This window comes from Methylomarinovum caldicuralii (assembly GCF_033126985.1).
Taxonomy (GTDB): domain Bacteria; phylum Pseudomonadota; class Gammaproteobacteria; order Methylococcales; family Methylothermaceae; genus Methylohalobius; species Methylohalobius caldicuralii.
In genome coordinates this window covers 1004918-1117767 of sequence record NZ_AP024714.1, presented here as the reverse complement: position 1 = coordinate 1117767, position 112850 = coordinate 1004918, and the positions used below count along the sequence as shown (strand labels likewise).

Below are 112850 nucleotides of genomic sequence, written 5' to 3'. Positions count from 1 at the left end.
TAAGCCATTCCATCAGCTTGCCCGTTGCGGCATCCTCAAGGGGGAAATTGATTCGTGTCGATGAATGGAAGCGCTGCAGCCAGCGTCGCCAGGGACCTGAACGCGTTGGATGACGCGGCCTTTCAGGCCCATTTGCTCGAAGGGGTTTCGCGCACCTTCGCCCTGACGATCCCCCAGCTTCCCGAGCCGGTCCACCAGGTGGTCGCCAACGGCTACTTGTTGTGCCGCATCGTTGATACCATCGAGGACGAGCCCCTGCTCGACCGCGACACCAAGCGCCGCTTCTGCGAACGCTTCGTCGCCGTGGTCCAAGGGCGGGCCGATGCCGAATCCTTCGCCCAGGAGTTCGCCGCCCTGCTTTCCGAGCAGACACCGCCGGCCGAACACGCGCTGATCCGGGTCATCCCCCGCGTCATCGCCATCACCCACGGCTTCTCCCGGGACGACCGCGAGGCGCTGGCCACCTGCGTGGACATTATGGGGCACGGCATGGCCGATTTCCAGGACCGCGATTTGAGCCACGGCCTGCCGACCCTGCAGGACATGAACCACTACTGTTACTACGTGGCCGGTGTCGTGGGTGAGATGCTGACCCGGGTGTTCTGCAACTATTCCCAGTACATTGCCCAGCACCGCAACGAAATGATGCCGCTGGCGGTTTCCTTCGGCCAGGGGCTGCAAATGACCAACATTCTCAAGGACGTCTGGACCGATCTGGAACGCGGGGTCTGCTGGCTGCCCCAGGATGTCTTTCAACGCCAATGCTTTTCCCTGGACAAGCTCAGGCCCGGCCACAACGATCCGCGTTTCGTCGCCGGGCTGCGGGATCTCATCGCCATCGCCCACGGCCATCTGCGCAACGCCCTGGAATACACCCTGCTGATCCCGGAATACGAAACCGGCCTGCGGGATTTCTGCCTGTGGGCCTTGGGAATGGCGGTGCTGACCCTGCGCAAGATTGATGCGCATCCCTATTACCGCCGTGGGGACGAGGTCAAGATCTCGCGCCGCAGCGTCAAGGCCACCATCGTCGCCACCCGCATTTGCCACCGCCACGACGATTTTCTGCGCGCCCTGTTCGCCCTCGCCAGCCGCGGGCTGCCGGGGCCGGCAAAGGCCGAATGGCTCGATCTGAGTGCCATCGGCGCCCATCCAAAACCCGACCATACCAACAACAGAGGCCCAATCCATGACCCAGCTCTCCGCATTGCAACGCCAAGACGCGCTTGACACCGCCCGGGACCTGCTGGATCAGGCCATCGCCAGGGCCCGCGACGCCCTGCTTGCCGACCAGCACCCGGAAGGCTACTGGCTGTACGAGTTCGAAGCCGATTGCACCATCCCGTCCGAGTACATCCTGATGATGCACCACATGGACGAGGTGGACGAGATCCTGCAGGCCAGACTGGCCAACTACATCCGCGCCCGCCAGCAGGCCGACGGCAGCTGGCCCCTCTATACCGGCGGCCGCGGCGACATCAGCTGTTCGGTCAAGGCCTATTACGCCCTCAAGCTGGCCGGCGACTCCCCTGACGCCCCCCACATGCGCAAAGCGCGTGACTTCATCCTCTCGCAAGGCGGGGCCGCCAAGGCCAACGTCTTCACCCGCATCATGCTGGCCATGTTCCGGCAGATCCCCTGGCGGGGGGTACCCTTCATCCCGGTGGAGATCATGCTGTTCCCCAAGTGGTTCCCGTTCCACCTGGACAAGGTTTCCTACTGGTCGCGCACCGTGATGGTGCCGCTGTTCATTCTCTGCTCCCTCAAGGTCAAGGCCAGAAACCCCAGAAACGTTCACATCCGCGAGCTGTTCGTCACCCCGCCGGAGCAGGAGAAAGGTTACTTCTCCCACGTCAAGACGCCCATCGGCAAATTCGTCCTGGCGTTGGAACGCATCGGCCTGAAACTGGAACCGTTCATCCCCTTCCCGCTTCGTCAGCGGGCCCTGGAAAAGGCCCTGGCCTGGAGCCTGGAACGGGCCAACGGCGAGGACGGCCTCGGCGGCATCTTCCCGGCGATGGTCAATCTTTACGAGGCCATGGATGCCATGGGCATCCCCCCGGAGGATCCGCGCCGGCAGACCGCCAAGAAGGCGTTGCAGAAGCTGCTGATCCACCGCGATCACGAATCCTACTGTCAGCCGTGTCTGTCTCCGGTGTGGGACACCGGTCTGGCGGTTCAGGCCCTGCAGGAAGTCGCGGAGGGCGAGGACCACGAACCGACCCGTAAGGCCATCGGCAAGGCCCTGGACTGGCTGGTCGGCAAACAGCTGCGGGACGAGCCGGGCGACTGGCGCGTGCGCCGCCCGCATCTGGAAGGCGGCGGCTGGGCGTTCCAGTTCAACAACACCTACTATCCGGACGTGGACGACACCGCCGTGGTCGCCCACGCGCTGCTGAAAAGCGACCGCCCCCACCACCGGGAGGCGGCCTGGCGCGCGGCCCGCTGGATCGCCGGAATGCAGTCGAAGAACGGCGGTTACGGCGCCTTCGACCCGGACAACACCTACCACTATCTCAATCACATCCCCTTCGCCGACCACGGCGCCCTGCTCGACCCGCCGGAGGCCGACGTCAGCGCCCGCTGCGTCATGCTGCTGGCGGAGCTGGCCGACGAAGTGCCCTACTTCGCCCAGGTGCGTGACAGGTGCCTGAAATTCCTGTGGAACGAGCAGGAGGACGACGGCAGCTGGTTCGGCCGCTGGGGCACCAACTATATTTACGGGACCTGGTCGGTCCTGATGGGGATCGAGGAATTCGGCATTCCCGGGGACGATCCCCGCATCCGCAAGGCGGTCGCCTGGCTCAAGTCGGTCCAGCGTCAGGACGGCGGCTGGGGCGAAAGCAACGACAGCTACGAGGACCGCAACGATCCCGCCATCCGGGGCCGCTTCCACACCAGCATGGCCTGCCACACGGCCTGGGCCCTGTTGGCGCTGATGGCCGCCGGCGAGACGGACTCAGAAGCGGTCCGCCGCGGGGTCGAATTCCTGCTGCGCAACCAGCAGGAAAACGGCCTCTGGCGCGACGAGTACTTCAACGCCCCCGGCTTCCCGCGGGTGTTCTACCTGAAGTATTACGGTTACGACCGTTTCTTCCCGCTATGGGCCCTGGCCCGCTACCGTAACGAAACCGCGGGCAGGTGCTAGGCATCATCGTCGCCCTGCCGATCGAGGCCCGCACCCTGACACGCTCGCCCGTCCCCCTGGGACGGGCGATTGATTTGGCGGCGGGGGTACGGCTCATGGTCACCGGCATGGGCCGCGAGCAGGCCCTGGCAGGTGCCGCCCGGCTCCACCGGGCCGGCGTCACCGCCCTGCTCAACTGGGGCTGTGCGGCGGCCCTGCGGCCCGGCGTCGAAGCCGGCCGCCTGCTGCTGCCGGCGGAATGCGTCCTCCCCCACGGGGAGCGGATCGGCGCCGATCCCACCTGGCACCGGCGCCTGGCCACCGCCTTGGGCGCTCTTGCGCCCGACACCGGGCCGCTGGCGGGCACCGCAACCGTACTGGCGACCGGTGCGGCGAAACGCGCCCTGGCCGACCGTAGCGGGGCTGCTGCCGCCGACATGGAAAGCGCCTTCCTGGCCGCCTGGGCTGGCGGGCGGAATCTTCCCTTTGCCGCCGTCCGCGCCGTGGCCGACACCGCCGACACGGCGATTCCCGCCGCCGTCACCGACGCCACCGACGCCTGCGGCAGAATCGACCTCCGGCGTCTGCTAGCCGCCCTGCTGGGCCAGCCTGGCCAGGTGCCGATGCTGCTCCGTCTGGGCCGCCAGTTCGGCGCCGCCCGACGGCAGCTGCGACAGGCCGCGACCGTCCTCCACCCCCTTCATTTCTGCAGGTCATGATCCCCACCCGCCTCGACCGCGTTCTCTCTATCGCCCGCTGGTCCCAGCGCCATCCGCTGTGGACGCTGGCGCTGCTGTTTCTGGCCGCGGCCCTGAGCGGCTTATACGCCGCCACCCACCTGGAGGTGAACACCGATACCGACAAGATGCTCAATCCGAAGCTGCCCTTCATGCAGAAACGCTTCGAGCTGGAACGGCTGTTTCCCCAGGACAAGCGCGCCATCCTGCTCATGGTGGAATCCCCGGTCCCCGAGGTCAGCGAAGCCGCCGCGCGCCGGCTCAAGGCGCTGCTGTCTCCGCACAAGGACACGATCGCCTCGGTCTATCTGCCCACCGCCCACCCCTTTTTCGACCGCTACGGCCTGCTCTATCTGGATACCCCCAAGCTGGAGCGGCTGGCCAACGACCTGGCCCGGGCCCAGCCCTTCATCGCCCGGCTCTACGAGGATTTCAGTCTGGGCAGCCTGCTGCGCCTGCTGGTGAAAGCGCTGCAACACCAGACGGAGATGCCGGTGAAACTGGACCCCGTCGCCGGCCGTCTCGCCACCGCCATCGAAGCCCAGCTGGAAAACCGCCCTTACCTGCTGTCCTGGAGCGATCTGCTGTTCCAGCCCGAACGGGAGATCGGCCATACCCTGCACTTTGTGGTCGTCTCCCCCGTGCTCGACTTCGAGCGCATGCTGCCGGCGGAAAAAACGATCGCAACCATCCTCGGAGCGATCGCCCAGGTCCGCACCCTCGACGGCATTCCCGTGCGCGTCCGCATGACCGGCGAACCGGTGCTGGAATACGAAGAGATGCTGAGCATCACCCACGGCACCGAAGTGGCTGGTCTGGTTTCCCTCGTGCTGGTCTGCCTGGCGCTGCTGCTCAGTTTCCGTTCCTGGAAACTGGCCCTGGCCACCCTGATCACCCTGGTGCTCGGCCTGCTCTTCTCCATGGGTTTCGCCGCCGTCAGCGTCGGCTCCCTCAACATGATCTCCATCGCCTTCGCGGTGCTCTACATCGGCATGGGCGTCGATTACGCCACCCATCTGGCGCTGCGCTACCGCGAATACCTGCTCGAGGACCGCACTCCCGGCGAGGCCCTGTGGCACAGCGTCAAAAGCGTCTCCCCGGCGCTGCTGCTATGCGCCCTGACCACCGCCCTGGCGCTCTACGCTTTCATTCCCACCCCTTACCAGGGCATCTCGGAACTGGGCCTCATCGCCGGTTCCAGCATGTTCATCGTCGTCTTCGTCACCCTGACGGCGATGCCGGCGCTGCTCAGTCTCATGCACCTGGAAGCAGTAAGCCACTGGCGCCGGCGCCGGACCCTGTTCCTGTCCCCGCAGCTGGCCCAGTTTCCCTATCGCCACTCCTCAGGAATCAAGCGTCTGACCTTTTTCCTGGCGCTCGCCGCTTTGGGAGCGCTGTGCGCCATCCGCGTGGACTTCAATCCCATCAACCTGCGCGACCCCAACAGCGAATCGGTCAAGACCTTCAAGGAACTGCTGCAGCGCAAGGAAGCCTCTCCCATGTTCCTGACCGCCCTGGCGGAAAACCCGGCCGAAACCCGGCTCCTGGAACAGCGTTTCGAGCAATTTCCGGTGGTGGAAGCGGCCGTGTCGATCTTCGACCTGATCCCCCAGGATCAGGAGGACAAGCTGGCCGTCATCGACGAAATAGCGTTGATCCTGGGGCCGCAACTGGAGCAGCCTCTCGACGCCCGCGGCGGCCAAACCCGCCTGGAAGATCTGGAGAACTTCCAGGCCGAACTGGCCCGCCCCGCCGCCACCAAGGCCCTGGCTCCTGAAACCCGCGCCCGGCTGGAGACCGCCCTGGACCGTTTCCTGAGTGTGTGCCGCCGGCTCGATGCGGCGGACTGCCGCCGGCAGATCGAGCAGCTCCAGTTCCGCGTCCTGGCCACATTCCCGCGGGTGATGGAGAAACTGCGTCTGGGACTGACCGCCGCACCCCTGGAAAGCGACGATCTGCCGGAGGACATCCGCAGCCGCTGGATCAGCCCTTCCGGCATCTACCGTATCGACGTCCTTCCCGCCAAGGACATGAACGTGCTCGACAACATGCGGGAATTCGTCCATGAAGTCCGCAACGCCTATCCGGACATCACCGGCCTGCCGGTGATCTACATCGAATCAATGGCGGTGATCATCGCTTCCTTCAAACAGGCGTTCGCCAGCGCCGTGGTCCTCATCAGCGGACTGCTGCTGCTGCTCTTGCGCAACGGCCGCGACACCTTCCTGGTACTGCTGCCGTTAGGGCTGGGTGCGCTGCTCACCGGTGCCGCCATGGCGGTTCTGGATCTGCCCTTCAATTACGCCAACGTCATCGTCCTGCCCCTGCTGTTCGGCCTCGGGGTGGACAACGGCATCCACATGATCCACCGCATGCACCAGCTGCCGACGGGCGATTCGATCTTGACCACCAGCACCGCCCGCGGCATATTCTTCAGCGCGCTGACGACCCTGTTCAGCTTCGCCAGCCTGGGCTTCGTCTCCCATGCGGGGATCGCCAGCATCGGGCAGCTTCTGACCGTTGGTCTGATTCTCAATCTGCTGTGTACCTTCTTCGTTCTTCCGGCCTTTGCGGCCACTACCGCGGAAACACGCCCATGACACTGAAACTCGCCGATCTGATCGCAACCCGACGCCGGGAAAATTTCACCCTTCACGAACAGTATCTCAACCCCCAGATGGTGCGGGTTCTGCGCACCATCGGCTACGACCGGGTCTACACCCGGGCCGAGGGCCCCTACCTGTTCGACGACCAGGGCAACCGCTACCTCGATCTCCTCAGCGGTTTCGGGGTTTTCGCCCTCGGACGCAACCACCCCACGGTCAAGGCGATCCTCAAGGAAGTGCTGGATCTGGACCTGCCGGATCTGGTGCAGATGGACGTCTCCCTGCTGGCCGGGGTGCTGGCGGAGAAACTGGTCGAGCGCACCCCCGAGCCCCTGACCCGCCTGTTCTTCTGCAACTCAGGTGCCGAGGCGGTGGAGGCAGCGATCAAGTTCGCCCGCTACACCACCGGCCGCAGCCGCATCCTCTACTGCGAACACGCCTTCCACGGCCTGACCATGGGGGCCCTGTCCCTCAACGGCGAGGAAATCTTCCGCCAGGGATTCGGCCCCCTGCTGCCGGACTGCGACCCGATCCCCTTCAACGATCTGGAGGCCCTGGAGCGGGCCCTCAAAGCGAAGGAAACCGCCGCCTTCATCGTCGAGCCCATCCAGGGCAAGGGGGTCAACCTGCCCGACGACGATTATCTGGCCGAGGCCGCGCGCCTGTGCCACCGCCACGGCGCCCTGTTCGTGGCCGACGAGATCCAGACCGGCCTGGGCCGCACCGGCAGACTGTGGGCCATCGACCACTGGAACGTGGAACCGGACATGCTGCTGATGGCCAAGGCCCTGTCCGGCGGTTTCGTGCCGGTGGGGGCGGTGGCGATGACCCGCCGGATCATGGACAAGGTCTTCAACCGCATGGACCGGGCGGTGGTGCACGGTTCCACCTTCTCCAAGAACAACATGGCCATGGCCGCAGGTCTGGCGACCCTGGAGGTGCTGGAAAGCGAGCATCTGATGGAGAACGCCGCCCGCCAGGGGGAGGCGCTGCTGGCGGAACTGGGCGCGCTGGTGGACCGTTACGAATTCTTCCACCAGGTCCGCGGCAAGGGGCTGATGCTGGCGCTGGAATTCGGCAAACCCGAAAGCTTCAAGCTCAAGACCGCCTGGAACCTGCTGGAAACCGCCAACAAGGGCCTGTTCAGCCAGATGGTGACCATTCCCCTGTTCAAGAAGCACCGCATCCTGAGTCAGGTGGCCGGCCACGGCATGAACGTGGTCAAGTTCCTGCCGCCGCTGGTCATCGGCGACGACGACCGGCGCTGGATCGTCACGGCCATGGACGACGTCCTCGCCGACTGCCATCAGGTTCCCGGCGCCATCTGGGATCTGGGCAGGACCCTGGCCGGTCACGCCCTCAAGGCCCGAAAATCCGCCTGACTTCCCGCATCGCAACCGACGAGGTGATCCTCATGCGCGCGCTTTTCCTTGCTTTCCTCATGGCTTTCGCGGCCCTGCCCGCCACCGCCTGGGCCCACGCGGTCGTGGTCCGCTCCTCTCTGGACCGGCAGGCGCCGGTACCGGGCCGGGCCACCGAAGTCCATCTGTTCTTCAATTCCGACGTGGAGCCGCTGTTGTCCATCGTCTATCTGGTCAGCTCCGGTGACCGCAAACAATCCCTGGAACTGCGCCACGGCCCCAAACCCGGGGAGCTGATCATCGCCCTGCCGCCGCTGACGCCGGGGGAATACGCCCTGCAGTACAAGGTCTTCGCCGCCGACGGCCACATCACCGAAGACGTCCTCAAGTTCAACGTCCCTGGGGAATAGAGCCATGCCGGAAACCATTCAACCTGCCATCGCCGTCGGCGGCCTGGAGGGGCTGGCCAACTTCCTCGACGATCTAATGGGGGGATTCACCCTCATCAGCTTCGCCCTGTCCCTGGGTGCCCTGCTGTGGAGCCGCTGGATCCTGGAACCGGTGGTGCCGGAAAGCGCGGTCAAGGACCGGCTGACCCGCTACAGCCTGCAATGGCTCTACATCGGCGCCTTCGCCCTGGCGGCCAGCCATGCGGTGGCCCTGATCGCCAAGGGCTGGGTGCTGAAGGAAACCCTAGGCGTGCTGCCCTGGGGGGCCTATCTGGGAACGGTCCAGTTCAAGGCCGGCTTCATTCGCATGGTGCTGGCCTTTGCCCTGGGGTTCGCCGGCCGCAGCCTGATTTCCCACCCCCATGATCCGCTGCGCTGGCACCTGACCTGGGGGCTGATGGCGGCGATCACCGTCTGCGGCGCCTGGCTGACCCACGGCGTCGGCCGCTTCGAGGCCCGCGCCCTGCTGATGATCATGACCGTGATCCACCAGGTGGCCGGCGCCCTGTGGTTCGGGGGCGTGATTCAGCTCGTTGTCTTCTGGCGCGTGCTGCAGAAGGCGCCGGATCTGAAACCCTACTGGCCACGGGTGCTCCGCCGCTTCTCCAGCTGGGGGGCGCTGGCGGTGTTCAGTCTGCTGGTGACCGGCATTCCCCTGGCGTGGCACTACATTGACAGCCTCACCGCCCTGATCGGCACCGGCTACGGCAGCCTGCTGCTGACCAAGATCGCCCTGATGCTGGGGGCGCTGGGACTGGCCTGGCTCAATTACCGGGCCGGAAAACGCTGGGAACAGCAGGGCGACGATCCGGCCCTGTACCGCACCATCCCCCACTTGATCGAGGCGGAATCCTTCCTGCTGGTGAGCGCCCTGTTCGTGGCCGCCACCCTGTCGAGCCAGCCGCCGGCCACCGACATCCCCCAGCTGACCGCCTCGGCGGAAGAAGTCTGGCACATGTTCAGTCCCAAGTGGCCGACCCTGACCTCCCCCAGCCACGAGGCGCTGCTGGTCGGCGAAGCGCAGCGCGCCACCATCGTCGGCAAGGAAGCCCCCGTCGCCGCGACCGAATGGTCCAACTTCAATCACAACGTCTCCGGCCTGTTTCTGACCGTCATGGCCCTGACCGCCCTGGCCGGTTACGGCTTCCGCTGGCGCTGGGCCCGCTACTGGCCTGTAGGCTTCATCGCCCTGGGCATCTTCCTGTTCTTCCGCTCCGACGCCCAGGCCTGGCCCCTGGGACCGCTGGGATTCTGGGAAAGCACCTTCGGCGACGGGGAAATCCTGCAGCACCGGCTCGCCACCCTCCTGGTTCTGGTGCTCGGCGGCCTGGAGACCCGCGCCCGCACCAGCCTGAAGGCCGCGCACTTGCGCTACCTGTTCCCGATCCTGTGTGCGGTGGGCGGCATCCTGCTGCTGACCCACGCCCACGGCGGCTTCGAGCTCAAGACCGAATATCTGATCCAGTCCACCCATACGGTCATGGGCCTGCTGGCGATCTTCATGGCCGCCGGCCGCTGGCTGGAACTGAAGCTGGAACCGCCAGCTGCCACCTGGGCCGGGATCGCGTCGATGACTTCGATGCTGCTGATCGGCCTGATCCTGATGTTCTACGATGAGCCCCTCTACTGAGGGGCGCCGTTTCAACCCTGGGCCTTTTTCTCCTTGGCGTAATCGGCGATCTTTTCGTCGAGTTTGGCCAGCAGCGCCTCGAAGCCTTCCTCCTGAAGAATCTTGGCGAACTGGCTGCGTTTGAGGGCCAGGTCGCTGACGCCGTCGTAGCGGACATCGATGATTTTCCAGCCGTCCTTGGTCCGCCGCAGCACGTAGGTGAATTCGACGTCGTCGCCATCGGGCACCTCCAGCACCGCCTTGACCAGGCGGAAGCGCTCGCGGAACGGCTTTTCCTCCACGATCCGGAAAGTCTCGCCGTTGTATTCGTCGAACTGGGCGGCATAGGCGGCGATTCCGTATCGGCTCATGCGATCGATCATCTGCTGCCGCTGGGTCTCGCTCAGTTGCTTCCAATGGCTTCCAAGCACGTAACGGGAAATGGTGCGGAAATCGTAGATCTCCCGCAATACCGGCGCCAACAGATGGTAACGGCCTTGGTAACCCAGCGCCTTGCCGCGGCGCATGGCTTCGAGCAGAACCTGGTTCAGACGCTTGATGACCGGCGTCGCCTCGGCCTGAGTTACGGTTTCGGCCGTTGCCGGCACTGGAGCCGGTGCCTGGGCCTCGCTCCAGGCCGACAAGCCCCACAGCGCCAGCCCGGCTGCCACGAACCCTCGCTTGACCATCGAAACCATTGAAATTTCCTCCCTATGCAGATAATGGATGGCTGTATTCTACCGCCTTCCTGCAGAAATCGTGCTTCCGGAAACCTCTGATCATGACCATCCCCACCCACATCGCCGGCTTCGACGACATGCCCTTCCCGCCCGGACACCGCGGCGATGTCGGCGTCATCGGCACGGTTTTCACCGCCGCCCGCCTCGACGGCGTTTTGCTGACCAAGATCCGCCGTGACGGGGCCAACAGCACCCGGCGGATCGCGGCGGCGATCCGGGACTCGCGTTTCCACGGCCATCTGCAGCTGGTCATGCTGCAGGGAATCGCCCTGGCCGGCTTCAACGTCGTCGATATCTGGGAACTCCACCGCGAGACCGGTCTTCCGGTACTGGTCGTGTGCCGCAAACGCCCTGACTACGCCGCGATCCGCCGGGCGCTGTTGACGCGCGTCCCCGGAGGAAAACGCAAGTGGCGCCTGATTCAGCGGGCCGGTGACATGGAAGCGCTGGAAGGGATCTACGTGCAACGGGCCGGTCTGGCGCAGGAAACCGCAGCCGCCGTCATCCGCGCGACCGCGATCCATAGCCGGATTCCCGAGCCCCTGCGGACCAGCCACATCATCGCCACGGGCCTGAGCCCGTGGGGCGGACGCCAACGGGTTTAGCCCGGATACGGGTAAGGCGGCGGAAGGCCGGCACGAAGGTTGTTTCCTATCTTGAAACCAAAAGTTGTAAAAATAAACCTATAGTGGATATTGTAAACAAAAAACCAGGCCATATAATTAGACCCAGTTCGATTCATTGATGAGGGAATGCAGCCATGACCCCCTTGGAACTCGTACTGATCGCCGCCATGATCGCGACGGTCATATTCACGGTCCGTTTTTGTCTCAGCCATTACCGAAAGCAGCGCTGATTGCTTCCTCCTCCTCTAGTAGCGTTAAACCTCCTTCTTGCACTTGACGCTTTTTCGACCCGCCCCCGGCGGGTCTTTTTTTGCCATCGCGATCTTGGGCCGGGTCAATGGGTTCGCACTTCCCCGGCGACCGGCTCGATACCCAGACGCCGCAGCCGCTGAAAAAACGAAGCCCCGCCGAAGCGGGGCCGAATGGATGCGCTCTCCTGCAAGGATCAGAATTCCTCCATGTCCGGCGCTGCGGCCGGCGCCTTTTCCTCCTTGGGGATCTCCGCCACCATCGCTTCGGTGGTCAGCAGCAGACCGGACACGGAAGCGGCGTTCTGCAGCGCGGTCCGGGTCACCTTGGCCGGATCGAGAATGCCCATCTCGATCATGTCGCCGTATTCGCCGGTGGCGGCGTTGTAACCAAAGTTGCCGCTGCCTTCGGCGACCTTGTTGTAGACCACCGAGCCTTCCTCGCCGGCGTTCTCGACAATCTGACGCAGCGGGGCTTCCATCGCCTTGAGGGCGATCTGGATGCCCACATCCTGATCGTGATTGGCGCCCTTGAGATCCTTGATCTTCTGCTGGATCCGCACCAGGGCCACGCCACCGCCGGGCACGATGCCTTCTTCCACCGCAGCGCGGGTGGCGTGCAGGGCGTCTTCCACGCGTGCCTTCTTTTCCTTCATCTCCACTTCGGTGGCCGCCCCGACCTTGATCACCGCCACCCCGCCGGCCAGCTTGGCCAGGCGTTCCTGCAGCTTCTCACGGTCGTAGTCGGAGGTGGCCTCGTCGATCTGGGCGCGGATCTGCTTGATCCGGGCTTCGATCTGCTCCTTGCTGCCGGCGCCGTCGATGATGGTGGTGTCTTCCTTGGTGACCACGACCTTCTTGGCGGTACCCATCTGATCCAGGGTGGCCTTGTCCAGGCTCATGCCCAGTTCCTCGGAAATCACGGTGCCGCCGGTGAGGATGGCGATGTCTTCCAGCATGGCCTTGCGGCGGTCGCCGAATCCCGGCGCCTTGACCGCACAGGCCTTGAGGATGCCGCGCATGTTGTTGACCACCAGGGTCGCCAGGGCCTCGCCTTCCACGTCCTCGGCGATGATCAGCAGCGGACGGCCGGCCTTGGCCACCGCTTCAAGCACCGGCAGCAGGTCGCGGATGCTGGAGATCTTCTTGTCATGGATCAGGATGAAAGGATTCTCCAGCTCCACGCTCATGGTTTCCTGGTTGGTGATGAAGTACGGCGACAGATAGCCGCGGTCGAACTGCATCCCTTCCACCACGTCGAGCTCGTTCTCCAGGCCTGAGCCTTCCTCGACGGTGATCACCCCTTCCTTGCCGACCTTTTCCATCGCCTCGGCGATCAGCCTGCCGATCGCCTCGTCGTTGTTGGCGGAGATGGCGCCCACTTGGGAGATGGCCTTGGTGTCGGTGCAGGGGACGGAAAGCTTCTGCAGCTCCTCGACAGCGGCGTGCACAGCCTTGTCGATGCCGCGCTTCAGGTCCATCGGGTTCATGCCGGCGGCCACGCCCTTCAGGCCTTCGTTGAGGATGGCCTGGGCCAGCACCGTGGCGGTGGTGGTCCCGTCACCGGCCACGTCGGAGGTCTGGGAGGCAACTTCCTTGACCATCTGCGCCCCCATGTTCTCGAACTTGTCCTTCAGCTCGAGCTCCTTGGCTACGGAGACGCCATCCTTGGTGACGGTCGGGGCGCCGAAGCTCTTTTCCAGCACCACGTTGCGGCCTTTGGGGCCCAGGGTCTGCTTGACGGCTTCGGCCAGCACGTTGACACCGGCCAGCATGCGGTGACGGGCATCTTCAGAGAACAGAATCTGTTTCGCTGCCATGGATCTGTAACCTCCTCGACAATCGGTTTATCCCAGCAAGCACAAATCTGTTAGCACTCTCTGTGGTCGGCTGCCAAAAATATAGCGTCTGGCGCGCAAATTTCAAGCCCCATGCCCCGGCTTCAGTACAATGATGGCCTGCACAAAAACACCAACGAGGAGTGACATCCGATGTTCCAAGTGATCAAACAATTGTTCAAATACTTCCTGCTCGGGGTGCTGGCCGTCATCCCGGTCCTGATCACCATCCAGATCGTGCTGTTCACCAAGGAGCTGCTCACCGATCTGATCGTGAGCCTGTACGGCTATTCGGCCAGCTATTCCTTCACCACCAGCCTGCTGGTGCTCAGCATCGCCCTGCTGACCTACATCGGCTACTCCATCACCCGCTACCGCCGTTCCATCATCATTTCCGCCATCGACGCCGTCATCGAGAAGATCCCGCTGCTCAACACCGTCTATCGGGTCAGCAAAAAGGTGATCGCCATGTTCACCACTGCGGAGGAAGCGGCCAAACGCGAGGTGGTGTACGTGGAATACCCCAAGGAGGAAGTCTGGGTGCCGGCTTACGTGACCAACAAAATCGACGACACCTACATCCTGTTCGTCCCCACCTCCCCCAATCCGACTTCCGGGTTCACCGTCATCGTCCACGAATCCAAGGTGGTCCATTCGGATCTGAGCATCGAGGAGGCGGCCAGCTTCATCATCAGCATCGGCGCCGACTATCCCAGGCCGGAGGAGGTCAAACGCCTCAAACTGCACAGCTGACCGGCACGAGAAACCCCGCAGCAAGCGGGGTTTCTCGGCATCCGCTACGGGTCGGCGTCAGAGCTTGAGGTAACGCAGCCGGTTGGCGTTGGTCACCACCGTCACCGACGACATCGCCATCGCCGCCCCGGCGATCATCGGATTGAGCAGAACGCCGAAGAAGGGATACAGCACCCCGGCGGCGATGGGAATGGCCATGATGTTGTAGATGAAGGCCCCAAGCAGGTTCTGCTTGATGTTGCGGATGGTGGCCCGCGACAGCTTGACAGTTTCCGGCACCTTCAGCAGCGATCCCTGCATGATGACCACATCGCCGCTTTCAATGGCGATGTCGGTGCCGGTGCCGATGGCGAAGCCGACGTTGGCCTGGGCCAGGGCCGGGGCGTCGTTGACGCCGTCCCCCACCATGCCGACGATCTCGCCGCGGCGCTGCAGCTCGCGCACCACCTGCGCCTTGTCCTCCGGCAGCACTTCGGCCCGCACCTCGTCGATCCCGGCTTCGCGGGCGATGGCGCGGGCGGTCTTTTCGTTGTCGCCGGTCACCATCCAGACCTTGATCCCCAGGGCCTTGAGCCGGCGGATCGCATCCTTGGAATCCGGCTTGATGGTGTCGGCCACGGCGATGATCCCGACCACTTCCTTGTCCACCACCAGAATCATCGGCGTCTGGCCGGCTTCGGCGAATTCGTCCAGGCGGACGACAATGGCGCGGCAGTCGATACCTTCCGCTTCCATCAGGGCCAGGTTGCCGAACAGGATCGTCTTGCCGTCACGTTTGGCCCGCACCCCCTTGCCGGTCACCGCCTCGAAGTCGGTCACAGATGCCGGTTCCAGCCCCCGCGCCTCGGCCTCGGCGACGATGGCGCCGGCCAGGGGATGCTCGGAGCCGGCCTCGATGCTGGCGGCCCACGCAAGTACCTCATCCTCCTGCCAGCGCTGCAGCGGCACCACGGCCACCACCTTGGGCTTGCCTTCGGTCACGGTGCCGGTCTTGTCGAGCACGATCGTGGTGAGACGACCGGCGGTCTGCAGGGCGTCGCCGTTGCGGATCAGAATGCCGCTCTGGGCCGCCCGGCCCACCGCCACCATGATGGAAATCGGCGTCGCCAGCCCCAGGGCACAGGGACAGGCGATGACCAGCACCGTCATGGAGGTGACGAAAGCGTAGCCGAGGGACGGCTCGGGACCGAAGGTCCACCAGGTCAGGAAGGTCAGCGCGGCGATGGTCACCACCACCGGCACGAACACCGCGGCGATCTGGTCCACCAGGCGACCGATCTCCGGCTTGCTGCTCTGGGCGCGGCGCACTGATTCGATGATGTGGGCCAGCACCGTATCCTTGCCGATGCGGGTCGCCTCCATCAGGAAGGTGCCGCGCAGGTTCACGGTGCCGCCGATGACCTCGTCGCCGACGCTCTTCTCCACCGGGATCGATTCCCCGGTGAGCATGGATTCGTCGACGCTGGAATGGCCTTCGATGATGATCCCGTCCACCGGGATCTTCTCGCCCGGCCGCACGCGGATGATCTCGCCCACCCCCACCTGCTCGATGGGGACGTCGAATTCCTTGCCGTTGCGCACCACCCGCGCGGTCTTGGGCTGAAGGCCGATGAGTTTGCGGATCGCCGCCGAGGCCCGGCCGCGGGCGCGGGTTTCCAGGGCGCCCCCCAGGGTGACGAAGGCGATGATGATGACCGCAGCCTCGAAATAGGGGTGGGTCGCCTCCGGCGGCAGCACGTCGGCGAAATCGATGACGAGGGTGGAATACAGCCAGGCCGATCCGGTTCCCATGGCGATCAGGGTGTCCATGTTGGCCGCCCCGCCGCGCAGCGCCTTGACCGCCCCGCTGAAGAAATGACCGCCGGCGTAGTACATCACCAGGAAGGTGACCAGGGAGACGATGGACCAGAAGTCGCTGCCCCGGGGCGTGCCGATGGGCGGCCACAGATCGAGCCAGCCGCCGACCATCAGGGGAATGCCCCAGCTCGCGGCGATGGCGGATTTGCGCAACAAGGACTGATAGCGGGCCTCCTCCATGCGCTCCTGGGCCTCGAGATCCTCGAAGCTCTCCATGACCGCGGCGTCGTAGCCCACTTCCTGAAGGGCGGCGCGCAGGGCTTCGGGATCGACCTCACCGATCACTTCCGCCGAATGGTCGGCGAAGTTGACTCTCACGTCCTTCACGCCGGGCACGCTGCGGATCGCGTTCTCCACGGTCTTGACGCACCCGGCGCAGCGCATGCCGATGATGGAAAGGCGAAGGCTGGGCGCCTCCTGTGGATGGCCTGCCTGATCGACTGCTACCGCCATGATCCTACCCTCTCGAATACGGTGGAAATCTTGCAATTCTCGCCCAAAGCCGGGGGCAAAGCAAACCTCAGCGCGGCGTCAGACAGGTGGCACAGCGCCGCAGCGAGGCGGCCGAACTGCGCACCCGGCCGCGGCGGATCCACGGCCGGCGGACCGCCCGAGCGACCTGACCGCTGTCACCGTCCACCACGATGAATTCGCCGTGGAGCATCCCCATCCAGCAGCTCCAGGGAATGGTTCCCACCTTGTCGGGGATGAACTCGACCACCTGGGTGCCCGGCTTGAGCTCCACCTCCAGCCCCAGCTGGGGCACCAGGATCACCCGGTTGCAGCCGGTCAGCTCCCGCCCCTCGATGATCCATTTCACCGGCACCCCGCGTTTGAGCACGAAGCGGTTGGGACGGTAGCCGCTGGCTTCCACCGTCATGCGGATGACCTGTTCCTGCTGTCGCGCCTGACTGGCGACGGTTTCGGTCGCGGTCAGGCGATGGCGCTGGATGAGGGTATGGAAATCGTAACCGGAACCGGTCATCGCCAGGCCGCGGTTGAGCATCACCAGTCCCAGGGTGATCACCAGAACGCCGGAGGCATTGAGAATCTTGTTGGTCATCCGATGGGACACCAGGCTGGCGAGGAAACCGAAACCGAACATCAACGGCAGGGTGCCGAGGCCGAAAATGAACAACAGCTTCGCGCCCTCCAGCGCATCCCCGCTGCCGGCCGCCATCATGTACATGGCCTGCAGCGGCCCGCAGGCGATCATCAAACCGTTGAGCAGACCGATGAGGAAGGGCTGATGGGTCCTGTGGCTCTCCTCGCGCACGAAACGGGCCAGGAAGCGCGGCATGGTGAAACCGATGCGCACCGCCGAGAACACGTGCAGCATGTTGAAGCCGTAGAGGATCAGAAAGATCCCGGCGAGGATGGCGGCGATGCCGCGGATCGTGGGGGTGAAGCTGACGACGGCCCCCAGCAGGCCGAAGGCCGCTCCCAGCACCGTGTAGGAAATCAGCTTGCCGGCGGCGTACTGCAGATGCAGCCAGTAGGTCCGCACCCCTTCCTGGGCGCCGCGGGCGGTGTAACTGAGAACGAAACCACCGCACATGCCGACGCAGTGGAAACCGGTCAGAAGACCGATGACCAGCACCGCCCAGTAGCTGAGCTGGACGTCCAGGTCCGGGAGCTGGAAGCGGTCGATGAAGCGGGAACCGCCATAGAGGATCAACAGAATCCCGCCGACCCCCAGAAGGATGCCCAGCAGGCGGTTGAACAGCTCCTTGCGCTGGGTCGCGCGGTCGATCAGGCGGCAATGGTAACCCTTGCCCTCGACCACGTCGAAAATCTGCGCCAGCGAGATCCTGCCCGGATCGAAGACGACCTGCACCACCTGGGAGGCATAATTGGAACGCACCTTATCGACGCCGGGCAACTTGCTCAGCGCCAGCTCGATCACCTTCTCGCAGCTGGTGCAATGCATTCCCTCGGCGCGGAACGTCACTTGACGCTTGGCCATACTGTAAAGCCGGGATTCGTTATCGTTATGGGTTAGACGGACCGCGCGGCGTCAAAGTGCCGCGGGTGGAAATCATTATAAAAGTTACGAGAAAACGCCCGCTGCGGCATATTGTCGCAGCGGGAGCCCCAGCGTCCGGAAACCGGATCAGCTTTTGAAGAAGGCCAGCAGACTGTCGAAGAACGCCTTGATCTTCTCCAGCAGGGAAGGTTCGCCGAAACCTTCCACCTTGAAACCCTGATCGGCGATCACCTGTTTCAGGGTGTCGAGATCGACCTTTTCCGCCTCGTATTCGATCTCCACGGTCTTGGCCTGATGGTCGGCCTTGACGGCGATCACGCCTTCCTTTTCCATCAAGGCGTCGTGAATCAGATTTTCGCAGGCATCGCATTTCATGCCGCTGACCGGCAGCGTCACTTTGGCCATTCACGCCTCCTCTGGTTATTCGTTATGAATTCAAGTTAAACCACGTTTGCCCCACCGCCGTCAACCGCCTCCTGCCGCGCCAGCCAGGCGGTCAACACCTCGATACCGGCATCCGCCCGGCTCCCCGCCGCGCTCAAATGGCGGCGCCAGCGGCGCGCCCCCGGCTGACCGTGATAAAGGCCGAGCAGATGCCGCGTCATGGCGTGCAGCCGCACCCCGGCCGCCAGCTGCTTGCGCACATAGGGCAGATAGGCCCGCAGCACGTCCTCGCGGCTGGGAGGCGGGCGGCGGCCGCCAAAAAAGCGCCGGTCGGCCTCGGCCAGCAGATAGGGATTGTGATAGGCGGCGCGGCCGATCATCACCCCGTCCACCCGGTCCAGGTGAGCGGCGGCCTGATCCAGGGAGTCGACACCGCCGTTGAGCACGATGGTCAGGCCGGGGAAATCCCGCTTCAGGCGGTGGACGAATTCGTACCGCAGCGGCGGCACGGTACGGTTCTCCTTCGGCGACAGCCCCTTGAGCCAAGCCTTGCGGGCGTGGACGATGAACGTGTCACAGCCGCCCTGCGCCACGGTGGCGACGAAAGCGGCCAGATCGTCGTAGCGGTCACGTTCGTCCACACCGATACGGCACTTGACCGTCACCGGCAGGCGGGTGACGGCCCGCATCGCCGCCACCAGCTCGGCGACCCGCTCGGGCTCCCGCATCAGACAGGCGCCGAAACGGCCTTCCTGCACCCGATCGCTGGGGCAGCCGACGTTGAGATTGTAGGCAGTAAAACCCCAAGCGTCGGCGATGCGCACGGCCCGGGCCAGCTGCCTGGGATCGCTTCCCGCCAGCTGCAGCACCAAAGGCCGCTCGCGGGCGTCGAAGGCCAGGATCTGCGCTACATCGCCGTGGAGCAGTGCTCCACAGGTGACCATTTCGGTGTAAAGTAACGTATGCTTGGTGAGCAACCGCAGAAAATACCGAAAATGGCGGTCGGTCCACTCGAGCATCGGCGCGACCGAAAGGACGGCGTGCCGGCGTGCCGTTTCCGAACACAAATCCATTGCTCCATCCATCTGCTCGCAAACCCCATCCATGAATCGACTTTCCTGTGACATCGAACGGCTACTGGAAGAGCTGGAGATTCTAAGCGATTTCGACGTAGAATCCCTGGTCATCGAACACCTGCAGAAACACCTCAACACCCTCGATGCCCTGCAACGCACCTATCAGCAGCACTATCTGGACATCATCCGCCTGCTGCTGCAGCAGTTGACCGAGCTGCTGCCGGAATCCGGATCACCGCTGCACCAGCGGTTGCCCTTCTTCGACCGCCTGCTGACCCGCCCTTCCCTGGAAGACCTGAGGACCCTGAAGCAGGGCGTGAAGGAACTGCAGCGGACCATCAACGTCAGGGCAACGGCGCAACCGGCCACGGCAGCACGACCGGCCCCGCAGGCGTTGGTGATCGGCGACATCGACGACCGCCTTGAGCACCTGGAACGCAACAACGCCCGCTTCACCCTGCCGCTGCAACAACTGCTGCAGCAGCTGGAGGAACTGGAAGGCGGCCGGCCGACGGGGGAAATCCGCGCCGCCCTGGAACAGCATATCCAGCTGCTGCTCGAAGGCCAGCAACAGCTGGACCGACAACTGGCGGAACTGCGCCAGCAGCTGGCCCAGGCGCGCATCGAAAATCACCAGTTGGACGAGGAGCTGCAGCGGGCCCGGTCCCTGAGCCTGACCGACGAGCTGACCGGCCTGCCCAACCGCCGCGCCTTCCTGCAGCGCCTCGAAGGAGAACTGGCCCGGATTCAGCGCCACCCGGTCCCCCTGACTTTGGCGATTGTCGATCTCGATCATTTCAAGCAGATCAACGACCGTTACGGCCACGCCATCGGCGACGAAGTCCTGTGCACCTACGCCGAGCACGTCTTCTCCGGCTTCCGCCGCCAGGATTACGTTGCCCGCTACGGCGGCGAGGAGTTCATCGTCCTGCTGCCGCACACCGATACCGAAGGAGCTGTCAGGGCCCTGGAGAAGATCCGTGAGGCCGTCAAACGCCACAGTCTGACGGCGGAGGGAAAGACCTTCCCCCTCCCCAGCTTTTCCGCCGGGGTGGTCAGCTACCGCGAGGGCGAGGTACCGGAGGATTTCATCGAACGCGCCGATCGCGCCCTGTATCAGGCCAAGGAATCGGGGCGCGATCGGGTCGAAGTGGGGGAGTAGCGCTCAATCCCGGTGCTCGAGACGGAAACGCACCTGGGTCAGCTCCGCGTCGAGCTGTCGCAGCCGATGGTGCCAGCGCAACCAGTAGCCCACCCCCGCGACCACGATCAAGGCGAAGGATCCCAGGGTCAGATACAGTAGGCTTTCCAGGCGGCTCAATTCGGCCAGCAGCCGGCCGTCGGCCCCAGGTGCGGTCGTCTGCGGCAGACGGCCGGCATCGGCCTGACGGCTCAGGGTGCGGATGTCCTCCCGGATCGACTGCAGCAATTCCAGATCCTGCAAGCCGGCCTGCCCCAGGCGGATGCGCTCCTCCAGCGCTTCCAGCTTAATGGTCAGGCTCTGGGTCAATGCAGAACCCAGCTGCTGCTGCAGACGGGCCAGCTCCCGGTTCATTTCCACCACCTGGCTGGCCTGCGGCAGAGCGGCCGAATCCATCTTCGCCGCGGTTTCACCCTGGACGGGGCTGGGTAGCTTCAGCCACTGGGGCTGTTTGAAATACAACAACGCCGCCAGCCAGACCAGCATCAGCGCCAGCAATCCCCCCACCAGGCGGCGGGCGAAGCGGTGCTGTTCCTGCATGGCAAGCTGGGCCTGCCGCAGGGCTTCATTGTCGGCCGCCGGCGAATCGTCGGCCTGAATCATCGGTTTCATCGGTTTGCGCTCCATAGGCCATCCCCCAAGCACCCCAACGGGAATGGCTCAATATGGCAAATCAGTTCGTCCCGGTCAACATTTCCGCCCGGGCCGCCCGCATCCGCCGCTTCATCTCCCGCACCGCCTCGACCCAGCCGGTCAGCACCGCGCGGGCGACGATGGCGTGGCCGATGTTCAGCTCGACGATCTCGGGAATCCGGGCGATGGCCTCGACATTATGATAGTTGAGACCGTGGCCGGCATTGACTTGCAAATTCAGACTGTCCCCCAGGCGCGCGGCCTGTTCGATCCGCTGCAGCTCCCGCGCTTTGGCCCCGCCCTTGAGATCGGCGTAATGCCCGGTATGCAGTTCGACCACCGGCGCGCCGGCCCGGTGGGCTGCCTCGATCTGGGCCTCGTCCGGGTCGATGAACAGGGACACCTCGATGCCGGCCTCGCCGAGGCGCTGGCAGGCGGCCCGGACCCGCTCGAACTGGCTGGCCACGTCGAGCCCGCCCTCGGTGGTAAGTTCCTCGCGCTTTTCCGGCACCAGGCAGCAGGCATCGGGACGGACCCGGCAGGCGATGGCGATCATTTCGTCGGTCACCGCCATTTCCAGGTTCAGGCGGGTGTGGATCAGTTCCCGCAGCAGGCGGATGTCACGATCCTGGATGTGGCGGCGGTCTTCGCGCAGGTGGGCGGTGATGCCGTCGGCCCCGGCCTTTTCCGCCAGCAATGCCGCCTCCACCGGCTCCGGATACGCGGTGCCGCGGACCTGGCGCAGGGTGGCGATGTGGTCGATGTTGACGCCGAGCAGGATCGGTCTAAGGTTCATGCTTTTTCACCATGGTTTGGAACAGTCGGCGGCTTTGCAGCGGCCTGCCCTGCAGGCGGTGGTCGAGCAGCAGGCGCAACAGCCGTTTCGCCTGGCGCCGGACTTCCCCGTCATCCAGCGCGTCCCGCGCCAGGGCCAGCAGGGTCCGGCCCTGCAGCCAGCCCGCCGGATCGGCCACCGGCCCCTGATCGGGCAGATAGCGGTAACGGGCGGCGGCCACCACCGGGCGGGCATATTCTACCTCATGGTCGAGCAGCGGCGCGTAGCCGATTTCCCCCAGCAACCGCAGCTCGAAACGGCGCAGCGGCCGCTCCACCTCTCCGCCGGCCAAAGCCTTCAGAGTCTCAAGATAAACGTCGAACAGCGCCGGATGGGGATCGTCACGCGCCAGCAGCCGGCTCAGCAGTTCGTTGAGATAGAAACCGCAGTAAAGGCCGGTCCCGTCGAGGCGCAGCGGCGGCCCGGCGGCTTCGGCGGCGGTCAGGGTGGCCGGCTCCCCCCGTCCCCGCCAGCGCAGCGCCAGCGGCTGGAACGGCTCCAGGGCGATTGGAGCGCGCTTGCGGCGCCGCGCTCCCCGGGCGATCAGCGCCACCTTGCCGGCCTCCCGCGTGAAAGCTTCGAGCCACAGGCTGGTTTCCCGCCAGGGGCGGCGGCGGAGGACGAAACCCTCGTGCCAGTCCAATCTCAGTCGGCGTAGCCCAGTTGCTTGAGCAGCCGTTCGTCGTCGGACCAGCCCTTCTTGACCTTGACCCACAGGTTCAGATAGACCTTGCGGTCCAGGAAGTCCTCCAGCTCCAGCCGGGCCTGCTGGCCGACCTTCTTCAGCAGCTCGCCGTGGCGGCCGATGATGATGGGTTTCTGGCTTTCCCGCTCCACCCAGATGACCGCATAGATGGAAGTCAGGCCGTTCTCCTCCTTGAACCGGTCGATTTCCACCGTCAGCCGGTGGGGAATCTCGTCGCCTAGGTAGTACAGCAGTTTCTCGCGGATGATTTCGGCGGCGAAGAAACGCTCCGGCTTGTCGGTGATCTGGTCTTCGGGATAGATGGGCGGGCCTTCCGGAAGACGCGCGACGATTTCCTGTTCCAGGGCCTCGACGTTGTCGCCGGCCAGGGCGGAGACGGGCACGATCGCGGCGAAGGGATAACGCCGCTCCGCCTCGGCGATCAGGGGCAGCAAGGTCTTTTTGTCCTTGACCTTGTCGATCTTGTTGATCGCCAGAATCACCGGCGCCTTGACCGTCTTCAGTTTTTCGAACACCAGGGCGTCGTCCTTGCGGAACCCTTTGCCGTCGATGAGCCAGACCACCACGTCCACCCCCACCAGGGCGGAGGCGGCGGCCCTGTTGAGATAGCGGTTGAGGGCGCGCGACTCGCCCTGGTGGATGCCGGGCGTATCCACGTAAACGGCCTGGAACTCGGCGCCGGTCTTGATGCCGAGAATGCGGTGACGGGTGGTCTGGGGCTTGCGCGAGACGATGCTGAGCTTCTGCCCCAGCAGGCGGTTGAGCAGCGTCGATTTGCCGACATTGGGCCGGCCGATCAGCGCCACATATCCGGTTTTCATGATGCCTTATCCAGTTCTTGGGACAGTTTTTCCAGTGCCTGGGCCGCGGCCTGTTGCTCTGCCTGTTTTCTCGAGCTGCCGGTACCGCGGCAGGGTTGCGCCAGCGGTTCCAGGTGGCACACTACCTCAAAATGCTGGTCGTGGGGCGGGCCGCTCTGGGACACCAGTTCGTAGCGCGGCAGCGGCAGGCCCCGTCCCTGCAGCAATTCCTGCAGGCGGGTCTTGGGGTCCTTCTGCCACTTCCCCGCCTCGAGACGGGCCAGCCTGGCGGCGAAGCGCTCCAGGATCCAGCGCCGGCAGGCTTCGAAGCCCTGATCCTCCAGCAGCGCGCCGATGATCGCCTCCAGGGCGTCGGAGAGGATGGAATCGCGGCGGAAACCGCCGCTTTTCAGCTCCCCCGGCCCCAGGATCAGCCAGTCGCCCAGCGCCAGCTCCCGGGCGATCTCCGCCAGACTGGCCTGATTGACCAAACTGGCGCGCATGCGGCTCAGCTCCCCTTCCCGGGCCTTGGGAAAGCGGTGGAACAGCTCGTGGGCGATAACGAAACCGAGCACCGCATCCCCGAGGAACTCCAGGCGCTCGTTGTTGCGGGAACCGGCGCTGCGGTGGGTCAGGGCCTCGCGCAGCAACTCGGGATGCTGGAAAGGCAGCCCGAGACGGCGGCAGAAACGTTGCATATCCTTGCTCACGGCGCGCCGCCGGCTTCGATCCGGTCGTCGAAATAGGCGACCACGCTGAGGTTGGCCAGCACCGGTTTTTCCACCTCGTAGCTGACTTCCACCGTGACCACCCCGTCTTCCTTCCTGACCACGATGTCCTCGGGGGCGACGTTTTCCACCATGTTGATGTCAAGGCGCTTTTCCAGCAGGCTGCGGATCTCCCGCCGGGACTTTCTGGCCAGCTCCGGCGTCTCCTGCAGGGACTTCAGCGATCCGACCACCTTGAAATGCTCCAGATAAATGGGCCCGATCTTCAGGATCAGCAGGACGAAGAAGCCGAAGATCGCAAGGACGAAGATCAGGCCGATCAGGGTCATGCCCCGCTGATGGGATGGATTTCTCATTGCAACACCATGCCGATGCGGTCGAACACCTCGCCGGGATTGCTCGGGTTCCAGTGCATCCAGATGAAGAAGGCCTTGCCGACGAAGTTCGCCTCCGGCACCGGACCCCAGTAACGGCTGTCGTTGCTGTTGTCGCGGTTGTCGCCCATGACGAAGTAGTATCCCGCCGGCACGGTGAATTCCCCTTCCACCGACGGCCTTCCCGGCATGATCATGATCTGGTGCCGGACCTGTCCCAGCGTCTCCTCGAACACCAGGGCCCCGTTGTAACGGGCGTCGTCCCCGGTGCCGACGAACCGCCCCAGCGGCTTGAGCGGCACCGGTTCGCCGTTGATGTACAGTCTTTTATTGTAGTAGGCGATGTGGTCACCGGGCAGGCCGACCACCCGTTTGATGTAATCGACGCTGGGATCGTTGGGATAACGGAACACCACGATGTCGCCGCGCTGGGGTTCGGAGATGTCCACGATCTTGGTGTGGAACACCGGCAGGCGCAGGCCGTAGATGAACTTGTTGACCAGAATGAAGTCCCCCACCAGCAACGTCGGCATCATCGAGCCGGAGGGGATCCGGAACGGCTCCACCAGAAAGGAGCGCAGCAGCAGGACGATGAGCAGGACCGGGAAGAAGGAATGGGCGTATTCCACCCACACCGGCTCCTTCTCCTGATCCGGGCGCTTGCCCTGGCGCTTCAGCCACCACAGCCAGCCTCCCCAGATCAGACCGGACACCACCGTGCCGGTCAGCAGAAAGAACTCGAAATCGAAATCCATGTTGTTGTTATCCTTCTGATTTGACTTTGAGAACGGCGAGGAAGGCCTCCTGGGGAATTTCCACCTTGCCCACCTGCTTCATGCGTTTTTTACCGGCTTTCTGCTTCTCCAGCAATTTCTTTTTGCGGGTGATGTCGCCGCCGTAACATTTGGCAGTGACGTTCTTGCGCAGCGCCTTGACCGTGGAACGGGCGATGATCTTGGAACCGATGGCGGCCTGGATCGCCACCTCGAACATCTGCCGCGGGATCAGCTCCTTCATCTTTTCCACCAGCTCGCGGCCGCGGGCCTCGGCCAGGTCGCGGTGGACAATGAGCGACAGGGCGTCGACCCGCTCGCCGTTGATGAGGATGTCGAGCTTGACCATCGGGGCGGCCTGGAAGCGCTTGAATTCGTAGTCGAATGACGCAAAGCCGCGGCTGACGGACTTGAGGCGGTCGAAGAAGTCCAGCACCACCTCACTCAGGGGCAGTTCGAAGGTCAGCGACACCTGGCTGCCGAGGTACTGCAGGTTCTTCTGCACCCCGCGCTTTTCGATACACAGCCCGATGACGCCGCCCAGATAATCGGCCGGCAGCAGGATGTTGGCCTCGATGATCGGCTCGCGGATCTCCTCGATCTGGTTGGGCGGCGGCAGGTCCGCCGGGTTGTCCACCTTGAGGACCTCGCCCTTGGTGGTCAGGACCTCGTAGATCACCGACGGGGCGGTGGTGATGAGGTCGAGATCGTATTCCCGCTCCAGCCGCTCCTGGACGATCTCCATGTGCAGCATCCCCAGGAAGCCGCAGCGGAAGCCGAAACCGAGGGCCTGGGAGGTTTCCGGCTCGAACTGCAGGGCGGCGTCGTTGAGGCGCAGTTTCTGCAGCGCCTCGCGCAAATCCTCGTAATCGTCGGAGCTGACCGGATAGAGGCCGGCGAACACCCGCGGCTGGACTTTCTGGAAGCCGGGCAAAGGTTTGGTGCAGGGGCGGTCGGCGGCGGTGATGGTGTCGCCCACCGGAGCCCCGAAGATATCCTTGATGCCGGCGATCACGAAGCCCACCTCGCCGGCGTGCAGCGCGCCGGTTTCGGTGCGCTTGGGCGTGAACACCCCCACCTGATCCACCTGGTAGCTGCGGCCGGTGGACATCACCGTGATCTTCTGCCGTTTCCTCAGGGTGCCGTTGACCACCCGCACCAGCGACACCACTCCCAGGTAGTTGTCGAACCAGGAGTCGATGATGAGCGCCTGCAGGGGCGCCTCAGGATCACCCTGGGGCGGTGGAATCTTGGCGACGATCTGTTCCAGCACGTCCTGCACCCCCTGGCCGGTCTTGGCGCTGATCTCCAGGGCTTCGTCGGCGGGAATGCCGATGATCTCCTCGATCTCGTGCTTGACCCGCTCCGGCTCGGCCGAGGGCAGGTCCACCTTGTTGAGCACCGGCACCACCTCCAGGCCCTGGTCGATGGCGGTGTAGCAGTTGGCCACGGTCTGGGCCTCCACCCCCTGGGCCGCGTCCACCACCAGAAGCGCCCCCTCGCAGGCGGCCAGGGAGCGCGACACCTCGTAGGAGAAGTCCACGTGACCCGGCGTGTCGATGAAGTTGAGCTGGTAGGTTTCCCCGTCGGCGGCGGTGTAGTTCAGGGTCACGCTCTGGGCCTTGATGGTGATGCCGCGCTCGCGCTCCAGGTCCATGGAGTCGAGCACCTGGCTTTCCATCTCCCGCTCCGACAGGCCGCCGCAGATCTGGATGAAGCGGTCGGCCAGGGTCGATTTGCCGTGATCGATATGGGCGATGATGGAGAAGTTGCGAATCTTGCTGAGGTCAGTCACGTTTGGCTTTCTCTGGATGCTTGTCGGGTTTGATGGCAACGAACAGGGCGTCCTCGCCCCGCTGCACCAGCAGCGCCACCGGCTGCCGCGGCGGCAGGCGGGACACCAGCAGCCCGAAGTCGGCCATGCCGGTCACCGCCACCCGGCCGACCCGGAGAATCACGTCGCCGGGCTCGATCCCCGCAGAGCGGGCCGGTTCCGACACCTGGCGCACCCGGACCCCGCCTTTGACGCCGAGACGTTGCCGGGTTTCCGGGTCCAGGTCCTCGAGGCCCAGCCCCAGGGCGGGAAAATTCAACGTTTCGGTGCGATCCTCGGCTGGGGGCGGTTTCTCCTCGGGAAGGCGGCCGATCGCCACCGTCAGCGTTTCCTCGTGACCGCCGCGCAGGAGCCGGATCGTGACCGTCTTGCCCACCGGCGTCAGTCCCACCTGGGGCGGCAGTTCCGTCGCGCTCTCGATCGGGCGGCCGTCGTAGGCGACGATCACGTCCCCCACCTGGATCCCGGCGCCTGCCGCCGGGCTGCCGGGCAGCACCCGCGCCACCAGGGCGCCGTAGGGCCTGGACATGGCGAAGGCCTGGGCCAGCTCGCGGCTGACGTCCTGGATCTGCACCCCCAGCCAGCCCCGCTGGACCTTGCCATGGGCCTTGAGCTGTTCGATCACCTCCAGGGCGACGTCGATGGGAATGGCGAAGGAGAGTCCCATGAAGCCGCCGGTGCGGCTGTAGATCTGCGAATTGACCCCCACCACCTCACCATCCAGATTGAACAGGGGGCCGCCGGAATTGCCCGGATTGATCGCCACGTCGGTCTGGATGAAAGGCACGTAATTGTCCCCCGGCAGGCTGCGTCCCTTGGCGCTGACGATGCCGGCGGTGACCGAATGGTCGAAGCCGAAGGGCGAACCGATGGCCACCACCCACTCGCCCACCTTCAGCCTGGCGCTCGAACCCGGCCTGACCGCGGGCAGGCCCCGGGCCTCGATCTTCAACAGGGCCAGATCGCTGCGGCGGTCGGAACCGACCAGACGGGCGGTCAGTTCCCGGCGGTCCTGAAGGCGGACGATGATTTCATCGGCATCCTTCACCACATGATGATTGGTGACGATGTAGCCGTCGGGGGAGATGATGAAACCGGAACCCAGGGAACGGCTTTCCCGGGGCGCGCCCGGATCACCGAAAAAATGCTTGAACAGCTCGTCCCACGGAGCCCCCGGGGGAAGCGCCTCACGGGGGACCGGCGCTGTCGGCGGCCCGGCCTTCTTGCTGGTGCTGATGTTGACGACCGCAGCGCCGGTCTTTTCCACCAGCTCGGTGAAATCGGGCAGGCGCGCCGCCTGCGCCCAGGCAGCCCAGGCCACCAGCCACAAGGCTGCACACACCTGCGCCAGTCGATGTCGATCCGCCATGGTCCTAAAATGCCGTCCTTAATTCCAATTTCCGTCGTATTTCGCCCGCGCCGACACGAAGCGGCGGGCTTGAAGCCCGCCGCCGCCACGCCAGCCGGAACCTGAAGCTCAGGGCACCGCGCCGCGGACGCCTTCGCCGATGCGGGCGGCCGTGTCCGGCGGCACGTCCCCGAGCACGGTGATCCAGTGGTCGCCCAGCCTGCGGCTGTAGACATTCACCGCCCCGAGACGCCGGCGATGGGCTTCGGCGCGCTCACCATCGGCCTGGCGAATATACACCGAAACAGTCGCCAAACCATCACTGAGCAGCAGGTGATCGATGGCCGCACCGGTTTCCGGGTCGATGTGGCGGCTGCGCCGCACTTCCTTGAATCCGGGGGGCAGATAGGTCAGCCGCCAACGGGTATCGGCAGGAATTTCCTTGCGGTCGAGCACCTTCCAGCCTTGATGGTCTTCGCTGTCATCGGGCAATGCGACCGGCGCACCCACCTTGAGATCGGTCACCACGAACGATTCCAGAACCCTGCCGTCGCGGTCAACCAACTCGAAGCGCAGCGGCAGCCGGGTTGCGGTATCGATCCAAAGACGGCGGCCGTAACGGTGGGAATCGCGCGGTTCGATCACGATTTCCTGGGCCGGACGCCCGGCCACCTGGGTTTGTGCTCCGAGACGCAGGCGGTAGTAGCGCGCCAGCTCGTCCCAGCGGATCGGAAGGGCATTGTCGAACAGGGAATGATCGCCCTGGCGGAATCCGATGGTAACCGTCTTGCGGTCGGGGAAATAACAGCGGACCTGATCCGATTCGCGCACCACGGTTCTCGGGGCACCGTCCAGCGCCTGCAGGCGTTCGTGGATAACGCCGTCTTCGAGCAGATGCACCAGCCGCAAGGTCTGGATCCGGTTGTCGCGGCTGTAGACCACCGTGGCCTGATAATCGAGGTGCTGCATCGCCTCGCTCATCGCCTGCAACCAGTCCTGGGGGGATTTCAGCTCGGCGGCCAGGGCGATCAGCCCGTGGCAGAGCATCCACAGCAAAGCGCAAAAACGGGATTTCGGCATGTCAACGCCCGCCATGACTGACGATACGGGCATAGCTGATCATCTGCTGGGCACCGGGAAGGTAAAGGCTGTCCTCGCTGTGGGCGAGCAGGTAGTCCTCCAGCCGCGCGTCCCGATCAGCCTGGAAAGGAACTGAAACCGCCTTGGCCGTCTGCACGGGCGCCGGCGTCTTCGGGGCATCCGGCTGCCGCCACAGGAAGGCGACCAGGACACCGGCAGCGACGGCCATCGGCACCGTCACCCAGGGATTGCGCCAGAAAGAGAGGAAATCCGGCTGCGGACTGGAGGCGTCACCCTGCCATTGGGGAATCGGTGGTTCGGGCGCAGGTTCTTCGGCCAGGGCAGCCTGAATCCGCTCCAGAAAGGCGGCATTGGCGTGCACACCGGCTCCCTGGCGCACGGCCTGGCGGATCATCTGGTACTGATACCACGTGTCCTGAAGATTCGGGTCGCTGTGCAGACGATCCAACAAGGCGATCGCTTCGTCGGGAGGCAGTTCGTCGTCCATCAAGAGGGAGAGTTTCCAATTCACATCGTCTTGCATGAGCGGATGCCTCTGGTCATTTTTCCACCGGTTCGGATTTTTTCGCTTTGCGATCCTTGCGCACGCCGCTTTGCAAGGTCCGCAGTTTCTTGTCGATCGCCTCCCGGGCCCGGAAGATGCGTGAACGCACCGTTCCGACCGGGCAACCCATCGCCTGAGCGATTTCCTCGTAACTCAACCCTTCGAATTCCCGCAGGATGATGGCGGTCCGCAATTCGTCGGGCAGTTCCTCGATCGCCTGGCGCACCGCGTCGGCGATCTCCTCGCTCAACAGGATCCCCTCGGGGGTTTCCTGGTCCTTTAGACGAACCGCCCCTTCGAATTGTTCCGCGGTTTCCAGTTCGATTGCCGAATCGGAAGGCCGCCGCGCCCGGGCGGCGATGTGATTCTTGGCGGTATTGATGGCGATCCGGTACAGCCAGGTATAGAACGCGCTGTCCCCGCGGAAACGGGGCAACGCCCGGTAGGCCTTGATGAAGGTTTCCTGGGCGACGTCCAGGGCTTCGGAGGGATCGCGGATGTAGCGGCTGATGAGCTGGACGATCTTGGGCTGATACTTGAGCACCAGCAGATCGAAGGCTTTCTTGTCCCCCTGCTGGACGCGCCGGACCAGCTCGCGGTCAACGTCCGCCGCCGATTGGCCTTCTGCTTTCAATCCCTTTTCCCCGTCTGTGAGCGTCGCTTCGGCCTGCATCGTCAGTTGGCCCGAACTGTGCGCCAGTCCGTGCTGTCAAATGGATGACCGAACATTATCCCGGTTTCCCCCCGCACGTTCAACGCGGGCCTGTGCCAACTACTCCCTTATGTCTGTCAAGGCAGGTGGCCTGCTGCGAAAGACGCCGTCAATACCTCCCTGTAGGCTCCACACCGGCCTCCCTGCCGGCGAGGCTTCCGCAGCAGGCCACCTGCCTCTCCGATCCATTACAAGCCTACTATGTCAGTGCGGACGGATTCTGTTATAAATAGCCCATGACACACGCTTATCACGACGTCCTTATTATCGGCAGCGGCGCCGCCGGTCTCGGCGTCGCCCTGCGCATCGCCGACCGCGCCCGGGTGGCCGTCCTCGCCAAGGCGGAAATGTCCGAGTGCAGCACCTTCTATGCCCAGGGTGGCATTTCCGCGGTGGTGGACGCCGAGGATTCGATCGAGTCCCACATCCAGGACACCCTGGACGCCGGCGCCGGCCTGTGCGATCCGGAAATCGTGCGCCTGGTGGTCTCCCGCGGCAAGGCGGCGATCCAGTGGCTCCTGGACCAGGGCGTCACCTTCACCGAAGTGGAGGCCGAAGACGGCGGCCGCCACCTGCATCTGACCCGCGAGGGCGGCCACAGCCACCGCCGCGTGGTCCACGCCGCCGACGCCACCGGCAAGGCGGTGGAAACCTCGCTGCTGGCCCGGGCCAAAGCCCATCCCAACATCGAGCTCTACGAATACCACAACGCCATCGACCTCATCACCACCGCCAAGCTCGGCCGCGCACCGCAGCGGGTGGTGGGCGCCTATGTGCTCGACCGCAACGCCCGCAAGGTGCGGACCTTCGGCGCCCGGGCGGTGGTGCTGGCCACCGGCGGCGCGGCCAAGGTCTATCTCTACACCAGCAATCCGGACACCGCCACCGGCGACGGCATCGCCATGGCCTGGCGCTCCGGCTGCCGGGTGGCCAACATGGAATTCATGCAGTTCCACCCCACCTGCCTCTACCATCCCCAGGCGCGCTCGTTCCTGATCTCCGAGGCGCTGCGGGGCGAGGGCGCGCGGCTGCTGCTGCCCGACGGCACCCCGTTTATGGACCGCTTCGACCCCCGCGCCGAGTTGGCGCCGCGCGACATCGTCGCCCGCGCCATCGACCACGAAATGAAGCGCCTCGGGATCGACTGCGTCTATCTCGACATCTCCCACAAGCCGGCCGGCTTCATCCGCGATCACTTCCCCACCATCTACCGGCGCTGCCTGGATTTCGGCATCGACATCACCCGGGAACCGATCCCGGTGGTACCGGCGGCCCACTACACCTGCGGTGGGGTGGTCACCGACGCCCGCGGGCGCACCGACATCCCCGGCCTGTACGCGGTGGGGGAAACCGCCTGCACCGGACTTCACGGCGCCAACCGCATGGCCAGCAACTCGCTGCTGGAATGCCTGGTGTTCTCCGATCTGGCGGCTGAAGACCTGCGCGACCGCCTCGATGACCTGCCCGCCCCGCCGCCGCTGCCGGCCTGGGACGAGTCCCAGGTCACCGACTCCGATGAGGAAGTGGTGGTGAGCCACAACTGGGACGAGATCCGCCGCTTCATGTGGGACTACGTCGGCATCGTCCGCACCGACAAACGCCTGCAGCGGGCCCTTAGGCGGGTGGCGCTGCTGAAACAGGAGATCGCCGACTACTATGGTCACTTCCGCGTCACCAGCGATCTTTTGGAGCTGCGCAACCTCATCATCGCCGCCGAACTGATCGTCAAAAGCGCCATAACGCGCAAGGAAAGCCGGGGGCTGCACTACACCCTCGACTATCCCCGCCCCCAGGATCCGCCCCGTAACACGGTCCTGACGCCCCCGGCCCCATGAGACGCGAGCAGCTCACCGGCGTGGTCCTGGCCGGCGGCAGAGCCCGGCGGCTGGGCGGCATCGACAAGGGGCTGCTTGCCTACCGCGGCCGGCCCCTGATCCGCTATGCCCTGCAAGCGCTGGAACCGCTGTGCGGCGAAATCCTCATCAACGCCAACCGCAATCTGGCGGACTACCGCCGCTTCGGCCATCCGGTCGTCCCCGATGCGTTGCCCGATTTCCAGGGCCCCCTGGCCGGCATCCTCGCCGCCATGCAGCAAGCCGAGACTCCCTGCCTGCTGGTCGTCCCCTGCGACAGCCCCCGGCTCTCCGCCACGCTGCTGGCGCGCCTGCCGGCGGCGCTGGACGACGGTCACGACATCGCCATCGCCCACGACGGGCAGCGGCTGCATCCGGTGGTCATGGCCCTGCGCACCCATCTGGCCGACGATCTGGCCGCCTGGCTCGCCGCCGGGCGCCACAAGATCGACCGCTGGGCCGGGCGCCACCGCTGGACGGCGGTGGACTGCAGCGACCATCCCGACGCCTTCCTCAACGTCAACACCCCTGAAGACCTCCATGGCACACGTTGAGCTGAGCGACAGCGGCCTGGCCGCCGCCCTGCCCGTCACCGCCCACGATGAATACGGCCGTCCGGTGGAAAAAGCCGTCGCCGCCGAACGGCCCCTGACCGTCTATCTGGACAAGTACGAAATCGTCACCCTGATGACCCTGGGCACCCAGCCGGAACTGCTGACCCTGGGCTACCTGCGCAATCAAGGGCTGGTGGACGACATCGCCGAGATCGATGCGGTGCAGGTGGACTGGGAAGTGGAGGCGGCCGCCGTGGTCACCCGCCACGGCACCGATCCGGACAGACTGGCAGTGCTGGGAAAGCGCACGGTCACCACCGGCTGCGGTCAGGGAACGGTCTACGGCCAGCTGCAGCAGCGCCTGGAAAGGATCCGCCTGCAGCCGCCGCCGGTGCGCCAGTCGGTCCTCTACCGCCTGCTGGCCAATCTCAAGGCCTACAACGAGGTCTACAAACAGGCCGGCGCCGTCCACGGCTGCGCCCTGTGTTCCCGGGAGGGGGAGATCCTGTTCTTCTGCGAGGACGTGGGCCGCCACAACGCCGTCGATGCCATCGCCGGTTACATGTGGCTCAACGGCATCGACGGCGGCGACAAGATCTTCTATACCACCGGGCGCCTGACCTCGGAGATGAGCATCAAGGCGGCGCAGATGGGCATTCCGGTGCTGCTGTCGCGCTCCGGGGTCACCCAGATGGGGCTGGAAATGGCCCGCCGGGCCGGCATCGTCCTGATCGCCCGCGCCCGGGGGCACCATTTCCTGGTGTACAACGGCCGGGAACAGCTGGTTTACGATGCCCCGCCGCGGCGGTCGGCCTGAAGCATCGCCGCCAGCTCGTCCTCGAAGAAAAACCTCTCCTCGCCGAAGGCGGGCCTGAGCTGATCGAGCCAGGTGGCCTTGGGGTCGAAGCGAGCGAAGAAGGGCCGCTGGACCCAGTCGGGATTGCGCCCCTGGATGAAGCGCAGCACGAAGACCTTCTCCCCGGCGACCTCCGTCACCCCCTGGATCTCCACCTTGCCGGGCGTGGCGCTCATGCTGGGACCGCGGGCGGTGCGTCCCAGGCCGGAAACCTGCTGCAGCGCCTGGCGGTAGATCTCCCAGCAGCGCGCCAGCGGCACCTCGAAATAGTGACGCGCCCCAGTGTCGCGCTCCACGAACATGTAATAAGGCACGATCCCCAAGCTCACCTGGGTCTGCCACAGCCGGGCCCAGGTATCGGCATCGTCGTTGATGTGGGCGATCAAGGGCCCCTGGGCGCGGATCACGGCGCCGGTTTCCCGCACCCGGGCGATGGCCCGGCGCGCCGCCGGGGTCTCCAGCTCGCGCCAGTGGTTGTAATGGGCCATGATGGCCACGTGCTTGCCGCCGGCGACCAGCCTTTCCAGCAGCCGCAGCAGGTCGTCGGCGTCCTCGTCGCTCAGATAGCGGTGCGGCCAGAAGCTCAGGGACTTGGTGCCGATGCGGAGGGTACGGATGTGCGCGAATTCCGGCGCCAGCAGCGGCTCCAGATAATCGGCCAGATGGCGGGTCTTCATCACCAGGGGATCGCCGCCGGTAACCAGGAGATCGGTCACTTCCCGGTGGCGGCGCAGGTATTCGTGCAGCACTCCCGCCTCGCGGGAGGCCATGCGCAGCGACTTGTCGCCGATGAACTGGGCCCAGCGGAAGCAGAAGGTGCAGTAGCTGTGGCAGGTCTGCCCCTGGCTGGGGAAGAACAGCACCGTCTCCCGGTACTTGTGCTGCAGGCCGGCTACGGGATTGCCCTCGGCGTCACGGGGACGGTTCAGCGTCAGCTGTCCGGCCGGGTGGGGGTTGAGACGGGCGCGGATTTCCTGCACCTGGGACCTGATCTCGCCCGCCGGCGCCTGACGTTGCAGTAGATCCGTCATCACCACCAGATCGTCGGGAGCCAGCATTCCGGGTTGTGGGAAGGTGAGCTGGAACATGGGGTCGTCCGGCGCCCGCTCCCAGTCGATAAGTTCCTCGATCACGTAACGGTTGACCCGAAACGGCAAGACGTGGGCCACCGCCCGCATGGCGAGGCGCTGCTGCGGTGACAGAGCCTGGAGATGAGGGATCGTCCCTTTCTCCAGATCCGCCAGGGTATAAACCTCGAAACGGGGGCCCGGCTGCATCCGGGGAAAAGCTTTGGTTGCGCTGGAGTGTGGCATGAATGCTTGCGTGACTGCTTGAATTGGAAAAGTGGTGGAGTATAACATGGCCCCGTCGGCGGAAGATCCGCCGTTGTGCACGATAGCGCTTGCATGAAATCCGGCCATCCTCTAAAATTTGCCGTTTCAGATCAGCCCCAAACCGGAAGTTCGCAAGGAGAATCATGAAGACCTTTAGCGCCAAACCCCACGAAGTGAAACGCGACTGGTACGTCATCGATGCCGAAGGGAAGACGTTGGGGCGTCTGGCCGCCGAGATCGCCCGCCGCCTGCGGGGCAAGCACAAACCCGAATATACGCCTCACGTGGACACCGGCGACTACATCATCGTCATCAACGCTGAGAAGGTGAAGGTGACCGGCCGCAAGGAAGAAAGGAAAGTCTACTACCATCACAGCGGCTATCCCGGCGGTATCAAATCGATCACCCTCGGCAAGCAGCGCGCCACCCATCCCGAACGCATCATCGAGAATGCGGTCCGCGGCATGCTGCCGAAGAATCCGCTCGGCCGGGCTATGTTCCGCAAGCTCAAGGTTTACGCCGGCTCGCAGCACAACCATCACGCCCAACAACCCAAAGTTCTGGAACTGTAAGTAACCGATCATGGCACAAACCCAATACCACTACGGCACCGGCCGTCGCAAGAGTTCCGTCGCCCGTGTCTTCCTGAAGCCGGGTTCCGGTCAGATCACCGTCAACCAGAAGCCGCTGGATGTCTATTTCGGCCGCAAGACCGACTGCATGATCGTGCGCCAGCCGCTGGAAACGGTTGCAATGACCGAAAAATTCGATATCATGATTACGGTCAAGGGTGGCGGCCCGACCGGGCAGGCCGGCGCGATCCGCCACGGCATCGCCCGAGCCCTGGTCGATTACGACGAAACCCTGCGTTCCTCGCTGCGCAAAGCCGGTCATCTGACCCGGGACGCCCGCAAGGTGGAGCGCAAGAAGGTGGGCCTGCACAAAGCCCGCAAACGGCCGCAGTACTCCAAGCGCTGATACCGATTTCTTGGGGGATCGTCTAGCGGCAGGACAACGGACTCTGACTCCGTTTACCCAGGTTCGAATCCTGGTCCCCCAGCCAACCCGGAAGCCGCCCGCGCAGGGCGGCTTTTTCATGGCGACGGGAAAAAACCATGCTGAGCTCTCCGCTATCGGCCTTCTGGACCCTGCTCAAACGCGACCTGATCCTGGCCTTCCGCCACCGGGGCGAGCTGCTCAACCCGCCGCTGTTCTTCCTGATGATCGTCAGCCTCTATCCCTTGGGGATCAGTCCGGAACCGGAAATCCTGCGCGGCATCGCCCCCGGCATCATCTGGATCGCCGCCCTGCTGTCGGCGCTGTTCTCCCTGGAAAACCTGTTCAAGGCTGACTTCGCCGACGGCACCCTGGAACAACTGGCCCTCAGCCCCCATCCCCTGCCCTGGCTGGTCACCCCAAAGGTCCTGGCCCACTGGCTGGTCAGCGGCCTGCCGATGCTGCTGCTGGCCCCGGTGCTGGCGCTGCTGCTGTCCCTGTCCCAGCCTGCCACCCTGGCGCTGCTGGCCACCCTGGCCCTGGGCACCCCGCTGCTGAGCCTGATCGGCGCCGTCGGCACCGCCCTGACGGTCGGCTTGCGCCGTGGCGGTGTGCTGTTGACCCTGCTGGTGCTGCCCCTTTACATTCCGGTACTGATCTTCGCCACCGGCGCCGTCGGCGCCGCTGCTGCCGGCCTGCCGATCTCAGGGCAGCTATATTTCCTCGCCGCGCTGCTGGTACTGGCCTCGACCCTGGCACCGTTGGCCATCGCCGCCGCCATCCGCATCAGCCTGAGCTGATTCTACCTCGGCCACGCCGACTCCAGCCGCCAGTACCATCCTGTGGGATCTGCAGGATTGACATAAGGTTGCAGCACGGCATCGTAACGCCGCCCTAAGGCGATGATGGGATTGAAGATCACGCTTCTGCTCCCCGGGAAATAGACCACGCCGCCGCGCTCCGGTGCACCGCCGGCGGCGATGTTTCCCAACCGCCAGTAAAGGCCGGCCGGATCGAGCGGATTGGCATAAGCCAACAGCTCACCGTGAAGCAACCCGCCGTTGACCTCCACCGCATCAATGACGATGTTCCAATCGTCTGTCAGCCGCGCCGCCGGCGGCTGATCCAGATTCACACGCACCTGCAACCGGTAGCCGCCGGTTTGTACCCAAGGCAGGGCGGTATCGGCCTGGACCAGGTATTCCCCCGGTTCCAGGCGGGCGTACAGCATGGCATTGAGACCTGCGCCGCTGTCGTCGTCCCAGGCGATCAGATGCTGGTGTTCGCGGTCGTACAGTTCGAGATAAGAGTCCACTTCGTCAGACTCCAGCTGCACCACAACCAGCGCCGCCACCGGCAACTGGAAACGGTACAAATCCACGAAGCTGTCGTCGCTGTCGAAGGGTGAGTCGGCGAGAAAGCGCCGCTGACAATCCGATATCCCGAAGTCACCTTCCACGGTCTGGTTCAAAGGGATAACAATCTGTGGGCTGCATACCTCCGGCTGTGGATTACGAACGTCATACAAAACGGCCACCCCGTCCATGTCGTCTTTCTGGGGGAATTCCAGATCACTCACCAGCGAGGTCATGATCGCGGGGACGCCGCTGTCCTCATGATCGAGCCCCAGGACATGCCCCAGCTCGTGGGTGGCGACCCGGACAAAATCCTCGCGGCGGCGCAGGGGACCAGAATAGATGTCCCAGTCCAGGGTGCCATTGAAGACGATATCGGCTTCCTCGATCAGGCCCGCCCGGGTCTGGGTGTAGGTGATCGCCAGAGTGGTGCGGCCGAAGACGAAGCCGCAATTGTCCTCCCGGAAACCGACGCCGTTTTGACCGTCGCTGCGGCATGGGTCCAGTGCAGTTCCCTCATCGCCGTGGAACGTGAAACCGGTGCTGCCATTCCACCGTTCCATGGCTTCCCGGAAGCCGTCGTTCCAGCGCATGCCGCTGGGGGCGCGATCCCGTCCCTGGGTATCCACCAGATCGAAGTGCATGGTGGCCTCGGGCGTCGGCCAGCGCCCCCCCATAAACTGATAGGCGCAAACCGTCGAAGCAAAACCATACAGGATGAGCACACAAAACGCTCTCATGGCTGCAGCGCCTCCAGGCGCTGACGCAATAGGTCTTCGAACTGCTCCGGCGCAAGTCCCCGGTTCCAGGCCCGGCTTTCAGTCTGCACCCCTTTGGGAACCCCCCGGCTCAACGCCCGCCTGGCGCCCTTCTCTCCCTTAGGCGACCCGGTCACTGCCACCACCGGCTTGCTGTCGCTGCCGACCACCACGGCGCGGCCGTTCCGCGCCACGATCCTGAAATGCCCCTGGGACCAACCGTAGAGGGGATTGGCCTGGCGGCGCCGGAGGGATTCGACAAAATAGATGCCCCGCTCCCCCGGCTGGGGATAACGCATCTCATCCACCCGCAGGCCACGGGCGGGGGCGCCGGCAAAATCCAGAGCCAGGGTAGCACCCTCGTAATCGCCCTTGATCACATCCTCGATCCGGAAGGTGATCCGGGTGTAGGGCCTTGGGCCGTCGTCACGGATTTCACTGCCGATCACCTCCCCCCGGAACACCAGTTCCGAATTGCGCAGCATCTCCTCCAGCGTCGCCTCCCGCACCGATGTGGCCACGGCAACCTGAAGCCACAGAAGGCAGAGCCAAACCAACCATCGCATCGCTCACCTCCTTCCCAAAGGACTCAGATAGGCCGGAATTATTGCAGATAATCGACTACCCCGCGGACGAAATCATCGTGAAAATACTTGTACTTTTCCCGCACTTCCAGGCCGTGGCATCCCAGGCAGAAGGTCTTCTGGGGTTGCAGCTGGCGCAGGAAGCTGGAGTGGGGGTCGCCCTCCAGGTTCTTGCGGTTGGCCGCCAGCGGCGGAGATTTCGCCTGACGGTGCTTGGGGGTCCAGACGTGAGGATCGTGACAGGTGGTGCAGCCGATGGCACCGGTTTCGCTGTCCTGCTCCCTGGCATCGAGCAGCGGCATCTTGTCGGGGTCGGAACGCAGCACGATGTCCTTGTGGGGGTGGCTGAAGAATTTCACCACCTTGTCCTTGGCCACCGCCTGGGGATGATCCTGATGGCAGTTGAGGCACAATTGATCGCGCCGGAATGCACTGGTATCGCTCTCCTGGGCAGGTTTTTGCGGATGGCCGACGATTTTAGCCGCATACAGGAAAGGCCACCGCCCCTTGCCCCGGTGCAAAGTGTGGCAACTGCCGCACAACCCGGCCTGGGCCGGGGTCTCGTCGAAACGGTTGTGGCTGTCTTTGGCCGTAATGCGAAGATCGTGGTCGCTGCCCAGCACCGGGCTGTTGTCCGCATGGCAGTGGCGGCACAACTGGCCGTCATGATGATCCTCCACCAACGCGGGGGTGTTGGGACGTCCGCGGTGAACCGAGTGACAGGTCAGGCAACCGACTTTTTTCCAGCGCCGCCCGGCGATGGTGACCGGTTCCTCCAACGTCACATTAACCGGATGCACCCCCTTCCGGCGGGCGTCGTCCTTGTCCTTGGCGTGCTGGCGCGGATGGCAGTCCTGGCACAGGGACTCGGCGGGCTTCAGCAGCATCGGCGTTTGCGGCTTGCCGTCGTGGACCGGGTGACAGCTGCCGCAGGTGACGAAACGAACCCGCTTGCCGTCGCGGACGATCTTTTCCTCCGGCTTGACGTTGACAGGATGGACGCCCTTGCGTCGGGCCTCCTTCTTGCTGCGGGAAAACTGGCGCTTATGGCACTGGCGGCAGAGCTGGGCCCGGCTGTCGTCGAGCAACAACAGATCGTCGCTGACGCCGCCGTGGATCTGATGGCAGCTCTGGCATACCAGGGCATCGTCCGGGCCCAGCATGCCGCCGGCCTTCCGCAAGCTGTCGGGCAGGCCGTGGGTCAGATCCGGGTCGCCCGGATATCCCGGCGCGCCCTGATGGGGCGGTGGCCGCAACCTGATTCCCAAGGGATGATTGACACCGTGATGGGGATCGTCGGGATCGCGCGCCCCCTTGGCCTTGGATTCGTGGCAGCGTTCGCACAACCGCCCTTCGGGATTGGGAACCCGCAACCAGGGATTTTTGTGATCGGGATACAGAGTCGTCCCTTCGATCTTGGCGGTATGCGGCGTATGGCAACTGGTGCAGGTGAGCTGGTGTTCCTCAGTGATCGGAAACACGTCCGGCAGCTCGTCCTCCCGCGGCCAGGGGCGTTTCTTCCGCTTCAATTCGGGATCGTAGAGGGTCGGATGCTGGGCCCCGGCGCGGATGATCCGGCGCGAATCCACCACCGGGCCATGATGGCAGCTGTAGCACATCCGAAACCGGGCCACCGGCAGCTGTCCCAGCTCGTCGGGGCCTCGGATTTCCAACGGCGCCTCTTTGGCGAACTCCAGATGGCACAGCAGGCAGTCCTTTTGCGAGACGGAGAGATTGGAACCGGAGACGGCAGCCGGTTCCCGCTCATCGAAAGCCAGCTCGAGCACCACGATCCGGCTGGCGCCGGTCTCGGCCACATAGAGCTTCCCGTCTCGATAAGCCAGGCTGCTGGGCGTATCGAAGGCGACGGATCGGCCGCTGGCGTCCTCCAACCGGCCCAAAGGTTCGCCGTGATGAAAGAGAGTGATGGTGCCAAAGTAGGCATCGCTGACGAAAGCCAGTGCGTGCTGGGGATCGAAGGCGATGCCGTTGGGCCGGTACAGTTCACCCGGGTCGATGCCGAAACGGCCGAACTGGGCGAAATACCGCCCCTTGCGGTCGAACATCTGCACCCGCCCGCCCAACACGTCCGTCACCAGCAAAAAACCGCCCTCATCGACGGCGATCTGGAAGGGGTACTGGAATTGCCCTTCCATGCGCCCGTAACCGCCGACACAGCTTTGCAGCGCGCCGGTGTCCCGGTCGATGCGGCATAACAAATGATTGCGGTCGCTCCAGACCAGTTCATCGGCGACCGCCGCCACCGAAACCGGCTGGGGCGTCTTGGGCGCACAAGGAGTTTCCGCCTCCGGGCAGGGCAGCGTCAACGGCCACCGGCGCTTTACCGCTCCGTCACCACCCACCCAGACCAGACGTCCGTGGCCGGTGTCGGCCACCAGCCAGCCGCCGTCCAAAGGCGCCAGCCCCAGGGGGCGGTCGAAACCGTATTCCCGCACCACGGGCTTGCCACCGCCCCCGGCGGGCCAGCGCCACAGCCGTCCTTCCGCATCCAGGGCCGCCGGCTCCCGGGAAGAAACCGCCACCGCCGCCGGTTGTGGCAGATCGCCTATCACCTGCCGCCCGACCACCCGGGGCCACGGCGCGGCCAGAGCCGAGGAGGCGAGAGGCAACCACAGGAGCAACAGCAGAACGGTTCTCATTGGGTGATGTCGATGATGCGGATCTTCTGATCTTCGTCCCGGTAACGGCCGAAGAACTGCGGAATCATGTGGCGATAGACCAGACGGGCCTGCTCCCTGGAGGCGCCCAGGCGTTCCAGGTCCAGCAACGGCCGCTCCTCCTGATGGCAATCGCCGCATTTGGGACCTTTCTCCTCCAGCGGCAGATGCAGCCGGGCCTGAAGCTCGGCCCGCTGTTCCAGGTCGCCTTCCCGCCAGCGGCGGGCGATCGCCTCCGCCCACGGTTCCTGCGGCAGCGGGACCACCGGCTCATCGCCGGAGAAGGGGGCGATCTTCACCCAACCGTCGAGAGGCTTGCTGGCGGGGGTGTCGGTCCCGGTGCGCAGCCGCCCCTCCCCCGCCACCGCCCTGCCGCTGCGGTAGTCGAGCCAGTGGTAGTCCAGCGCCTTGGCCTGGGGCCGGTAGTGGCAGGTGGCGCAGGCGATGAAGCGGCTGTGCATGTTCAGGAAGGCCCGGGTGCGCACGGACTTCTGATGGGGCAACGGCAGATGGCAGCGCTGGCAAAAGGTCTCGCCCCTCGTCACCTTCTCTTGCGTGCGGCGGTGAAAATGCGGCAGCGTGGCGTCGATATCGTCGCGGATCTTCAGATCTTTGTGCTTTTTCACCTTTTCCCGCGCCTTGGTCAGGGTTTCCGCATCGGGGCGGGCCTGTTCCACCGCCCGGACATAGTCGGGCTGCGCCTGGGCCGCGCCCCAGGCCCATCCCAGGACAACAAAGCCGATCCAATGCTTAATAGACATCCCGCTGATACCTGCCTTCCTGTTCCATCATCTTCAGATACGCCTCGGCCTTTTCCTCGCTCATCCCCCCCTGGCTCATGAGGATCTCCACCAGGGTACGGTGGACGTCCTTGGCCATCCGCGAGGCATCACCGCAGACGTAGAAGTAGGCGCCGCCTTCCAGCCAGGCGTACAGCTCGGCCGCCTCTTCCTGCATCCGGTGCTGGACGTAGATGCGCCGTTCCTGGTCACGGGAGAACGCCAGCGACAACCTGGTGAGCACGCCTCGCTTGCGCTTGTCTTCCCATTCCTCGGCGTAGAGAAAATCGGTGGCCTGGTGCTGATCGCCGAAGAACAGCCAGTTGCGTCCCGAAGCGCCGCTGACTTCCCGTTCCTCCAAGAAGGCGCGGAACGGGGCGATGCCGGTTCCCGGACCCACCATGATGATGTCGGTGCCGCCGTCTTGGGGCAGACGGAAATGGTCGTTGACCTGGACGAACACCGGCGCCGTCTCCCCGGGCCGGCGCCGGGCCAGGTAATTGGAACAGACCCCCTCGCGGTCACGGCTGTGGCTGTGGTAACGCACTACACCCACGGTCAGATGAACCTGGCCGGGATGCATGCGGGGACTGGAGGAAATGGAATACAGCCGCGGCGGCAGTTTGCGCAGCAGAGCGACGAAAGCCTGGGGATCCAGCTTCGGCGGATAGTCCTCCACCAGATCGATCAACTGCCGCCCCCAGAGATAGTCTTCCAGCGACTTGGCGTCAGCCAACAGCGGCTGAAGTTCGGCGCCGGTGGCCTCGGCGTATTTCTCCAGCAGCGGCCGGGTCAGGGAGGTGATGTCCAGACGGCTGAAAAACGCCTCCCGCAGGCTTAGACGCTCCCCCGCCAGTTCCACTTCCTCATAGCCGCTCCACCCCAACACCCGGAGCAAGTCCTCCACATAGGCCGGCGGGTTGGTGGGATACACCCCCAGCACGTCCCCCGGTTCGTAGCTCAGCCCGCTGCCTTCCAGGGAGAATTCGATATGGCGGGTTTCCTTGGCCGAACCAGGGCCGTTGAGGTTGTGGTTGGTCAGTACCGGCGCCGGATAGGGGCGCTGCTTGCCATAGCCGGTTTCCGCCGGGACTTCCTCCGGCGGCGGCTCAACCCCTTCGTGGCCGCTCAGCCTGCGGTAGGTCTCGATCACCTTGGCCAGCCATTCGGCCGCAGGCTCCTCGTAGTCCACGTCGGCGTCCACCCGCGGCAGTACCCGCTGGGCCCCCAGCTTTTCCAGGAAGGCGTCGAAGTCCTTGCCGCACTGGCAGAAATAGGTGTAGCTGCTGTCGCCGAGACCGAAGACCGCATAGTGCAGGTGCGGCAACAACGGCTTTTCGTGGTTTTTTCCAGCCAGCTCCTTCAGGTAACGGTGCAGGTTCTGGGCGTTGAGAGGCGGTTCTCCTTCTCCCTGGGTGCTGGTGATAACGAACAAATACTGGAACCGCGCCAATTCCTTCGGCTCCAGTTCGGCCATGTCGATGAGCCGGACCGGCAGCTGCCAGCGCTCGGCCAAATGGAACAGGTTCTCCGCCACCCCTTCGGCGTTGCCGGTCTGGGAGCCGTAGAGGATGACCAGATGATCGTCCAGGTCTCCGCCCCCGGGTTCCAATGTCGCTTCCTCGTCTCGGGTGCCCAACAAACGCCGCCACCAGGCGGGCGGTGCGGGCATCTCCAGCATGATGGTGCGGAACTTCCACCCCCCCAGGATCGGCACCGCCTCGTCGCGGTTCTCCCACAGCCACCAAAGCGCCTGGCCCACCAGGAACAGCGCCGCCAGGGGCCCCAGGACCCAGACCACGGTCCACCAGGGAGAATCCTTCACCACTTCAAGGTCGAAGCCGGCCTTCTGGACCCGGTCCCGCGGTACCCAGGCCATATCGTGCATGTCGGTGAGCAGAAAACCGCGGTTCAAGGGATTTTTGGCGTAGTCGCCGTGACAGCCGGACTGGCCGCAGGTATCGGCCAGATGATCGGGATGGGTGCTGGCCTTGGGATCGCGGTGAGACAGGATGCCGTGGCGGAAACCCTCGCCTTCCGGCGCATGGCAGTCGATACAGGACGCACCGTCCTCCACCCCCACCTCCAGCAGGCGGGCGTGAAGGAACTTGGCATAGCTGTCCACGGCGAAGACGAAACGCGGTGTGGACGGTTTCAGCTCACCGGTTTCCAGATCGCGGATCTTCGCCGCCTTCATCTTCTCGTGGTCGCCGTGGCAGCGGATGCACAAGGCGTTGGCGTCGTTCTTGGAATAATGTTTGCCGATCAGGCGGCGCAGGATGTGGCCGCCGAACTGATCTCGCCAAACCTCCCCCTGATGGCAGCTGCCGCATCCCGTGTCCACATGGTTGAACGCCTCCATGAACTGGGCCAGGCGGTGGGGGGGGATGTAGGGCTCGTTGTAATGGCAATAGCGGCAGGAGGGATTCTGCTGGGTCTCCACCTCCTCGAGGCGGTTGCCGCCGTGAAAGTCTTTGGTCCACCCCGCCTTCTTGCCCATGCCGTGGACCGATTTTTTGAATTCCTCCACGATGTCCTTGTGGCTGAAGCGCTTGCCCTCCGAGGGTTCCTCCACGTGGCAACTGGACGAGCAGTCCACATAACCGTTTTTGGGATCGTGGGGATAGTCGCGGATCTTGCGATGACAATCGCGGCAAGGAACGCTGCCGTGCAGGGAGCCGTAATAGGCCTCCTTTAAGATGGTGGCGGTGCGCCGCACCCCGTGGTCGTCGAAATATTCCAATCCCGGCAGGCTGTGACAGGTCAGGCAGCCGTCCGGATCGGCGTGGCGCTCCAGGGCCGCCGCGCCGGCGGCCCACAGGGCGGTGAGAATCAGAACCAGTTGGACCATGAAGTGACAGCGATGAAAGACAACAAAAAGGTGATGATCAGGCCATTGACCAGGCGGCTCCAGTCCACCGTTCCCACGGAACTGCGGGGGGCGAAGGCTTCCCACTGGGGTTCGGGGAAGATCTGAATCCCCTTCTTGATCCGCTTGGGTGTCTTCTGACGCGGTCCCGGCGTCCATTCGATGGCGTTCCATTCGCAACTGTCGACGCAGTCGTGACAGGACATACAGGAGGTCTGGTCCACGGTGGCGATGCGGTCCACCATCTTGATGGCCCCGCACATGCAGGCCTTGGCGCACTCGTTGCAACCGGTGCAGCGGCTGCGCTCCACCCGGATGTGGTAGGTCATGCGCAATTTGGCGCCCAGGCGGTTGACCAGGGCGTCGATGGCGCCGATGGGGCACATGAACTGGCAATAGGCCCGTCCCTTCTCGGAAAAGAATCCCAAAAGCAGCAACATGGCCAGATTCGCCAGCCCGATGGTGGAAAAAATGAAGGCCAGACCGGCGGCCCCTCCCGTGAGCGCCGTCACGAAGCGGGGCACGGTGACGAAGTTGCACAGGGTGCAGGCACTCACCCCGGCCATGGGCAGCAGCACCATATAGGCGGCCAGATAGCCGTAGCGGATCGGCACCTGCGGCAGGAAACGGAAATCGATTTTCCAGCGTTCCCCCAGGGCCCGGCTCACCAGCTCGCTGAAGCCGCCCACGGGGCAGAGGAAGGAACACCAGATACGGCCGAAGAAAAAGGTTACGGTAATGATGGTGAAGAAGGCGATGACCCCGATCCAGGCCACCGACACGTGCATCCACAGATCCTCGAAGCTCATGCCGGGAAAATAGAGATAAAAGCGGCGCATGCACAGCACCCCGCAAAGGTCCTCGTTGCCTACCAGTTGCGGCAGAAACGCCAGCGGCCCGAGGAAAGCGATGCACGATGCGGCGATGACGCCATAACGGAATTTCTGCATTTTCGGCACCGCCTGCCAACGGCGCCAGATGGACAAGGTTCTCATCACGACCTCCTCATTGATCGAACACGTGACAGGCCCGGCACAGCTGCCCGTCCTTGGCGGGCAGACGCAACAGGGCCTCTTTTTGAATCTGACGATAACGGAACGTAAGCGGCCGCCCGTATTTGCGGCTCAGCTCGGCAAACCGTTCCCGCTTGTCCTCGGCGATGACCTTCTCCCACGGGCTGTCGCCGTAAACAGGTCCCTCCTCCACCTTGGCGGTGGCCACCTGATGGGCCGCCGGCAGATCCTTGCGGATCACCCCCGGCGGATGGGGAGTGTGACAGGTGATGCAAGTCACCCGCCCGTCGCTGGTCAAAGGCAGGATCACCTCCGGATGGTCGCGCAGGAATGCTTCCCGCTGTTTTTTCACCTTTTTCGAAGGTTTCACCTGATGCTCGAGGGCGTTGAGGTGGGGCGTCTTGAGATGGCACCCCCAGCACAGCTTGTCCGGCGGCGCCCGCAGCCGAACCTCCTCCAGGCGGTAGCGGCGGTCCCGTTCCGGCACCTTCTCGTGGCAATAGAGACAATGGTCCTTCTTGATCTCGCCCTTGTCGTCCAGCATGGCGTGGATGTTGGGCCGCTGGTGGCTTTCCTGATTGTGGCAGCGGAAGCAGAACTGCGTCAGATCCCGGTAGGGGCCGCCGCGAAGGAAACCGGGATCGTCCTTGTCCACCTTGTCGAAATCCTTTTTGTCGATGTCCTTGATGCCGTGGCACACCGGACAGGTAAGCTTGCGGTCGGCGGGAAGCGGCAGCGCAGGATCGACCCGCATGGAATCCGGCACGGAAATATCCACCAGATGATGCAGCGGCGGCACCTTGGGCTTTTCCGCCGCCGCCACGGAAGCCAGCATCAGCGCAAGTGCCCCCAGAAGCCGTCTCATAATCCCACCTGGGCCGCCCGCCCGTGGGTGTGACACAAGGTGCAATTGGTGCCGACCTGATGGACGCCGTACAGGCCGTTGCCGGTATCGATCAGGGCGTCTTCCACCGGCGTTTCCATCTGGTGGCACAACACGCACAACTGGGAATAATCGCCGATGTCGCTGAACACCCGCACCGGAATCCCGGCATCGCGGAATGGGAGCAGGAAGGCACCCTTGCGGCTGTCGTCGATGATCAGCTTGGGATTGTCGGTGCCATGCATGGCGTGACACTCGGTGCAGGCGAGCACCTCCGGATACTGGTAAGGAGAACGCAGGCCGGCGTAGGTGCGCTGGCCGCTGCCCTTGGGGTAGCCGTGGGTATCAATATGGCGCCAGTCGTCCTCGATGGCGATCAGGGGATCGCGGTAATCGAGGCCGCGCAGCGCGAAACCGGGCTGTTGATGGTCGCGGTTGTGGCAGCGCAGGCAGAACTCGGATTCGTGGCGGTAGGGATCGGCCAGGCCGGTGGCGTCGGGAATCCGTGTCAGGTCCACGTTCCGTTCCCACACCCCGTCCATGTCGGCCGCCTGATGACAGACCAGACAGTCCTGATCGGTCAGGGGGCGGTCCTCAAAACGATCGAAATCGTGGGTATGAGTGCCGGTCTGCAGCGGGGACAGCGGCAGATCGCGGTCGTTGTGACACACCAGGCAGGGACGCCTGGCGCCGGTACCGTTGTCACCGTGGCAACCCGTGCAGGTGTCAAACCCCTTGTCCCGCACGATGCCACGGATATGCGGCGCGTTCTTGTGGATCAGCGACAGCACGTGGCAGGCCTGACAGCGGGCTTTGCCCCAGCCTTCATGGCGCTCGGTCAGAAGCACCTGATTCTGCGCCAAGGAAACATCCCGTCCCTTGGCTGCCGCGCCCGCGGCCAATAGCAGCATGATCAACAGCCACCTGAATCTCATCGCCGCCTCCGGTGGCAATTGTCACAGTAGAAGTTGTTGTGGCAGCGGCCGCAGTTGGCGGGCATGGCGCGCGCCTCCATGCCATGCAGGGTGATGTAGCCGAGGGGATGATAACCGATGCCGGAGATCTCGCGGCGGAAATGGCAGTCGGTGCAGAAGGACAGCTCCAGATGGCACTCGCGGCAGGCGTTCTCATCGCGCCGGGCGGCGGTGGCGTGATGTTGGACATAACCGAAATTGTGATCGGCCGGCCATATCTTGGTCTTGTCGGGATGACACAGCTCGCAGCGCCACGGGGCCCGCCGTTCCACCACGTGGCAGTCGTGGCACACCGCCTTGAGCGGTTCGTTGACCACCGCGCTCAGATCCTGCAGCAATTTGGGGTCCTTCTCTTCGGTCTTCTGGAACGAATGGCACAGCATGCACATGTCCCCTTCCTGCTCCATCACCGCCATGTGGACGTTGTGGGGAAAGTAGATATCCGGCTTGCGCGCCTCGCGCTTCTCCCACCAACGCTTTTCCTTGGCGGTTTCGGCGGCCTGCCCGCTCAACCAGCACAGCAACAGCGTCAACAGGACCAGACGCATGTCTTCCCCTTGGGCTGGAAGCGGTCGAGGTAGTAGATCACCCGCACCACGCCGACGTAATCGTCGCGGCGCTGGCTGTTGGCGATGTAGGACAGGCTGGTTTGCACCGTCCAGCCGCTGCCGATGTGGTAGCGGAAACCGGCCTCCCCGCCCCGGACCCAGTTGACGCCGTAAAGCAGTTTTTCCTCCCGCCGGACGGCGCCATTGACCCACGCTTCCAGACGGGAGCTGAAGGCATGGCGGATCTGGCCGTAGCCGCTGTGGGCGCGGTCGTAGCCGATTTCCAGGAAATCGTAACGCAATGCGAAGACGGTGTCGCGCCAGCGGTAATCCCCTCCGCCGATCAGGCCGTAACCGTCGAAACCGTCCGCCTTGGTGGCCCGCTGCCCCCCCAGGTAATAATGCAGCGACGGCCGGGGATGGTGGTGCAGTTCGGCGCGGAACAGACTCTGCTCTCCCAGAGCGTAAGCGCTGACGAAGCGTTCCCGAAAGGTTGGAAACGGCGAGCGGGGCCGGTAGTACTCGTAATTGGTGCGGAAGCGCAAGGCCGGCGTCAGGTCGATGAAGCCGTTGAACCAAACATCCTCGAAGCGGCGGCGGTCGAAACGGTAGGTGGCGCTCAAGGCCGCCTCCCAAGCCTGCCCCTCACCCCGGCTTCCCCGCACCGAGGCGGTGCCCTGGAGGCGGCGGGACAGCCGATGATTGCGAAATTCCTGATAGGAAAAGACCGTCCGGTAACCCTGCCAGCAGAATCCCCGCCAGCAGCGGTCTTTCGCTTCGTCGCGCTCTAGGGTGACGCCGAACACCGAATCGCCTTCGATACTGCGCACGTGATCGAGGCGCAGCGGCCTACCGCCGTACCATTGCGCCCGCCACCCCGCCAGCCGGTAGTCCAATTGGCCGCCATCGAGCAGGTAAAACCCGGCCAGATCGGCCCGCTGAAACCGCCCCAGCCGCAACGTTCCCTGGAACCTGGGCCACAGCCCCTCCCAGAAGGCCTGATACAGACGGCCACCGCTGTCGTCGCTGAGGCTGGAAAGACGGCCGGCCCAGGAAGCATGGGCGCGCCAACGGCCCGGCTCAAGCAGCTCGGCATCGCCCCATAGCTCTCCCAGGATCCGCGGGCTGGCGTTGAAACGGTTGTCCACCTGTAACTTGCTTTCCAGCATAGCGCTCAGACTGGCCGCCCCCACACTGCCGCAAACAAGCATTCCCACCCCAGCCAACAAGCGGCGCATCGCAACTTCAGCGTTTTTCTTCCGTGGTCACGGTATAGAAATCCCCACCGCGGCGCTTCTTGGCCACCACTGCCCAGGTCACCAGGGAAGCGACCACCACCGCGCAACTGCCGCAGCCGGAGCAGACGCCCTGCTGGGGAACCGTGCAGCGGGTCGCCAGGCCCGCCTGGCCGCCCGCAATCCCTGCCCCGGCCAGCCAGGGTGCCGTTTTGAACCAGAGTGTCTTCAACATTTTGTTCCTCCACAAAAGGAGGGACCCCGCTTGGGGGCCCCTGAAATCAAGGCAGTTTCGGACTAAGGACATTCAGCCGCCGCGCTTGGAACGAATGAAGTCGGAAATCGCCTGAATGTCCGCATCGCTCAGGACATCGGCCAAAAAGCCCATGCCGCCCTTATTGGAGGCGATGGCGCCACGGATCCGCGCGGGATCGGCGCCCATCAACACCCCTTTCCTGTCAGAGGCGGGATCAGGGCTATGGCAACCGGAGCAATTTGCGCCATACAAGGACGCGCCTGTCGCGACGTTGCCGCCAGTGTCACCCGTACCCGTATTGCCACCATCGTCATGCCCACCATCATCATCTCCGCCATGATCGTGCCCACTATGGTCAGCACCACCCTGGTCATCGCCGCCGGATTCCTCGCCGTCCGGTATGCCATTGTGATCGGCGTCGTCATCTCGCCAGCCGTCGAAATCGTGATCCGCATCGGAAAAACCGTCGTGATTGCCGTCATCGTCCGGCCAGCCGTCGCCGTCGAAATCCCGCGACCGCTCCGGCGGTTCGTTGACGATGAAGAGCTGCCGCGCCAACGGGCCGTGCCAACGGGAGGTGTCGAAGATATCCGCCCCGGTATCGGTGATAGCGGCATAGAGACGGTAGCGGCCCGGAGTAATCAGCACGCCTGGAAAACGTAGAATCGTCTCTGCCTGTCCCTGATCGAAAAGACCGTCCCGCTTGTAGGGAACCGGCGCGGAGTGGAGCTTGCCGTCTTCGCCGAAGAACAGCAGATTACCCTGGACGATTGCCGCGACATACAGATCCCCGCGGTCCTGAGCGGGAAAACGTAACCGGGCTTCCAGCACGTCATTCTCTCCCACCACGGAACGCTCTGCCTCAATACGTACATCCGCCCATACAGTCGGGACCAGCAAAGCGCCCATCAAAATCGGCAATAGTTTCTTCTTCATATCAATTCCTAGAGGTCTGCGGAAATTGTAGATAAAGAAAGGGAGACAGGGGAAACACCCCTGCCCCCCCCTTGCCGTCAGCGATCGACTACTGCGAAAAAGCCGGGCTGGTCAGCCAGGAAGATCACGTAGCCATCCTGCACGTCCAGGTCCGGATTGGACACCTGGGAGCCTGGCAGCCGCTCGCCACTCGCCTGGGTCGCCGGCACGAAGTCGACGATGTCCTGCGGATCGACGCGGTGGATTTCCCGGCCATCCACCGACATCAACACGTCGATGCCGTTGACGTCTCCAGCCCTGCCCCGGTAAGGCAGCTTCACGATCAGGCGGTTGCCGAACAGATCGGTCATCGCCCGCTTGTGATCGTCCAGCATGCTGACATGGATCACATCGGAGGCCAGGTCACCGAAGCCGCGGTCGTTCAGCAGTTTTTTGAGCTCGGCCGAACGCGGGAACAGCAACAGCTCGGCACGCCACTTCGGCGCCACCGCATCGGTCACGGTGTTGACCGGCAGGGCGACGATGGTCTTGCGCAGGGATGCCTTGCCATAGCGGGGCACCAGGGCATACAGCGGCGTGTCCTCGCCATAGCGCTGACCGTACTGTTTGACCAATTCCGGCGGCAGACCGCTCAGCCCCGTCACCCGCTTCAACGGCATCTTCCGCAGGAAACCACCGAAGAAGCGGCTTTCCGGCGCGTCGTTGACGGTCATGAACGGATTCACCAGGGTAGTGAACAGGATGTCCTTCTCGTTTTCATAGATGTTGCCATCGCCGTCGATGCGCATGTAGGGCATTCCCAGCACTACCACGCCTTCTTCCACCAGCTTCGGATCCGGCAGGGTCGTCACATCCTTGCGGTTGCCCGATCCCAGGATGCCGTCTTCCTTCAGCAGCGAGCTGTAGGAGCCGTCCTGCTTCTGAGCGTGGCAGTCGCCGCAGGGAACCGAATCGACCGCCGGGCGGACGTTGTGGGAGATGATGTACTCGTTGGACTCGAGCCACACCATCTTCACGTCGGGTGTCCTTCCCTGCAACTGCGGCCCGTGACGCATCTGCATCAGCTTGTCATAGGCGCGCTTGAGGGAGCGGTAACCGTCGGCGTCCGTCGGGTCTCCAAGCCGGATGCTGCCATGGGAGACACGCCCCAGCACCGTTCCCGGCAGTTTTTCGCCGGTTTCCGGGTCGACGATGTCGAAGACGAAGTTACCGCCGTCCTTGATCGGTTCGCCGTTCTCATCCACTTGCTGTCTGGCCACCAGACCGCGCTCGTAGCGGGTCAACGTCCAACCGGTGGTGGTGTCGATCCACAGATAGCGCAGGCGCGGATTGTAAGGAATGATCTTGCGCTTCTGGTCCACGTCGTCCCGGTAGCGGTACATGATCTGCAGCGGCTTACCGCCCCGTCCCTTTTTGCCGGTGATGTGGCAGGTCTGGCAATTGAGGACGTTGAAGTGGGTCTGCACCACCCGGTTCAGGCTTTGCTCGCTATAGCCGGTCATGTAGCCGCTGTTCTTCCAGCGCTCCAGGTGGGCCGCCAGCAGGGTGTCCTGACCTGAAGGAATCACCGCCGGCTCGCCGCGCGGGTTCCTGCCTTCCACGTGGCAGTATTCGCAGGTGCGAAGATCGGCGGAGAAATCCAGGTCGTTGCGGATGTCCATATCCGAATTGCCCTTCATGAAGTTGTGGTCCTGGTCCAGATTCACGTTTTCATGCCGGGTCTTGAGGTAGGCGCGGCTGTGACAGACGTTGCAGTTGTCCATGATGCGCGATTCGCCGTGCCAGTACTTGGCCAGGTCCTTGCCCTTGTGGACGTCGTCCTGGTAATCCTCCACCAGGGTGCCGTCCTCGCCCAGCTCCATGCGGGCGTTGTCGCCGTAGCCGTAGAAGCCGCGGCGCGAGTTGCTGGTCAGATGGCAGGACATGCAGTTGTCGCTTTCCGGGAAGCGCAACATCTTGACGTGGACACGGCCGTTCTCATCGAAGGCTTCCGGATTCCAGTGGATCACCGGGTTGCCGTCCTCTCCGGTCTTGAGGTCGTAGCTTTCTCCGCCTTCGCGCCAATCCCGCTCGATGGTCAGGATCTGTTTGCCGTCAACGGTGGGAACGAATTCCCAGGCGGTGTTGGCGGCATAACGGAACCAGCCGCCGCTGATGAACTCACGCCGGGCGTTGCGGTAGGCGCCGATGATGCCGCGGCGCAGAGACATGCGCTCGTCAGGCAGATTCACCTCGTCGGGGCTCATGTGGCACCACATGCAGTCGGCTTCCAAAAGGCCGCTCTTGTGCCAGTCCCATTTGGCCACCACGCTCTTGTCGGTCTTCTGGTTGTTCTCGTCGGTGCCGCGGTTGTAGTAGTCACCGTCCCAAAGCGGGATGGTGTTGGGATCACGGTCCGTATAGCGGATGCCTTCGCGGTCCTTCTCGCCGAAACCGCCGCCGACATGGCAGCTGGAGCAGTTGATGAAACCAGCGGCCCCGTAGTCCCGGATCATTTCCTTGTAGCCGTTTTTCTTGTTCGCCAGGAAGGTGGGAATGCTGCCCCCCATACAGTTGAAACCACCAAACCAACCGGGGCTGACCAGAGATTTGGCCCCCAGGAAAGAACTGAACTTGCCGAAATCGTCGCGGGCCTCGTCCCGCCCCATTTCGAAGTGGTAGGCGCTGGTGATCTTGTCGTAATCGTGACAGCCGGAACCGGCGCAGCTCTTCCTGGGACTGTAGGGCATGCCGCTTTCGAGCACATGCCGCCCGTTCTCGTCCAGCAAAGGAATCGCCGGATGCTCCACCGGTTTTTCGATCCAGTTAACCTTGGCCTGCGCCGGGCCGAATCCGAGCCCGAGCAGAAGCCACACATATCTTTTTTTCATTTTCCCCCTCATTCAAGGTTTACGCTGTAATGGGTGGCTGCCAAGGCAGCCACGCCCTGGATTTCTATCTGGCAAAATCCGGTCCAATTTTTCTTACGCATTGAATTCAAATAGATTGCAGGCCGTGTATGCGGATGCGCGGAAATGGAAAACGTGGAATATGCCGCAAACATGCGGCATATGCTACACAAGGGCACATTGCGTCTTCCCAACTGACTGGATTTTCTGGTGTTTTTCACGGCATGCAATTTGCTTTATCACCTAATGCGTTTTTCCGCACAATCAACCAGAGGGTACAAACACAATGAAATCCATCGCTTACACCGCCATCACCGCCCCGTTATTGCTCCTGGCCAGCCTGCCCGTCTCGGCCGCCACCTTTTCCGAAGGCGGTCGGGAAACGACGCTCATTCACCCTAATTGCCGGGGAGAATCACAAGGGCTGACCCTGGTCGGGCTGGCTGTGCCCGCAGGACCTCAGGTCAAAGTGAGCATCGGCGACAACGATCCGGTCATCGTCGCGTTCCCCCAGGAAAACTATCTGATTTCCAAAAGCCGCCGCGGTCCGGAAACCTATCCCGCCAACCCGCTCATGGGCACCGTCCCCTCCATGAACGACGGCGCCGTCTTCGCCATGGAGGTCATCCGGGACGAAGTCGCACCTTACGGCAGCCGCAACAGCACCACCGACACCCGCTACATCCTCTGGCGGGTGCGGGCCATCCACAAGTTCGACCACACCACCGGCATGATCAAGACCTTGGACTATGTCCCCGGCACCGACCTGGTCACCCCCGGCATCGGTTTCGAGCTGCCTTCCTTCCATCCTGACAGCTGCCTGGCCAAACTGCAGGTCGTCACCCCGGTCGTGATGCGTTGCGACCCCATCGACCCGGCCGCCGGGGAGATCGCGACCGGCGAACCCACCCTCCGCAGCAAAAATTTCCGCCATGTGATCGAACGGAACCTGGCAACCAATCCGTTACCGGCCCGATGCGGCGAGGGGCTTTTCGTCACCATCGAACCCCTCGATGAGGAAGTGGAACACATGAAACAAATGGTGCTCGACACCCCCATCCACGGCAGCCACCATCACGGCGAGGACACCCCCACCGATAACGGCGGAGCCTGAGTTTGTACCGCCGTCGTCCGGTCGTCCTGCTGCTGTTCGCTTTGAGCTACGCCGCAGGTTCCGGGGAACTGGATCGCACCCAACGGCTGCTACCCACCGACCCCGCCGACAACCGCCGTTTCGGCCAGTCCCTGGCGTTAACGGCAGACAGCGCCGCCGTGGCTGCTTCAGGGCGGGTGATCGTCTACGAACGGGACTATCCCCGTCCCGGCCTGTGGGGCGAGGCGGCCGTTTTGCGTGCCGATGCCCCCGGTTTCGGAAAACGGGTCGCCTTATCGACGGCCGGTTTGGCGGTCGCCGCCCCGGACGGGGAAAACGGCGGCCAGGTGCATCGCTACCGAAACGACCACACGGGCCGGTGGCAACGCCAGGAAACCTTGCAAGCGCCGGATGGCGGGAGCGGAGACCGCTTTGGAGCAGCGCTGGCGGCAGACGGAGAGTGGCTGGCGGTAGGGGCGCCGGGTGCGGACGTCGGCGGTGCGGTTTTCCTGTACCGTTGCCAGGCGCACTGCACCCTGATCCAGCGCGTGGCCGACCCCCAGGGAGAATTCCAGGCAGACTATGGCGCATCCCTGGCAATGGCCGGAGACTGGCTCGCCGTGGGCGCACCGGCCCGGGACGTGACTCCGTTTCAGGGCCGCATCGTCCCTGCCGGGGACCTTTCCGCCCATGCCTTCGCCATCGCCAAGGGGGATGCGCCCTTCTGTGGCGAAGATGTGGGGGTGGTATATCTGTATCGTCTTTCCGAACTGGCTGCCGGCGCCACAGCGCCGGCAGCGACCCTGGCGCCGGAAGATGCCGAATGCCTCCAAGGTTACGGTGCGGCCTTGGCGTTGCGGGACGGCAAGCTGGCCGTCGGCTCTCCCGGCAAGGACGTGGGCGACACCCTGAGCGCCGGCGTCGTCTATCTCTACGGCTACGACGGCTCCCGGTGGCAGCCGCAGCTCATTCTGGCATCAGACCATCCAAGCGAAGACGGCCGATTCGGCGCAGCTCTGGCCTGGCAGGGGAAACGATTACTGGTCGGCGCACCGCGGGAGACCGGCCATCGTTTCCGTACCGGAGTGGTCCATCGCTTCAGCCAGACTGTGGAAGTCTGGCAGGATACCCCCCTGGAACTGGCGCAAGGCCAGACTTACGACCTGTTCGGTGCCAGTCTGGCGGTGGCCGGTGAAGACCTGTGGATCGGCGCTCCCGGCAGGCGTCTGGGGGAAAGCGCCGCCGGCGCCGTCTTCCGCACCGGCTCCCCGGCGCCTCCACCTTCCGCTCGCTTCAACTTCGGCGACGGACGCCTGATACTCGACGGCGTGGGCATCTGGAAAGCCGGCCAAAGCTGGTACCGGGCGGTCTTGACCCACGATCTCCAGGCGCCCGGCTGGCGGTTCCGGCTCCAGGAGCTGACGCCCACAGAAGCGCCGGCCCACCCGGCCCGCTACCTGCCAGACAGCGGCCGCCTGCATGTTCCCTCGGTAAGCGTACGTTTCTCCGACGGCCACTCGGATATTTTCACTGTCGATCTACGCCAGATCGCCGATACGCCTTCCCTGACCTTCCAGCTGGAAACCGTACGATGAACATCCGACCGGCGGCCGTCCTGGCGATGGCCGCACTTTCCTGTCCTTCCCTCCATGCCGCCGCGCCGGCCGCCTACCACGACAGCGACGCCACCCTGACCGTGCCCAGCGTCATCGCCGGACAGACCGCCTATTGCGATGTCCCCCTCGAGCGTCTTGCCGAAGCGCGCTGGCAATTCGCGCTCACTGAATTGCCCGTCTGCAACCAGGCGCCCGCGGACAGCCCCGTTTACGACGCCGCCACCGGGACGGTCCAGCTACCGGTGATACTCGCCGAACGCCCCGGCGCCCCCCGATTTCAAATACGCCTGAGCCAGGTTCCAAGCCTTGCGGGGATGCAATTCCTGGTGACCGAGGCTTATCCGGAAAACGGCGCTCCCGGTTACCGATACCTGCCGGAGACCGACGGCCGGCTGCGGCTATGGAACCCAGAGGACTTCTCCCAATTGGCAACCGGTACGGGAATCGGCGGTGCCGAAGAGGTCAAGTTCGTCATCACCGACATCGACACCGACCACCCGCTGCTCCACTTCCAGAACAGCCGCCGCTACCCGCTTCACTTCGATTTCGTCCATGAAGCGCTGGGGTGGTATCCCGAGCTGGCAAAGGACGAAGCGATCGCCCGCTTCAACGCCGTCAGTTACTTCAGTCAGGGACGGCGCAACCTGGTCGGCTCGGTGGTCCACTACCCTCAGAACAACCGCTACGCGCTGGAGTTTTGGCCTACCGACCCGGTGCCCGTCTCCGGCATCCGTACAGCTTTCCGCCTGCTTCGCCAGGCCATGCCGTTCGCTGCCGACCGTTTGAGCTATCACCCCCTGGGGCTCACCCAGGAAACCCTGGCCCGCGAATCCGGCGAAGCGCTTGCCGATGCCGGCATTCCGGTGGTGTTTTCCACCGAGCTTTTCGCGGACACCGACAGCGCCGTCCTCAACCCCGGCGACAGCTATGGCCGTCTGCGGCTGGTGCGGCCGGGCGACCCGTTTCCCTCGGCCCGCGATGTCGCCATCTTCACCTACATCCCCAACGACCTGGGACGGGTGGCCGGCATCCTCACCGAGACGCCCCAGACCACCCTGTCCCACATCAACTTGCGGGCCAAGCAGGACCACCGGCCCAACGTCTATCTGCGAAACGCCGCCACCCGTCCTGACATCGCCCCCCTTATCGGCCAATGGGTGCATTTTCACGCCGATGCCGACGGCATCCGCCTGGAACCGGCGAGCGAGGCGGACGCGCAAGCCTGGCTCGACAGCCTGCGGCCGGCTCAGCTCCAAGTGCCGGAATACGATCTGAGCGTCACCGAACCGCTGCCGCTGGCGGACATTGGCTTTTCCGACTGGCGCGCCTTTGGGGTCAAGGCCGCCAACGTCGCCGAGCTGGGGAAGATCCTCCCGGAAGGCGTGGCGCCCGACGGCTACGCCCTCCCCTTTTCCCTCTACGACCGCTTCATGGCCCTGCCCCGCTGCGGCGAAGCGCAGACGGCCCTGTGTCCGGAGGGGGAGCACGGGCCTTCCTTTTACGATCAGGTCCAGGCGTTACTGGCCGATTCCCGATTCCAGGACGACCCGGAATACCGCAGCGCCCAGCTCAAGGCCCTGCGCAAGCGCATCAAAAAAGGCGAGGCGCCGGACGACCTGATCGCCGCCATCGAGACCGTCCGCCGTTTCTGGGAACCCGAAGGGCCGCCTTTCCACCAGTCGCTGCGCTGCCGCTCCAGCACCAACAACGAAGACCTACCCGGCTTCAACGGCGCCGGCCTGTATCATTCGACCACCCACAAGGCCGACGAAGGCCCGCTGATCGAGAGCGTCAAGAAGGTCTGGGCCAGCCTGTGGAGCGAGGCGGCGTTCGAGGAGCGGGCGTTCTGGCGCGTGGATCACCTGCATACCTACATGGGAGTGCTGATCCATCCCAACTACGGTGACGAGCAGGCCAACGGCGTGGCCGTGAGCGCGAATCTCTACAATCCCGGGTGGCCCGGTTTCACCGTCAACGCCCAGTACGGGGAAATCTCGGTCACCAACCCGGAACCGGTGGAAATCGGCGGCGAGACGGTTTCTCCCGTCCCGGACGAGTTCCTGCTGGTCCGGCTGCCGGGGGCGGAAGACACCGACACCTGGGAGACCCTTTACCTGCGCCACAGCAACGTCACCGAAGTCTACGGTCAGCCGGTTTCGGGAACGGTGCTGCGCCCGGAAGAGATCGCGCAGTTGCGCCATTACCTGACCCTCATCCACCACCATTTCAAAAAACGCTACGGCGGTGGAGACGATTTCGCCATCGAGATCGAGTTCAAGATCACCGAAACCGACGACGGCAGCCGCGGCCATCTGGCCATCAAACAGGCCCGGCCCTGGGTCCGATGACCGCGTTGGGGACGGCTATCGCCGAGAAGCTGATGCGGATGAAGGGCGTTGCTTTGGGAAAAACCCCCGATGGCGGTTTTTCCCTGCGCCGGGAGCGCAAGTTCCTGTTGAGACCGGAGGCAATCCCATCGCTCCTGGAGATTATGGCGTCAGAATGCCAGGTTATCGAAATTGACCGGCAGCGGCGGCAACGTTACCGGACCCTCTACTTCGACACCGGCCGTTTCGGCGCTTACCGCCGCCACCACTGCGGCGGCCTTCCCCGCTATAAATTCCGGGTACGGTGCTATGTCAGCAGCGGCGCTCTGTTTCTGGAAGAAAAATACAAACGCCGCCCGGATATCACCCACAAACGCCGGCGGCCGGTTTCCGCCTGCCCCGGTCATCTGGAACAAGGCGGTCAGCTTTGGCGTCCTGTCCTCCTCAACGAATACGACCGCATCGCGCTGAGGTACGATTCTCTGCGCCTGACCATCGATTGGAACCTAAAGGCGTGGTTACGCCCAGACGGCACCCCCATCGACTTCCCTCCGCTGGCGGTATTGGAAATCAAGGCACCCTTGCACGCCCCGGCCACCACCGGCATTCTGCTGCAGCAGGCGCGACAGCGCCTGCGATTACGGCCGTCCAGTTTCAGCAAGTACTGCCTGAGTCTGAGCCTCTCGCCCCTGCCGCTGCCGAAGGCCAACTTCCGCTCCGTGCTCCGCAAAGCCGCCTCGCTATGACCTCGTCCGTTACCGACTTTCTGCTGCATCTGGCGATCCAGCTGGGCGCCGCCTTCGGCCTCTCCCGCCTGGGATACCGCTATGTCAGCGACGACAGGGACACCCATGTCGTCAGCTTCATGCTCGGCAACGTCACTTTTCTGGTAGGCTACTGGCTCAAGTCGCTGCCGCTTTCCATGGGTTTCGCCTTTGGCCTGTTTGCCATCTTCTCCATCTTCCGCTATCGCGCCGAGAGCATTACCCTGCCCCAAATGACCCTGCTTTTCACCGCCATCGGCGCCGCAGTCCTGAACGCCGCCGCCCCCCTGCCCCCCGCCTATCTCGCGGCAGTTGAACTGGGCCTCCTGGGCCTGTTGCCGCTCACGGCAACCCCCTGGTTTCTGCCCAGACGCAAAACCACGCGGATTCTTTACGATCGCAGTACGCTTCCTGCCGAAGCGCAGCTCATCCCGGAGCTCCGGGAGCGCACGGGTCTGAAGGTGTGCAACGTTCACCCGGAAAATGTGGACATGCTCCACGACACGATCGTGCTGCGGGTGCAATATGAAGACGATGAATCCTGAACATCAGAGCATGGCGCATCAGTCGCTCTTACCCAAAGGCCGGGTGCTTTCCCTGTAGGTGCCGCAACCGCAACCCCACAAGCCACAAGCTGCCGCCATAAACAGAGACACCCAGCCCGATCAAAAGGATCAGCCGCACCAAGCGAAGCTCCGGGCGTGATAGCTCCGTCCAGGAAAATTCCCGGGCGGTATAATACAGGCAGGCCGCCATGACGCCGTTGGCGACCACCACCCGCAGCAACAATCCCCACCACCCCGGCCCGGGCCGATAAACCCCCAGCCGTCTCAGCCGCCTCAACAACAGCCCTCCGTTGACACAGGCCGCCAGCGACGTCGCCAGGGCCAGGCCGGCGTGGGCCAGCCAGCCGATCAGGCCTAGGTTCAATACGATGTTGACCACCATCGCCGCCACCCCGAAGCGCACCGGGGTTCGGGTGTCCTGGCGCGCGGTGAAACCGGGCACCAGGATCTTCACCAGGATGAAACCGACCAGCCCTACGGCGTAGGCCGTCAGGCTCAGACCGGCCATGTGGACGTCGTGGGCGGTGAAGGCGCGGTACTGGAACAGGGTCGCCAGAATGGGCCTGGCCAGCACCGCCAGGCCCGCCGCCGCCGGCAGGCCGATCAGGACCACCCAGCGCAGGGCCCAGTCGATGGCGCGGGAGAAATCCTCCCGGCGGCCGGCGGCCCAGTCCTTGGACAGATTGGGCAGGATCACCGTCGCCAGGGCGATGCCGAACACCCCGAGGGGAAATTCCACCAGGCGGTCGGAATAGTACAGCCAGGAGATGCTGCCGTGGGGCAGGAGCGAGGCCAGCAGGGTGTCGATCAACAGGTTGATCTGGGTCACCGACACCCCGAACAGGGCCGGCAGCATCAGTTTGAGGATCTTGCGCACACCGGGATCGTGGAAGCCCCAGCGCAGTCTGGGCAGCAGCTTCAGCCGCCACAGCGCGGGAAACTGGAACAGCAGTTGCAGGCTGCCTGCGGCGAACACCCCCCACGCCAGGGCGATGATCGGCTGCGGCAGCTGCGGCGCCAGCCACCAGGCGGAAGCGATCAGGCACAGATTGAGCAAAACCGGGGTGAAGGCGGGCACCGCAAAACGGTTAAAGGTGTTGAGAATCGCCCCGGCCATGGCGGTGGAGGCGATGAAGAACAGATAGGGGAAGGTAATCCGTAGCATCTGCACCGCCAGCTCATACACTTCCCCGGAACGGGAGAAACCCGGCGCGAACACCAGGATCACCCACGGCGCACCAATCACCCCCAGCAGCGTCACCGCCATCAGCACCATGGCCAGGGAACCGGCGGTACGGTCGAGGAAACGCTTGAGCTCGGCCTGGCCCCGCTGCTCCTTGTACTCGGCCATCACCGGCACGAAAGCCTGGGAAAAGGCCCCCTCGGCAAACAGGCGGCGCAGAAAGTTGGGGATCTTGAAGGCAACGAAAAAGGCGTCGGTAGCGGCATTGGCCCCGAACAGATAGGCGATGACCACGTCGCGGATGAATCCCAGTATCCGCGAGATCAGGGTCATGCCGCCGACGACGGCGGTGGAACGGAACAGACGGCGGCTCAAGCGATCTTCCTCTCGAAACAGGCACCCGCAGCGCAGTATAAAGCTTGAAAAACCTCGGGAACACCCCAACTGTTTGTTAAAATTGATTAGTTTTTCTCTCCCGTATTCTCCAAGGAACATCCCGATGCCCATCAGCGCCGAACACGACGATACCGAACGCCATTTAAAACAACTGACCGAGGACCTAGAAACCGGCAAACTCGCCGAACTCAACCAACTGCTCCAGGCCCTCACCCCGGCGGAAATCGCCGACCTGCTCGAAGCGCTCAAGCCCGCCGACCGCCTGGTGGTCTGGCGCCTGCTGCCCCCGGAAGTGGCCGGGGAGGTGCTGGTGGAACTGCACGAGGAGGTCCGCGGCAGCCTCATCAAGGCCCTGGAGAAGACCGATGCCGAGGACCTGATCGAAGCCGCCGGGGCCCTCGACCCCGACGATCTGGCGGACATCGTCGAGGACCTGCCGGAAACCATCCGCGACAAGGTGGTCCAGGCCCTCAGCCACCACGACCGCCGCCGTCTGGAGCGGGTGCTGACCTATCCCGAGGACACCGCCGGCAGCCTGATGCGCACCGATACCATCACGGTGCGCCCGAACGTCACCCTCGACGTGGTGCTGCGCTACCTGCGCCAGCGCGGCGAATTGCCGGATCTGACCGACGCTCTTTACGTGGTGGACAAGGACGACAGGCTGATCGGCATTCTCCCGCTGTCGGTGCTGCTCACCAGCGACCCGAACAAGACCGTGCGCGAACTGATGCTTACCGATGTGGAGGCCATCCCCGCCGCCCTGCCTGCCTCCGACGTGGCGATGCTATTCGAGCACCACGACTGGGTTTCGGCCCCGGTGGTGGACGAAGAAGGCCGGTTGGTCGGCCGCATCACCGTGGACGACGTGGTGGACGTGATCCGCGACGAAGCCGAACACACCATCATGAGCCAGGCCGGCCTGTCGGAAGAAACCGACATGTTCGCCCCCATTTCCGAAAGCGCCAAGCGGCGGGCGGTGTGGCTCGGCGTCAATCTGGTCACCGCCTTTCTGGCCGCCTGGGTCATCGGCCTGTTCGAGGCCACCATCCAGAAGGAAGTGGCGCTGGCGGTGCTGATGCCCATCGTCGCCAGCATGGGAGGCATCGCCGGCACCCAGACCCAGACCCTGGTGATCCGCGCCCTGGCCTTGAAACAAATCGGCGAGGCCAATGTCTGGACCCTGCTGACCCGGGAAATCGCCATCGGCCTGATCAACGGGGTGCTGTGGGCCATCGTGGTCGGCATCATCGCCGCCATCTGGTTCCAGGCCCTTCACATCGGCCTGCTGATCGCCGCGGCGATGATCATCAACCTGCTGTGCGCCGCGTTCGCCGGGGTGATGATTCCACTGCTGCTGGACAAGCTGGGCATCGACCCGGCCCTGGCGGGCGGCGTAGTACTGACCACGGTGACCGACGTGGTCGGTTTCCTGGCCTTTCTGGGATTGGCCACCCTGTGGTTGTTCTAACGGAGGCGCAAGATGGAAGGCGGTAAATTCTTCATCTACCTGGGAATCTTCCTGCTGGTGATGGGACTGATCCTGACCTACGCCCCCAATCTGTTCAACTGGTTCGGCCGGCTGCCGGGGGACATCCGAATTCAGGACGAAAACAAGTTCATTTTCATCCCCATCACCTCGATGATCATCGTCAGCCTGATCCTGACCCTGATCGTCAACCTGTTCCTGAGACGGTGAGCGAGCGGCTGACGCGCCTTTTCCCCCTGTGGGCAGCAGTGCTGGCCGCCTGCGCCCTGTGGCAGCCTCAGTGGTGGACGCCGGCCAAAGCCGCCATCGTCCCTCTGCTGGTCCTGGTGATGCTGGCGGTAGTGCTCCACAACCTCGCCGGTCTGGCGCTGGGTTACTGGGTTCCGGCCCTGTTCGGGCTCGACCCGGTCACCCGCCGGACCCTCGCCATCGAGGTGGGGATGCAGAATTCCGGCCTGAGCGTGGCCCTGGCGGTCAAATACTTCTCCCCCGCCGCCGCCCTGCCGGGGGCGCTGTTCAGCCTGTGGCACAATCTGTCCGGCTCGCTGCTGGCCGGCTGGTGGCGCAGGCGGGGATGAAACCGGGAATCAGGCGGCCTGGACCGGGATGGCGTGGCCGGTGCGGACGATGCGGTTGCGCTCGTCCAGATAGATGAGGGTGGGCTGGTAATCCGCCAGTTCCTTTTCGTCGAGGCTGGCATAGGCGCAGATGATGACCATGTCGCCGGGGGCGGCCAGACGGGCGGCGGCGCCGTTTACGGAAACGATGCCGGATCCGGCCTCGGCGCGGATAGCATAGGTGGTAAAGCGCTCGCCGTTGTTGACGTTGTAGATGTGGATCTGTTCGTACTCATGGATCCCAGCCCGGTCGAGCAGGTCCCCATCGATGGCGCAGGACCCCTCGTACAACAATTCGGAATGGGTCACCCGGGCCTGGTGGAGCTTGGCTTTGAGCATGGTCGTATGCATCGTGAACAACCCGGCTGTGGCGTGGAAAGGACGCAAATTATCCTGGATTTGCCGGGGCGCTTCAAGTTAGGCCGTCACCGCGGATCCGGTCCCCCCGCCCCTGACCCCGCAGCGTCAGCCACAGATAGCGGAAGTAGGCCCGGAGAGAGAAATCCCGCAGCATTTCCGCATCGACCCGGGCCAGCCGCTGCGGCTGCGACATGTCGATGCCGCGGATCTGCGCCAGGCCGGTGATGCCGGGACGGGCCGCCAGCACCCCAAGGCGGTCGCGGGCCTCGATCAGCTCCTTCTGGTTCGGCAGGCAGGGGCGCGGCCCCACGAGGCTCATTTCGCCCCGGATCACGTTCCAGAGCTGGGGCAGCTCGTCGAGCTTGGTGCGGCGCAGAAAGCGGCCGAAGCGGGTCAAGGCGTTCGGGTCGGCCAGGTGGGTCGCCACCGAGGGGGTCTCCAAACGCATGGTGCGCAGCTTGTAGAGCACGAAAGGGCGGCCCTGCCGGCCCACCCGGACCTGCCGGAACAGCGGCGCGCCGGTATCCAGCCACCCCAGCCCCAGCAGCACCACCAATAACGGCCAGCCCACCAACAGCGCACCACCGGCTAGCATCAGGTCACAGGCCCGGAGCAGCGGGCTGTCCCACGGCGCGTTTGACTTCACCCTCGCCTCTCAACGACAATGATATCCTTTTTCCACTGTATCATCATGATGGCTGCATCCTCCGAGGTTCTGGTCAAAATCCGTGGTCTGGTATTCGCCCGCGGCCGGCGCCGGATCTTCGACGGCGTTGACATGGACATCCGCCACAGCTCGGTGACCGCCATCATGGGGCCGTCGGGCACCGGCAAGACCACCCTGCTCAAGCTCATCGGCGGCCAGCTCAGGCCCCAGGCCGGCACCATCGAGGTGGACGGCGAGAACGTCCACCGGCTGTCGCGGCGGCAACTGTACCAGCTTCGCAAGCGCATGGGAATGCTGTTCCAGTCCGGTGCCCTGCTCACTGACTTGAACGTGTTCGAGAACGTCGCCTTTCCCCTGCGCGAACACACCGATCTGCCGGAATCGATGATCCGTTCCCTGGTGCTGATGAAGCTGGAGGCGGTGGGACTGCGCGGGGCCCGCGACCTGATGCCGTCGCAGCTTTCCGGCGGCATGGCCCGGCGGGTGGCGCTGGCGCGGGCCATCGCCCTCGACCCGATGATGATCATGTACGACGAGCCCTTCACCGGCCAGGACCCGATCTCCATGGGCGTGCTGGTGAAGCTGATCCGCACCCTCAACGACGCCCTGGGGCTGACCAGCATCGTGGTTTCCCACGACGTGGCCGAAACCGCTTCGATCTCGGACTACATCTATCTGATCTCCAACGGCAGGGTGGTGGGCGAAGGCACCCCGGACGACCTCAAGGGAACCGACTCCCCCTGGGTGCGCCAGTTTCTCGAAGGGCTGCCCGACGGCCCGGTGCCGTTCCACTACCCGGCGCCCGACTACCACGAGGATCTGCTGCGATGCTAGGGGTATTGCAACGGCTCGGTGCCACCTCCCTCGGCGCCTTCGCCAAGCTGGGGCGGGCCAACCTGTTTTTCCTCCTGGCCCTGACCGGCATTCCCGAAGTCCTGCGCCGGCCGGGGCTGCTGATCCGGCAGATGTACATGGTGGGGGTGCTCAGCATCCTGCTGATCTCCCTGTCCGGCTTCTTCGTCGGCATGGTGCTGGGACTGCAGGGTTACAACGTGCTGTCAGACTTCGGCGCCGAGGAATCCCTGGGGGTCATGGTGGCCGCCTCCTTGGTGCGGGAGCTGGGTCCGGTGGTCACCGCCCTGCTGTTCTCGGGCCGCGCCGGCTCGGCCCTGACGGCGGAAATCGGGCTGATGAAAGCCACCGAACAGCTATCGGGGATGGAAATGATGGCGGTCGATCCCATGAAACGGGTCATCACCCCCCGCCTTCTGGCCGGCATCCTGTCGATGCCGCTGCTGGCAGGGTTGTTCACCTATATCGGCATCTACGGCGGCTATCTGGTCGGGGTGCCCATGCTGGGGGTGGACGAGGGCTCGTTCTGGTCGCAGATGCAGGCCACCATCGATTTCCGCGAGGACATCGTCAACAGCCTCATCAAGAGCCTGGTGTTCGGGGTCCTCGTCACCTGGATCGCGGTGTTCGAAGGCTACGACGCCATCCCCACCTCGGAAGGGGTCAGCCGCGCCACCACCCGTTCGGTGGTCTATTCCGCCTTCGCCGTCCTGGGATCGGACTTCATTCTGACCGCGCTGATGTTTGGAGAATAAGCGTCCATGGAAAAAAGCCGTCTCATCGAAATCTGGGTCGGGATCTTCGTCGCCATCGGCCTGGGGGCCCTGTTCCTGCTGGCGATGGAAGTCAGCAACCTGACCGAGTTCCGCGACCAGAACCAGGGCTACCGCCTTTATGCCCGGTTCCAGAACATCGGCACCCTCAAGGTCCGGGCCCCGGTCAAACTCGCCGGGGTGCCGATCGGACGGGTCGCCGGGATCTCCCTGGACCCGGAGCAGTACGAGGCGGTGGTGGAAATGCGCATCCGGCCGGAGTACAAACTGCCCGACGACAGCATCGCCAGCATTTACACCTCCGGACTGCTGGGGGAACAATACGTCGGCATCGATGCCGGCGGCAGTCCCGATTACTTCGAGGACGGCGACGAGATCGAGATCACCCAGTCCGCCCTGGTGCTGGAGGAACTGATCGGCAAGTTTCTGGTGAAATCCTCGGAAAAGAGCGGCACCCAGGAATGACCCCGACCCTGACGGAAACCGCGCCCGGACGCTTCGAGCTCGCCGGTGAGGTGACCTTCGCCACCGTGACCCGGCTGTGGCAGCGTAGCCGGTCCCAGCTGGCGCGCTGCCGCGGCAGCGTGACCCTCGACCTCGGCGGCATCGAACACGCCGACAGCGCCGCCTTCGCCCTGCTGCTGGAATGGCTGCGCCTGGCCCGGTGCCGGGGCTTCGAGCTGCGCCTCATCCATCCGCCCGAGCGCCTGCGCACCATGGCCCGCGCCTACGATCTTGACGTGATCCTGCCGTTTCATGGATAAATTCCGTATCCGCGGCGGCGCGCCCCTGGAAGGGACAGTCGCCATCTCCGGCGCCAAGAACGCCGCCCTGCCCATTCTCGCCGCTACCCTGCTGACCGAACATCCGGTCACCCTCAGCAACGTGCCGGACCTGCGGGACGTCGCCACCCTCATCGCCTTGCTGCAGGGCATGGGGGTACAGTGCGAGCGCGCCGGCGACACTGTCAGCACCGACACCAGCCAGATCACCCGCCCGGTGGCGCCCTACGAGCTGGTGCGCACCATGCGCGCCTCCATCCTGGTGCTCGGCCCGCTGCTGGCCCGCTGCGGCGAGGCGGTGGTGTCCCTGCCCGGCGGCTGTGCCATCGGCGCCCGTCCGGTGGACCTGCACCTGAAGGGATTGACGGCGATGGGCGCTGACATCCGGGTCGAGGGCGGCAATATTCACGCCCGCGCCACCCGCCTGCAGGGCTGCCGCCTGGTGCTCGACCAGGTCACCGTCACCGGCACCGAAAACCTGCTGATGGCGGCGGTGCTGGCGGAAGGCACCACGGTGATCGAAAACGCCGCCCGCGAACCGGAAGTGACCGATCTGGCCCGTTTCCTGGTCAGGCTGGGGGCCCGGATCGACGGCATCGGCACCGACGTCCTCACCATCGAGGGAGTGCCCGCCCTGGACGGCCACAGCGTCCACTATCCGGTGCTGCCCGACCGCATCGAAACCGGCACCTACCTGACCGCCGCGGCTATCACCGGCGGCCGCATCCGCACCACCCGCACCGACCCGAAACTGCTGGAGGCGGTGCTGCTGAAACTGGCCGAGGCCGGCACCCGCATCGAGCTCGGCCCCGACTGGATCGAACTGGCCATGCCGGGCCGTCCCAAAGCGGTGTCCTTCCACACCGCCCCCTATCCCGGCTTCCCCACCGACATGCAGGCCCAGCTCATGGCCCTCAACTGCATCGCCGAAGGCGTCGGCATCGTCACCGAGACCATCTTCGAAAACCGCTTCATGCACGTGCTGGAACTGCGCCGCCTCGGCGCCCAGATCGCCATCGAGGGGCATACCGCCGTCTGCACCGGGGTCGAGCGCCTCACCGGCGCTCCGGTGATGGCCACCGACCTGCGCGCCTCGGCCAGCCTGGTGCTCGCCGCCCTGGCGGCCGAGGGTGAAACCGTCATCGATCGGATTTATCATATCGACCGCGGTTACGAACGCATCGAAACCAAGCTCGCCCGCCTGGGGGCGGACATCCAGCGTATCCGCTAAATCTCCCTCATCCAAAACGAGATCCGCCATGCTCACCATCGCCGTCTCCAAAGGCCGCATCTACAAGGAAGCCCTGCCGCTTCTGGCCGCCGCCGGCATCGTCCCGGCCGAGGATCCGGACACCTCGCGCAAGCTGATCCTGCCCACCAACCGTGACGACGTCCGCCTGCTCATCATCCGCGCCACCGACGTGCCCACCTACGTGGAATACGGCGCCGCCGACCTCGGCATCGCCGGCAAGGACGTGCTGGTGGAACACGGCGCCGAAGGACTCTACGAACCCTTGGATCTCGGCATCGCCCGCTGCCGCATGATGACCGCCGGGCGCGCCGGGGAAACCTGGAACGGCCGCCGGGTGCGGGTGGCCACCAAATACGTGCGCACCGCCAAACGCTTCTTCGCCGAACGCGGCATCCAGGCCGAGGTCATCAAGCTCTACGGCTCCATGGAGCTGGCGCCCCTGGTGGGATTGGCCGAGTGCATCGTCGATCTGGTGGACACCGGCAACACCCTTCGGGCCAACGGCCTGGAACCGCGCGACCTGATCATGGAGATTTCCTCGCGCCTGGTGGTCAACAAGGCGGCGATGAAGATGAAACACGCCGCCATCAAACATCTGATCGCCGATCTGGAAACCGCCGCCCAACCGCAGGAGGCCGCCTGATGTCCATCAAAATCCGCAGGCTCGACAGCCGCAGTCCCGATTTTTCCGCCCGACTGGAACAACTTCTGGCCTGGCATGAGGAATTTGACGCCGACGTCCACCGCACCGTCATGGAAATCCTTAAGGATGTGCGGCGCGAAGGTGACGCCGCGGTGCTCGACTACACCCGCCGCTTTGACCGTCTGGAAGCAGCCAGTGTGGCGGAACTGGAACTGGATGCCGGACGCCAGGAACTGGCCCTGGCCGCCATTCCTGCCGAACAAAGACAAGCTCTGGAAGCCGCCGCCGCGCGCATCCGCGCCTATGCCGAGCACCAGAAACTGACATCGTGGGAATACCGCGACGATCTTGGCAACCTGTTGGGACAGAAGATCACTCCCCTGGACCGGGTCGGTCTCTACGTCCCCGGCGGCAAGGCCGCCTACCCTTCCTCGGTGCTGATGAACGCCATCCCCGCCCGGGTGGCCGGCGTCGGCGAACTGGTCATGACCGTCCCCACCCCGGACGGCGAAATCAACGACCTGGTGCTGGCGGCGGCCCGCATCGCCGGCGTCGACCGCATCTTCCGCATCGGCGGCGCCCAGGCCGTGGCCGCGCTCGCCTACGGCACCGAAACCATCCCGCGGGTGGACAAGATCGTCGGCCCCGGCAACATCTACGTGGCCACCGCCAAGAAGCTGGTGTTCGGCCAGGTGGGCATCGACATGATCGCCGGCCCCTCGGAAATCCTCATCATCGCCGACGGCAACACCGATCCCGACTGGATCGCCATGGACCTGTTCTCCCAGGCCGAGCACGACGAGGACGCCCAGGCTATCCTGCTGTGCCCCGATCCGGCCTATCTCGACCGCGTCGCCGCCAGCATCGAGAAGCTGCTGCCGACCCTGGAAAGGCGCGAGGTCATCGCCGCCTCGCTGCAGAAGCGCGGGGCGCTGATCCAGGTGCAGGATCTACAGGAAGCCTGCGCCATCGCCAACCGCATCGCCCCCGAACACCTGGAATTGTCGGTGGCCGAGCCCGAGGCGCTGCTGCTGGAGATCCGCCACGCCGGCGCCGTGTTCATGGGCCCTTACACCGCCGAGGCCCTGGGCGACTACTGCGCCGGTCCCAACCACGTCCTGCCCACCTCCGGCACCGCCCGCTTCTCCTCCCCCCTGGGGGTCTACGACTTCCAGAAGCGCACCTCGGTGATCGAATGCACCGCGGACGGCGCTTCCCCCCTGGCGGAAACCGCCAAGGTGCTGGCCGAGAGGGAAGGCCTGACCGCGCACGCCCGCTCCGCCGGCTACCGGATCCGCCATGAGACCTGAAAACTTCTTCCGCCCCGACATCCTGGCGGCCTCCGCCTATCACGTACCGGACGCCACGGGGTTCATCAAGCTCGACGCCATGGAAAACCCCTACGACTGGCCGCCGGAGATGGTCGAGGCCTGGCTCGACCACCTGCGCCGGGCCCACCCCAACCGCTACCCCGATCCCCAGGCCCCGACCCTGAAACAGGCCCTGCGCCGCTATGCCCGGGTGCCGGAGGGCATGGCAATCCTCCTGGGCAACGGCTCCGACGAGATCATCCAGATCCTGCTCATGGCCCTGGTGGGACGGGAGCACGCCACCGTGCTCGCACCCCAGCCCACCTTCGTCATGTATCAGGAAATCGCCCGCTGGCTGAACCTCGACTTCGTCGGCGTTCCCCTGCAGGCGGACTTCGGCCTCGACGGCGCAGCGATGCGGGAGGCCATCGCGCGCCACCGGCCGGAGGTCGTCTTCCTCGCCTATCCCAACAATCCCACCGGCAACCTGTTCGACGCCGCGCTGATGGAGGAAATCATCCGCCACGCGCCGGGGCTGGTGGTGGTGGACGAAGCCTATGCCCCCTTCGCCCAGGCCACCTTCATGGACCGTCTGGAGAGGTTCGACAACCTGCTGGTGATGCGCACCCTGTCGAAGCTGGGGCTGGCCGGGCTGCGCCTGGGGTTCCTGGTCGGCCGGCCTGACTGGCTGGCGCACTTCGACAAGCTGCGCCTGCCCTACAACATCAACGTCCTCACCCAGCTCAGCGCCGAATTCGCCCTCGGGCACGCCGACGTGTTCGCAGCCCAGACCGCCGCCATCCGCGTCGAGCGCGACCGCCTGTTCCAGGCGCTGTCCCGGCTTCCCGGCGTGAAAGCCTTCCCGAGCGCGGCCAATTTCATCCTGCTTCAGGTCCCCGGCGCGGACCAGGTGTTTGAAGCCCTGAAACGCCGCGGCATCCTGGTCAAGAACCTGTCGTCCGCCGGCGGGCTGCTGCGCGACTGCCTGCGGGTCACGGTGGGCACGCCGGAGGAAAACCGGGCGTTTCTGGACGCCCTGCGCGCCGTTCTCGAAGACGATGAATGAACTGACCGCGCTGCTGCTGCGCCAGATCCCGGAAAACGGCGCCGCCATCGGCAACCGCAAACTGTGGCGGCAGTTTCGGGCCGCCGCCCAAGCCCAAGGCATCGAGGTCACCCCCGAACAATTTGAACGGCGGCGCACCGAGCTCATCGCCCGCGGGCTCCTGGTCAAAGGCAAGGGCCGTGGCGGTTCGGTGCGGCGGGCGCAGGGGCAGCAGACCGAATCCGGTCTCACCCTCGACGCTGGCGCGCCATCGGAACCGGCCAGGCCGAAGCCCGTTTCCCGGCGGCCATCCGCCGCGTCCGGCCGGCGGCGGCAAGACTGCGACGAGATCGAAGTGGCCAGTTACCGTCACAGCGACAAACGGGTCAACAACCCCGATGTAGGCATGGTCCCCCCCCGGACCGACCGGAACGAAAAACCCAGCCGCTGGGCCTATGACCCCCACCTCGCTCCGGAACTCCAGTTCGATGTCAAACGCAGTCAGATCGAGAAGATCATAGATGACGCGTTGGCATCTAACGATGGGGACACGCTGCGCGAGGCCCTCGCCACCCTCAAACGAATGTCCGCCCCCTTTCTCAACTGGACCGGCAAGGCCGAGCGCACCAGCTTCGAGGTGCCCACGGTGTCGCTGCACGTCCACGAACGCATCGACCCGGCCACGGTGCTGGCCAACGTGCAAAAGCGCATCCGCGCGAAAAAGTCGGGCAAGGCCGGCCCTGCCTATCAGCACGATCTGTTTTCACCCCCGTTCGAGAATCTGCCCCTGCGCGAGGCCATCGAGTTCTACCGGCACGAAAAGGGCTGGGCCAACCGCCTGATCGCCGGCGACAGCCTGCTGGTGATGAACTCGCTGCTGCAGAAGGAAGGCATGGCCGGGCAGGTGCAGATGATCTACATCGACCCGCCCTATGGCATCAAGTACGGCTCCAACTTCCAGCCCTTCGTCAATAAGCGCGACGCCAAGGACCGCAAAGACGAGGACCTGACCGCCGAGCCGGAACAGATCAAGGCGTTTCGGGATACCTGGGAGCTGGGGATTCATTCCTATCTGACCTATTTGCGGGATAGGCTGCTGTTGGCAAGGGAGTTGCTGGCGGAGACGGGGAGCGTGTTTGTGCAGATTTCGGATGAGAATCTGCATCATGTGCGGGAGTTGATGGATGAAGTGTTCGGGGACGAGAACTACTTGAACCTCATTCCATTCGCAAAGACTAGTGGTGTCACAACGCGGTTTCTTGCCAGCCGTGTGGACTTTCTCTTGTGGTATGCACGAGACAAGGCACAAGCCAAGTATCGGCCCCTCTATCTTGAGAAGTCTGTGGAGGTCGGAACAGCAACCAATTACGGCTGGCTGGAGTTTCCAAATGGATTGAGACGTGGATTGAACAGCGCTGAGAAGCAAGACCGATCACTTGTGCCTGAAGGTGCGTGCATTTACAAACCTGACAACATTACGAGTCAGGGCAATCCTGTGTTTTCCTTCGAGCATCTAGGCAAAGTGTATTCTCAGGCTTGGAAGACGAACGACTCCGGGCTGAAGGCACTTGCAGTTGCTGGCCGCCTTCACGTTGCAGCCAGTTCGCTCCAGTACGTGCGCTACTTGTCTGATTTTCCGTGTGTCCCTGTTACTCAGCTCTGGGACGACACCCAAACCGGTAGTTTCACAGAACGAAAAGTGTTCGTTGTCCAGACTGCTGAGAAGGTAATTGCTCGCTGCCTCCTGATGACCACCGACCCCGGCGACCTGGTGCTGGACCCCACCTGCGGCTCCGGCACCACCGCCTTTGTCGCCGAAAAATGGGGCCGGCGCTGGATCACCTGCGACACTTCCCGCGTGGCCATCACCCTGGCCAAGCAGCGGCTGATGACCGCCAGCTACGATTATTACAAGCTCAAATACCCCCACGAAGGATTGAAAGGCGGCTTCATCTACAAGACCGTCCCCCACATCACCCTCAAGTCCATCGCCAACAATCCCGAAATCGATGAAATCTACGACCGGATGCACCCGGCCATCGAGGAGGCGCTAGCGGAGCTGAACCGTTCCTTACGCACCCATTCGCCCCCGCCGTTCCAGGTCACCGAGGGCGGGCGCAAGGGAAAGACGGTGGACTTCACCCGGCCCGAGTCGGAAACCGTCACCCTGCCTTCCGGCGAGGAAGCCCCTGCCGGCAAGCTGCTGGAATGGGAAGTGCCCTTCGATTTCCCCAAGGATTGGCCGGAGGAAGCCCGAAAGCCTTTCGAGGCCTTCCACCTGGCCCGCCGGGCGATGCAGAAAGCGATGGACGCTTCCATCGCCGCCCACGCCGATCAGGAAGTGTTGGTCGATCAACCGGAAGTGGACAAGTGCCGGCTGCGCATCTCAGGCCCCTTCACCGTGGAGGCGGTCCCCTTCCCCACCGTGCTGGCGCTGGAGGAGACCGACAAACCGGCCGCGGCCGATGTGGCCGTGGCCCGCTCCGGCGAGGTTACCGTTCACGGGCTTGCCACTGGAAGTGGTTGAGGTTCCGGCAGGGGCAGGCGGAAGGTGACCTCGCCCTCTGCCATGCCCTGGGCGCAGATGGTCCGCAGGGTCTGATAGACGCCGATCTTGAGGCGCTTGCAGGTTTCGACCAGCGACAGGATCATGGGTCGGAAGCAGTCACCGCGATGCGACTGGCTGAAGAAACTGGTCTTGCGCCAGATGACATAGGGGCGTAGGGCACGCTCTGCCGTGTTGTTGGTCATCGGTACCCCGGGATGGTCCAGGAAGGTCCAGAACCTGGGAAAATCGTCCAACAACTTGCGGCAGCTGCGACCGGTTTTGTTGTCGCCATGTCTTTGGGCGGCCTGTTCCAGTTCGCGCCGGAAGAGGGCTTTGAGGCGTTCCAATCGCCTTCGGTAGCGGTCGGATGGGTAATGGCTCTGTTGCCAGAGCTTGCCGTAGTGAACCGTCAGGCGGGCGGCCCGGAGCAGGCGTTCGCCATCTTCGCCGGCCTGTCCCTTGCGCCCGGCGATCCGTTCCAGGTTGCGGATGAGATGCGCCCAGCAGTATTGGTGTGAGTCCTGGGGATGGTCGTTGTAGGCCCCGTGGCGGTCGGTCACCAGGATTCCCTGGAAATCCCCCAACAGCTCACCGGCCGCACCCTTGCCGCGGGAATAATGGGTCAGGAAATACGCCATCTGATCGGTCGTCAGCGCCCACAGCCAATAGATGCTGCGGCCCCGGTAGTGGCGGGTCTCGTCGGCATGGGCGATCAGCGCTTTTCTGACCGCTTCGCCAATCTGGTTGTAGACCGGACCCAGCCACGCCTGCAGCGGGATCTGGCTCTGGCTGATCGCCCCCAGGCTGAATCTCAGACCCCATTGTTCTTCCAGCAGCGCTTCGACTTCCCGCAGCGACAGGTGATAGCGCCCCGTCATCAAGCCAATCCACGCCACCAGCCCAGGTCCCATCTGGCCGCGGGGCACCTCATCCGGTAGCCGCCCCTGGTGCTTCTGACCACAACACCCACAGCGGCCTTCATACACCCGGTGTTCGACCACCCGGTAACGAATCTCGGGCAGGTCGAACACCTGATGGGGACGGAATCCCCGCACCGCCACCGACCCACCGCACTCGCAGCGGCCATGGGGAAAGTAATGCCGGACCTCGTCCACTGCTTCTGCCGGAACCAGAGCCCGCTCGTGCCCGGGATGTCCCACCTGCGCCCCTTTCTTGCGTCCCGTCGGTCGCTTGCCCTTGCGCTCGGCGCGCTTCTTCGGGCTGTCCTGGGAAGGTGGTTGGGAGGAATTGTCGGACCCCAAGGCCAACTGTTCCTCCAGTTCTTCCACCCGCGCCTGGATCTGCTGAAATTCTCCCAGCGCCCGCCAAAGCGCTTCGATCACCCGGTGGCATTCCTCCACCGTCTCGGGCAAGGGAGGTGGGCGGCTCAGGTCCAGATCAAGTCTTTCCATGGCCCGCATTCTCCTGAATCTTCAGGCACTTGGCAAGACCGGCCGGGTGACCGCGGGCGATTGCTCACCCGCGGTTCCCACAGATCCGGACGTGCCCGATTAAGGCATCCGGCTCCTCGGACTATGGCGTCGCTACGCAACGGGCAATTCCGTGAACCACGCGCGGTGGGGGGAGTGGGTATCGTTTGTACAGCCGCCCAAAATGGTCCCGGTTCATCCGTTCCCGGTTGCGGCGGGACAACCATTTGTACCAGCGCCGTCTGACCTCGTACAGGAAGCGGGCCAGCGATTGGCTGTTGCCGACGATCCCATAGTAGGCATAATGCCCCTTGAGTTTGCGGCTCAGGGCCGCTTGTTGGTCTGCAACCGGCCAGTGGCGGTGCATCCGGCACCAGTGGTTGATCGCCTGCAGGGAGCGGCTGAGCCGGGCTTGGGCGGTCTTGCGTTTGACGACCCAACGCCCTTTCCCTGAGCGTCCCCAGTAGTGGGTGAATCCCAGGTATTGGAAGCTCTGGCCTTTCCGTCCGGGTTTTCTGAAGTCGAGCAGGCGGGTTTTGTCCGGGTGCAGGCGCAGGCCGTATTTGGCCAGGCGCTTGCCCGGAACGGCCAATACCCGCCGGGCGTCTTCTTCCCGTTCGAACACCAGGACCGCATCGTCGGCGAACCGGACTTCGAAGGCGCTGCCTTGCAGTCGCGGTTTGACCGTCTGCTCGAACCACAGGTCGAGCACGTGATGCAGGTAGAGGTTGGCCAGCAGTGGGGAGATCACCCCACCTTGCGGTGTCCCTTGTTCGGGGTAGTGAAGCTGTCCGCTCTCCATGACGCCGGCATTCAGCCATTTACCGATCACGCGGCAGATCACGCCGTCGCGCACCCTCTGCCCCAGAAAGTTCCGCAGCCGGTCCCGGTCCACATCGTCGAAGAAGTTTTGGATGTCCAGGTCGATGACCCAGCCACCGCCCATGGCCATCTGTCAAGCGACACCAGAAATCGCAGATCAGCCATGTGGTGGTGGACAGCACTTGGGAGCAGTACACCGCCGATCTCCTGGAAAAGCACGACAAGGTACAGGCATGGGCCAAAAACGACCACCTGGGCTTCCAGGTTCACTACCTGTGGCGGGGATCCAAGCGGCGTTTCGTCCCGGATTTCCTCATCCGGCTACGAAACGGCAAGATTCTCATCCTGGAGATCAAGGGGCAGGATTCTCCTCAGAACCGTGCCAAACGCGAGGCCCTGGGATTATGGATCAGAGCCGTCAATCAGGCGGGCGGGTTTGGAGAATGGGTGGCGCGTACAGCGTTCGAGCCGGCACAGGTGCATGACATCATCAGCGATGTCGCCAAATAATGCAGAGACAAGAAAGCGCTCCAACGTTGACCCGCAAGGCCGTTACGGTCAAAATCTGGACAAGCTGCGGGAATTCACAAACCAAAAAGCCCGCATTTGAAGGAGGAGGAATATCTCGCATGAGCACCAATGACATCGATCTGGAAAAACGCCGTTTCCTGACCCAGACCACCATGGCGTTGGGGGCCGTCGGCGCCGGCTTTGCCGCCGCGCCGTTCATCAGTTACATGAAGCCCGGCGCCGGAGCCATGGAGGCGGCCGCCCCCATCGACGTGGACATCAGCAAACTGGAGCCGGGCCAGCTGATCCGGGTGGAATGGCGCGGCCAGCCGGTGTGGGTCCTCAACCGCACCGAGGAGATGCTCGCCAGCCTGGAAAAAATCGAACCGCGGCTGCGCGATCCCAATTCCGACAAGTCGGTGCAGCCCCCCTACTGCAAGAATCGCTACCGCTCCATCAAGCCGGAAGTTTTCGTCGCAGTGGGGATCTGCACCCATCTGGGCTGTTCGCCCACCTACCGCCCGGAAGTGGCCCCGCCGGATCTGGGCAAGGACTGGCTCGGGGGCTTCTTCTGTCCCTGTCACGGCTCCGGTTTCGACCTGGCCGGTCGTGTCTTCAAGAAGGTGCCGGCGCCCAAGAACCTGGTGGTTCCCCCCTACCGTTACGTGACCGATACCCACATCATCGTCGGCGAAGATCAGCAGCAGGAGGCCGCCTGACATGCAAGAAGCCAACAACAACCACTGTGGTTCCAGACTCCTCGCCTGGATCGATGCGCGCTTTCCCTTGACCCAGGTCTGGAACGAACACCTGGCCAAATACTACGCGCCGAAGAACCTGAACTTCTGGTACTTCTTCGGTTCCTTCGCCTTCATCGTGCTCGTCAACCAGATCGTCACCGGCATCTGGCTGACGATGAACTACAAACCCGCCGCCCAGCTGGCCTTCGATTCGGTCGAAGCCATCATGCGCGACTTCAACTGGGGCTGGCTGATCCGCTACATGCACTCGACCGGAGCGTCGATGTTCTTCATCGTCGTCTATCTCCACATCTTTCGCGGCATGCTGTACGGCTCCTACAAGAAACCGCGGGAGCTGGTCTGGATTCTGGGGGTGAGTCTGTTCATCGCCCTGATGGCCGAGGCTTTCATGGGCTACCTGCTGCCGTGGGGGCAGATGTCCTACTGGGGCGCCAACGTGATCGTGTCCCTGTTCGGCGCCATTCCGGTGATCGGCGAGGACATCGCCACCTGGCTGCGGGGGGATTTCCTGATCTCCGACGTCACCCTCAACCGCTTCTTCTCCTTCCACGTGATCGCGGTGCCGCTGGTGATCGTGCTGCTGGTATTCCTGCACATCGTCGCCCTCCACAAGGTAGGCTCCAACAATCCCGACGGCGTTGAGATCAAGCAGCACAAGGACGCCAACGGCGTGCCCCTGGACGGGATTCCCTTCCATCCCTACTACACCGTCAAGGACCTGTTCGGGGCCACGGTGTTTCTGGCCGTCTGCGCCTGGATCGTGTTCTACGCCCCAGAATTCGGCGGCTACTTCCTGGAGAAGCCCAACTTCATCCCCGCCGATCCGATGAAGACGCCGGAACACATCGCCCCGGTGTGGTACTTCACGCCGTTCTATTCGATCCTGCGGGCGGTTCCGAGCAAGTTCGGCGGTATGGTGCTGATGTTCGCCGCCATCCTCATCCTGTTCGTGCTGCCCTGGCTCGACCGCTGTCCGGTCAAGTCGATCCGTTACCGCGGCAACCTCTACAAGATCGCCCTGGCGCTGATGGTCATCAGCTTCGTGGGCCTGGGCTACCTGGGCACGCAGGCGCCGACGCCGACCTCGGCCTTCTTCAGCGCCCTGTTCACCACCGTGTATTTCGGCTTCTTCGTGCTGATGCCGATCTACACCCGGATGGAGATCACCAAGCCGGTGCCGCAGCGGGTCACGATGCCCAAACCGCTGCTGGAGCGGGAGGGATGGTTCTACGATCTGCTCAGAAAAACAGTGGGGTGCGTACGCAAGGCGCCCTGGTTTCGCGCGATCGGAGCCCAGTGGCTGAAAGTCCGCACTTTCATGGAAAACAACAAATATCTGAGACACTTCCTATGAGAAAACTCATTCTGGCTTTCCTGCTCCTGTGTCCGGTGTGGGCGGCGGCGGAACTGGGGGCGCCGCTGCAGCAGCCCGACATCGACGTCTTCGACAAACAATCCCTGCGCCGCGGCCTGAAGACCTACGTGGACCGCTGTCTGGGCTGCCATTCCCTCAAGCACCTGCGTTACCGGCGCCTGCAGCAGGATCTGGAACTCAGTGACGAGGAAATGCAGGCGCTGTTTCCCCACCTGGAACGCATCATCGGCACCATGACCACGGCCATGGATCCCAAGGACGCCAAAGCCTGGTTCGGCGTCGCCACCCCGGATCTGTCGGAACGGGTGCGGGCGCTGGGCACCGACTGGCTCTACACCTATCTGCGCACCTTCTACAAGGACGACAAGCGCCCCTTCGGGGTCAACAACTGGGTCTTCAAGGACGTGGCCATGCCCCACGTGTTGTGGGACCTGCAGGGCGAGCAGGAGGCGGTGATCGTGGAGATCAACGGCAACCCGGTCATCCAGAAACTGGAACCGGTCAAGCCAGGGGAAATTTCGCCCCGGGAATTCGACCGCCTGGTCGCCGACCTGGTCAATTTCATGGCCTATGCCGCCGAGCCGGCCCAGCTGAAGCGGGTCAAGATCGGCAAGTACGTGATCCTCTTTCTGCTGGTCCTGGCCTTCGTCAGCTGGCGCCTGAAGAAGGCCTACTGGAAAGACGTCCATTGACGTCCGTGGTACAATACCGGCGCCGGTCCGGCTGCGAACCGGCGCCCGTTTCCACCCAAACCGCAACGCCAAGGCAGTGATGTCGCTGTACTGTTCTCCCACTTGCCCTTACAGTCATCAGGTTCGCTTCGTCTGGCACGAAAAGGGCGTGCAGGCGGACATCCATTACATCGATCCGGAAAATCCGCCAGCGGACGTCATCGATCTCAACCCGTATCACGAAAGCGTGTTCACCACGCTGATCGACCGCGACCTGGTCCTTTACGATCACAGGATCATCATGGAATATCTGGACGAGCGTTTTCCCCATCCCCCGCTCCACCCCATGGAGCCGGTCGCGCGGGCCCAGGCGCGGATGCTGATCCACCGCATCGACCGCGACTGGTACCGGCTGCTCGACGAAATCCAGAATTCCGGCGAGAAAAAGGCCGCCCGGGCCCGCAAGACCCTGCGCGAGGATCTGATCGCCGCCACCCCCCTGTTCGCCGCCAAGCCCTACTTCCTCAGCGAGGAGTTCTCACTGGTGGACTGCGCCCTGGCCCCGCTGCTGTGGCGCCTGCCCGCGGTGGGGATCGATCTGCCCCGGGAGGCTGCGCCGATCCGGGCCTACGCCCAACGGATCTTCGCCCGCGAAGCGTTCCAGAGCAGTCTGAGCGAGGCGGAGCGGGAAATGGCGCAACTGCCGCTGAGTGCCTGAGATGACGCCGCTGCGCCCCTATCTGATCCGCGCCATCTACGAGTGGATCGTGGACAACGTCCTGACGCCCTACGTGCTGGTGGATGCTGAACGCGACGGCGTCGACGTCCCCCGCCAGTACGTACAGGACGGCCGTATTGTACTCAACCTTTCTCCCACCGCCGTAGTCGGGCTGGAAATGGACAACGAGGCGGTCAGCTTCCAGGCCCGCTTCAGCGGCACGCCGATGCGGGTCTATCTGCCCGTGCGCGCGATCCTGGCGATCTACGCCCAGGAAACCGGCAGGGGCATGGTCTTCGACGAGGAGATGGACGGCGACGAGACGCCGCCGCCTTCCAGGCCATCCAAGCCGCGCGAGGAGAAACCCAAAGCCAAATCCAAGCGGCCGGCGCTGAAGGTCGTCAAATGACCCCTCAACCTCTGGGGGGATAAAGCGGCGTCACCTTGGCGCCGTTTTCTTTCATGGGCAGGATCTTGGCCGTTCCCCGCCGTTCCACCTCATCGATGCGGATCACGGCATGCATGGGGATGAAGCTGCGCTGCACGTTCTCGAACTCGGCCTTGAGCTTCTCCTCGGAAGGATCGACGACGATGGCGCTGCTCTCCCCGAACACGAATTCCTCCACCACCACGAAACCGTACAGATCGGCCTGATAGACCCGGCGGGCGTAAACCTCGTAAATCTGATTCTGATTCACGAACGACACCCTGAACAAGGTATGGCTGGGCATGGATGCTCTCCCGAAAGGACAGGGGGCGCATTGTAGCAGAAACCCGCTTCAGGCCGCCGCCAACTGCCGCACCAGATCCCCGGCCACCGCCTGCATGTTTCCCCGCCGGCGCCAGGCCGCCAGTTGCCGCTGCCAGCCCGCATCGCTCAACAGCCGTCGGCGCACACAGCGCAGAGGCGCCTGCTCATCGGGCCGGGCGCATTGCGCCAGCAGATCGCACAGGGTCACGGCAATCGTCCGCAGTGGCCGCACCCCACCCTCGGCATCGATATAGGCGGCCCCCAGACCGAGACGGTTGGCCTGAAAGTAGTTCTCCTTTTCCAGCCACCAGGGCAGCGGCCGGGGCAGTTCCGGCGGCCGGGCCGCCGCCGGGGTCTGCAGCAGCCAGCGCGCCAGACAGCGCACGAAGGCCGCCAGCGCCAGCACGTCCTCGAGGCGGGACTGGGCGTCCAGAACCCGCACCTCCAGGGTTCCCAGCACCGGCCGCGGTCGCAGATCCCAGTGAATGTCGCGCACGCTCTCGAACACCCCGGCCTTTCGGGTCACCCGATAGAAACGACAAAATTCGTTCCAGGAATCGAAGCCCGGAGGCATCCCGTAACTGCGCCCGGATGCCAGAATCCGCTGGCGGTAGCAGGCGAATCCGGTTTCGTATCCGCGCCAGAAAGGGGAGTTGGCGCCCAGTGCGAGCAGGACCGGCAGGTAAGCCCGGAGATCGTTCATCAAGGCGATCGCGGTTTCGGCATCCGCCATGCCCAGATGCACATGGGTGGCGAAAGTGATCTGATTGCGCGCCAGATAACCGTAAGCCTTCTTTTGGCGCAGATAACGCGGCAACGGCGTGATCAGGGCCAGCCGCCGGCAGAAGGGATGCGTGCCCGCGCCGGCCAGGGCCAGCCCCAGCCCGGCGCAGCGGCGCTGCAGCGTGGCCACCACGGTCTGCAGGTGGGCCTGCAGCGCGTCGATATCGTCACAGGGACGGGAGTTGATCTCGACGCAGCTCTGGATGAATTCCGGCTTGATCCAGGGGGAGTCGGGGAACGCTTCCAGCACCGGCAGCACCCGGTCGGCGAGATCGAGGCCGGCGGCATCGAGCAGCTGCAGCTCCCACTCGACGCCGATCGTGAACGGCCGGGAGGAACGGAATTGCAGCGTTTCAGGCGCTGTAGGCATGGATCGCCTCCCATGCCACTCGGGCGAACCAGGCCGCCCCCACCTTGAGAACTTCCTCGTTGATGTCGAACTGGGGACTGTGCAGCGGGATGTATTCGTCCTCGCGGCGGCGGGCGCCGAAGCGCACGTAACAGCCGGGAATCTTTTCCAGGTAGAAGGCGAAGTCCTCCGACCCCATGCTCGGATGCTCCATGGGCACCACGCCCTTGTCCCCGACCACCGCCGCCGCGGCGCGGCGGGCGATCTCGGTCTCCTGGGGCGAGTTGATCACCGGCGGATAACCGGGCTGGATCTCCAGCTCGATCCGGGCCCGGTGCAGTTCCCCCAGCGCCCGGGCCATGCGCTTGAGGCCAGCGTGCAGGTGACGTCGGGACTGGGGATCGGTGGTGCGAATGGTGCCGGCGAGCCTGGCTTCGGCGGCGATCACGTTCGGCGCCGTTCCCGCCGACACCTGGCCGACGGTGACGACCGACGGATGCAGCGGATCGACCTCGCGCGACACCAGGGTCTGCACGGTGGTGATCAGGGAACCGGCGATCACCACTGCGTCGATGGCCTCGTGAGGCCGGGCGCCATGACCGCCCCGGCCGTGGATATGCATCTGGAAGCGGTCCGACTGGGCGGTTACCACCCCCTCCCCGATCATGATCTCCCCCACCCGGTAATGATGGGTCACGTGACCGCCGAAGATCGCCCGCACCTGGTCAAGCGCCCCGGAGGCGAGAATCACCCGTGCCCCGCCGCCGCGCTCTTCGGCCGGCTGGAATACCAGCACCACCTTGCCCGGCGGGGGATCGGCCTGCAGCAGCGCCGCCGCGCCCAGTACCATGGTCAAGTGGGCGTCGTGGCCGCAGGCGTGGACCCGCCCGGGGAAACGGGAAGCGAACGGCAGGCCGGTGAGCTCCTCTCCCGGCAGGGCGTCCATGTCGGCCCGCAGCGCCACCTGGGGACCCGGGCGCCCGCCCTCGATGTGACCGATGACGCCGCCGCCCTTGCCCTGATAGGTGTAGGGAATGCCGAGACGGTCGAGCTCGGCCATGATCTTTTTGGCGGTTTCGACCTCCTCGAAGGCCAGCTCGGGCTCGCGGTGGAACGCCCGCCGCAATTCGACCCAATGGGGATAGAGTTCATCGAGCAGACGGGAATCGAACATGGCGCACCTCCTGTTTCTCCTGCGGGGCAAAATACCACGTTCCGGCTGTGCAAATCACCCGCCTTTACAGATCGCCAGGCTGGCCTAGACTTAAATACGTCATCCACGGACCAGGCGGGACCATGCAAGCTCAACCGGAACCCATCGTGCAGAACGACGACTGCCTTCAGGCCTTTCTGGCCTGCTGCCACCGGCGCCGCTACCCGAAACGTACGGCCATCATCAAACCCGGCGATCCCGGCGACACCCTTTACTACCTCATCGAAGGCTCGGTCAGCATCAGCATTCAGGAAGACGAAAGCCGCGAGCTGATTCTCGGCTATCTCAACAAGGGGGAGTTCATCGGCGAAATCGGGGTATTCCTGGGGGAACGGCAGCGCGAGGTCACGGTCCGCACCCGCGAGCCCTGCCAACTGGCGGAAATCAGCTATCAGCGCCTGGAGCACTGCCTCCGCAACGAGCTGGCCCCTCACGCCGCCGAACTGCTACGCACCCTGGGACGGCAGGTGTCGCGGCGGCTGTTGCAGACCAGCCGCAAAGTGGGCCATCTCGCCTTTCTCGACGTCACCGGCCGCATCGCCCGCACCCTGATCGACCTGTGCCAGGAACCGGACGCCATGACCCACCCGGACGGCATGCAGATCCGCATCACCCGCCAGGAACTGGGGCGGATCGTCGGCTGCTCGCGGGAAATGGCCGGGCGGGTGCTGAAAAACCTGGAGGAGGAGGGGCTGCTCACGGCCCACGGCAAGACCATCGTGGTCTATGGCGTGCGCTGACCCGCCAGCAGCCGGGTCAGCAGCTCCCGGGCATAGGCATAGCCGCCGCGCCACTGGCTCGCCCGCGGGCCGGCGACGTTGAGCACTTCGATCCGGTGACGGCTCAGAAGCGGTCACGGCGGCGGCGCAGCTCGGCGAAGACCTCCACCGCCGGGGCCCCGGCCATTCCCAGGCTGGCCTGCAGCTCGGGGACGTCGGCACGCAAAAAGGGGTTGGTGGCTTTCTCCTCCCCCAGCAGGGAGGGCACCGTCGGCAGGTCCTGCGCCCGCAACGCCTCGACCCGGCGCACCCGCTCCAGCAACGGCGGATGATCCGGTTCGATGGTGAGGGCGAAACGGGCGTTCTTGAGGGTGTACTCGTGGGCGCAGTAAACCCAGGTCTGATCCGGCAGCATCCGCAGCTTGCACAGAGAATCCCACATCTGCGCCGGGGTGCCTTCGAACAGACGGCCGCATCCCAGCGCGAACAGGGTGTCGCCGCAGAACAGCGCGGCGTCCGCCTCGAACCAGTAGGCGACGTGTCCCAGGGTGTGTCCCGGTACTTCCAGCACCCGGGCACGGCACTCCCCCAGCTCGAAGACATCCCCCTCCGCCAGTTGCACATCGATGCCGGGAATCCGCCGGGCATCCCCCCGGAAACCGACCACCCGGCAGCCGGTCGCTTGCTTCAGGGCCGGATTCGCCCCCACGTGGTCCCAGTGATGGTGGGTGTTGAGAACGTAGTCCAGGGTCCAGCGGCGTTGCGCCAAGGCCGCCAGCACCGGTTCCGCCTCCGCCGGGTCCACGACCGCGGTCTGGCCGGACACGCCCTCGTGCAGCAGATAAACGTAATTGTCGCTGAGGACCGGAATCTGGACGATTTCTAGCATGGCTCGCCTCCATCGAAATTCTGCTTGACTCCGTAGCTACCTACGGGGTGTAACCTTGGAAGCCTCGACACTGCGGGAGAAAGATCATGGCTTCCTACGTTCTCACCATCGAGGGCATGCACTGCCCCACCTGCGCACCGGGCCTGGAACGGGCGCTGGAACGATTGCCCGGCGTCCACGCCCGCGTCACCTACACCCCGCCCCAGGCGGTGGTGTAACTCAGCGGCCCCACCGATCTGGCCGCGGTGATGGCCGCGATCGAGGGCAAAGGCTATCGCGCCCGCCGCAGCGATGCAACGCCCGCCCCCGAAAACGACAGGGTGCCGGCCGAAATCGCCGTCATCGGCTCAGGCTCGGCGGCCTTCGCCTGCGCGCTCAAGACCAGCGAACGGGGCGTGAAAAAGATTTTCCTGATCGAGAAAAACCCGATCATCGGTGGCACCTGCGTCAACGTCGGCTGCGTGCCGTCTAAGATCATGATCCGCTCGGCCTACGTGGCCCATCTGCAGCGCAGCCACCCCTTCGCCGGCATCGAACGGCACGATCCCCGCATCGACCGCGCCGCCGGCGTCGCCCAGCAGCAGGCGCGGGTGGCCGAACTGCGGCGGGCCAAATACGAGGACATCCTCGCCGCCCATCCGGAGATCGAGCTGATCCGGGGATTCACCCGTTTCGAGGATGCCGAGACGCTGGCAGTGGAAACGGCGACGGGCATCCGCACCCTCAGGCCGGAGAAAATCCTCATCGCCACCGGCTCCCATCCGGCCGTCCCCTCCATTCCGGGCTTGCAGGACACGCCTTTCTGGACCTCTACCGAGGCCCTGGTGGCCGAGGAAATACCACGGCACCTGATCGTCATCGGCGCCTCGGTGGTCGCCCTGGAACTGGCCCAGGCGTTCCTGCGCCTGGGGGCCAGGGTCACCCTGCTGGCCCGCTCCCGCCTGCTGCGCCGCTATGATCCCGACCTGGGCGCCGGCCTGCAGGCGGTCCTGGAACAAGAAGGCATGCGCATCCTGACGGAAACCCGCTTCCAGGCGGTACGCTACGCCGCTGACGAAGGCCGTTTCAGCGTCGAAACCAACCACGGCCCGCTTCACGGCGACCGCCTGCTGGTGGCCACCGGGCGGCCGCCCAACACCCAGGGTCTTCAGCTGGACAGGGCCGGCGTTCAAACCGATAACAGCGGCGCCATCGTCGTCGACGACCACCTGCGCACCAGCCAGCCCCACATCTACGCCGCTGGCGACTGCACCCAGCTGCCCCAGTACGTCTACGTGGCCGCCGCCGCCGGCAGCCGCGCCGCCATCAACATGACCGGCGGCGAGGCCCGGTTGGATCTGACGGCGCTGCCGGAGGTGATCTTCACCGATCCCCAGGTGGCGGTGGTGGGACTGGACGAACGTCAGGCGCAGGAACAGGGGCTGGAGGTGGAAAGCCGCACGCTGTCTCTGGACAACGTGCCGCGGGCGCTGGCCAATTTCGACACCACCGGGTTCGTCAAGCTGGTGCGGGAGAAATCCTCCGGCCGCCTGCTCGGCGCCCAGATCCTGGCCCACGAGGGCGGCGAGGTGGTCCAGAGCGCCGCCCTGGCCATCCGCAACCAGATGACCGTCGAGCAACTGGCCGACCAGCTGTTCCCCTACCTCACCATGGTGGAGGGCCTGAAGCTGTGCGCCCAGACCTTTTCCAAAGACGTCAAACAACTGTCCTGCTGTGCAGGCTAGGAGGAACACGCCATGAAAGACCGTCTCGCTCAGTTCTTCGGCACCTTCGGCGCCGCCTTCGCCGCCGCCTGCTGCCTGGGTCTGCCGCTGGCGCTCAGCGCCGCCACCGCGGTGGGCCTGGGATTTCTGCTCAACGACGTCTATCTGTATCCGCTGTTCACCGCCTTCCTGGCCCTGAGCCTGTGGCTGCTGTACCGCAACCGCCGTCGCCACGGCCACAGCGGCCCCTTCGGACTGGCCCTGGCCGGCGGCCTGTTGGCCGCCTTCGCCCTCTGGTTCACGGTGACCGGCCTGGCGCCGCAGAACGCCCTGGTGGTCGCAGGGCTGCTGGCGTTCATCGCCGCCCAGGTCTGGGACTTCGTCCTCGCCCGCCGCGCGCCCGCCTGCGAGGCGGAGGAAAGCGTCGATCCCCAGCGCCGCCGCCTCACCGGCGCGGCCATCAGCGTCGCCGCCGCCGGGGCGTTCTACGGCCTGGCCAAGTCGGTGGAACGATACGCCCCGGCGCCGGAGGAAGGCGAAATCGCCTGCTGGGGCATCAACGACTGTAAGGGCACCACCGCCTGCGCCACCGCCTTCAACGCCTGCAAGGGGCAGAACGACTGCAAGGGGCGCGGCTATCTCTACGTCTCCCCCCAGGAATGCGAAGCCCGCGGCGGGGTGCCGCTGGAAGAATCCGAAGGGGCCCCGCAGCGGCGCCAAAGCTGATACACTTGGGGGCCTATGCGCCCCCTGCTGTGCCTCTGTCTCCTCCTGTGCTCCTGGGCGGCGGCCGCCCGTCCCGCAGCCCTGCTGCGCCTTTACACCCTCCCCGACGCCGCCTTGCTGGTGGTCGATTCCCGGGGTCGGGAAGTGCGCGCCTACCATCCCGACCGCCCCCTGATCCCCGCCTCGACCCTCAAGCTGCTGACCGCGCTGATGGCACTGCAGACCTGGGGGCCGGATCACCGCTTCGCCACCGATTTCCTCCGCGGCCCCGACGGCCGCCTCTGGATCCGGGGCTACGGGGATCCCTGGCTGACCTCGGAGGAACTGGACGCTATCGTCACCGAACTCAAGGCGGCCGGAATCGGCCGGATCGCCGGCATCGGCGTCGATGACGGTTACTTCGCCGGCCCGCTGACGGTGGACGGCCAGACGGAAACCGACAATCCCTACGATGCCGCCCTGGGCGCGCTGGCGGTCAACTTCAACACCCTGCACGTGGAGAAGCGCGGCGACCGCCTGGCCAGCGCCGAGCCCCAGACGCCGTTGACCCCGCTGGCCCGGCAGCTGGCCCGCCGCCTGCCGGGCGGCCGCCACCGGATCAACCTCGGCCACCGCACCGACGCCGCCCAGTATTTCGCCGAAGTGCTGCGGGAGAAACTGCGTCAGGGGGGAATCGAGGTTGCGGGAACCATCGTCCACGCCCAGGTTCCAGGCGGCGCCCGGCTGATCGTCCATCACCGCAACCGCCATCCCCTGGACCAAGTTTTGGCTGGCATGCTGAAGTACTCCAACAACTTCATCGCCAACCAGCTGTTCCTGCTGCTGGGGGCGGAACGCTACGGTCCGCCGGCGACGCTGGAAAAAGGCCGGCGCGCCGCCGCAGACTTCATCACCACCCGCTTCCGCTGGCGCAACTGGCGGGTGGTCGAGGGCGCCGGCCTGTCGCGGCGCAACCGCCTCTCGGCCCGGCAGCTGGTGGAGGTGCTGCAGCGCCTCCGCCCCCACGCCCGGCTGCTGCCGCAGCGCGCCCCGGGCATCCGCGCCAAGACCGGCACCCTCAAAGGTGTCAGCAGCTATGCCGGCTACATCGATGAAGGCCGCAGAACCTTCGCCCTCATCGTCAACCAGGAAGTGCCCTACGATTTCCGTTTCCGGGTCGCCGAAAGCCTGAAAGACTGAAGCGGCTACCCCGGCCCTGCGGATTTTACGTATACTTCAAGGCACAGATCCCCTTTTCTCGTCCGCATGGCCAATTTCAAGACCCATCTGAGTCTCGCCACCGTCATCGCAGGTGCTGCCGCCACGACGGTCACCAGCACCGGTCTGGCTCCCGTGAGCCAGGCCCCGGCGCTGTTTGCACTTGGGGTGTTGGGCGGGCTGCTGCCGGACATCGACGCCGACAACTCCACCCCGGTGCGGCTGGTCTTCACCCTGCTGGGACTGGCGGCGGCCTTCGCGGCCGTCTTCTACACGCTGGGTCATTACCGCTTCAGCATCAGCGAACTGTGCGTCCTGGCCGCCGCCGTCTTCGCCGCCGTCCGCTATCTTATCTTCGAGCTGTTCCTGCGCCTGACCGAACACCGCGGCGTGTTCCATTCGCTGCTGGCGGTCGTCTTCTTCACGCTCCTGACCACCAGTCTCTCCTACCACTTCACCACCGCCTCTCCGCACCTGGCCTGGCTGCAGGGACTGTTCGTCGGGATGGGCTACTGCGTCCACCTGACCCTGGACGAGCTGTTCAGCGTCGATCTACGCGGCGGGCGCCTGAAGCGTTCCTTCGGCACCGCCCTCAAACCCTTCGGCCGAGATCTCAAGGCCACCCTAGCGATGGGGGTGCTGACCGTGGCGCTCGCCAACACCCTGCCGAATCCACAGGTCCTGACGAACCTCCTGAGCCGAGAAACCCTGATCGAGCCGATCCAGGAAAAATTATGGCCCGCCCAGGGCCGCTGGTTCGCCCAATGGCGCCACCAGCCACCCCGGACGGGCCGTCTGTTGGTTCTAGAATAAGCCGTTTCTGCGCCAACGCCGTTACCCCAGGGTCAGCACGACCTTGCCGATGGGGTGCTGTTTTTCCAGGAATTCCTGGGCGGCGGCCGCCTCTTCCAGCGGGAAGGTCCTGGCCACCTGCACCCTGAGCCGGGCCTGATCGAACAGTTCGGCGGCGCTGGTGAGGATGTGGCCCTGGTGTTTCTCCCATTCCGGCAGCTCCAGCAACACCGGTGTCAGCATCATTTCCAGGGAGATGCGCAGATTGCGAACCCGGGCGTTGGTCCAGTCGATGTCGGGCGGCGGCAGCAGAATGGTGACCAGATCACCATACACCTTCGCGGCGGCGCAGCACTGGCGGAATACGTCGTCGCCCAGGGTGTCGAAGGCGACATCGACCCCTTCTCCCCCGGTCCAGGCGCGGACCGCCTCGACCACGTCCTCGCTGCGGTAACGGATCACCCGCTCGGCCCCCAGTTCCCCCACGAATCGGGCCTTGTCGTCGCTGCTGACCGAGGTCGCCACCCGGGCGCCGGCGATCCTGGCCAGCTGGATGGCCATGTGGCCGACCCCGCCGGCGCCGCCGGGAACCAGCACCGTCTGGCCATTTTGCAATTGGGCGCGGTCGTAGAGGGCTTCCCAGGCGGTGATGAGCACCAGGGGAGCGGCGGCGGCATGAACGAAGTCCAGGGATTTCGGCTTGTTGGCCACCAGGGCCTCGTCCACCACGGCATACTCGGCATAGGTGCCCTGGCGGCCGTTGAAGCCGGGCTGGCAGAAATAGACCTCGTCTCCGGGCTTGAAGCGTTCCACCCCCGCGCCTACCTCGGTGACGACGCCGGCCCCGTCGCAGCCGAGGATCGCCGGTTTCGTCACCGGGAAGCGGTCCAGATCGTTGCGCATCTTGTAGTCGATGGGGTTGACCCCCACCGCGCGGATTTCCACCAGTACCTGGTCATCCCGTTCGATCCGGGGCCGGGGCATTTCTGCCGGCTGCAGGACATCCGGGCCGCCGGCCCGTTCGGTCACGATCGCTTTCATGCTCTCCTCCCGTTTTTCACTGTTTCCGGTAACCGTAAAGCCAGCGGGCGGTGGTGGAACCGACATTGCGGGCCGAATGCACCGCCCCGGCGGGGATGAACAGTTCCTCCCCCGGCTGGGGATGATACACCTTGCCGGCAACCTCGAATTCCATCTCTCCCTCCAGCACCATCACCAGCTCGTCCACGGCGTGGACGAAGTCCTCCCAGCGCCGCCCCGGGGGATCGACCCACAGATCGCAGCTGAAGCCGCGGGCATGCCAGTCGCGGCAGACCGCTTCCCTCTTGCGTTCGATGTCCATCATCATCCCTCCGCATCGATGAAGTCCTGCAATACGACCGCATCGAACGGCCACCCCAGTTCCCGATCCTGCGTCCTGTCGGCCAGGACCGGAATCCGTACGCCGTAGCGCGCCGTCAGGGCGGCGTCGGCGGCGATGTCGATCGTGTCGAAGTCGCATCCGGCCTGCTTAAGCAGCGCCTCGGCCTGCTCGCACAGGTGGCAGGCGGCGGTGCCGTACAACACCCAGCGTTTCATGCCGCCACCTCGTGGTCGCGGATCACCTCCAGAATGGCCTGCCCGTACCGTTCCCGCTTGGCGTCGCCGATGCCCACCACCTCCAGCAGGTCACCGGGATCCCGGGGGCGGCGCTCGACCAGGTCGGCGAGGGTGGCATCGCTGAAGATGATATAGGGCGGCACCTGCTGCGCTTCCGCCAGTTGCCGGCGCAGCGCCCGCAGCGCCGCCCACAGCCGTTTGCCGTCCTCGTCCTCCGGCATCCCGGCCGCACGACGGTCTTTCGCAGCCGCGGTCTTCCGCACCTGGGGATCGTGGCGCAGCCGCAGGATTTCCTCCCCACGCAGCAGCGGGCGGCACTTTTCCGTCAGGCGCAGGCCGCCGTGCCCCGCCATGTCCACGGCCAGGTAACCGGCGGCGGTGAGCTGGCGGAACACCGACTTCCACTGGGCGGCGCTGAGATGGCCGCCGATGCCGAAGGTGGACACCCGGTCGTGACCGAACCGGCGGATACGCTCATCGGCCTGCCCCCGCAGCACGTCGATGAGGTACTTGACACCGAAGCGCTGGCCGGTGCGGTAGACGCACGACAGGGCCATGCGGGCCTCGCGGGTCGCCTCCCAGACCGCCGGCGGCTCCAGGCAGGTGTCGCAGTTGCCGCAGGGTTCGGCCAGGATCTCGCCGAAATAGCGCAGCAGCACCTGACGGCGGCATTCGGTGGTTTCGCAGTAGCCGAGCAGGGCCTCGAGCTTGTGGTGCTCGATGCGCTTGATGCGCTCGTCGGCCTGGGACTGGGCCAGCAGCTGGCGCACCATGACCACGTCCTGGAGGCCGTAGAGCATCCAGGCTTCCGCCGCCAGCCCGTCGCGCCCGGCGCGGCCGGTTTCCTGGTAGTAGGCTTCCAGGCTCTTGGGCAGGTCCAGATGGGCGACGAAACGCACGTCGGGCTTGTCGATGCCCATGCCGAAGGCCACCGTGGCCACCATGACCACTGCCTCCTCGTGGAGGAAACGCTGCTGATGGGCCGCCCGCGTCTCCGCCGCCAGGCCGGCATGGTAGGGCAGCGCCGCAAATCCCGCCTGTTGCAGGAAACGGGCGGTGTCCTCGACCCGTTTGCGCGACAGGCAATAGACGATGCCGGCCTCGCCGCGGTGCTCCTCCAGAAAGGCCAGCAATTGCCGGCGCGGCGCGGCCTTGGGAGCGACCCGATAGCGGATGTTGGGACGGTCGAAACTGGCGGCGAACACCCGCGCTTCCTTTAGCTGCAGGCGTTCCAGGATCTCGCGGCGGGTGGCGGCGTCGGCGGTGGCGGTCAGGGCGATGCGCGGCACGTCGGGGAAGCGCTCGGCCAGCACCGCCAGCTGCAGGTACTCGGGACGGAAATCGTGGCCCCACTGGGACACGCAGTGGGCCTCGTCGATGGCCAGCAGCGCCTGGGGAATGCGGGCCAGTTTGTCCAGAAAGGCGTCGGTGCAAAGCCGCTCGGGGGCGACATAGACCAGATCGTATTCCCCCCGCAGCAGCCGCTGTTCCCGCGCGCGGACCTCCTCCCACGGCAGGCTGGAATTGATGAAGGCGGCCTTGACGCCGAGCTGTTCCAGGGCGTCGACCTGATCCTGCATCAGGGCGATCAGGGGCGAGACCACCACCGCGGTGCCGGCGCGCAACAGGGCCGGAATCTGATAGCACAGGGACTTGCCGCCGCCGGTGGGCATCAGCACCAGCGCGTCGCCGCCGCCGGCCACGTGGTCGATGATCTCGCGCTGGTGGCCACGGAATCGCTGATAACCGAAGACGTGCTGGAGGAGGTATTCGGGGGTCATGTCAGAGGTGCTGACGGTTTTCTTTCACGATTGGTGTAATATTGCCCAACCTATGCCGCTTTGTCACATGGATAACGCCGTCCTCCCCCCACGCGCTTCCAAAGCCGAGCCGATGCTCGGCTACCCCATCAACCTCAATCCCCCGCCGCCGGGGTTCGCGCGCTGGCGCCGGCGGCTGCGGCGCGCCGGGATCGGGATCCTCGCTTACAACAACGGCGGCAATCCCTACGCCCAAGCGCCGGTGCCGCACCACACCCACCCCTTCGAACGCCGGGTGGTGGCACGGTGCGGACGGCTGTACGGCTTTCCGGCGGACGACCTGTGGGGTTTCGTCAGCGGCAGCGGCACCGACAGCAACCTCCACGCCCTCCATCTGGGGCGGACCTGGCTGCAGGACCGCTACGGGGTGGCGCCACGGTGCTATTTCACCGCCGAGGCCCATTACTCGATTCCACAGCTGGCGGACCTGCTCGGCCTCGAGACGGCGCTGGTCGCCACGGATGCAGACGGCGCCATGGCCCCGGCCGATCTGGCCCGGCGGCTGGCGCACGACCGCCCCGCCCTGGTGGTGGCCACCGTCGGCACCACGTTCCGGGGCGCCGTCGATCCCCTCCCGGCCATCGGCCGGATACTGGCCAACATGCCGCATTTCCTCCACGTGGACGCGGCCGCCTTCGGCGGCTATCTGCCCTACACCGCCTTCGCCCACTTGTTGTGGCAGCAAACGGTCAACTTCGATTCCCTGGCGGTATCATGCCACAAGTTCTTCGGTTTCCATTCCCCCGCCGGCCTGTTTCTGACCCGGCGCAGCCTTTTCGACGCCTATCTGGCTGCCGCCGGCCGCCGCCACCGGGCCGAGTATCTGGGTCATTTCCCCGGCACCCTGAGCTGCTCGCGGGATGCGGTCAAACCGGCGGAATTTCTCTATTACACCACGCCCCGGATGCAGGCCCGGCTGGCGGCGGACGCCCGCCGCATTCTCGGCGACACCGCCTGGCTGCTGGCGGAACTTGAGACCCGTCGACCCGATCTCGAACCCCGGCGCGCCCACCCAGCTTCCAACGTCATCTGGTTCCGCCACCCCGGCGAGACCGTGGTGCGCCGCTACCACCTGGCCTGCCAGGACGGTCATGCCCACGTGGTGGTCATGCCCCACGCCCATCGGGGCCTGCTCACCCGTTTCCTCGACGATCTGGAGCGACGCTGACGATGCAGCCCAAAACCGCCTGGATCCTCTACGATTTTGCCAACTCCGCCTTCGCCACCACGGTGATGGCCGGTTTCTTCCCGTTGTTCTTCAAGCAGTACTGGCACGGCGGCGATCCGGTCGACAGCACCTTCCAGCTCGGGCTGGCCAACGCCGCCGCCAGCGGCCTGATCCTGGTGACCGCCCCGCTGCTGGGGGCCGTCGCCGACCAAGGGCGGCTGCACAAACGCCTGCTGGTGGGATTCGCGCTGCTGGGCATCTGCGCCACCTTCGCCCTGGCGTTGTTGCAGGCAGGAATGGCCCCCCACGCCCTGCTCTGCTTCGGACTGGGGCTGGTAGGCTTTTCCGGCGCCAACGTCTTTTACGATTCCCTGCTGGTGGAAGTGGCAAAGCCGGCCGAATACGAGCGCATCTCCAGCCTGGGGTTCGCTCTGGGCTATCTGGGAGGCGGGCTGCTGTTCGCTCTCAACGTGGCCATGGCCCTTAAACCCCAGTGGTTCGGTCTGGCTTCTTCGGAGCAGGCGTTGCGTCTGGCCTTCGCCTCGGTGGCGGTATGGTGGCTGGTCTTCACCCTGCCGCTGCTGTGGAAGGTGGGCGAGAAACCTTCCCGCCGTTTGAGCCTGTCTCTGGTGGGCGACGCCTGGCGCCAGGTGGTGCGCACCCTGGGCCACGTCCGCGCCCACCGCCCGGCGTTCCTGTTCCTGGTGGCCTACTGGTTCTACATCGACGGGGTGGACACCATCGTCCGTATGGCGGTGGACTACGGCCTGGCCATCGGCCTCGGCTGGAAGGGCCTGATCGCCGCCCTGCTGCTGGTGCAGTTCGTCGGCTTTCCCGCCGCCATCGCCTACGGCCGCCTGGGGGAATGGATCGGCGCCAAACGCGCCATCCTGCTGGGGCTGGCGGTCTATGTGGCGGTGACGGCCTTCGCCGCCAAACTGGACTCGGCGACCGAGTTCTACGCCCTGGCGGTGCTGATCGGCCTTGTCCAGGGCGGGGTCCAGGCCCTCAGCCGCGCCTACTACGCTCATCTGATCCCCAGGCACATGGCGGCGGAGTTCTTCGGCTTCTACAACATGCTGGGCAAGTTCGCCGCGGTGCTGGGGCCGCTGCTGGTGGGGGTCACCGGACGGCTGGCCGGCGACCCGCGGGCGGGAATCTTCAGCATCGTGGCGCTGTTTCTGATCGGGGGCGCCGTTCTGTTGCGCGTCCGCCCGCAGGTTGTGGCATCCTAAAGAAAAAACCGCGAAGGAGGCTTTCGACCATGAACACCACCCGCAAAGTCCGCTGGGGCATTCTCGGCGCCGCCCGCATGAGCAAGGTGATGCTGCCGGCCATCGTCGCCGCCGGCAACACCGAACTGGTCGCCGTCGCCAGCCGCCGGCCCGGGGCGGCGGCGCAACTGCTGGCCGAGTGCGGCCAGGAAAACGTCACCGCCTACGACGATCCCCAGGCGCTGCTGGACGACCCGAAGGTCGAGGCGGTTTATCTGCCCCTGGCCAACGAGGAGCACGGCGAATGGGCCCCGAAGGTACTGGAACACGGTAAGCACGTGCTGGTGGAAAAACCCATGGCCCTGCAGCTGGAGGACATCGACCGCATCGAGGCCGCCGCCAGGGAACGCAATCTCAAGGTCATGGAAGGCTTCATGTACCGCTTCCATCCCCAACACCGACGGGTGTGGAACATCATCGAGGCCGGTCATCTGGGAACGATCCGCAGCGTGCGCGCCACCTTCTCCTTTCCCATGACCCCGGCGCGGCTGTACCGCATCTCCCGCCCTCTGGAACAGGGCGGCGGCGCCCTGTGGGACATCGGCTGCTACGCGGTCCACTGCTGCCGCTTCTTCTACGATCACGAACCGGAGGCCGCGGTGGCCATGGCCAAGTTCAACGAGCACGGCGCCGACACCTCGGTGGCCGGCGCCCTGGACTTCGGCGACGGGCGCTTTGCCACCTTCGACTTCGGCTTCGAGCGCGCCCGCCGGGCCGAATACGAGATCATCGGCACCGAAGGCGGCCTCAAGTGCCACAACGTCTGGGCCAAACCCGGCGACATCCCGCTGCTGAGCTGGTGGACCGGCGACGGCCGGCTGCACGAGGAGTGGCTGCCCACCGCCGATCACTTCCGGCTGGAGATCGAGCACTTCTCCCACTGCATCCTGACCGACGCGCCCCCCGCCCTGTCCCTGGACGACGCCCGCGGCAACTGCCGGGCCCTGAACGCCATCGTCGCCGCGATCCGCACGGGCCAGCGTACGCCTGTCTAGATCACCCGGCCACCGTGGAGACGCTGCCGGTACCAGCCCGTCAACGCCAGGCGGGGGCGCCGGGCCGGCAGCACTTCGTGTTCGAAGCGCTCGCTCAGGAACACCACCGCCCGGCCGCCCTGGGGCAACACCTCCACGCTGCGGTCTTCATCCAGGTAGAGGCGCAGCGCGCCGCCCTCCTCGGCACGCCAGCCGGCATTGAGATAGCAAACGAGGGTGACGGTGCGCTCGGTCCGCCGATGGGGACGGTCGAGATGACGCCGGTAACGGGCCCCGGCGGGATAGCGGGCGTAATGACACTCAAAGTCGAGCAGGCCAAGCCACAACCGCCGGTTGATGGCCTGGCGCAGGCGCTCGACGAGGGTAAAAAAGTCGCGCTCGGCAGCATCCGCATCACCGGCCTCCAGCCAGCGGATGGTGTCGCCGCGGATCACCGTTTGCACTCGGCCGCCCCGGCCGATACTGGCGGCGCGGAACTCGCCGGCGGCCAGACGGCGTTGCGCCGAATCGGCCAGAGCCTGCCACAGGGACGACGGCAGGAAATCGTCGATCACCCCCCAACCGGGACCGGCTAGGGCGGCGACCGCCGTTTCGACCCGCTCTGCCGTCGGGAAATCGCGCTCCCCCGTCTGCAACCCTCAATCGCACAGAGCGCGGCGGATGCGCTGCGCCGCCTCGACGCACACCGCCAGCGGGTGCACCCAGGCGATGCGCACGTAACCGCGCCCGGGATTGACGCCGCTGGCCTCGCGCGCCAGGAAGCTGCCGGGCAGCACGGTGACATTTTCCCGGGCATAGAGGCGGCGGGCGAACTCGGCATCGTCCCCCGGCACCTTGAGCCAGAAATAGAACGCCGCCGGCGGCACCTGAACCTCGGCCGCCCCGGCGAGGATTTCCGCCGCCGCCGCGAAGCGCTCCCGGTAGGCGGCGCGGTTGCGGGCCACGTGCGCCTCGTCGTTCCAGGCGGCGATGCTGGCATGCTGGGCCGGCAGGGGCATGGCGCAGCCGTGGTAGGTGCGGTAGAGGAAGTAGCGTTCGAGCAGCGCCGCATCGCCGGCGACAAAACCGGAACGCAGCCCCGGGGCGCTGGAACGCTTGGACAGGCTGTGGAACACCACGCAGCGGCGGTAATCGTCCAGGCCCAGTTCGGCGGCTGCCTGGAGCAGGCCCGGCGGCGGGTTGCCGTCGTGAAGCTCGCTGTAGCACTCGTCCCCGGCAATGACGAAATCGTAACGCTGGGCCTTTTCGACCAGGCCCTTGAGCGTCTCCAGGCCGATGACCCGGCCGGTGGGATTGGAGGGCGAACACAGATACAGCAGGCGGCAGCGGCGCCACACCGCCTCCGGGACGGCGTCGAAATCCGGCAGGAAACCGGTCGCGGCGGTGGCGTTGAGATAGCAGGGCTCGGCACCGGCCAGCAGCGCCGCCCCTTCGTAGATCTGATAGAAGGGATTGGGCATCAACACCAGGGGCCTGTCGGCTGGGTCGATGAGCGCCTGGGCGAAGGAGAACAGGGCCTCGCGGGTGCCGTTTACCGGCAACACCTGGCGTTCGGGATCGACTGCCGCCAAATCGAAACGCCGCTGCAGCCAGGCGGCGATGGCCTCGCGCAGCTGCGGCATGCCCGGGGTGGTGGGGTATTTCGCCAGGCCGTGGAGATGGGCGATGACGGCTTCGGCGAGGAAATGTGGCGGCGGGTCCTGGGGCTCGCCGATGGACAGGGCGATGTGGGGCTTGTCCGCCGGCGGCTCGACGCCGGCCTTGAGGCGGGCGAGCTTCTCGAACGGATAGGGTTGCAGGAGATCGAGTCTGGGGTTCATCGGGGGCTTTCCTTGCTATTCAGCCAGCAGGCGTTCGAGATCGGCCTGCAGATCTTCCAGCGGCGTCTTACTGCGGGCCAGCAGCCGGGCGCGTCCCTGGCGGTCGAAGATCAGGATGATATCGCTGTGGATCACGTCGTAGTCCCGCCCTTCCCTTTCCTTGCGGTAACCGAGGAAATAGCGCTTGGTTAAAGCATCGAGTTGATCCCTGTCACCGGTAAGGCCGACGAACCAGGGGCCGAAGCGGCGCACGTATGCCGCCAATACCTCGGGGGTGTCGCGTTCGGGATCGAGACTGACGAACAGGACCTGCACCGCCTTCGGGTCAGCCTCGAGGCTTTCCAGCACTGTCGCCAGCCGCGCCAGGGTCGCCGGGCACAGCGCCGGGCAGTGGGTGAACCCAGTGAACAGCAGCGTCACCTTGCCGCGGAAATCGGCCCCGCGGCGCACATGGCCCCGGGTATCGACGAGGGTGAAATCGAGATCGGGCAGCCTGCCGCTGACGTCGGTGGTGCGCCAGGGCTGGGGCTGGCAGGCGGTCAGCAGGCAGACGGCGGCGATGACGAGTAGTTTCAACGGCATGGCATCCATCCGCGTTATTTTTTCAGATTACCGCAGGGAAAACCACTCTGACGGGACGGGCGGCGGAATTCCCCATAATTCCCTTTATAAACCGTGGTAATTAGGTTTAGACTGGAAACCTAGCCCCAAAGAGGAGGAGGTACGCTGTCGGCTCACCCACAGGACACCGCCGCCCAGGTCCGGGAGCGGCTCGGCGAGACGGCGCCGGCCTTTCTGCCAGTGGTGGACGACGTCGGCCGCTTTCTGGGCCTGGTCCCGGCAGGGCGGCTGGTCGCCGCTGCGGAGGAACAGCCGCTGCAGGAACTGATGGTGCCGGCGCCGACGGTAAGCCCGGATACACCCCTTTCCGAAGCCGTCGCCCAGGCCGGAAAGACCGGCGCCGCCGTGCTGGCCGTGGTCGATGAAGAGGGGCGGCTTGCCGGTCTGCTGCCGGCCGAAATCCTGCTGGGCCGGATGCACGACCGCTATGGCGAGGCCCTGAAGCGCTTCACCGGCATCCGGGAGAATTCCGAACAGGCGGTCTCGGCCATCGAGGGCCAGCCGTTCCGGCGCCTGCCCCATCGCCTGCCTTGGCTGTTGGTAGGCACCTTCGGCAGCATGATCGCCACGGCGGTGATGGCCGGCTTCGAAGACGTCCTGCGCCGCGACGTGGAAGTGGCCTTCTTCATTCCCGGCCTGGTGTATCTGGCCGACGCCATCGGCACCCAGTCGGAAGCCATCGCGGTGCGGGGTCTGAGCTTCAGCCGCGCTTCCCTTGGGAAACTATGGTGGGGGGAGTTGCAGACCGGCATGCTCCTGGGCCTGACGCTGGCGCTGCTGGTATTCCCGTTCATCTGGCTCGCCTTCAGCGCCTCCCTGGCGCTGGCGCTGGCTCTGTCTCTGATCTTCGCCAGTAGCGTGGCCACCACTATCGGCCTGCTGTTCCCCTGGCTGCTGGCCCGCCTGGGCAAGGATCCCGCCTACGGCAGCGGCCCCATCGCCACCATCATCCAGGACCTGCTCAGCCTAGTGATCTATTTTCTGGTGGTTTACGGGTTGCTGTTCTGATTCAAAGGCGCTGCCCCCGGGCGAGCAACTTGTCCCGCAACCCCCCGCTGCGCCGGGTGGTCCGGGCGATGGCGTGGCGCAGCACCTCCGGGGGCGACCAGCACCGGACCGCCACCTTGGCGCGGGTGAAGGCGGTGTAGACCAGTTCGCGGCTGAGCACTTCGGAGGGCTGGGTCGGCAGCACCAGCAGGACGCAGTCGAATTCGGAGCCCTGGGATTTGTGCACCGTCATGGCGAACACGGTCTGGTGCGCCGGCAGCCGCGCCGGACTCAGCCGCCGGTCGTCCTCGAACCAGACTTGCCCGTCCCCTAGGCAGATGCCGATGTCGCCGTTGAAAAGGTCCAGATCGGGCGCGTTCTCCAGAATCATCAGCGCGCGGCCGGGATAATAGGCCCCGCCCCGGATCCACCCCCGCCTGCGCCAGCGCCGTTCCAGTTCGTCGTTGAGGTGCTCCGCTCCCAGGGGGCCGCGGCGGTGAGCGCAAAGAATCTGGAAGCGGCGGAAGGCGGCGTGGATTTCCGCCGCCGGTCGCCCCGCGGCGACCGCCTCCCAGTAGCCCCTGTAACCGTCCTCGACCGCCCGCCACAGCCCGTCGTCGCCCTTGAGAGGCAGCCAGTCGTCCCCGAGCAACGCACTCACGCGCTCGAAATCCCCTGCGTTCACCGCCCCCGCAAGTTCCGCCAGGCGCTGCTGGAAACGGTGGGCATGGCGCAGGCGCCAGGTGTGATCCGGCGCCCCGTCGCACAGATCGGCCAGGACGCTGCCGGCTTCCACCGAGGCGAGCTGGTCGCGGTCGCCGAGCAGCACCAGGGCACCCGCCGGCGGCAGGGCCTGGACCAGTTTGCTCATCAGCGCCAGATCCACCATTGAGGCCTCGTCCACCACCACCAGATCGTAAGGCAGCGGATGGTCGGCATGATAGCGGATGCGGGCGGTGTCGGGGCGGGCGCCGAGGAGGCGGTGCAGGGTCTTGACCTCGGCGGGAAGGGCCGCCTTCACCGCTTCCGGCACCGGCAGGGCCTGGCTGCGGCCGCGGAGGGTTTCGGCCAGCCTTTGCGCCGCCTTGCCGGTGGGCGCCGCCAGGGCCACCTGGAGCGCCGGCTGCTGCCACAGGCGCAGGGCGATGAGCTGCAGCACCGTGGTGGTCTTGCCGGTGCCGGGGCCGCCGGTGATGATGGCGAAACGCTGGCGCGCCGCCCCGGCCACCGCCGCGGCCTGGGAGTCGTCCAAGGCAGCCGCTTCGCTGAGCCGCTCGAGTCTGTCCCGGTCCAGCGGCAGGGGCGCGGCGCTCAGCAGCCGCCTTATCCCCGCCGCCAATGCCTGTTCGTAACCCCACAGGCGCTGGAAGTAGAGCCGCCCGTCTTCCAGCACCAAAGGCGCCCTGCCCGCCGGCCGGTACAACTCCGGAAAGCGGCGGAGGATGGGATGGTGGCGCCGGCACAGGGTCAGGCAGACGTGGCCGGCAGCCTGGGCCTGGAGCAGGTCGCTGAGCAGCCGGACCAGCTCGCCGTCGCTGTCTGCCAATCCCAGGCGGCGGTGGAAGAAATCGGCCAGGGTCGGGGCGTGGGGATGAAGTTCCTCGCTCATGGCGTCAGCATCGCCTCCAGGGTGTCGATCCAATCCGGCGCGGGGACAAATCCGTACACTCCCCTTCCCGGCGTGCCGTCCATGCCGCGCAGGAACAGGTAGCGCACCCCGCCGAAGTGGCGGCGGTAGTCGTAGTCCCGCAGCCGGGTCTTGAGATAACGGTGCAGCGCCAGGGCGTAGAGCAGCGCCTGGAGACCGTAGTCGTGGCTGCGCATCGCCTCCGCCAGCGTCGCCTCGTCGTAGGCCGCCAGCTCGTTGGACTTGTAGTCGATCACGTAGAAACGGCCGTCGCATTCCGCCACCAGATCGATGAAACCGCGCAGAAAACCGCTGACGGGGGCGAAACGCAGGGGGTGGTACCAAGGCTGACCTTTCAGCAGGCGGTTGATGGGGCCGGCCTCCAGACGCCGGAGGGGGAGGAAGAATTCCAGCTCGTGCAGCCGGCGTTCGGGCGGCACATCGGCCAGGCTGAACGGCGGCAGTGGGGTGGTGACCGCTCCCTGCAGCAGCGGCAGCACCTCATCCGGTTCCAGCATCTCCCCCACCCCGCTCCAGCGCTGCGCCGCCGTCCACAGGGCCGGATCGATCCTGCCGGCCGCCAGCTCCCGGAAGGGCACCTTTTCCAGCAGCCAGTGCAGCAGGTTGCCGAAGGCCACCCCCCGGGGCAGCTGCTGGCGGGGTTCGGCCAGCCCCTCCTCGAGCAGGCGTTCAAGCCAGTCGGTGACGGCCCCGTGATCCCGCCCCCGCACCAGGGCGGAGTAGCTGGTCAGGCGCAGGGCTTCGGCGCTCAGGTCGCGCGCCGGTGGTTCAGGCGCCACCAGCCGGGGCCGGTCCGCCTGGGGACGCCAGCGCGGCGCGGCATCGAGCCGCCAGGGACGGCGCCGGTACTGGAAACAGCGGGGAAATTCGCGGGCCAGGCGGCGGGCCTCAAGGAAGGGATCCGGTTCCCCGCGGTAGGTGAGCAGGTGGCGCAGGGCGGACCAGGGACCGTTTTCCCGCTCCAGCAGGTAGACCCAGCAGCCCGCCTTGGCCCGGGTCAGGGCCACGTAGGCGATGCGCAGGGCTTCCTGGCGCTCGGCGGTGAGGCGCTCCTGATGGGCGGCGGCGAAGGCGTCCCCGTCGATCTGGAACACCACCCGGCTGCCGCTGGCGTCGCCGACCACGGTGGGGTCGTGTTTGCTGTCGCTTTCCGGCGCCCACAGGTCGAAACACAGCACCACCGGATACTCCAACCCCTTGGCGCTGTGCATGGTGACCAGCTCCACCGCGTCGTCGTCGCTCTCCAGGCGCAGCTGCTCGGCCTCGCCGGCGGGACGGTCGAGACGGCGGCGGTACCACCCCAGCAGCGCCTGGGGCCCCAGCTGGCGCCGTGAGGCCTCTTCCTGCAGCATCTCCAGCAGGTGGCGCAGATCCGCCAGAGTACGCAGGCCGTCGCGCCGGCGGGCGATGGCCTCCCATACTCCGAAGCGCCGGAACAAGGCCTCTAAGGCGGCCAGCAGGCTGTCCTCGCGCCAGCGCGCCGCCGCCTCGGCGAAGGCCTCCAGATAGGCCGAGGCGGCGCCCTCATCCCGTTCCAGCTCGGTCAGCCCGCCTGCGTCCAGCCCGAACCAGCCGTCCGCCAGCACCCGCTTGACCCGGCGCCACGCCACCCCCTCCCACAGCGTCTCCAGGAGACGGTAGAGCTGTTCGGCGGTATCGGTGACGAACACCGAGCGGCGGTCGATCAACACCGCCGGCACCCGGCTGTCGCGCAGGGCGTCACGGACGATGCGGGCCTCCTCGTTGTCGCGCACCAGCACCGCGATGTCGCCGGGACGCAGCCGGCGGGCGCGGCCTTTCTCCACCAGGCGGGCCTGCTGCAGCAGCTCGACCACGTCGGCGGCGACGTGGCGAGCCAGCTGTGCCACCGTATCGTCCTTGTTGGTGTAGCGGTACGGGCCGCCGCCGTCGGCCTCGAACGCCTGCCAGACCAACGGCGCCCCGCCCTCCCGGTTCAGGGCCAGATCCGCGGCGCTGCGTCCGGCTTTCACTTCAGGGTAATGCAGCAGCGGATGATAGAAGGGGCGTCGTTCCGGATCGGCGCCATCGCAGTCGGCGAACACCTCGTTGACCGCCGCCACCAGATCGGGATGGGAGCGGTAGTTGGTGTCCAGATACCAGCGTTCGGTGGCGCCGGCGGCGGCCTGGAAATAGGTGTCGAGATCGGCGCCGCGAAAGCGGTAGATGGACTGCTTGGGATCGCCGATCAGGAACAGCCAGTGCCGGCCGGCGCCGAACAGGCTGGAGAAGATGCGCCACTGATGGCGGTCGGTGTCCTGGAACTCGTCGATGAGGAACACCTGGAAACGCCGGCTCAGGGCCTCGATGGGCGCCGCCGCCACCACATCCGCCAGCCGCCTGACCACCCAGTCGTGGGTCAGAAGCCCCTGTTCACGCAGCCGCTTCTCGTATTGTTCCTGCCAATGGCGCCAGGCCCGCTGCAGCCAGGCGACGCCCAGCAGCGTCTGCCGGCGGCCGAGCTCGGCCAGCGCTAGGAGCACCGGTTCGTGGGCGGCGTAATCCGGCAGGGACGTCAGCCGCGGCGGTTTGACCTTGCGCTTGCTGAGATGGGCTTCGAGAAATTCCGCCAAATCGGCCCGCAGCTTCGCCCCGCCCAGCTGCTGCGGGCGCTTTGCCTCGTCCCGCAGCCCGGCCCACCACAGCCGGACAGGCTTGTTGAAACAGCCTTTTGCGCACAGATCGTCCATCCAGCCGCGGAACGCCTGCCAGGCTCCGGGGGTGACAGCGACGGGCGCGTCCTCCGGCCACGGCACTTCCGGCACGAAGGTCACGGGCGGCTGCCAGCGGGCGATGCATTCCAGCAGTCGGTCCGGCGAGGCGGTGCGCTGAAGCACGGCCCGCCACTGGGCGGGGGTCAGCTGCCGCAGGCACTGGCGCCAATAGTCATCGACGATGGCCTGGTTGAAGGGACGGTCGTCCTCCAGCAGGGCCTGGCCCAGGAGCTCACCGGCCTCCAGGGCCTGCTGGCGCAGGGCGTGCTGGCAGAAGCTGTGGATGGTCTGGATCGGCATCAGATCGAGGCGAAGCAGCTCCGCCTCCACCCGGCGGCAGGCCTGATCGGGGTCCTCCAGGCCGGCCAGCCACTGCCGCAGGGCGTCGTCTTTGGGATCGGCGCCCTGCAGGGCGTCGCGCACCTGGCACAGGCGCTGCTGGATGCGCTGACGCAGTTCCGCCGTCGCCGCCTTGGTGAAGGTGACCACGCCGATCTCCTCGACGCTGATCCCCTCGGCCACCACGAAGCGCGCCACCAGCTGAGCGATGGAATAGGTCTTACCGGTGCCGGCGGAAGCCTCGATCAGATGGACCCCGCGCGCGAAATCCGCGCCGTAGAGATCAAGGGATTGCATCTGCCACCCCGCCCAGCAGTTCCGGATAGAGCCGGCAGGCTTGCGCCGCCACCGCCCCGGCCCCCGTGCGGCCGAACAGGAGCACGAAGGCGGGGGGCGGCTCGGCTTTGGCGGTGATCTGCCACCAGCGCTCCGATGGCGCTTCGTCGCCCCTGGCGGCGCGGCGCAGCCAGTGGCAACCCCACTGCGGCACCCAAGGCGAGGGCCGGTTCCAGTGATCGCGGAAGTGGCGCACCCACACGCTCAGGCGCGCTTCCCAGTCGGGAACCGGATCGAAACGACAGACCTTGATCTTCTCCGCCTTGCGCTTGTTGTCGTCCTCCAGCGCCACCAGCCAGGTGGGCCACGGTCCCAGCGACTGGGCCAGCAGATGGCGCAGCCAGGCGTCGAACAGGTATTTGCCCTTCAGCTTGCCCGCCTCCACGATCAGCAGTCCGCCTTCGTGCAGGTGATCGACCCGGCCTTCGAGCGTCACCCCGGCCAGTTCCCACTGGCGCCAACCGGCATCGCACACAGCCCCCAGCTCCCGGCGCAGATCCTCCGCCTTGCGATGGAGCTGCTCGGCCACGGCCTGCTCGCGGGCGAAACACTGGCGGCCGGCCTCCCCCTGGGGCCATTCCCCGGCCAGCTGGGCCTGACGCAACAGCGGCGCAATCGCCTCGCCCGCCGCCAATGCCGCCAGGATGCGGCAGCGCATGCGCCAGCTTTCCAGGCCATCCACCTCGAAAGGCTCGCGCGGATCGGGCAGCCGGTCGCGGCTCAGCGCCGCCAGTTGCAGACGCTGGCGGCAGAACCAGTCCTGGGGGTCGCGGTGGAAATCGAGCAGGTCGGCCACTTCGATCCGGACCGGCGCCGGCTCGTCCAGCGCGAAATCGGCCGGCCACAGGGCTGCGGCCTCCCCCGCCGTCAACAGGGCGCGGGCGACGGGATAGCGGGCCGGATCGGGGACGGAAAAAGCGCTTTCGGGGCGGAAGTAATCCGGGTGGAAAGGATGGGAAGGATGGTCGAAAATCCAGTCCTGTTCCTCGATACCGTAACGGCTGAGAACGTCGCCCAGCTCCACCACCACCTGGGCGGGCGGACGGACCTCGTTCTTCTCCGGCGTCAGCCCCTGACAGGTCAGGACCAGGCGCTCGCGGGTGGAGAGCAGCACTTCCAGGAACTGATAGCGCTGTTCCAGGCGCACGTCCCGGTCCCCCAGGCGGGGGTGGGCGGCGATGAGGTCGAAGGCAGGCTGGACCTCGCGGCGCGGGAAAGTGCCGTCGTCCAGTCCCAGGATGACGGTGAGACGGAACGGCACCACCCGCATCGGCAGCAGGGTGCAGCAGGTGACGCCGCCGCTGAGAAAATCGTCGCTGACCGATTCCTCCACCCGGGAGCGCAGCCAGTCCAGCATCACCGTCAGATCCACGGCCTGGGGATAGTCCTCGGCCGGCGGCAGGGTGTCGAGCAGGTCCGCCAGCGCCTGGCGGGCGGCGCAGGTTTCCGGGGTGTCGGCCAACAGCTCGTGGCTGAACGCGAACAGCTGCTCCCCCCATTCAGCCAGCGTCCGCGGCGTCTGCCAGCGCCGCCACCAGCGCTGTAGGGTCTGGACGAAATCGGCCAGCCGCAACAGCGCCTCGCCGGCCTGCCCTTCCACTTCCGGGAACGGCACCACGTCGTGCCATTCGGCATCCAGATCCGCCATCCACCCCAGCAGCATCCGGTCCACCCCCAGGCGCCAGCTGTTGTACTCTTCCGCGGGCAGCCCCAGAGCCTGGCGCTGCGCGCCGTCCAGGCCCCAGCGGATGGCGCAACCGCGCACCCAGTTTTCCAGCACCGGCAGCTGGGCGGCGCTGAGGCCGAAGCGCTCCCGCACCGGCGGCCGGCCCAGCAGTTCCAGCACCGCCTCCCATTCGAAACGGCCGGCCAGCAGCCCCAGGGCCTCGGCCAGCACTTCCAGCAGGGGGTTGCGCTGTCCCAGGCTGCGGTCGGCGATGTGATGGGGCAGATCGGCGAAGACAGCCTCCAGATACGCCTGATAGACGCCGATGTCAGGCGCCATCACCGCGATCTCCTCCAAGCGCAGCGAGGGGTCGCCGGCCAGGGCGGCGAGGATGCGGTCGCGCGCCACCTCCACCTCCCGCAAGGGGGTGTGGCAGCGGTGCAGTTCCATCCCCACGGGCAATTTCCCGGGCGGGGCCGACAGCTGCCCGTCGGCCAGGTCGTTCTGGAGGTGCTGCAACAGGGTCGCCGGGGAGCTGTGGCGGAAGAAACAGCTGGACTCCAGCGCCGGCTCCAGGCAGTCGAGGGTCAGGCGTTGGAACTGGGCCCCGCGGCGGCCCAGCGCCACCAGCAGCGGATGGTGGCCGGGGAGCGCCTCCCCTTCGATCCGCTCCAGGGCCTGGCGGCGCTTGCCAGGCAGATCGGCCCAGTAACCCTCGGTGGGGGTGAGCAGATACAGGTGCACGTCGCTGTGGTCGGCAAGCGCCGCCAGCACCTCTATCATCAAGGGCGGCAGAAAACTGATGCCGAAAAGATGGACGGAAGGCGGAAAGGCGACGGCCGCAGGCGGCCGCTTCAGGGCGTCGAGCAGGGCTTGCCACAGCTCCCCGCGGTGGCCGCCCAGGCGGGCGTAGAGCAGGCGCCACAGGTTCGCCTGCCAGCGCTCCATGGCGGGATCCATGCCCTTCTCGCCGCTCGCCTCCCCCCGAGCCCAGGCCGCCAGCCAGTCACGGCGCTGGATCTGGTACTGGTCGAACAGCTGGGCCAGCTGACGGGCGAGCTGGAAACGGCGCAGGCGCGGGCCGGGACCGGCCAGGTAGCGTTCGAGCAGCGGGTCGCGCTGGAATTCATCCCGCGCCAGCAGGGCGTCGATGAGCCAGCCCAGACGGCTGCGCTCGAAGGCGGCGTCGTTGAGGCGCAGCCCCAGGCGCTGGGCCAGCTCGGCGAAAAAGCGCTGGGGGAAGTCGAAACAGATCCGGGCGGCGGCCCCCCACTGACAGGCCAGCTGCATCTGCAGCCAGCGCTCCATGCCCCGGCCCTGGATCAGAAAGTGAATCGGGTCGAACGGCCCGTATTCGTAGTGCTCCAGGACCACGACCAGCTGGCGGAACAGGTCCTCGGTGCGGTTGGCGGTGTGAAGGGCGAACACCCGGTTTTCGTGGCGCTGCAGGGAAGACAGCTGTAAAGGTTAGCCCAAATCGCCCCCGGCGCCAACCGGTTATTTGCTTTCGAAAGCAAACCATGGGCACAATCCACAAACCGAAACGATCAAGAGGAGAACGGTAGATGAGCACCGACAAACTGGGACTGGCGCTTTCCGGCGGCGGTCTGCGGGCTTCCTTCTTTCATCTGGGGGTCTTGGCGCAACTGGCCGAATGCGGCCTGCTGCCCCGCATCGAAACCATCAGCGCGGTCTCCGGCGGCGCCATCATCGCCGCGCTGTACTACATCCATCTCAAACGCCTCCTGGAGAGCAGGAAGGATACCGAGATCACCGATGCCGATTATGTCGATCTGGTCCACACGCTCAGCGAACAGTTTCGCGCGGCCGCCCAGAAGAATATCCGCCTGCTGGCCCTGGCGGACCTCCGGGCCAACTGGCGCCTGTACCGGCGCGACTACTCCCTCAGCGACCGCATCGCCGAGGTGTACGACCAGCTGCTGTACCGTCCGGCCCTGGGCAGGGAGACGCCGGTGACGATGCGGGAACTGCGCATCTTCCCACCCGGAGAGCCCGGTTTCCATCCCTATCGCAACAACGACAGCCGCCGCCACAAAGTGCCGGTGTTGATCCTCAACGCCACCAGCCTCAACACCGGCCGGGACTGGCAGTTCACCGCCCGGACCATGGGGGAGCCGGTCTCCTATCAACACGGGCGGACCTGTTTCGACGAGATCGACAGCGTTCCGGTCCGGCTGCGCCGCCCCTTCGATTATTTCCAGGCCGCCGATCCGCGGCTGCGGGACTTTCCGCTGGCGAAGGCGGTCGCTGCCTCGGCCGCCGTGCCGGGGGTCTTTCCGCCCGTCGTCATCGAGGGGCTTTACCGCGACGGCGAGGATCCCATCTGCGTCTCTCTGGTCGATGGCGGCGTCCACGACAATCAGGGAATCGACGCGCTGCTGGCGGAAGCCTGCACCCGCTTCATCGTCAGTGACGCTTCCGGACAGCTGGATTTCGAGCCCTGCCCGGAAACCGGACGGCTCGGTGTGCTGGCCCGCAGCGGCAGCGTGCTGCAGGACCAGGTGCGTTACGAAAGCCTGCACCGGCTGATCGAAGTCCACGGGCGCGACCGGGTCGCGTTCCTGCATCTGCGCAAGGGGTTGGGAAAACGGGAGATTGCCTGGATCAACTGGAACGGCGAGCCGTATCCCGAGCGGGTGTCCCCGCCGACGACCGAGGCGTTCGGCGTCGCCCCCGGAGTCCAGGCCTGTCTGGCGGAAATCCGCACCGATCTTGACGCCTTCCACGACACCGAGGCCTGCGCACTGATGTGCGACGGTTACCAAATCGCCAACGCGGAAATCCCGCACCGGTTTGGGCAAAACGGGTCCCAACCGGGCGCCTGGCCCTTTCTGCAGATTCAACCCGGGCTGCGCGCCCCCTCCCCCCGTCTCCTGAAACTGCTGCGGATCGGACGCCACAACGTCGGCAAGATTCTGCTGCTGGACAAGCGCATGCTCGTTCCCGCCCTCGGCGCACCGGCACTGACGCTGGCGTGGGCGTGGATCCCCCTGCGCGACTGGATCGCCGCGGCCAGCATTCCGGTCAGCGCCATCGCGGGGATTGCAGTCATCGTGATCCTCGACTGGCTCGGCTGGCGGCTGGGTTGCGCCAGAGCGCCGGAGATCGCCGCCTTCGTCCGACGAATCAAGCGGATTGCCCGCACCCCCCTGAACGGCTACCAGAACGTCCGCCGCTTTCTCCTGCGGGCCGCGCTGCCGCTGGCGGGCGCGGTCCTGGTCAAGGCCTACCTGCGCTGGCTCAATCCGCTTTATCTCCGCTGCGGGCGTCTTAGATGATCCACTCGCGGAAAATGTGGGGCAGATCCTGGATCTGACGCCCCTCGCAGACGCGGATGCCCAGATCGGCGGCCCGGCGCCGGTCCGGTTCCGCCAGCGGCAGGTAGGACACCAGGATGCCCCGGCCGTGGAGACCGCCGAGGACTTCCTTGAGGGTATCGAGCTTGTAGATGGCCTCGGCGCCGGGACCGTTCTCGTCGGCCTCCTCGGGATGGAAATGGCGGGTCTTGCACTCGATCAGGTAGAGGTGGTTGTTGGCCAGAAACACCACGTCGAGCTCGTTCTCCACCTCGCCGTGGCCGGTGTCGCGGGCGATCAGCAGGTTGCGGGCCAGGTCCTGGATCAGCGGCAGCCGCCGGCGCAGCTGCTGCACCTGGCTGAAGACGTGTTCTTCGAGCCAGCCGCCGTTGACGAAGAAGCGGGCGTTTTCATCGGGAAACACCAGGCGGCCGTGGCGAATCCGCAGCGCGTCGACGGCCTGGAAGCGGTTCAGCAGTTCCAGGAACTCGGGGCGGTGCAGGTATTCGGAACGGATCGGCTCGGATTCGAGCGTCTCCCGCGCACTGGCGGCATACCAGTTGAGCACCCGCAGGGCGCCGGCAAAGTCTTCGACCCTGAGCACCAGGTAGGCGGTCAGTTCCCGGTAGGCCGGCGGAATGCGGATGTCGGCACTGGCCTTGATCTCGGCCCCGCAGGCCAGGAGAAAATGGCGCAGCTTGATGCGGTCGGCCAGCTGATGGCGGGGACGGTCGTGGGGGTGGAGCCAGAACAGCTCGTCGGTGAAGGGATGGACGTAGAAGACCGGCCGCTCGTAAGCGCGGAAGGCTTCGAAGGCGGCGATGCTCATGGGACGGGTGCCGCAGGTGGCGTTGAGGATCAGGTCGTCATGGGCCTCCAGCAATTCCATGAAACGCCCCAGCAGATGCTCCGCATCCCAGGCATCGGCCACCGGCCACCGCTCCACTGGAACACCGCAGGCCTCGCGCAGCACCTTTTTGAGCCAGCGTGCCTGCCGTTCCATTTCCGGCGCCACCACCAGCGTGACCGCAGCGGGGCGGGTGTCCGGATCCAGCACCGGGGTGATGTTGGGGACCGCCTGATCGGACACCAGGCAGACGTGGCGGCTCATGCGGCCTGCTGCAGTTTCACCAGAAGTGCCTGCAGCGTCGGCAAAAACTGCACCAATTTATTCACCGCCTCGGCAACTTCGCCATGGCTGCCGGGATACTCGTGCGTGATTTCGTTACGCAAGGCACGCAGGCGCATCCACAGCGCTTCGTCCACAGGATAACCCAGCTTTTCCGCCAGGTTGATCAAATCGATCATCGTCATCCGTTCCACGGCTTCCCCCTTGAGGGCGAAAAAGGCGCGCACCAGTTTGCCCAAGGTGTCCTGCAACTTGAGGTAGCGGTAAGCAATCTGGTCGAGAATCCACAAGCCCTCGTCGGTTTCGACCAGGGTCGCCACCGTCTCCGCCGTCAGCGGCAGATGGGGAGCCAAACGTTCTATGTTGCGCTGCAGCAGCTGCAAATGGCGTTGGCATTCCTGGGCATAGAGCTGAAAGCGGGCATGGTCATCTTTCACAGTGGCACCGCCTCACGAATCACTTGGCGCTCGAAATCGGTCTGCGGCCGGTCGGCGACGATCACCAGGTCGATCTTGCGCTCGCCCAGTTCCCGGTACAGGCGCGCCAAAAGCTCGAGCTTGAGACGAAAGCGGGCGGCCTCGTCCAGGGGACGGTCCAGCTGCACCAGCAGGTCGATGTCACCGCCCCGGGCCTCAGGATCGGTGCGGCTGCCGAACAGGAACACCCGGGCCCGCTCACCGGCCACCTCCCGCACCACGCGGCGGATGGCCTCGATCTGTTCCGGCAGCAACCGCACCCCGACGCTCATCCCACTACCACATTCACCAGCCGCCCCGGCACCACGATGATTTTACGCACCGTCCTGCCTTCGATGAAGCGCTGCACGTTGGGTTCGGCCAGCGCCGCCTTTTCGACGGCTTCCCTGTCGGCGTCGGCGGGCATCTGGATCCTGCCCCGCAGCTTGCCGTTTACCTGGACCACCAACTCGATGGTGTCCTGCACCAGGGCGCTTTCGTCCACTTTGGGCCAGGGAGCGTCGATGACCATGTCCTCGTGCCCCAGGGCCTGCCACAGTTCGTGGCAGATGTGGGGGACGATGGGGGCGAGCATCAGGACGATGGCCTCCAGTCCCTCGCGCTTGACGGCCCGCCCCTGGGGGCTGTCGTCCTCGAATTTGGCCAGGGCGTTGAGCAGCTCCATGTTGGCGGCGATGGCGGTGTTGAAGGTGTAGCGCCGGTTCATGGCGTCGCTCACCTTGGCAATGGTCTGGTGGATCTGGCGCCGCAGTTCCTTCTGGGCCGGGGTCAGGGCCGCCTTGTCGAGCGCCGCCACATCCCCCGCCCCGTTGACGAAGGCCGCCACCTGGCGCCACAGGCGCTTGAGGAAGCGGAACGCCCCTTCCACGCCGCTGTCGGACCACTCCAGCGACTG

106 protein-coding genes and 1 tRNA gene (1 of these 107 cut by a window edge) are annotated in these 112850 nt (G+C 65.2%); 51 read left to right on the top strand and 56 right to left on the bottom strand.

Annotated features, from left to right (window positions below):
- Positions 1-60 precede the first annotated feature (60 nt).
- From MCIT9_RS05810 to MCIT9_RS05780, 7 genes are read left to right on the top strand one after another with little or no spacing between them, the layout of a single operon-like run.
- Positions 61-1230: a phytoene/squalene synthase family protein gene (locus MCIT9_RS05810; RefSeq protein WP_317706464.1), complete on the top strand. Its 1170-nt coding sequence runs from the start codon at positions 61-63 to the stop codon at positions 1228-1230.
- On the top strand, positions 1190-3148 hold the full coding sequence (gene shc / locus MCIT9_RS05805; protein WP_317706463.1) for a squalene--hopene cyclase: 1959 nt from the start codon (positions 1190-1192) through the stop codon (positions 3146-3148). The genes MCIT9_RS05810 and shc overlap by 41 nt, the downstream gene beginning before the upstream one ends.
- Positions 3142-3846 (top strand): phosphorylase family protein, encoded by a 705-nt coding sequence (locus MCIT9_RS05800; protein WP_317706462.1) that lies wholly within the window; start codon positions 3142-3144, stop codon positions 3844-3846. Before shc ends, MCIT9_RS05800 begins: the two co-directional genes overlap by 7 nt.
- Positions 3843-6464: an MMPL family transporter gene (locus tag MCIT9_RS05795; RefSeq protein WP_317706461.1), complete on the top strand. Its 2622-nt coding sequence runs from the start codon at positions 3843-3845 to the stop codon at positions 6462-6464. Before MCIT9_RS05800 ends, MCIT9_RS05795 begins: the two co-directional genes overlap by 4 nt.
- Positions 6461-7852: an aspartate aminotransferase family protein gene (locus MCIT9_RS05790; RefSeq protein ID WP_317706460.1), complete on the top strand. Its 1392-nt coding sequence runs from the start codon at positions 6461-6463 to the stop codon at positions 7850-7852. Before MCIT9_RS05795 ends, MCIT9_RS05790 begins: the two co-directional genes overlap by 4 nt.
- Before the next feature lie 32 nt (positions 7853-7884).
- Positions 7885-8241: a copper resistance CopC family protein gene (locus MCIT9_RS05785; RefSeq protein ID WP_317706459.1), complete on the top strand. Its 357-nt coding sequence runs from the start codon at positions 7885-7887 to the stop codon at positions 8239-8241.
- A 4-nt stretch (positions 8242-8245) separates the two neighbouring features.
- On the top strand, positions 8246-9910 hold the full coding sequence (locus tag MCIT9_RS05780; protein WP_317706458.1) for a copper resistance D family protein: 1665 nt from the start codon (positions 8246-8248) through the stop codon (positions 9908-9910).
- A gap of 11 nt (positions 9911-9921) precedes the next feature.
- Here the strand turns inward: MCIT9_RS05780 and MCIT9_RS05775 are convergent, their stop codons facing one another.
- Positions 9922-10587: an ABC transporter substrate-binding protein gene (locus tag MCIT9_RS05775; RefSeq protein WP_317706457.1), complete on the bottom strand. Its 666-nt coding sequence runs from the start codon at positions 10585-10587 to the stop codon at positions 9922-9924.
- Between the two features lie 83 nt (positions 10588-10670).
- Between MCIT9_RS05775 and MCIT9_RS05770 the strand changes: the two genes are divergently transcribed.
- Positions 10671-11234, top strand: a complete 564-nt coding sequence (locus MCIT9_RS05770; RefSeq protein ID WP_317706456.1) for an endonuclease dU — start codon at positions 10671-10673, stop codon at positions 11232-11234.
- A 466-nt stretch (positions 11235-11700) separates the two neighbouring features.
- On the opposite strand, the gene groL is transcribed toward MCIT9_RS05770, so the two are convergent.
- Entirely contained in the window at positions 11701-13323 is a 1623-nt protein-coding gene (groL, locus tag MCIT9_RS05765; protein ID WP_317706455.1) for a chaperonin GroEL, read from the bottom strand.
- A gap of 171 nt (positions 13324-13494) precedes the next feature.
- On the opposite strand from groL, the gene MCIT9_RS05760 reads away from it, so the two are divergent.
- Positions 13495-14094, top strand: a complete 600-nt coding sequence (locus tag MCIT9_RS05760; protein WP_317706454.1) for a DUF502 domain-containing protein — start codon at positions 13495-13497, stop codon at positions 14092-14094.
- Between the two features lie 57 nt (positions 14095-14151).
- On the opposite strand, the gene MCIT9_RS05755 is transcribed toward MCIT9_RS05760, so the two are convergent.
- From MCIT9_RS05755 to dusA, 4 genes are all read right to left on the bottom strand, one after another.
- Positions 14152-16404 carry a heavy metal translocating P-type ATPase gene (locus MCIT9_RS05755; protein ID WP_317706453.1) on the bottom strand — a complete coding sequence of 751 codons (2253 nt, stop codon included), beginning with the start codon at positions 16402-16404 and terminating at the stop codon, positions 14152-14154.
- A 67-nt stretch (positions 16405-16471) separates the two neighbouring features.
- Positions 16472-17917: an urease accessory protein UreH domain-containing protein gene (locus MCIT9_RS05750; RefSeq protein WP_317706452.1), complete on the bottom strand. Its 1446-nt coding sequence runs from the start codon at positions 17915-17917 to the stop codon at positions 16472-16474.
- A gap of 147 nt (positions 17918-18064) precedes the next feature.
- Entirely contained in the window at positions 18065-18343 is a 279-nt protein-coding gene (locus tag MCIT9_RS05745) for a heavy-metal-associated domain-containing protein (protein ID WP_317706451.1), read from the bottom strand.
- Between the two features lie 35 nt (positions 18344-18378).
- On the bottom strand, positions 18379-19395 hold the full coding sequence (dusA, locus tag MCIT9_RS05740; RefSeq protein ID WP_317706450.1) for a tRNA dihydrouridine(20/20a) synthase DusA: 1017 nt from the start codon (positions 19393-19395) through the stop codon (positions 18379-18381).
- A gap of 31 nt (positions 19396-19426) precedes the next feature.
- On the opposite strand from dusA, the gene MCIT9_RS05735 reads away from it, so the two are divergent.
- Positions 19427-20560, top strand: coding sequence for a GGDEF domain-containing protein (locus MCIT9_RS05735; RefSeq protein ID WP_317706449.1), 1134 nt, complete (start codon positions 19427-19429; stop codon positions 20558-20560).
- Between the two features lie 3 nt (positions 20561-20563).
- Here the strand turns inward: MCIT9_RS05735 and MCIT9_RS05730 are convergent, their stop codons facing one another.
- The 12 genes from MCIT9_RS05730 to rpoE form a co-directional block, all read right to left on the bottom strand.
- The gene (locus tag MCIT9_RS05730; protein WP_317706448.1) at positions 20564-21211 is read right to left on the bottom strand and encodes a hypothetical protein; all 648 of its coding nucleotides are present in this window, start codon (positions 21209-21211) and stop codon (positions 20564-20566) included.
- Between the two features lie 61 nt (positions 21212-21272).
- The gene (pdxJ, locus tag MCIT9_RS05725) at positions 21273-22028 is read right to left on the bottom strand and encodes a pyridoxine 5'-phosphate synthase (protein WP_317706447.1); all 756 of its coding nucleotides are present in this window, start codon (positions 22026-22028) and stop codon (positions 21273-21275) included.
- The gene (gene recO, locus MCIT9_RS05720; RefSeq protein WP_317706446.1) at positions 22018-22710 is read right to left on the bottom strand and encodes a DNA repair protein RecO; all 693 of its coding nucleotides are present in this window, start codon (positions 22708-22710) and stop codon (positions 22018-22020) included. Before recO ends, pdxJ begins: the two co-directional genes overlap by 11 nt.
- A gap of 2 nt (positions 22711-22712) precedes the next feature.
- Positions 22713-23594: a GTPase Era gene (gene era, locus MCIT9_RS05715; protein ID WP_317706445.1), complete on the bottom strand. Its 882-nt coding sequence runs from the start codon at positions 23592-23594 to the stop codon at positions 22713-22715.
- The gene (rnc, locus tag MCIT9_RS05710) at positions 23591-24283 is read right to left on the bottom strand and encodes a ribonuclease III (protein WP_422880198.1); all 693 of its coding nucleotides are present in this window, start codon (positions 24281-24283) and stop codon (positions 23591-23593) included. The genes era and rnc overlap by 4 nt, the downstream gene beginning before the upstream one ends.
- Positions 24280-24657, bottom strand: a complete 378-nt coding sequence (locus tag MCIT9_RS05705) for a DUF4845 domain-containing protein (RefSeq protein ID WP_317706443.1) — start codon at positions 24655-24657, stop codon at positions 24280-24282. Before MCIT9_RS05705 ends, rnc begins: the two co-directional genes overlap by 4 nt.
- Complete coding sequence (lepB, locus tag MCIT9_RS05700; protein ID WP_317706442.1) at positions 24654-25430, bottom strand: signal peptidase I; 777 nt, start codon at positions 25428-25430, stop codon at positions 24654-24656. Before lepB ends, MCIT9_RS05705 begins: the two co-directional genes overlap by 4 nt.
- A gap of 7 nt (positions 25431-25437) precedes the next feature.
- Positions 25438-27243 carry a translation elongation factor 4 gene (gene lepA, locus MCIT9_RS05695; protein WP_317706441.1) on the bottom strand — a complete coding sequence of 602 codons (1806 nt, stop codon included), beginning with the start codon at positions 27241-27243 and terminating at the stop codon, positions 25438-25440.
- Positions 27236-28651: a DegQ family serine endoprotease gene (locus MCIT9_RS05690; protein ID WP_317706440.1), complete on the bottom strand. Its 1416-nt coding sequence runs from the start codon at positions 28649-28651 to the stop codon at positions 27236-27238. Before MCIT9_RS05690 ends, lepA begins: the two co-directional genes overlap by 8 nt.
- 108 nt (positions 28652-28759) lie before the next feature.
- Positions 28760-29710: a MucB/RseB C-terminal domain-containing protein gene (locus MCIT9_RS05685; protein WP_317706439.1), complete on the bottom strand. Its 951-nt coding sequence runs from the start codon at positions 29708-29710 to the stop codon at positions 28760-28762.
- A 1-nt stretch (position 29711) separates the two neighbouring features.
- Positions 29712-30254: a sigma-E factor negative regulatory protein gene (locus tag MCIT9_RS05680; RefSeq protein ID WP_317706438.1), complete on the bottom strand. Its 543-nt coding sequence runs from the start codon at positions 30252-30254 to the stop codon at positions 29712-29714.
- Positions 30255-30270: 16 nt separating this feature from the next.
- Positions 30271-30909, bottom strand: a complete 639-nt coding sequence (gene rpoE / locus MCIT9_RS05675) for an RNA polymerase sigma factor RpoE (protein WP_317706437.1) — start codon at positions 30907-30909, stop codon at positions 30271-30273.
- Positions 30910-31223: 314 nt separating this feature from the next.
- Between rpoE and nadB the strand changes: the two genes are divergently transcribed.
- From nadB to MCIT9_RS05660, 3 genes are read left to right on the top strand one after another with little or no spacing between them, the layout of a single operon-like run.
- Positions 31224-32822 carry an L-aspartate oxidase gene (nadB, locus tag MCIT9_RS05670; protein ID WP_317706436.1) on the top strand — a complete coding sequence of 533 codons (1599 nt, stop codon included), beginning with the start codon at positions 31224-31226 and terminating at the stop codon, positions 32820-32822.
- A complete protein-coding gene (gene mobA, locus MCIT9_RS05665; RefSeq protein ID WP_317706435.1) occupies positions 32819-33394 on the top strand; it encodes a molybdenum cofactor guanylyltransferase MobA in 576 nt (191 codons plus the stop codon). The genes nadB and mobA overlap by 4 nt, the downstream gene beginning before the upstream one ends.
- Positions 33381-34211 carry a formate dehydrogenase accessory sulfurtransferase FdhD gene (locus tag MCIT9_RS05660; protein ID WP_317706434.1) on the top strand — a complete coding sequence of 277 codons (831 nt, stop codon included), beginning with the start codon at positions 33381-33383 and terminating at the stop codon, positions 34209-34211. Before mobA ends, MCIT9_RS05660 begins: the two co-directional genes overlap by 14 nt.
- Here the strand turns inward: MCIT9_RS05660 and MCIT9_RS05655 are convergent.
- Entirely contained in the window at positions 34181-35527 is a 1347-nt protein-coding gene (locus MCIT9_RS05655) for a KamA family radical SAM protein (RefSeq protein ID WP_317706433.1), read from the bottom strand. The two genes, MCIT9_RS05660 and MCIT9_RS05655, sit on opposite strands and share 31 nt — an antisense overlap.
- A gap of 200 nt (positions 35528-35727) precedes the next feature.
- On the opposite strand from MCIT9_RS05655, the gene rplM reads away from it, so the two are divergent.
- From rplM to ccmB, 4 genes are all read left to right on the top strand, one after another.
- Complete coding sequence (gene rplM, locus MCIT9_RS05650; RefSeq protein ID WP_317706432.1) at positions 35728-36156, top strand: 50S ribosomal protein L13; 429 nt, start codon at positions 35728-35730, stop codon at positions 36154-36156.
- Between the two features lie 10 nt (positions 36157-36166).
- Positions 36167-36562, top strand: a complete 396-nt coding sequence (gene rpsI / locus MCIT9_RS05645) for a 30S ribosomal protein S9 (RefSeq protein ID WP_317706431.1) — start codon at positions 36167-36169, stop codon at positions 36560-36562.
- Positions 36563-36573: 11 nt separating this feature from the next.
- A tRNA-Gln gene (locus MCIT9_RS05640) sits at positions 36574-36647 on the top strand.
- Between the two features lie 52 nt (positions 36648-36699).
- Positions 36700-37380: a heme exporter protein CcmB gene (gene ccmB, locus MCIT9_RS05635; protein WP_317706430.1), complete on the top strand. Its 681-nt coding sequence runs from the start codon at positions 36700-36702 to the stop codon at positions 37378-37380.
- Between the two features lie 2 nt (positions 37381-37382).
- Here ccmB and MCIT9_RS05630 read toward each other — a convergent pair whose 3' ends face one another.
- The 13 genes from MCIT9_RS05630 to MCIT9_RS05570 form a co-directional block, all read right to left on the bottom strand.
- Positions 37383-38675: a matrixin family metalloprotease gene (locus MCIT9_RS05630; protein WP_317706429.1), complete on the bottom strand. Its 1293-nt coding sequence runs from the start codon at positions 38673-38675 to the stop codon at positions 37383-37385.
- Positions 38672-39259 (bottom strand): hypothetical protein, encoded by a 588-nt coding sequence (locus MCIT9_RS05625; protein ID WP_317706428.1) that lies wholly within the window; start codon positions 39257-39259, stop codon positions 38672-38674. Before MCIT9_RS05625 ends, MCIT9_RS05630 begins: the two co-directional genes overlap by 4 nt.
- A gap of 38 nt (positions 39260-39297) precedes the next feature.
- Complete coding sequence (locus MCIT9_RS05620) at positions 39298-41937, bottom strand: NHL repeat-containing protein (RefSeq protein ID WP_317706427.1); 2640 nt, start codon at positions 41935-41937, stop codon at positions 39298-39300.
- Entirely contained in the window at positions 41934-42716 is a 783-nt protein-coding gene (locus tag MCIT9_RS05615) for a hypothetical protein (RefSeq protein WP_317706426.1), read from the bottom strand. The genes MCIT9_RS05620 and MCIT9_RS05615 overlap by 4 nt, the downstream gene beginning before the upstream one ends.
- Positions 42706-45585, bottom strand: a complete 2880-nt coding sequence (locus tag MCIT9_RS05610) for an assimilatory sulfite reductase (NADPH) flavoprotein subunit (RefSeq protein WP_317706425.1) — start codon at positions 45583-45585, stop codon at positions 42706-42708. The genes MCIT9_RS05615 and MCIT9_RS05610 overlap by 11 nt, the downstream gene beginning before the upstream one ends.
- On the bottom strand, positions 45567-46598 hold the full coding sequence (locus MCIT9_RS05605; protein ID WP_317706424.1) for a 4Fe-4S binding protein: 1032 nt from the start codon (positions 46596-46598) through the stop codon (positions 45567-45569). Before MCIT9_RS05605 ends, MCIT9_RS05610 begins: the two co-directional genes overlap by 19 nt.
- Positions 46599-46608: 10 nt before the next feature.
- Positions 46609-47481, bottom strand: coding sequence for a hypothetical protein (locus tag MCIT9_RS05600; RefSeq protein WP_317706423.1), 873 nt, complete (start codon positions 47479-47481; stop codon positions 46609-46611).
- On the bottom strand, positions 47478-48410 hold the full coding sequence (locus MCIT9_RS05595; RefSeq protein WP_317706422.1) for a cytochrome c3 family protein: 933 nt from the start codon (positions 48408-48410) through the stop codon (positions 47478-47480). Before MCIT9_RS05595 ends, MCIT9_RS05600 begins: the two co-directional genes overlap by 4 nt.
- A gap of 20 nt (positions 48411-48430) precedes the next feature.
- The gene (locus tag MCIT9_RS05590; protein ID WP_317706421.1) at positions 48431-49021 is read right to left on the bottom strand and encodes a hypothetical protein; all 591 of its coding nucleotides are present in this window, start codon (positions 49019-49021) and stop codon (positions 48431-48433) included.
- Entirely contained in the window at positions 49003-50259 is a 1257-nt protein-coding gene (locus MCIT9_RS05585) for a hypothetical protein (RefSeq protein ID WP_317706420.1), read from the bottom strand. The genes MCIT9_RS05590 and MCIT9_RS05585 overlap by 19 nt, the downstream gene beginning before the upstream one ends.
- A gap of 7 nt (positions 50260-50266) precedes the next feature.
- Positions 50267-50491 carry a hypothetical protein gene (locus tag MCIT9_RS05580; RefSeq protein WP_317706419.1) on the bottom strand — a complete coding sequence of 75 codons (225 nt, stop codon included), beginning with the start codon at positions 50489-50491 and terminating at the stop codon, positions 50267-50269.
- Between the two features lie 72 nt (positions 50492-50563).
- Positions 50564-51448, bottom strand: a complete 885-nt coding sequence (locus MCIT9_RS05575; protein WP_317706418.1) for a c-type cytochrome — start codon at positions 51446-51448, stop codon at positions 50564-50566.
- Positions 51449-51525: 77 nt separating this feature from the next.
- Positions 51526-54318: a cytochrome C gene (locus MCIT9_RS05570; protein ID WP_317706417.1), complete on the bottom strand. Its 2793-nt coding sequence runs from the start codon at positions 54316-54318 to the stop codon at positions 51526-51528.
- 304 nt (positions 54319-54622) lie between these two features.
- On the opposite strand from MCIT9_RS05570, the gene MCIT9_RS05565 reads away from it, so the two are divergent.
- Genes MCIT9_RS05565 through MCIT9_RS05545 form a run of 5 tightly spaced genes read left to right on the top strand, consistent with a single transcriptional unit; the run spans position 54623 to position 60681 of the window.
- On the top strand, positions 54623-55450 hold the full coding sequence (locus MCIT9_RS05565) for a hypothetical protein (RefSeq protein ID WP_317706416.1): 828 nt from the start codon (positions 54623-54625) through the stop codon (positions 55448-55450).
- Between the two features lie 2 nt (positions 55451-55452).
- The gene (locus MCIT9_RS05560) at positions 55453-57024 is read left to right on the top strand and encodes an FG-GAP repeat protein (RefSeq protein ID WP_317706415.1); all 1572 of its coding nucleotides are present in this window, start codon (positions 55453-55455) and stop codon (positions 57022-57024) included.
- A complete protein-coding gene (locus tag MCIT9_RS05555; RefSeq protein WP_317706414.1) occupies positions 57021-59393 on the top strand; it encodes a PEP/pyruvate-binding domain-containing protein in 2373 nt (790 codons plus the stop codon). Before MCIT9_RS05560 ends, MCIT9_RS05555 begins: the two co-directional genes overlap by 4 nt.
- Complete coding sequence (locus MCIT9_RS05550) at positions 59390-60118, top strand: polyphosphate polymerase domain-containing protein (RefSeq protein WP_317706413.1); 729 nt, start codon at positions 59390-59392, stop codon at positions 60116-60118. Before MCIT9_RS05555 ends, MCIT9_RS05550 begins: the two co-directional genes overlap by 4 nt.
- Positions 60115-60681 carry a DUF4956 domain-containing protein gene (locus MCIT9_RS05545; protein ID WP_317706412.1) on the top strand — a complete coding sequence of 189 codons (567 nt, stop codon included), beginning with the start codon at positions 60115-60117 and terminating at the stop codon, positions 60679-60681. The genes MCIT9_RS05550 and MCIT9_RS05545 overlap by 4 nt, the downstream gene beginning before the upstream one ends.
- 28 nt (positions 60682-60709) lie before the next feature.
- Here the strand turns inward: MCIT9_RS05545 and murJ are convergent, their stop codons facing one another.
- Positions 60710-62260 carry a murein biosynthesis integral membrane protein MurJ gene (gene murJ / locus MCIT9_RS05540; RefSeq protein ID WP_317706411.1) on the bottom strand — a complete coding sequence of 517 codons (1551 nt, stop codon included), beginning with the start codon at positions 62258-62260 and terminating at the stop codon, positions 60710-60712.
- Positions 62261-62384: 124 nt separating this feature from the next.
- Between murJ and mgtE the strand changes: the two genes are divergently transcribed.
- The 3 genes from mgtE to MCIT9_RS05525 are packed head-to-tail and all read left to right on the top strand — an operon-like array spanning position 62385 to position 64348.
- Entirely contained in the window at positions 62385-63752 is a 1368-nt protein-coding gene (gene mgtE, locus MCIT9_RS05535; protein WP_317706410.1) for a magnesium transporter, read from the top strand.
- Positions 63753-63764: 12 nt separating this feature from the next.
- A complete protein-coding gene (locus MCIT9_RS05530) occupies positions 63765-63980 on the top strand; it encodes a DUF2905 domain-containing protein (RefSeq protein ID WP_317706409.1) in 216 nt (71 codons plus the stop codon).
- Positions 63977-64348, top strand: coding sequence for a bile acid:sodium symporter family protein (locus MCIT9_RS05525; protein ID WP_317706408.1), 372 nt, complete (start codon positions 63977-63979; stop codon positions 64346-64348). The genes MCIT9_RS05530 and MCIT9_RS05525 overlap by 4 nt, the downstream gene beginning before the upstream one ends.
- Positions 64349-64357: 9 nt before the next feature.
- On the opposite strand, the gene panD is transcribed toward MCIT9_RS05525, so the two are convergent.
- Together panD and MCIT9_RS05515 are read right to left on the bottom strand one after the other, a co-directional pair.
- Entirely contained in the window at positions 64358-64738 is a 381-nt protein-coding gene (panD, locus tag MCIT9_RS05520) for an aspartate 1-decarboxylase (RefSeq protein WP_286291112.1), read from the bottom strand.
- A gap of 61 nt (positions 64739-64799) precedes the next feature.
- Positions 64800-65393 carry a sugar transferase gene (locus MCIT9_RS05515; protein WP_317706407.1) on the bottom strand — a complete coding sequence of 198 codons (594 nt, stop codon included), beginning with the start codon at positions 65391-65393 and terminating at the stop codon, positions 64800-64802.
- Positions 65394-65438: 45 nt separating this feature from the next.
- Between MCIT9_RS05515 and MCIT9_RS05510 the strand changes: the two genes are divergently transcribed.
- The 9 genes from MCIT9_RS05510 to MCIT9_RS05470 are packed head-to-tail and all read left to right on the top strand — an operon-like array spanning position 65439 to position 74598.
- Positions 65439-66248, top strand: a complete 810-nt coding sequence (locus tag MCIT9_RS05510; RefSeq protein WP_340681281.1) for an ABC transporter ATP-binding protein — start codon at positions 65439-65441, stop codon at positions 66246-66248.
- Positions 66242-67021, top strand: coding sequence for a lipid asymmetry maintenance ABC transporter permease subunit MlaE (gene mlaE / locus MCIT9_RS05505; RefSeq protein ID WP_317706406.1), 780 nt, complete (start codon positions 66242-66244; stop codon positions 67019-67021). Before MCIT9_RS05510 ends, mlaE begins: the two co-directional genes overlap by 7 nt.
- Positions 67022-67027: 6 nt before the next feature.
- Positions 67028-67504 (top strand): outer membrane lipid asymmetry maintenance protein MlaD, encoded by a 477-nt coding sequence (mlaD, locus tag MCIT9_RS05500; RefSeq protein WP_317706405.1) that lies wholly within the window; start codon positions 67028-67030, stop codon positions 67502-67504.
- On the top strand, positions 67501-67803 hold the full coding sequence (locus tag MCIT9_RS05495) for an STAS domain-containing protein (RefSeq protein WP_317706404.1): 303 nt from the start codon (positions 67501-67503) through the stop codon (positions 67801-67803). Before mlaD ends, MCIT9_RS05495 begins: the two co-directional genes overlap by 4 nt.
- Complete coding sequence (gene murA, locus MCIT9_RS05490; RefSeq protein ID WP_317706403.1) at positions 67796-69052, top strand: UDP-N-acetylglucosamine 1-carboxyvinyltransferase; 1257 nt, start codon at positions 67796-67798, stop codon at positions 69050-69052. Before MCIT9_RS05495 ends, murA begins: the two co-directional genes overlap by 8 nt.
- Before the next feature lie 28 nt (positions 69053-69080).
- Entirely contained in the window at positions 69081-69716 is a 636-nt protein-coding gene (gene hisG / locus MCIT9_RS05485) for an ATP phosphoribosyltransferase (protein WP_317706402.1), read from the top strand.
- Positions 69713-71026, top strand: a complete 1314-nt coding sequence (gene hisD / locus MCIT9_RS05480; protein WP_422880206.1) for a histidinol dehydrogenase — start codon at positions 69713-69715, stop codon at positions 71024-71026. The genes hisG and hisD overlap by 4 nt, the downstream gene beginning before the upstream one ends.
- Positions 71016-72092, top strand: coding sequence for a histidinol-phosphate transaminase (hisC, locus tag MCIT9_RS05475; RefSeq protein WP_317706401.1), 1077 nt, complete (start codon positions 71016-71018; stop codon positions 72090-72092). The genes hisD and hisC overlap by 11 nt, the downstream gene beginning before the upstream one ends.
- Positions 72085-74598 carry a site-specific DNA-methyltransferase gene (locus MCIT9_RS05470; protein WP_317706400.1) on the top strand — a complete coding sequence of 838 codons (2514 nt, stop codon included), beginning with the start codon at positions 72085-72087 and terminating at the stop codon, positions 74596-74598. Before hisC ends, MCIT9_RS05470 begins: the two co-directional genes overlap by 8 nt.
- Here MCIT9_RS05470 and tnpC read toward each other — a convergent pair.
- The gene (gene tnpC / locus MCIT9_RS05465; RefSeq protein WP_317704479.1) at positions 74571-76031 is read right to left on the bottom strand and encodes an IS66 family transposase; all 1461 of its coding nucleotides are present in this window, start codon (positions 76029-76031) and stop codon (positions 74571-74573) included. The two genes, MCIT9_RS05470 and tnpC, sit on opposite strands and share 28 nt — an antisense overlap.
- A gap of 121 nt (positions 76032-76152) precedes the next feature.
- Positions 76153-77001, bottom strand: a complete 849-nt coding sequence (locus MCIT9_RS05460; protein WP_317706399.1) for a reverse transcriptase domain-containing protein — start codon at positions 76999-77001, stop codon at positions 76153-76155.
- A gap of 41 nt (positions 77002-77042) precedes the next feature.
- On the opposite strand from MCIT9_RS05460, the gene MCIT9_RS05455 reads away from it, so the two are divergent.
- The 6 genes from MCIT9_RS05455 to MCIT9_RS05430 all read left to right on the top strand — a co-directional run bounded on the left by MCIT9_RS05455 (position 77043) and on the right by MCIT9_RS05430 (position 81315).
- Positions 77043-77381 (top strand): hypothetical protein, encoded by a 339-nt coding sequence (locus tag MCIT9_RS05455; protein ID WP_317706398.1) that lies wholly within the window; start codon positions 77043-77045, stop codon positions 77379-77381.
- Positions 77382-77500: 119 nt separating this feature from the next.
- Positions 77501-78100, top strand: coding sequence for a ubiquinol-cytochrome c reductase iron-sulfur subunit (petA, locus tag MCIT9_RS05450; protein WP_317706397.1), 600 nt, complete (start codon positions 77501-77503; stop codon positions 78098-78100).
- A 1-nt stretch (position 78101) separates the two neighbouring features.
- Positions 78102-79496 (top strand): cytochrome b, encoded by a 1395-nt coding sequence (locus tag MCIT9_RS05445; protein WP_317706396.1) that lies wholly within the window; start codon positions 78102-78104, stop codon positions 79494-79496.
- Positions 79493-80209: a cytochrome c1 gene (locus MCIT9_RS05440; RefSeq protein WP_317706395.1), complete on the top strand. Its 717-nt coding sequence runs from the start codon at positions 79493-79495 to the stop codon at positions 80207-80209. The genes MCIT9_RS05445 and MCIT9_RS05440 overlap by 4 nt, the downstream gene beginning before the upstream one ends.
- A 79-nt stretch (positions 80210-80288) precedes the next feature.
- On the top strand, positions 80289-80906 hold the full coding sequence (locus tag MCIT9_RS05435) for a glutathione binding-like protein (protein ID WP_317706394.1): 618 nt from the start codon (positions 80289-80291) through the stop codon (positions 80904-80906).
- A gap of 1 nt (position 80907) precedes the next feature.
- Positions 80908-81315, top strand: coding sequence for a ClpXP protease specificity-enhancing factor (locus tag MCIT9_RS05430; RefSeq protein WP_317706393.1), 408 nt, complete (start codon positions 80908-80910; stop codon positions 81313-81315).
- A 4-nt stretch (positions 81316-81319) separates the two neighbouring features.
- Here the strand turns inward: MCIT9_RS05430 and MCIT9_RS05425 are convergent, their stop codons facing one another.
- The 3 genes from MCIT9_RS05425 to MCIT9_RS05415 are packed head-to-tail and all read right to left on the bottom strand — an operon-like array spanning position 81320 to position 83963.
- Positions 81320-81637: a DUF1820 family protein gene (locus MCIT9_RS05425; RefSeq protein WP_317706392.1), complete on the bottom strand. Its 318-nt coding sequence runs from the start codon at positions 81635-81637 to the stop codon at positions 81320-81322.
- Between the two features lie 48 nt (positions 81638-81685).
- Positions 81686-82810 (bottom strand): carboxylate-amine ligase, encoded by a 1125-nt coding sequence (locus MCIT9_RS05420; protein WP_317706391.1) that lies wholly within the window; start codon positions 82808-82810, stop codon positions 81686-81688.
- Positions 82794-83963: a M20 metallopeptidase family protein gene (locus tag MCIT9_RS05415; protein ID WP_317706390.1), complete on the bottom strand. Its 1170-nt coding sequence runs from the start codon at positions 83961-83963 to the stop codon at positions 82794-82796. The genes MCIT9_RS05420 and MCIT9_RS05415 overlap by 17 nt, the downstream gene beginning before the upstream one ends.
- A 122-nt stretch (positions 83964-84085) precedes the next feature.
- On the opposite strand from MCIT9_RS05415, the gene crp reads away from it, so the two are divergent.
- Positions 84086-84742, top strand: coding sequence for a cAMP-activated global transcriptional regulator CRP (gene crp, locus MCIT9_RS05410; protein WP_317706389.1), 657 nt, complete (start codon positions 84086-84088; stop codon positions 84740-84742).
- On the opposite strand, the gene MCIT9_RS13665 is transcribed toward crp, so the two are convergent.
- A complete protein-coding gene (locus tag MCIT9_RS13665; protein ID WP_422880196.1) occupies positions 84727-84828 on the bottom strand; it encodes a hypothetical protein in 102 nt (33 codons plus the stop codon). The two genes, crp and MCIT9_RS13665, sit on opposite strands and share 16 nt — an antisense overlap.
- Positions 84829-84845: 17 nt before the next feature.
- Complete coding sequence (gene gloB / locus MCIT9_RS05405; RefSeq protein ID WP_317706388.1) at positions 84846-85610, bottom strand: hydroxyacylglutathione hydrolase; 765 nt, start codon at positions 85608-85610, stop codon at positions 84846-84848.
- An 86-nt stretch (positions 85611-85696) separates the two neighbouring features.
- On the opposite strand from gloB, the gene MCIT9_RS13735 reads away from it, so the two are divergent.
- The 5 genes from MCIT9_RS13735 to MCIT9_RS05385 all read left to right on the top strand — a co-directional run bounded on the left by MCIT9_RS13735 (position 85697) and on the right by MCIT9_RS05385 (position 90049).
- Complete coding sequence (locus MCIT9_RS13735; protein ID WP_479724336.1) at positions 85697-85828, top strand: heavy-metal-associated domain-containing protein; 132 nt, start codon at positions 85697-85699, stop codon at positions 85826-85828.
- A gap of 30 nt (positions 85829-85858) precedes the next feature.
- The gene (gene merA / locus MCIT9_RS05400; RefSeq protein ID WP_479724335.1) at positions 85859-87334 is read left to right on the top strand and encodes a mercury(II) reductase; all 1476 of its coding nucleotides are present in this window, start codon (positions 85859-85861) and stop codon (positions 87332-87334) included.
- A 12-nt stretch (positions 87335-87346) separates the two neighbouring features.
- Positions 87347-88039, top strand: a complete 693-nt coding sequence (bufA2, locus tag MCIT9_RS05395; protein ID WP_317706387.1) for a BufA2 family periplasmic bufferin-type metallophore — start codon at positions 87347-87349, stop codon at positions 88037-88039.
- A gap of 15 nt (positions 88040-88054) precedes the next feature.
- On the top strand, positions 88055-89218 hold the full coding sequence (locus MCIT9_RS05390; protein WP_317706386.1) for a D-alanyl-D-alanine carboxypeptidase/D-alanyl-D-alanine-endopeptidase: 1164 nt from the start codon (positions 88055-88057) through the stop codon (positions 89216-89218).
- Between the two features lie 66 nt (positions 89219-89284).
- Positions 89285-90049 (top strand): metal-dependent hydrolase, encoded by a 765-nt coding sequence (locus tag MCIT9_RS05385; RefSeq protein WP_317706385.1) that lies wholly within the window; start codon positions 89285-89287, stop codon positions 90047-90049.
- Positions 90050-90070: 21 nt separating this feature from the next.
- On the opposite strand, the gene MCIT9_RS05380 is transcribed toward MCIT9_RS05385, so the two are convergent.
- Genes MCIT9_RS05380 through recQ form a run of 4 tightly spaced genes read right to left on the bottom strand, consistent with a single transcriptional unit; the run spans position 90071 to position 93408 of the window.
- Positions 90071-91069, bottom strand: a complete 999-nt coding sequence (locus MCIT9_RS05380) for a zinc-dependent alcohol dehydrogenase family protein (protein WP_317706384.1) — start codon at positions 91067-91069, stop codon at positions 90071-90073.
- Positions 91070-91085: 16 nt separating this feature from the next.
- Entirely contained in the window at positions 91086-91373 is a 288-nt protein-coding gene (locus tag MCIT9_RS05375; protein ID WP_317706383.1) for a cupin domain-containing protein, read from the bottom strand.
- Positions 91373-91606, bottom strand: coding sequence for a glutaredoxin family protein (locus MCIT9_RS05370; RefSeq protein ID WP_317706382.1), 234 nt, complete (start codon positions 91604-91606; stop codon positions 91373-91375). Before MCIT9_RS05370 ends, MCIT9_RS05375 begins: the two co-directional genes overlap by 1 nt.
- The gene (recQ, locus tag MCIT9_RS05365) at positions 91603-93408 is read right to left on the bottom strand and encodes a DNA helicase RecQ (RefSeq protein WP_317706381.1); all 1806 of its coding nucleotides are present in this window, start codon (positions 93406-93408) and stop codon (positions 91603-91605) included. Before recQ ends, MCIT9_RS05370 begins: the two co-directional genes overlap by 4 nt.
- A 67-nt stretch (positions 93409-93475) precedes the next feature.
- Here recQ and MCIT9_RS05360 point away from each other — a divergent pair, with 67 nt between their 5' ends.
- The 3 genes from MCIT9_RS05360 to MCIT9_RS05350 are packed head-to-tail and all read left to right on the top strand — an operon-like array spanning position 93476 to position 96884.
- The gene (locus MCIT9_RS05360) at positions 93476-94615 is read left to right on the top strand and encodes an aminotransferase class V-fold PLP-dependent enzyme (protein ID WP_317706380.1); all 1140 of its coding nucleotides are present in this window, start codon (positions 93476-93478) and stop codon (positions 94613-94615) included.
- A gap of 2 nt (positions 94616-94617) precedes the next feature.
- On the top strand, positions 94618-95850 hold the full coding sequence (locus MCIT9_RS05355; protein WP_317706379.1) for an MFS transporter: 1233 nt from the start codon (positions 94618-94620) through the stop codon (positions 95848-95850).
- A gap of 29 nt (positions 95851-95879) precedes the next feature.
- Positions 95880-96884, top strand: a complete 1005-nt coding sequence (locus tag MCIT9_RS05350) for a Gfo/Idh/MocA family protein (protein ID WP_317706378.1) — start codon at positions 95880-95882, stop codon at positions 96882-96884.
- On the opposite strand, the gene MCIT9_RS05345 is transcribed toward MCIT9_RS05350, so the two are convergent.
- From MCIT9_RS05345 to MCIT9_RS05335, 3 genes are read right to left on the bottom strand one after another with little or no spacing between them, the layout of a single operon-like run.
- Positions 96881-97519 carry a 2OG-Fe(II) oxygenase gene (locus MCIT9_RS05345; protein ID WP_317706377.1) on the bottom strand — a complete coding sequence of 213 codons (639 nt, stop codon included), beginning with the start codon at positions 97517-97519 and terminating at the stop codon, positions 96881-96883. The two genes, MCIT9_RS05350 and MCIT9_RS05345, sit on opposite strands and share 4 nt — an antisense overlap.
- 3 nt (positions 97520-97522) lie before the next feature.
- Positions 97523-98704, bottom strand: a complete 1182-nt coding sequence (gene dapC / locus MCIT9_RS05340) for a succinyldiaminopimelate transaminase (protein WP_317706376.1) — start codon at positions 98702-98704, stop codon at positions 97523-97525.
- A gap of 15 nt (positions 98705-98719) precedes the next feature.
- On the bottom strand, positions 98720-99286 hold the full coding sequence (locus MCIT9_RS05335) for an SCO family protein (protein ID WP_317706375.1): 567 nt from the start codon (positions 99284-99286) through the stop codon (positions 98720-98722).
- Positions 99287-99505: 219 nt separating this feature from the next.
- Between MCIT9_RS05335 and MCIT9_RS05330 the strand changes: the two genes are divergently transcribed.
- Entirely contained in the window at positions 99506-100333 is an 828-nt protein-coding gene (locus MCIT9_RS05330) for a magnesium transporter (protein WP_317706374.1), read from the top strand.
- A 1-nt stretch (position 100334) separates the two neighbouring features.
- Here the strand turns inward: MCIT9_RS05330 and recD are convergent, their stop codons facing one another.
- The 3 genes from recD to recC are packed head-to-tail and all read right to left on the bottom strand — an operon-like array spanning position 100335 to position 108461.
- Positions 100335-101921, bottom strand: coding sequence for an exodeoxyribonuclease V subunit alpha (recD, locus tag MCIT9_RS05325; RefSeq protein WP_317706373.1), 1587 nt, complete (start codon positions 101919-101921; stop codon positions 100335-100337).
- The gene (locus MCIT9_RS05320) at positions 101918-105328 is read right to left on the bottom strand and encodes a UvrD-helicase domain-containing protein (RefSeq protein ID WP_317706372.1); all 3411 of its coding nucleotides are present in this window, start codon (positions 105326-105328) and stop codon (positions 101918-101920) included. The genes recD and MCIT9_RS05320 overlap by 4 nt, the downstream gene beginning before the upstream one ends.
- Complete coding sequence (gene recC, locus MCIT9_RS05315; protein WP_317706371.1) at positions 105315-108461, bottom strand: exodeoxyribonuclease V subunit gamma; 3147 nt, start codon at positions 108459-108461, stop codon at positions 105315-105317. Before recC ends, MCIT9_RS05320 begins: the two co-directional genes overlap by 14 nt.
- A gap of 137 nt (positions 108462-108598) precedes the next feature.
- Here recC and MCIT9_RS05310 point away from each other — a divergent pair, with 137 nt between their 5' ends.
- On the top strand, positions 108599-110332 hold the full coding sequence (locus tag MCIT9_RS05310) for a patatin-like phospholipase family protein (protein ID WP_317706370.1): 1734 nt from the start codon (positions 108599-108601) through the stop codon (positions 110330-110332).
- Here the strand turns inward: MCIT9_RS05310 and MCIT9_RS05305 are convergent.
- The 4 genes in view from MCIT9_RS05305 to leuS are tightly spaced (each overlapping or abutting the next) and all read right to left on the bottom strand, a layout consistent with a single transcriptional unit that may run on beyond the window.
- The gene (locus MCIT9_RS05305) at positions 110325-111461 is read right to left on the bottom strand and encodes a Card1-like endonuclease domain-containing protein (protein WP_317706369.1); all 1137 of its coding nucleotides are present in this window, start codon (positions 111459-111461) and stop codon (positions 110325-110327) included. The genes MCIT9_RS05310 and MCIT9_RS05305 overlap by 8 nt on opposite strands.
- Positions 111458-111916, bottom strand: a complete 459-nt coding sequence (locus tag MCIT9_RS05300) for a hypothetical protein (RefSeq protein ID WP_317706368.1) — start codon at positions 111914-111916, stop codon at positions 111458-111460. Before MCIT9_RS05300 ends, MCIT9_RS05305 begins: the two co-directional genes overlap by 4 nt.
- On the bottom strand, positions 111913-112227 hold the full coding sequence (locus tag MCIT9_RS05295; protein WP_317706367.1) for a nucleotidyltransferase domain-containing protein: 315 nt from the start codon (positions 112225-112227) through the stop codon (positions 111913-111915). The genes MCIT9_RS05300 and MCIT9_RS05295 overlap by 4 nt, the downstream gene beginning before the upstream one ends.
- Positions 112224-112850 carry the end of a leucine--tRNA ligase gene (gene leuS, locus MCIT9_RS05290; RefSeq protein WP_317706366.1) on the bottom strand. It continues 1836 nt past the right edge of the window, so the window shows 627 of its 2463 coding nt (coding positions 1837-2463); the start codon falls outside the window, past its right edge; its stop codon occupies positions 112224-112226. Before leuS ends, MCIT9_RS05295 begins: the two co-directional genes overlap by 4 nt.

Bases quoted from the DNA above. Each gene is read 5' to 3' on its own strand.
- MCIT9_RS05810 (WP_317706464.1), top strand. From the start codon at position 61: ATGAATGGAAGCGCTGCAGCCAGCGTCGCCAGGGACCTGAACGCGTTG.
- shc (WP_317706463.1), top strand. From the start codon at position 1,190: ATGACCCAGCTCTCCGCATTGCAACGCCAAGACGCGCTTGACACCGCC.
- MCIT9_RS05795 (WP_317706461.1), top strand. From the start codon at position 3,843: ATGATCCCCACCCGCCTCGACCGCGTTCTCTCTATCGCCCGCTGGTCC.
- MCIT9_RS05790 (WP_317706460.1), top strand. From the start codon at position 6,461: ATGACACTGAAACTCGCCGATCTGATCGCAACCCGACGCCGGGAAAAT.
- MCIT9_RS05785 (WP_317706459.1), top strand. From the start codon at position 7,885: ATGCGCGCGCTTTTCCTTGCTTTCCTCATGGCTTTCGCGGCCCTGCCC.
- MCIT9_RS05780 (WP_317706458.1), top strand. From the start codon at position 8,246: ATGCCGGAAACCATTCAACCTGCCATCGCCGTCGGCGGCCTGGAGGGG.
- MCIT9_RS05775 (WP_317706457.1), bottom strand. From the start codon at position 10,587: ATGGTTTCGATGGTCAAGCGAGGGTTCGTGGCAGCCGGGCTGGCGCTG.
- MCIT9_RS05770 (WP_317706456.1), top strand. From the start codon at position 10,671: ATGACCATCCCCACCCACATCGCCGGCTTCGACGACATGCCCTTCCCG.
- groL (WP_317706455.1), bottom strand. From the start codon at position 13,323: ATGGCAGCGAAACAGATTCTGTTCTCTGAAGATGCCCGTCACCGCATG.
- MCIT9_RS05760 (WP_317706454.1), top strand. From the start codon at position 13,495: ATGTTCCAAGTGATCAAACAATTGTTCAAATACTTCCTGCTCGGGGTG.
- MCIT9_RS05755 (WP_317706453.1), bottom strand. From the start codon at position 16,404: ATGGCGGTAGCAGTCGATCAGGCAGGCCATCCACAGGAGGCGCCCAGC.
- MCIT9_RS05750 (WP_317706452.1), bottom strand. From the start codon at position 17,917: ATGGCCAAGCGTCAAGTGACGTTCCGCGCCGAGGGAATGCATTGCACC.
- MCIT9_RS05745 (WP_317706451.1), bottom strand. From the start codon at position 18,343: ATGGCCAAAGTGACGCTGCCGGTCAGCGGCATGAAATGCGATGCCTGC.
- dusA (WP_317706450.1), bottom strand. From the start codon at position 19,395: ATGGATTTGTGTTCGGAAACGGCACGCCGGCACGCCGTCCTTTCGGTC.
- MCIT9_RS05735 (WP_317706449.1), top strand. From the start codon at position 19,427: ATGAATCGACTTTCCTGTGACATCGAACGGCTACTGGAAGAGCTGGAG.
- MCIT9_RS05730 (WP_317706448.1), bottom strand. From the start codon at position 21,211: ATGAAACCGATGATTCAGGCCGACGATTCGCCGGCGGCCGACAATGAA.
- pdxJ (WP_317706447.1), bottom strand. From the start codon at position 22,028: ATGAACCTTAGACCGATCCTGCTCGGCGTCAACATCGACCACATCGCC.
- era (WP_317706445.1), bottom strand. From the start codon at position 23,594: ATGAAAACCGGATATGTGGCGCTGATCGGCCGGCCCAATGTCGGCAAA.
- MCIT9_RS05705 (WP_317706443.1), bottom strand. From the start codon at position 24,657: ATGAGAAATCCATCCCATCAGCGGGGCATGACCCTGATCGGCCTGATC.
- lepB (WP_317706442.1), bottom strand. From the start codon at position 25,430: ATGGATTTCGATTTCGAGTTCTTTCTGCTGACCGGCACGGTGGTGTCC.
- MCIT9_RS05690 (WP_317706440.1), bottom strand. From the start codon at position 28,651: ATGGCGGATCGACATCGACTGGCGCAGGTGTGTGCAGCCTTGTGGCTG.
- MCIT9_RS05685 (WP_317706439.1), bottom strand. From the start codon at position 29,710: ATGCCGAAATCCCGTTTTTGCGCTTTGCTGTGGATGCTCTGCCACGGG.
- MCIT9_RS05680 (WP_317706438.1), bottom strand. From the start codon at position 30,254: ATGCAAGACGATGTGAATTGGAAACTCTCCCTCTTGATGGACGACGAA.
- nadB (WP_317706436.1), top strand. From the start codon at position 31,224: ATGACACACGCTTATCACGACGTCCTTATTATCGGCAGCGGCGCCGCC.
- mobA (WP_317706435.1), top strand. From the start codon at position 32,819: ATGAGACGCGAGCAGCTCACCGGCGTGGTCCTGGCCGGCGGCAGAGCC.
- MCIT9_RS05660 (WP_317706434.1), top strand. From the start codon at position 33,381: ATGGCACACGTTGAGCTGAGCGACAGCGGCCTGGCCGCCGCCCTGCCC.
- MCIT9_RS05655 (WP_317706433.1), bottom strand. From the start codon at position 35,527: ATGCAGCCGGGCCCCCGTTTCGAGGTTTATACCCTGGCGGATCTGGAG.
- rplM (WP_317706432.1), top strand. From the start codon at position 35,728: ATGAAGACCTTTAGCGCCAAACCCCACGAAGTGAAACGCGACTGGTAC.
- rpsI (WP_317706431.1), top strand. From the start codon at position 36,167: ATGGCACAAACCCAATACCACTACGGCACCGGCCGTCGCAAGAGTTCC.
- ccmB (WP_317706430.1), top strand. From the start codon at position 36,700: ATGCTGAGCTCTCCGCTATCGGCCTTCTGGACCCTGCTCAAACGCGAC.
- MCIT9_RS05630 (WP_317706429.1), bottom strand. From the start codon at position 38,675: ATGAGAGCGTTTTGTGTGCTCATCCTGTATGGTTTTGCTTCGACGGTT.
- MCIT9_RS05625 (WP_317706428.1), bottom strand. From the start codon at position 39,259: ATGCGATGGTTGGTTTGGCTCTGCCTTCTGTGGCTTCAGGTTGCCGTG.
- MCIT9_RS05620 (WP_317706427.1), bottom strand. From the start codon at position 41,937: ATGAGAACCGTTCTGCTGTTGCTCCTGTGGTTGCCTCTCGCCTCCTCG.
- MCIT9_RS05615 (WP_317706426.1), bottom strand. From the start codon at position 42,716: ATGTCTATTAAGCATTGGATCGGCTTTGTTGTCCTGGGATGGGCCTGG.
- MCIT9_RS05610 (WP_317706425.1), bottom strand. From the start codon at position 45,585: ATGGTCCAACTGGTTCTGATTCTCACCGCCCTGTGGGCCGCCGGCGCG.
- MCIT9_RS05605 (WP_317706424.1), bottom strand. From the start codon at position 46,598: ATGAGAACCTTGTCCATCTGGCGCCGTTGGCAGGCGGTGCCGAAAATG.
- MCIT9_RS05600 (WP_317706423.1), bottom strand. From the start codon at position 47,481: ATGAGACGGCTTCTGGGGGCACTTGCGCTGATGCTGGCTTCCGTGGCG.
- MCIT9_RS05595 (WP_317706422.1), bottom strand. From the start codon at position 48,410: ATGCTGCTATTGGCCGCGGGCGCGGCAGCCAAGGGACGGGATGTTTCC.
- MCIT9_RS05590 (WP_317706421.1), bottom strand. From the start codon at position 49,021: ATGCGTCTGGTCCTGTTGACGCTGTTGCTGTGCTGGTTGAGCGGGCAG.
- MCIT9_RS05585 (WP_317706420.1), bottom strand. From the start codon at position 50,259: ATGCGCCGCTTGTTGGCTGGGGTGGGAATGCTTGTTTGCGGCAGTGTG.
- MCIT9_RS05580 (WP_317706419.1), bottom strand. From the start codon at position 50,491: ATGTTGAAGACACTCTGGTTCAAAACGGCACCCTGGCTGGCCGGGGCA.
- MCIT9_RS05575 (WP_317706418.1), bottom strand. From the start codon at position 51,448: ATGAAGAAGAAACTATTGCCGATTTTGATGGGCGCTTTGCTGGTCCCG.
- MCIT9_RS05570 (WP_317706417.1), bottom strand. From the start codon at position 54,318: ATGAAAAAAAGATATGTGTGGCTTCTGCTCGGGCTCGGATTCGGCCCG.
- MCIT9_RS05565 (WP_317706416.1), top strand. From the start codon at position 54,623: ATGAAATCCATCGCTTACACCGCCATCACCGCCCCGTTATTGCTCCTG.
- MCIT9_RS05555 (WP_317706414.1), top strand. From the start codon at position 57,021: ATGAACATCCGACCGGCGGCCGTCCTGGCGATGGCCGCACTTTCCTGT.
- MCIT9_RS05550 (WP_317706413.1), top strand. From the start codon at position 59,390: ATGACCGCGTTGGGGACGGCTATCGCCGAGAAGCTGATGCGGATGAAG.
- MCIT9_RS05545 (WP_317706412.1), top strand. From the start codon at position 60,115: ATGACCTCGTCCGTTACCGACTTTCTGCTGCATCTGGCGATCCAGCTG.
- mgtE (WP_317706410.1), top strand. From the start codon at position 62,385: ATGCCCATCAGCGCCGAACACGACGATACCGAACGCCATTTAAAACAA.
- MCIT9_RS05530 (WP_317706409.1), top strand. From the start codon at position 63,765: ATGGAAGGCGGTAAATTCTTCATCTACCTGGGAATCTTCCTGCTGGTG.
- panD (WP_286291112.1), bottom strand. From the start codon at position 64,738: ATGCATACGACCATGCTCAAAGCCAAGCTCCACCAGGCCCGGGTGACC.
- MCIT9_RS05510 (WP_340681281.1), top strand. From the start codon at position 65,439: ATGATGGCTGCATCCTCCGAGGTTCTGGTCAAAATCCGTGGTCTGGTA.
- mlaE (WP_317706406.1), top strand. From the start codon at position 66,242: ATGCTAGGGGTATTGCAACGGCTCGGTGCCACCTCCCTCGGCGCCTTC.
- mlaD (WP_317706405.1), top strand. From the start codon at position 67,028: ATGGAAAAAAGCCGTCTCATCGAAATCTGGGTCGGGATCTTCGTCGCC.
- MCIT9_RS05495 (WP_317706404.1), top strand. From the start codon at position 67,501: ATGACCCCGACCCTGACGGAAACCGCGCCCGGACGCTTCGAGCTCGCC.
- murA (WP_317706403.1), top strand. From the start codon at position 67,796: ATGGATAAATTCCGTATCCGCGGCGGCGCGCCCCTGGAAGGGACAGTC.
- hisG (WP_317706402.1), top strand. From the start codon at position 69,081: ATGCTCACCATCGCCGTCTCCAAAGGCCGCATCTACAAGGAAGCCCTG.
- hisC (WP_317706401.1), top strand. From the start codon at position 71,016: ATGAGACCTGAAAACTTCTTCCGCCCCGACATCCTGGCGGCCTCCGCC.
- MCIT9_RS05470 (WP_317706400.1), top strand. From the start codon at position 72,085: ATGAATGAACTGACCGCGCTGCTGCTGCGCCAGATCCCGGAAAACGGC.
- tnpC (WP_317704479.1), bottom strand. From the start codon at position 76,031: ATGGAAAGACTTGATCTGGACCTGAGCCGCCCACCTCCCTTGCCCGAG.
- MCIT9_RS05460 (WP_317706399.1), bottom strand. From the start codon at position 77,001: ATGGCCATGGGCGGTGGCTGGGTCATCGACCTGGACATCCAAAACTTC.
- petA (WP_317706397.1), top strand. From the start codon at position 77,501: ATGAGCACCAATGACATCGATCTGGAAAAACGCCGTTTCCTGACCCAG.
- MCIT9_RS05445 (WP_317706396.1), top strand. From the start codon at position 78,102: ATGCAAGAAGCCAACAACAACCACTGTGGTTCCAGACTCCTCGCCTGG.
- MCIT9_RS05440 (WP_317706395.1), top strand. From the start codon at position 79,493: ATGAGAAAACTCATTCTGGCTTTCCTGCTCCTGTGTCCGGTGTGGGCG.
- MCIT9_RS05435 (WP_317706394.1), top strand. From the start codon at position 80,289: ATGTCGCTGTACTGTTCTCCCACTTGCCCTTACAGTCATCAGGTTCGC.
- MCIT9_RS05430 (WP_317706393.1), top strand. From the start codon at position 80,908: ATGACGCCGCTGCGCCCCTATCTGATCCGCGCCATCTACGAGTGGATC.
- MCIT9_RS05425 (WP_317706392.1), bottom strand. From the start codon at position 81,637: ATGCCCAGCCATACCTTGTTCAGGGTGTCGTTCGTGAATCAGAATCAG.
- MCIT9_RS05420 (WP_317706391.1), bottom strand. From the start codon at position 82,810: ATGCCTACAGCGCCTGAAACGCTGCAATTCCGTTCCTCCCGGCCGTTC.
- MCIT9_RS05415 (WP_317706390.1), bottom strand. From the start codon at position 83,963: ATGTTCGATTCCCGTCTGCTCGATGAACTCTATCCCCATTGGGTCGAA.
- crp (WP_317706389.1), top strand. From the start codon at position 84,086: ATGCAAGCTCAACCGGAACCCATCGTGCAGAACGACGACTGCCTTCAG.
- gloB (WP_317706388.1), bottom strand. From the start codon at position 85,610: ATGCTAGAAATCGTCCAGATTCCGGTCCTCAGCGACAATTACGTTTAT.
- MCIT9_RS13735 (WP_479724336.1), top strand. From the start codon at position 85,697: ATGGCTTCCTACGTTCTCACCATCGAGGGCATGCACTGCCCCACCTGC.
- merA (WP_479724335.1), top strand. From the start codon at position 85,859: ATGGCCGCGATCGAGGGCAAAGGCTATCGCGCCCGCCGCAGCGATGCA.
- bufA2 (WP_317706387.1), top strand. From the start codon at position 87,347: ATGAAAGACCGTCTCGCTCAGTTCTTCGGCACCTTCGGCGCCGCCTTC.
- MCIT9_RS05390 (WP_317706386.1), top strand. From the start codon at position 88,055: ATGCGCCCCCTGCTGTGCCTCTGTCTCCTCCTGTGCTCCTGGGCGGCG.
- MCIT9_RS05385 (WP_317706385.1), top strand. From the start codon at position 89,285: ATGGCCAATTTCAAGACCCATCTGAGTCTCGCCACCGTCATCGCAGGT.
- MCIT9_RS05380 (WP_317706384.1), bottom strand. From the start codon at position 91,069: ATGAAAGCGATCGTGACCGAACGGGCCGGCGGCCCGGATGTCCTGCAG.
- MCIT9_RS05375 (WP_317706383.1), bottom strand. From the start codon at position 91,373: ATGATGGACATCGAACGCAAGAGGGAAGCGGTCTGCCGCGACTGGCAT.
- MCIT9_RS05370 (WP_317706382.1), bottom strand. From the start codon at position 91,606: ATGAAACGCTGGGTGTTGTACGGCACCGCCGCCTGCCACCTGTGCGAG.
- recQ (WP_317706381.1), bottom strand. From the start codon at position 93,408: ATGACCCCCGAATACCTCCTCCAGCACGTCTTCGGTTATCAGCGATTC.
- MCIT9_RS05360 (WP_317706380.1), top strand. From the start codon at position 93,476: ATGGATAACGCCGTCCTCCCCCCACGCGCTTCCAAAGCCGAGCCGATG.
- MCIT9_RS05355 (WP_317706379.1), top strand. From the start codon at position 94,618: ATGCAGCCCAAAACCGCCTGGATCCTCTACGATTTTGCCAACTCCGCC.
- MCIT9_RS05350 (WP_317706378.1), top strand. From the start codon at position 95,880: ATGAACACCACCCGCAAAGTCCGCTGGGGCATTCTCGGCGCCGCCCGC.
- dapC (WP_317706376.1), bottom strand. From the start codon at position 98,704: ATGAACCCCAGACTCGATCTCCTGCAACCCTATCCGTTCGAGAAGCTC.
- MCIT9_RS05335 (WP_317706375.1), bottom strand. From the start codon at position 99,286: ATGCCGTTGAAACTACTCGTCATCGCCGCCGTCTGCCTGCTGACCGCC.
- recD (WP_317706373.1), bottom strand. From the start codon at position 101,921: ATGAGCGAGGAACTTCATCCCCACGCCCCGACCCTGGCCGATTTCTTC.
- MCIT9_RS05320 (WP_317706372.1), bottom strand. From the start codon at position 105,328: ATGCAATCCCTTGATCTCTACGGCGCGGATTTCGCGCGCGGGGTCCAT.
- MCIT9_RS05310 (WP_317706370.1), top strand. From the start codon at position 108,599: ATGAGCACCGACAAACTGGGACTGGCGCTTTCCGGCGGCGGTCTGCGG.
- MCIT9_RS05305 (WP_317706369.1), bottom strand. From the start codon at position 111,461: ATGAGCCGCCACGTCTGCCTGGTGTCCGATCAGGCGGTCCCCAACATC.
- MCIT9_RS05295 (WP_317706367.1), bottom strand. From the start codon at position 112,227: ATGAGCGTCGGGGTGCGGTTGCTGCCGGAACAGATCGAGGCCATCCGC.